Origin of the sequence: Chitinophaga filiformis (assembly GCF_021646545.1) — a bacterium.
GTDB classification, from domain to species: Bacteria; Bacteroidota; Bacteroidia; order Chitinophagales; family Chitinophagaceae; genus Chitinophaga; species Chitinophaga filiformis_A.
This window is the reverse complement of sequence record NZ_JAKIRP010000011.1, coordinates 173,015-288,357: the sequence shown is the minus strand read 5'-3', so window position 1 is coordinate 288,357 and position 115,343 is coordinate 173,015. Positions and strand designations below refer to the sequence as shown.

General features: G+C 46.8%; 95 protein-coding genes, 2 tRNA genes and 1 riboswitch (2 of these 98 running past the window's edge). Of the genes, 56 read left to right on the top strand and 41 right to left on the bottom strand.

Annotated elements, in window-relative coordinates:
- Positions 1-480 carry the 5' portion of an electron transfer flavoprotein subunit beta/FixA family protein gene (locus L3C95_RS24185; RefSeq protein ID WP_236391558.1) on the bottom strand. It extends 261 nt beyond the left edge of the window, so the window shows 480 of its 741 coding nt (coding positions 1-480); the start codon lies at positions 478-480; the stop codon falls past the left edge of the window.
- Between the two features lie 51 nt (positions 481-531).
- Between L3C95_RS24185 and L3C95_RS24180 the strand changes: the two genes are divergently transcribed.
- Both L3C95_RS24180 and tilS read left to right on the top strand, forming a co-directional pair.
- The gene (locus L3C95_RS24180) at positions 532-840 is read left to right on the top strand and encodes a tetratricopeptide repeat protein (RefSeq protein WP_236391556.1); all 309 of its coding nucleotides are present in this window, start codon (positions 532-534) and stop codon (positions 838-840) included.
- Positions 841-850: 10 nt separating this feature from the next.
- Complete coding sequence (gene tilS / locus L3C95_RS24175) at positions 851-2,188, top strand: tRNA lysidine(34) synthetase TilS (RefSeq protein WP_236391554.1); 1,338 nt, start codon at positions 851-853, stop codon at positions 2,186-2,188.
- Positions 2,189-2,198: 10 nt separating this feature from the next.
- Here the strand turns inward: tilS and L3C95_RS24170 are convergent, their stop codons facing one another.
- From L3C95_RS24170 to L3C95_RS24135, 8 genes are all read right to left on the bottom strand, one after another.
- A complete protein-coding gene (locus L3C95_RS24170; RefSeq protein ID WP_236391551.1) occupies positions 2,199-2,651 on the bottom strand; it encodes a response regulator in 453 nt (150 codons plus the stop codon).
- Positions 2,652-2,694: 43 nt separating this feature from the next.
- Positions 2,695-4,311, bottom strand: coding sequence for a sensor histidine kinase (locus L3C95_RS24165; RefSeq protein ID WP_236391548.1), 1,617 nt, complete (start codon positions 4,309-4,311; stop codon positions 2,695-2,697).
- 5 nt (positions 4,312-4,316) lie between these two features.
- The gene (locus L3C95_RS24160; RefSeq protein ID WP_236391546.1) at positions 4,317-5,342 is read right to left on the bottom strand and encodes an ATP-binding SpoIIE family protein phosphatase; all 1,026 of its coding nucleotides are present in this window, start codon (positions 5,340-5,342) and stop codon (positions 4,317-4,319) included.
- Complete coding sequence (locus L3C95_RS24155) at positions 5,327-5,737, bottom strand: anti-sigma regulatory factor (protein ID WP_236391544.1); 411 nt, start codon at positions 5,735-5,737, stop codon at positions 5,327-5,329. The genes L3C95_RS24160 and L3C95_RS24155 overlap by 16 nt, the downstream gene beginning before the upstream one ends.
- Positions 5,718-6,122, bottom strand: coding sequence for an STAS domain-containing protein (locus L3C95_RS24150; protein ID WP_236391542.1), 405 nt, complete (start codon positions 6,120-6,122; stop codon positions 5,718-5,720). The genes L3C95_RS24155 and L3C95_RS24150 overlap by 20 nt, the downstream gene beginning before the upstream one ends.
- A complete protein-coding gene (locus L3C95_RS24145; RefSeq protein WP_236391540.1) occupies positions 6,115-6,990 on the bottom strand; it encodes an STAS domain-containing protein in 876 nt (291 codons plus the stop codon). Before L3C95_RS24145 ends, L3C95_RS24150 begins: the two co-directional genes overlap by 8 nt.
- An 81-nt stretch (positions 6,991-7,071) precedes the next feature.
- Complete coding sequence (locus L3C95_RS24140) at positions 7,072-7,689, bottom strand: rhomboid family intramembrane serine protease (protein WP_236391537.1); 618 nt, start codon at positions 7,687-7,689, stop codon at positions 7,072-7,074.
- 46 nt (positions 7,690-7,735) lie between these two features.
- Complete coding sequence (locus L3C95_RS24135; protein ID WP_236391534.1) at positions 7,736-8,209, bottom strand: 23S rRNA (pseudouridine(1915)-N(3))-methyltransferase RlmH; 474 nt, start codon at positions 8,207-8,209, stop codon at positions 7,736-7,738.
- Positions 8,210-8,357: 148 nt separating this feature from the next.
- Between L3C95_RS24135 and L3C95_RS24130 the strand changes: the two genes are divergently transcribed.
- A tRNA-Arg gene (locus L3C95_RS24130) sits at positions 8,358-8,431 on the top strand.
- A gap of 143 nt (positions 8,432-8,574) precedes the next feature.
- On the opposite strand, the gene L3C95_RS24125 is transcribed toward L3C95_RS24130, so the two are convergent.
- Positions 8,575-9,558: a transposase gene (locus tag L3C95_RS24125; protein ID WP_236391532.1), complete on the bottom strand. Its 984-nt coding sequence runs from the start codon at positions 9,556-9,558 to the stop codon at positions 8,575-8,577.
- Positions 9,548-9,904 carry a transposase gene (locus L3C95_RS24120; protein ID WP_236391530.1) on the bottom strand — a complete coding sequence of 119 codons (357 nt, stop codon included), beginning with the start codon at positions 9,902-9,904 and terminating at the stop codon, positions 9,548-9,550. The genes L3C95_RS24125 and L3C95_RS24120 overlap by 11 nt, the downstream gene beginning before the upstream one ends.
- Positions 9,905-10,108: 204 nt before the next feature.
- Here L3C95_RS24120 and L3C95_RS24115 point away from each other — a divergent pair.
- Positions 10,109-10,185, top strand: a tRNA-Arg gene (locus L3C95_RS24115).
- Between the two features lie 70 nt (positions 10,186-10,255).
- Here L3C95_RS24115 and L3C95_RS24110 read toward each other — a convergent pair.
- On the bottom strand, positions 10,256-10,594 hold the full coding sequence (locus tag L3C95_RS24110) for a hypothetical protein (protein ID WP_236391527.1): 339 nt from the start codon (positions 10,592-10,594) through the stop codon (positions 10,256-10,258).
- Positions 10,595-10,798: 204 nt separating this feature from the next.
- On the opposite strand from L3C95_RS24110, the gene L3C95_RS24105 reads away from it, so the two are divergent.
- The 7 genes from L3C95_RS24105 to ilvD all read left to right on the top strand — a co-directional run bounded on the left by L3C95_RS24105 (position 10,799) and on the right by ilvD (position 17,973).
- Positions 10,799-11,713, top strand: coding sequence for a polysaccharide lyase (locus L3C95_RS24105; RefSeq protein WP_236391525.1), 915 nt, complete (start codon positions 10,799-10,801; stop codon positions 11,711-11,713).
- 347 nt (positions 11,714-12,060) lie between these two features.
- Complete coding sequence (locus L3C95_RS24100; RefSeq protein ID WP_236391523.1) at positions 12,061-12,708, top strand: hypothetical protein; 648 nt, start codon at positions 12,061-12,063, stop codon at positions 12,706-12,708.
- Between the two features lie 343 nt (positions 12,709-13,051).
- On the top strand, positions 13,052-13,180 hold the full coding sequence (locus L3C95_RS24095) for an SDR family oxidoreductase (RefSeq protein WP_236391521.1): 129 nt from the start codon (positions 13,052-13,054) through the stop codon (positions 13,178-13,180).
- A gap of 57 nt (positions 13,181-13,237) precedes the next feature.
- Positions 13,238-14,074, top strand: a complete 837-nt coding sequence (locus tag L3C95_RS24090; protein ID WP_236391519.1) for an SDR family oxidoreductase — start codon at positions 13,238-13,240, stop codon at positions 14,072-14,074.
- Positions 14,075-14,282: 208 nt separating this feature from the next.
- Positions 14,283-15,203 carry a helix-turn-helix domain-containing protein gene (locus tag L3C95_RS24085; protein ID WP_236391517.1) on the top strand — a complete coding sequence of 307 codons (921 nt, stop codon included), beginning with the start codon at positions 14,283-14,285 and terminating at the stop codon, positions 15,201-15,203.
- Between the two features lie 492 nt (positions 15,204-15,695).
- Positions 15,696-16,265 (top strand): Crp/Fnr family transcriptional regulator, encoded by a 570-nt coding sequence (locus L3C95_RS24080; protein ID WP_236391513.1) that lies wholly within the window; start codon positions 15,696-15,698, stop codon positions 16,263-16,265.
- A 19-nt stretch (positions 16,266-16,284) separates the two neighbouring features.
- Positions 16,285-17,973: a dihydroxy-acid dehydratase gene (gene ilvD, locus L3C95_RS24075; RefSeq protein WP_236391511.1), complete on the top strand. Its 1,689-nt coding sequence runs from the start codon at positions 16,285-16,287 to the stop codon at positions 17,971-17,973.
- A gap of 17 nt (positions 17,974-17,990) precedes the next feature.
- Here ilvD and L3C95_RS24070 read toward each other — a convergent pair whose 3' ends face one another.
- Positions 17,991-18,218 carry a hypothetical protein gene (locus L3C95_RS24070; RefSeq protein ID WP_236391509.1) on the bottom strand — a complete coding sequence of 76 codons (228 nt, stop codon included), beginning with the start codon at positions 18,216-18,218 and terminating at the stop codon, positions 17,991-17,993.
- A gap of 394 nt (positions 18,219-18,612) precedes the next feature.
- On the opposite strand from L3C95_RS24070, the gene L3C95_RS24065 reads away from it, so the two are divergent.
- Complete coding sequence (locus L3C95_RS24065) at positions 18,613-19,152, top strand: hypothetical protein (RefSeq protein WP_236391507.1); 540 nt, start codon at positions 18,613-18,615, stop codon at positions 19,150-19,152.
- Between the two features lie 37 nt (positions 19,153-19,189).
- Here the strand turns inward: L3C95_RS24065 and L3C95_RS24060 are convergent, their stop codons facing one another.
- Entirely contained in the window at positions 19,190-19,600 is a 411-nt protein-coding gene (locus L3C95_RS24060) for a hypothetical protein (protein ID WP_236391506.1), read from the bottom strand.
- Positions 19,601-19,809: 209 nt separating this feature from the next.
- A complete protein-coding gene (locus tag L3C95_RS24055; protein ID WP_236391505.1) occupies positions 19,810-20,631 on the bottom strand; it encodes a class I SAM-dependent methyltransferase in 822 nt (273 codons plus the stop codon).
- Positions 20,632-20,842: 211 nt separating this feature from the next.
- On the opposite strand from L3C95_RS24055, the gene L3C95_RS35260 reads away from it, so the two are divergent.
- Positions 20,843-21,073, top strand: a complete 231-nt coding sequence (locus L3C95_RS35260) for an alpha/beta fold hydrolase (protein ID WP_410683529.1) — start codon at positions 20,843-20,845, stop codon at positions 21,071-21,073.
- A 42-nt stretch (positions 21,074-21,115) separates the two neighbouring features.
- Here the strand turns inward: L3C95_RS35260 and L3C95_RS24050 are convergent, their stop codons facing one another.
- Together L3C95_RS24050 and L3C95_RS24045 are read right to left on the bottom strand one after the other, a co-directional pair.
- Positions 21,116-22,804, bottom strand: a complete 1,689-nt coding sequence (locus tag L3C95_RS24050; RefSeq protein WP_236391503.1) for an RluA family pseudouridine synthase — start codon at positions 22,802-22,804, stop codon at positions 21,116-21,118.
- A gap of 105 nt (positions 22,805-22,909) precedes the next feature.
- Positions 22,910-23,794, bottom strand: coding sequence for an AraC family transcriptional regulator (locus L3C95_RS24045; protein ID WP_236391500.1), 885 nt, complete (start codon positions 23,792-23,794; stop codon positions 22,910-22,912).
- Between the two features lie 123 nt (positions 23,795-23,917).
- Here L3C95_RS24045 and L3C95_RS24040 point away from each other — a divergent pair, with 123 nt between their 5' ends.
- Positions 23,918-25,567 carry an alpha-L-fucosidase gene (locus L3C95_RS24040; protein WP_236391498.1) on the top strand — a complete coding sequence of 550 codons (1,650 nt, stop codon included), beginning with the start codon at positions 23,918-23,920 and terminating at the stop codon, positions 25,565-25,567.
- A 69-nt stretch (positions 25,568-25,636) separates the two neighbouring features.
- Here the strand turns inward: L3C95_RS24040 and L3C95_RS24035 are convergent, their stop codons facing one another.
- Both L3C95_RS24035 and L3C95_RS24030 read right to left on the bottom strand, forming a co-directional pair.
- The gene (locus L3C95_RS24035) at positions 25,637-25,906 is read right to left on the bottom strand and encodes a hypothetical protein (RefSeq protein WP_236391496.1); all 270 of its coding nucleotides are present in this window, start codon (positions 25,904-25,906) and stop codon (positions 25,637-25,639) included.
- Positions 25,907-26,023: 117 nt separating this feature from the next.
- Entirely contained in the window at positions 26,024-27,280 is a 1,257-nt protein-coding gene (locus L3C95_RS24030) for a DUF1624 domain-containing protein (protein ID WP_236391493.1), read from the bottom strand.
- 166 nt (positions 27,281-27,446) lie between these two features.
- On the opposite strand from L3C95_RS24030, the gene L3C95_RS24025 reads away from it, so the two are divergent.
- The 4 genes from L3C95_RS24025 to L3C95_RS24010 all read left to right on the top strand — a co-directional run bounded on the left by L3C95_RS24025 (position 27,447) and on the right by L3C95_RS24010 (position 32,113).
- The gene (locus tag L3C95_RS24025) at positions 27,447-28,262 is read left to right on the top strand and encodes an SDR family oxidoreductase (protein ID WP_236391491.1); all 816 of its coding nucleotides are present in this window, start codon (positions 27,447-27,449) and stop codon (positions 28,260-28,262) included.
- Positions 28,263-28,337: 75 nt separating this feature from the next.
- Positions 28,338-29,261, top strand: a complete 924-nt coding sequence (locus L3C95_RS24020) for a helix-turn-helix domain-containing protein (protein ID WP_236391489.1) — start codon at positions 28,338-28,340, stop codon at positions 29,259-29,261.
- Positions 29,262-29,901: 640 nt separating this feature from the next.
- Positions 29,902-31,113, top strand: coding sequence for an MFS transporter (locus L3C95_RS24015; protein ID WP_236391487.1), 1,212 nt, complete (start codon positions 29,902-29,904; stop codon positions 31,111-31,113).
- A 271-nt stretch (positions 31,114-31,384) separates the two neighbouring features.
- Entirely contained in the window at positions 31,385-32,113 is a 729-nt protein-coding gene (locus tag L3C95_RS24010) for a hypothetical protein (RefSeq protein ID WP_236391486.1), read from the top strand.
- Positions 32,114-32,210: 97 nt separating this feature from the next.
- On the opposite strand, the gene L3C95_RS24005 is transcribed toward L3C95_RS24010, so the two are convergent.
- Entirely contained in the window at positions 32,211-32,984 is a 774-nt protein-coding gene (locus L3C95_RS24005) for a hypothetical protein (protein ID WP_236391482.1), read from the bottom strand.
- Between the two features lie 381 nt (positions 32,985-33,365).
- Here L3C95_RS24005 and L3C95_RS24000 point away from each other — a divergent pair, with 381 nt between their 5' ends.
- Both L3C95_RS24000 and L3C95_RS23995 read left to right on the top strand, forming a co-directional pair.
- Entirely contained in the window at positions 33,366-35,399 is a 2,034-nt protein-coding gene (locus tag L3C95_RS24000) for a hypothetical protein (RefSeq protein WP_236391480.1), read from the top strand.
- 8 nt (positions 35,400-35,407) lie between these two features.
- Positions 35,408-36,877: an MBL fold metallo-hydrolase gene (locus L3C95_RS23995; protein ID WP_236391477.1), complete on the top strand. Its 1,470-nt coding sequence runs from the start codon at positions 35,408-35,410 to the stop codon at positions 36,875-36,877.
- A 428-nt stretch (positions 36,878-37,305) separates the two neighbouring features.
- Here the strand turns inward: L3C95_RS23995 and L3C95_RS23990 are convergent, their stop codons facing one another.
- Both L3C95_RS23990 and L3C95_RS23985 read right to left on the bottom strand, forming a co-directional pair.
- On the bottom strand, positions 37,306-38,082 hold the full coding sequence (locus tag L3C95_RS23990; protein ID WP_236391475.1) for a response regulator: 777 nt from the start codon (positions 38,080-38,082) through the stop codon (positions 37,306-37,308).
- Complete coding sequence (locus tag L3C95_RS23985) at positions 38,079-41,336, bottom strand: two-component regulator propeller domain-containing protein (protein WP_236391473.1); 3,258 nt, start codon at positions 41,334-41,336, stop codon at positions 38,079-38,081. The genes L3C95_RS23990 and L3C95_RS23985 overlap by 4 nt, the downstream gene beginning before the upstream one ends.
- 242 nt (positions 41,337-41,578) lie before the next feature.
- Between L3C95_RS23985 and L3C95_RS23980 the strand changes: the two genes are divergently transcribed.
- Genes L3C95_RS23980 through L3C95_RS23960 form a run of 5 tightly spaced genes read left to right on the top strand, consistent with a single transcriptional unit; the run spans position 41,579 to position 50,767 of the window.
- Positions 41,579-44,632: a SusC/RagA family TonB-linked outer membrane protein gene (locus tag L3C95_RS23980; protein WP_236391469.1), complete on the top strand. Its 3,054-nt coding sequence runs from the start codon at positions 41,579-41,581 to the stop codon at positions 44,630-44,632.
- 18 nt (positions 44,633-44,650) lie between these two features.
- The gene (locus L3C95_RS23975; RefSeq protein ID WP_236391466.1) at positions 44,651-46,213 is read left to right on the top strand and encodes a RagB/SusD family nutrient uptake outer membrane protein; all 1,563 of its coding nucleotides are present in this window, start codon (positions 44,651-44,653) and stop codon (positions 46,211-46,213) included.
- A 14-nt stretch (positions 46,214-46,227) separates the two neighbouring features.
- Complete coding sequence (locus tag L3C95_RS23970) at positions 46,228-47,718, top strand: arabinan endo-1,5-alpha-L-arabinosidase (protein ID WP_236391463.1); 1,491 nt, start codon at positions 46,228-46,230, stop codon at positions 47,716-47,718.
- An 18-nt stretch (positions 47,719-47,736) separates the two neighbouring features.
- The gene (locus L3C95_RS23965; RefSeq protein ID WP_236391461.1) at positions 47,737-49,722 is read left to right on the top strand and encodes an alpha-L-arabinofuranosidase C-terminal domain-containing protein; all 1,986 of its coding nucleotides are present in this window, start codon (positions 47,737-47,739) and stop codon (positions 49,720-49,722) included.
- Positions 49,723-49,744: 22 nt separating this feature from the next.
- Positions 49,745-50,767 (top strand): arabinan endo-1,5-alpha-L-arabinosidase, encoded by a 1,023-nt coding sequence (locus L3C95_RS23960; RefSeq protein WP_236391459.1) that lies wholly within the window; start codon positions 49,745-49,747, stop codon positions 50,765-50,767.
- Here the strand turns inward: L3C95_RS23960 and L3C95_RS23955 are convergent.
- Together L3C95_RS23955 and L3C95_RS23950 are read right to left on the bottom strand one after the other, a co-directional pair.
- Positions 50,742-50,978, bottom strand: a complete 237-nt coding sequence (locus L3C95_RS23955) for a hypothetical protein (protein WP_236391457.1) — start codon at positions 50,976-50,978, stop codon at positions 50,742-50,744. The genes L3C95_RS23960 and L3C95_RS23955 overlap by 26 nt on opposite strands.
- 18 nt (positions 50,979-50,996) lie before the next feature.
- Entirely contained in the window at positions 50,997-52,001 is a 1,005-nt protein-coding gene (locus tag L3C95_RS23950) for a hypothetical protein (protein WP_236391454.1), read from the bottom strand.
- Between the two features lie 262 nt (positions 52,002-52,263).
- On the opposite strand from L3C95_RS23950, the gene L3C95_RS23945 reads away from it, so the two are divergent.
- Together L3C95_RS23945 and L3C95_RS23940 are read left to right on the top strand one after the other, a co-directional pair.
- Complete coding sequence (locus L3C95_RS23945) at positions 52,264-53,325, top strand: sensor histidine kinase (RefSeq protein WP_236391451.1); 1,062 nt, start codon at positions 52,264-52,266, stop codon at positions 53,323-53,325.
- Positions 53,322-54,047, top strand: a complete 726-nt coding sequence (locus L3C95_RS23940) for a LytR/AlgR family response regulator transcription factor (protein WP_236391449.1) — start codon at positions 53,322-53,324, stop codon at positions 54,045-54,047. The genes L3C95_RS23945 and L3C95_RS23940 overlap by 4 nt, the downstream gene beginning before the upstream one ends.
- Before the next feature lie 63 nt (positions 54,048-54,110).
- On the opposite strand, the gene L3C95_RS23935 is transcribed toward L3C95_RS23940, so the two are convergent.
- On the bottom strand, positions 54,111-54,566 hold the full coding sequence (locus L3C95_RS23935) for a PepSY-like domain-containing protein (RefSeq protein ID WP_236391447.1): 456 nt from the start codon (positions 54,564-54,566) through the stop codon (positions 54,111-54,113).
- A 176-nt stretch (positions 54,567-54,742) separates the two neighbouring features.
- On the opposite strand from L3C95_RS23935, the gene L3C95_RS23930 reads away from it, so the two are divergent.
- Complete coding sequence (locus tag L3C95_RS23930; protein WP_236391445.1) at positions 54,743-55,042, top strand: hypothetical protein; 300 nt, start codon at positions 54,743-54,745, stop codon at positions 55,040-55,042.
- Between the two features lie 378 nt (positions 55,043-55,420).
- On the opposite strand, the gene L3C95_RS23925 is transcribed toward L3C95_RS23930, so the two are convergent.
- Positions 55,421-57,526 (bottom strand): glycosyl hydrolase family 18 protein, encoded by a 2,106-nt coding sequence (locus L3C95_RS23925; RefSeq protein ID WP_236391443.1) that lies wholly within the window; start codon positions 57,524-57,526, stop codon positions 55,421-55,423.
- Positions 57,527-57,865: 339 nt separating this feature from the next.
- Here L3C95_RS23925 and L3C95_RS23920 point away from each other — a divergent pair, with 339 nt between their 5' ends.
- The 16 genes from L3C95_RS23920 to L3C95_RS23845 all read left to right on the top strand — a co-directional run bounded on the left by L3C95_RS23920 (position 57,866) and on the right by L3C95_RS23845 (position 78,553).
- Entirely contained in the window at positions 57,866-58,438 is a 573-nt protein-coding gene (locus L3C95_RS23920) for a DUF4255 domain-containing protein (RefSeq protein WP_236391441.1), read from the top strand.
- A 14-nt stretch (positions 58,439-58,452) separates the two neighbouring features.
- Positions 58,453-59,265, top strand: a complete 813-nt coding sequence (locus L3C95_RS23915; protein WP_236391439.1) for a hypothetical protein — start codon at positions 58,453-58,455, stop codon at positions 59,263-59,265.
- A gap of 18 nt (positions 59,266-59,283) precedes the next feature.
- The gene (locus L3C95_RS23910; RefSeq protein WP_236391437.1) at positions 59,284-60,786 is read left to right on the top strand and encodes a phage tail sheath family protein; all 1,503 of its coding nucleotides are present in this window, start codon (positions 59,284-59,286) and stop codon (positions 60,784-60,786) included.
- Positions 60,787-60,880: 94 nt separating this feature from the next.
- Positions 60,881-61,294: a phage tail protein gene (locus L3C95_RS23905; RefSeq protein ID WP_236391435.1), complete on the top strand. Its 414-nt coding sequence runs from the start codon at positions 60,881-60,883 to the stop codon at positions 61,292-61,294.
- Between the two features lie 23 nt (positions 61,295-61,317).
- Positions 61,318-61,740 (top strand): phage tail protein, encoded by a 423-nt coding sequence (locus tag L3C95_RS23900; RefSeq protein ID WP_236391433.1) that lies wholly within the window; start codon positions 61,318-61,320, stop codon positions 61,738-61,740.
- Positions 61,741-61,746: 6 nt separating this feature from the next.
- Positions 61,747-61,917, top strand: coding sequence for a DUF5908 family protein (locus tag L3C95_RS23895; protein WP_236391431.1), 171 nt, complete (start codon positions 61,747-61,749; stop codon positions 61,915-61,917).
- A gap of 2 nt (positions 61,918-61,919) precedes the next feature.
- Positions 61,920-62,588, top strand: coding sequence for a CIS tube protein (locus L3C95_RS23890; RefSeq protein WP_236391429.1), 669 nt, complete (start codon positions 61,920-61,922; stop codon positions 62,586-62,588).
- A complete protein-coding gene (gene vgrG / locus L3C95_RS23885; RefSeq protein ID WP_236391427.1) occupies positions 62,589-64,403 on the top strand; it encodes a type VI secretion system tip protein VgrG in 1,815 nt (604 codons plus the stop codon). It begins immediately after the preceding gene.
- Between the two features lie 12 nt (positions 64,404-64,415).
- Positions 64,416-64,718 carry a PAAR domain-containing protein gene (locus L3C95_RS23880; RefSeq protein ID WP_236391425.1) on the top strand — a complete coding sequence of 101 codons (303 nt, stop codon included), beginning with the start codon at positions 64,416-64,418 and terminating at the stop codon, positions 64,716-64,718.
- Positions 64,719-64,729: 11 nt separating this feature from the next.
- Positions 64,730-65,158 carry a GPW/gp25 family protein gene (locus tag L3C95_RS23875; RefSeq protein ID WP_236391423.1) on the top strand — a complete coding sequence of 143 codons (429 nt, stop codon included), beginning with the start codon at positions 64,730-64,732 and terminating at the stop codon, positions 65,156-65,158.
- Between the two features lie 12 nt (positions 65,159-65,170).
- Entirely contained in the window at positions 65,171-68,935 is a 3,765-nt protein-coding gene (locus tag L3C95_RS23870; protein ID WP_236391420.1) for a hypothetical protein, read from the top strand.
- 6 nt (positions 68,936-68,941) lie between these two features.
- Entirely contained in the window at positions 68,942-69,727 is a 786-nt protein-coding gene (locus L3C95_RS23865) for a hypothetical protein (RefSeq protein WP_236391417.1), read from the top strand.
- Between the two features lie 9 nt (positions 69,728-69,736).
- Positions 69,737-72,499 carry a hypothetical protein gene (locus tag L3C95_RS23860; RefSeq protein WP_236391414.1) on the top strand — a complete coding sequence of 921 codons (2,763 nt, stop codon included), beginning with the start codon at positions 69,737-69,739 and terminating at the stop codon, positions 72,497-72,499.
- Positions 72,500-75,031, top strand: a complete 2,532-nt coding sequence (locus tag L3C95_RS23855; RefSeq protein WP_236391413.1) for a contractile injection system tape measure protein — start codon at positions 72,500-72,502, stop codon at positions 75,029-75,031. It abuts the gene before it with no gap.
- Positions 75,016-76,368, top strand: a complete 1,353-nt coding sequence (locus tag L3C95_RS23850) for an ATP-binding protein (protein WP_236391412.1) — start codon at positions 75,016-75,018, stop codon at positions 76,366-76,368. Before L3C95_RS23855 ends, L3C95_RS23850 begins: the two co-directional genes overlap by 16 nt.
- A 577-nt stretch (positions 76,369-76,945) precedes the next feature.
- Positions 76,946-78,553, top strand: coding sequence for a murein L,D-transpeptidase (locus L3C95_RS23845; protein WP_236391411.1), 1,608 nt, complete (start codon positions 76,946-76,948; stop codon positions 78,551-78,553).
- Between the two features lie 212 nt (positions 78,554-78,765).
- On the opposite strand, the gene L3C95_RS23840 is transcribed toward L3C95_RS23845, so the two are convergent.
- From L3C95_RS23840 to L3C95_RS23825, 4 genes are all read right to left on the bottom strand, one after another.
- Positions 78,766-79,512, bottom strand: coding sequence for a murein L,D-transpeptidase catalytic domain family protein (locus L3C95_RS23840; protein WP_236391409.1), 747 nt, complete (start codon positions 79,510-79,512; stop codon positions 78,766-78,768).
- A 533-nt stretch (positions 79,513-80,045) separates the two neighbouring features.
- Positions 80,046-81,098: an agmatine/peptidylarginine deiminase gene (locus L3C95_RS23835; RefSeq protein WP_236391407.1), complete on the bottom strand. Its 1,053-nt coding sequence runs from the start codon at positions 81,096-81,098 to the stop codon at positions 80,046-80,048.
- Complete coding sequence (locus tag L3C95_RS23830; RefSeq protein WP_236391406.1) at positions 81,098-81,973, bottom strand: carbon-nitrogen hydrolase; 876 nt, start codon at positions 81,971-81,973, stop codon at positions 81,098-81,100. The genes L3C95_RS23835 and L3C95_RS23830 overlap by 1 nt, the downstream gene beginning before the upstream one ends.
- A 56-nt stretch (positions 81,974-82,029) precedes the next feature.
- Positions 82,030-84,111, bottom strand: coding sequence for an STN and carboxypeptidase regulatory-like domain-containing protein (locus L3C95_RS23825; protein ID WP_236391404.1), 2,082 nt, complete (start codon positions 84,109-84,111; stop codon positions 82,030-82,032).
- Positions 84,112-84,179: 68 nt separating this feature from the next.
- Positions 84,180-84,394, top strand: a riboswitch (cobalamin riboswitch).
- Positions 84,395-84,563: 169 nt separating this feature from the next.
- On the opposite strand from L3C95_RS23825, the gene L3C95_RS23820 reads away from it, so the two are divergent.
- From L3C95_RS23820 to L3C95_RS23800, 5 genes are all read left to right on the top strand, one after another.
- Positions 84,564-85,628 carry a DUF5074 domain-containing protein gene (locus L3C95_RS23820; protein WP_236391402.1) on the top strand — a complete coding sequence of 355 codons (1,065 nt, stop codon included), beginning with the start codon at positions 84,564-84,566 and terminating at the stop codon, positions 85,626-85,628.
- Positions 85,629-85,691: 63 nt separating this feature from the next.
- A complete protein-coding gene (locus L3C95_RS23815; protein WP_236391400.1) occupies positions 85,692-87,662 on the top strand; it encodes a TonB-dependent receptor in 1,971 nt (656 codons plus the stop codon).
- 3 nt (positions 87,663-87,665) lie between these two features.
- Positions 87,666-88,793 (top strand): DUF5074 domain-containing protein, encoded by a 1,128-nt coding sequence (locus L3C95_RS23810; RefSeq protein ID WP_236391396.1) that lies wholly within the window; start codon positions 87,666-87,668, stop codon positions 88,791-88,793.
- 20 nt (positions 88,794-88,813) lie between these two features.
- Complete coding sequence (locus L3C95_RS23805) at positions 88,814-89,725, top strand: hypothetical protein (protein WP_236391394.1); 912 nt, start codon at positions 88,814-88,816, stop codon at positions 89,723-89,725.
- 109 nt (positions 89,726-89,834) lie between these two features.
- Positions 89,835-90,980, top strand: coding sequence for a family 20 glycosylhydrolase (locus L3C95_RS23800; RefSeq protein ID WP_236391391.1), 1,146 nt, complete (start codon positions 89,835-89,837; stop codon positions 90,978-90,980).
- A gap of 272 nt (positions 90,981-91,252) precedes the next feature.
- Here L3C95_RS23800 and L3C95_RS23795 read toward each other — a convergent pair whose 3' ends face one another.
- Positions 91,253-92,341: a fatty acid desaturase family protein gene (locus L3C95_RS23795; RefSeq protein WP_236391389.1), complete on the bottom strand. Its 1,089-nt coding sequence runs from the start codon at positions 92,339-92,341 to the stop codon at positions 91,253-91,255.
- A 290-nt stretch (positions 92,342-92,631) separates the two neighbouring features.
- On the opposite strand from L3C95_RS23795, the gene L3C95_RS23790 reads away from it, so the two are divergent.
- From L3C95_RS23790 to L3C95_RS23775, 4 genes are all read left to right on the top strand, one after another.
- Positions 92,632-92,835: a cold-shock protein gene (locus L3C95_RS23790; protein WP_236391387.1), complete on the top strand. Its 204-nt coding sequence runs from the start codon at positions 92,632-92,634 to the stop codon at positions 92,833-92,835.
- A 346-nt stretch (positions 92,836-93,181) separates the two neighbouring features.
- Positions 93,182-94,258 (top strand): NADH:flavin oxidoreductase/NADH oxidase, encoded by a 1,077-nt coding sequence (locus L3C95_RS23785; protein ID WP_236391385.1) that lies wholly within the window; start codon positions 93,182-93,184, stop codon positions 94,256-94,258.
- A gap of 395 nt (positions 94,259-94,653) precedes the next feature.
- Entirely contained in the window at positions 94,654-96,093 is a 1,440-nt protein-coding gene (locus L3C95_RS23780) for a hypothetical protein (RefSeq protein ID WP_236391384.1), read from the top strand.
- Between the two features lies 1 nt (position 96,094).
- Positions 96,095-96,316 carry a hypothetical protein gene (locus L3C95_RS23775; RefSeq protein WP_236391381.1) on the top strand — a complete coding sequence of 74 codons (222 nt, stop codon included), beginning with the start codon at positions 96,095-96,097 and terminating at the stop codon, positions 96,314-96,316.
- A 168-nt stretch (positions 96,317-96,484) separates the two neighbouring features.
- Here the strand turns inward: L3C95_RS23775 and L3C95_RS23770 are convergent, their stop codons facing one another.
- From L3C95_RS23770 to L3C95_RS23750, 5 genes are all read right to left on the bottom strand, one after another.
- On the bottom strand, positions 96,485-96,886 hold the full coding sequence (locus L3C95_RS23770) for a polymer-forming cytoskeletal protein (protein ID WP_236391379.1): 402 nt from the start codon (positions 96,884-96,886) through the stop codon (positions 96,485-96,487).
- Between the two features lie 46 nt (positions 96,887-96,932).
- Entirely contained in the window at positions 96,933-97,988 is a 1,056-nt protein-coding gene (locus L3C95_RS23765) for a ParM/StbA family protein (protein WP_149695970.1), read from the bottom strand.
- A gap of 334 nt (positions 97,989-98,322) precedes the next feature.
- Positions 98,323-99,297 carry a terpene synthase family protein gene (locus L3C95_RS23760; RefSeq protein ID WP_236391378.1) on the bottom strand — a complete coding sequence of 325 codons (975 nt, stop codon included), beginning with the start codon at positions 99,295-99,297 and terminating at the stop codon, positions 98,323-98,325.
- 154 nt (positions 99,298-99,451) lie between these two features.
- Entirely contained in the window at positions 99,452-101,110 is a 1,659-nt protein-coding gene (locus tag L3C95_RS23755) for a hybrid sensor histidine kinase/response regulator (protein WP_236391376.1), read from the bottom strand.
- A gap of 328 nt (positions 101,111-101,438) precedes the next feature.
- The gene (locus L3C95_RS23750) at positions 101,439-104,036 is read right to left on the bottom strand and encodes a M1 family metallopeptidase (RefSeq protein WP_236391374.1); all 2,598 of its coding nucleotides are present in this window, start codon (positions 104,034-104,036) and stop codon (positions 101,439-101,441) included.
- Positions 104,037-104,187: 151 nt separating this feature from the next.
- Here L3C95_RS23750 and L3C95_RS23745 point away from each other — a divergent pair, with 151 nt between their 5' ends.
- Both L3C95_RS23745 and L3C95_RS23740 read left to right on the top strand, forming a co-directional pair.
- On the top strand, positions 104,188-105,837 hold the full coding sequence (locus tag L3C95_RS23745; RefSeq protein ID WP_236391371.1) for a hypothetical protein: 1,650 nt from the start codon (positions 104,188-104,190) through the stop codon (positions 105,835-105,837).
- A gap of 686 nt (positions 105,838-106,523) precedes the next feature.
- The gene (locus L3C95_RS23740; protein ID WP_236391370.1) at positions 106,524-107,504 is read left to right on the top strand and encodes a terpene synthase family protein; all 981 of its coding nucleotides are present in this window, start codon (positions 106,524-106,526) and stop codon (positions 107,502-107,504) included.
- Positions 107,505-107,539: 35 nt separating this feature from the next.
- Here L3C95_RS23740 and L3C95_RS23735 read toward each other — a convergent pair whose 3' ends face one another.
- Entirely contained in the window at positions 107,540-109,333 is a 1,794-nt protein-coding gene (locus L3C95_RS23735; RefSeq protein WP_236391368.1) for an ATP-binding protein, read from the bottom strand.
- A 246-nt stretch (positions 109,334-109,579) separates the two neighbouring features.
- Positions 109,580-110,743, bottom strand: a complete 1,164-nt coding sequence (locus L3C95_RS23730) for a cytochrome P450 (RefSeq protein WP_236391366.1) — start codon at positions 110,741-110,743, stop codon at positions 109,580-109,582.
- Positions 110,744-110,963: 220 nt separating this feature from the next.
- On the opposite strand from L3C95_RS23730, the gene L3C95_RS23725 reads away from it, so the two are divergent.
- Positions 110,964-111,326: a hypothetical protein gene (locus L3C95_RS23725; RefSeq protein ID WP_236391364.1), complete on the top strand. Its 363-nt coding sequence runs from the start codon at positions 110,964-110,966 to the stop codon at positions 111,324-111,326.
- 222 nt (positions 111,327-111,548) lie between these two features.
- On the opposite strand, the gene L3C95_RS23720 is transcribed toward L3C95_RS23725, so the two are convergent.
- The 3 genes from L3C95_RS23720 to L3C95_RS23710 all read right to left on the bottom strand — a co-directional run.
- Positions 111,549-113,054 (bottom strand): reverse transcriptase family protein, encoded by a 1,506-nt coding sequence (locus L3C95_RS23720; protein WP_236391363.1) that lies wholly within the window; start codon positions 113,052-113,054, stop codon positions 111,549-111,551.
- A gap of 434 nt (positions 113,055-113,488) precedes the next feature.
- Positions 113,489-115,147, bottom strand: coding sequence for an SWIM zinc finger family protein (locus L3C95_RS23715; RefSeq protein ID WP_236391361.1), 1,659 nt, complete (start codon positions 115,145-115,147; stop codon positions 113,489-113,491).
- 10 nt (positions 115,148-115,157) lie between these two features.
- Positions 115,158-115,343, bottom strand: the end of a protein-coding gene (locus tag L3C95_RS23710) for a hypothetical protein (RefSeq protein WP_236391360.1). It continues 3,021 nt past the right edge of the window; only the last 186 of its 3,207 coding nucleotides appear in the window; the start codon falls outside the window, past its right edge; it ends in the stop codon at positions 115,158-115,160.

Here is a 115,343-nt window from a genome sequence, read left to right as displayed (position 1 = left end):
ACCTTCTATTTCGCGGTTGATGGTTGCTTCAGTACCATTCAGCTCAAATTTTGCAGCAATAGATACATAGGGAAGGTCCAGCAGTTCGGCTACCATGCCTCCGATGGCCGCGCCGTTATAATCGATAGTTTCCTTGCCTGTAAAGATCAGGTCATATCCCTGTTTACGGGCATGTTCCGCTATCTGCGTAGCGATATAAAAACTATCCTGGCTATCTGTATTGATGCGGAATGCCTCATCACCACCCAAAGCCAGGGCTTTGCGGATAATAGGCTCCGTATCGGGACCGCCGGCGGTCACCAGGTGTACGGTAGCACCCAGGGTTTCCTTCAATTCCAAAGCGCGGACCAGGGCATACCATTCATCGTAGGGGTTAATGATGAACTGTACACCCGCTTCATTGAATTTCGTGTTGTTGTCTGTGAAAGCTATTTTTGCAGTCGTGTCCGGAGTTTTACTGATACAAACTAAAATCTTCATGGCCTAAACTGTTTTGTTTTTTAAAGCGGTATGAGCAAATATATTTAAATAATGGATAGAATAGCCAGGATAAAGGAATTTCTTAAAGACAGCCCGAATGACAGCTTTCTTAAGCATGCGCTGGCCCTTGAATACATCAAGATCGGCGATGACAGTGCCGCCAGGGCACTGTTTGAGGAGTTGCTGGCCTACGAACCGGGGTATGTAGGCTCCTACTATCACCTGGGCCGCCTGCTGGAGCGGACAGGCCTTCCGCAGGAGGCCATTGCCGTATTTGAGAAAGGCATGCAGATGGCCAGGGAAGCCAACGACAGGCATGCGTACAATGAATTACAGGCGGCATTGGATGATCTCATTTAATAACCAGTACATGGATTTACTGACAGGATTTACGATATATATAGAGAAGGAGCAGCTCTTCACACACAACCAATCAATGCTGCTGGCCGTCAGTGGGGGAGTGGATTCAGTTGTGATGGCCCATCTTTTCAAAGCGGCGGGATTCACATTCTCCATTGCCCATTGTAATTTTCAGCTACGGGGAGAAGAATCCCTGCGGGATGAAGCTTTTGTGGAAGACCTGGCAGCACGCCTGCAGGTGCCCTTCTATAAAGTTCGCTTTGATACCATGGCTCATACGGCCTCACATCGTGTATCCATCCAGGTGGCAGCCCGGCAGCTGCGTTACGAATGGCTGGAACAGACCATGGTGAAGACAGGTTGTGATTATATCGTAACAGCCCACCATATGCAGGACAGCGCTGAGACGGTGTTGATGAACCTCAGCAAAGGTACCGGTATCGCGGGCCTTCACGGTATTCTGCCTAAACAGGGATACCTGGTGCGTCCCCTGTTGTTTGCGCAGAAAGCAGACATACAGGCGTATGCCAGTGAACGTCATATCGCGTTCGTGGAAGACAGCTCCAATATCACTGTTAAATATACACGTAATTTTTTCAGACATAAGGTGATTCCCGTCATACAGGAGGCTTATCCTGGTGTGGTTGCTAATATCGCAGGGAGTATAGAACGTTTCCGCGAAGCGGAGATATTATATGCGCAGTCGGTCGAAAAGCATATCAAACGACTGGTAGAACAGAAGGGGAACATGTACATGATACCGGTGCTGAAGCTACGGAAGACCATTCCGATGCAAACGGTTGCCTGGGAAATATTCAGGCAGTATGGCTGTTCGCCGGCACAGTTGTCCCAGGTGTTGGAACTGCTGGACAGCAGTTCCGGAAAACTGGTGGAGACAAGCACGCACCGCATCATCCGCGACAGGCAATGGCTGCTCATTACACCACTGGCGGAAGAAGAAGTGCCGGTTATTGTAATTGAAAAAGACCGTACTGCAGTAGCTATGGCAGGTGGTCTGCTCAAACTAAGGACCAGCGTCAGGAAGGATGCCATAAGCATCCCTACAGCCGCTAATATTGCCTGTCTGGACCGGCATTCGCTGCAATATCCGTTAATACTTAGAAAATGGAAACAGGGCGATTATTTCTACCCTTTAGGTATGCGGAAGAAGAAGAAGCTGAGCCGCTTTTTTATTGATCAGAAATTGTCGCTTCCCCAGAAGGAGAACACCTGGGTATTGGAATCTGCAAAGCGGGTTGTCTGGATAGTAGGATTGCGGATAGATGACAGGTTTAAGATCACCGATCAGACAAAAGAACTCCTCACAATAGAGTGGGAGACCCTGTAAGCGGGGCCTCTCACTTGAAATTGTTTATGAGACTGTTGAATTCCGGAAAGGAATGCTTCTTCAGACAGAAGTCATAAAAATGCTGCGCTGACAACAGGTACTCTTCATATGTGAATGGCTTTACCATATAGGATAAAGCCCCCAGCTGTTTACACTCATGCATTTCTATCACGTTTAAGGAAGAAGAAAAGATGATCACCGGAATGTCCTTGTAGGCATCCAGGTTTTTCAACTCCCGTAATGTCTGCGTACCACTGAGCCGTGGCATATTCAGGTCAAGTACTACAAGAGAAGGCATAACGCCTGCACTTGCATGTGTGTTAGCAAGATATTCCAGTACTTTTTCCCCATCTTCCACCAGGAGGGGCACCTCCGGCAGATTGATCGCATTAAAGGCATCCTGCATAATGAACCGGTCCTCCAGGTCATCGTCTGCCAATAATATCTTCACAATATTCTCCATAACTGATAAATTCTTTCTTTACAATTAAAAACTAATGTTCTTCTTATGCCACTAATGGTAAGGTCAGAATAAACTTCGCTCCTCGTCCTGGTATACTGCTGGCGGTAATGGACCCATTATGCAGATCGGCGATCTTTTTACACATGGCGAGCCCTATACCAGTACCTGCGTATTTTTCGCGCGAGTGTAACCGTTGGAATAAGCTGAACATTTTATCCAGGTATTTCTCATCAAATCCCACCCCGTTATCTTCAAAGGTCAATTGTATCTGTTTTTCTCCCATCGTTGCATATACCTTCACTTCCGGTGGCCGCTGTTCGTCGGCGAACTTGAGCGCATTGGACAGGATGTTGTGGAACAACTGGCGCATCTGCATCGGATACACGGGCATCACCGGCAATGGCGCTACTTCTATGTGTGCGCTTTTTGCTTTTATTGCTACATCCAGGTCGTTCATGGCTTCTGCAACAAGTACATTCATATCTGTCTGAACGAGATGAAGGTTCTCCCTGTAGATCCTCGAAAAGTTCAGCAGATCATGGATCAACTGCGTCATCCGTTGACTGGCGCTTATCATATTACCCAGGAAGAGTCTACCACGGTTGTCTATCAGTTCCGCGTAATACCTGCTCAGATAGTCGCTGTAATAAACGATCTTCCGCAATGGCTCCTGTAAGTCGTGCGACGCCGCATAGGCAAACTGCTCCAGTTCCTCGTTGCTGCGGTTCAGTTCTCCGATCTTTTCTTCCAGCAGCAGCTTTGTTTCCTGCAGCTCTTTGTTGTCCCTCAACGTCTGTTCCATGACCTTTTGTGCATGGATGTCTACCAGGGAGCCTGTCCAGTAAATCGTTTCCTCATTTTCATTGATCATGGGCGCAAGAGACAGCAGATGCCAGATATATTCCTGCGTAGTATGATTTTTCAGCTCTATTTCCCTCTTCAGCGGCTTGTTTGTCGTCCGGTGGTGACACCAGTTTTCCCAGACCTCTGTGAAAAGCTCCTCGCGGATCACCGGTCGCCATCTGCTTTCGTTCAGTTCGTGGATATCATAACCCGTAAACGATTTCAACCAGCTGTTGGCGTAGATGACCTGACCTTCATGATTGATACTGAATATCATCAACGGCAGGGCGTCGGTCACTTCCCTGTACTGCGTTTCACTCTCCTTCAGCTTTTCAGCAAGTTCCTGTAACTGTTTGTTCTTACGTTTTATTTCATCGTAGGGAGACACCGGCAGTTCCACACTGAAAGAAGATATCCATTGCCGGATCCTGGCGCTGGTGATCTTCTGTACGCCGGGGATCCTGTATTCCAGCATAATTTCAATTCCCTTGTCTCCACGTTCGAGTGAGAAGCGATCAACGAGCCTCCTGGCATATACCAGGTTCTCGTTGATCTTCTCAGTAAGGTTCAGATTTCCGTCCAGCACTTTTGCAATGAGATACTGTTCGGGTTCCTTTATATCGGTTCTGACAGCCAGTATAAGAACGGCATTATGTCCATATTCTATGACATGTCTCGACACCTCAGACACGGCGGTTGCGAAGGTGGTCTGTACTGCGAGGGATAGTCCGGCCAGCTCTCCCAGTTTCATGATACGTTTGTGTACCAGTACCAGGTCCATATCAGTTTCCAGCGTGATCCGGGTTATTTCCTGCATTGCGGCTATTTTACTTTAACAATTACTACCGACATATCATCTGTTTTGCGCGCGTTGTCCTTATAGATGGCAGCCGCCAATACAGACATATCGTACCTGAAAATGGCGGGATACTTCATCATGTCCCAGCGGGTCCTTATACCGTCAGAGCATAAAATGAGTATCTGTTCTTTCCCCGGTTCATGTGATACTTCCTGTTCATTCATCGTGCGCGGCATATTATGCCCGATGATCCCGTTGTATGGAAGATGAGTCCTCGAGGTAGCAGCTGTCAGCATACGTGTATGTATATTTCCCACGCCACAGATCTTCCATGTATGGGTCTTGTTGCTGAAAACCGCTATAGTGCCTACCAGGCCGCGTGTGCGTTTTACATCATCATGCATTTGCCGCAATACTTCGCTCAGGTCGGAGAGCATACAGTAACGGAAGGAATTGACAGCAGCAGCAACAGCTTTGTTCGCTTCTATGCCATGCCCCAGGCCGTCTCCGAGGAAAACCCTTACACCGGCCCTGTCGGAGCGAACGTAATAGTCATCGCCGCATACTCTCTCGCCGGGTTTTGATACCAGCAAAGTCCTGATCTCAGCTCCGGGTTTTGGCGTATACTGGTCTGCCGGTTTGATAAAGAACCGCGATACCAGTATCGTGCCCCAGCCTTTTACAGAATAGATCTGCAGAAAATCAGACAGGCGTTTTACCGCTCCGAGTCCGTGGCCGAGCGTTCTGGCTGTTGATATGCCGTCCTGCATCATTCTGGCCAGATCGGTAATACCGGGTCCGCTGTCTATGGCGATGATCTCAATAGCTGGTTGGGGAGTATCGGTGAGCATGACAAGTACCTCACCGTGTCCTGCGTGTTTGATGATATTGGATCCGATTTCAGCTACGACGATATCGATCTCGGCTATTTTCTTTTCTGTCAGTCCGCATTGTATAGAAAGACGGTGCACTTCACGTTTGAGAATGGCCAGATAACTTCTGTCATCTACATTAAAACTGATATGCCGTCCGGTTACCCATTCTTCCATTTAGTGATTGTGATGGTAGTTCCTTTGCCCACCGTGCTTTTAATCTCAAAATCGTTCACCAGGCGTCTCGCTCCCGGCAATCCCAGTCCCAGGCTTTTGCCCGTAGAAAAGCCATCTTTCATGGCCTTATCAATGTCGGGTATACCCGGACCAGTATCTGAAAAGGTGACGCGCAATCCATTCTGTCGCTGGCCATTTACTATTTCAATGAGGACTGCACCCCCTCCGGCGTAACGGAGCATATTCCTGGAAAGCTCACTGGCAGCAGTGATCAGTTTTGTCTGATTGACAAGGCTCATGCCTATTTTGACAGCAAACTCTTTCAATCTGTTCCTGAAGACCACCATATCCAGTTCTTTTCCTATACGCATGTTGTCACTGGAGAGTACTATCATCGTCTATGGCTTCTTCTTCTACTTCTGTGATCTGTATTTTTTTCTGGAGGAGCTCCATTCCTTTTTCGACATTCAGTGCTGTCTGCACACCTTTCAGGGGCAGACCCAGTTCTACCAGTGTAATAGCTACAGCAGGCTGCATGCCAACTATCACTGTTTCTGCATCCAGTATCTTGCTCATTCCGGCAATATTCCCCAATATCCGGCCCATAAATGAGTCAACGATGGAAACGGAGGAAATATCTATCAATACACCTCTTGCGCCCGTTTTACTTACTGCCTGTACCAGGTCTGATTCCAGGCTGAGCGCAAGGCGGTCATACAGATCCACCTGGATAGCCACCATGAGAAAATGCCCAATTTTAAGGATCGGTATCTTATCCATCAATGCCTGCTTTTGCTTTTACAATTGGTTTCCTGACTTCCAGTTGCATCAGTGAAAATGCATACCTTAATGCGCTGGCAAGGGTCGCTTTCGTAACAATCCCGGAAAGGTCGATACCAAGGTGAACTACTGTCTGAGCTATTTCGGGGCGGATACCGCTGATGACACATTCAGCACCCATCAGACGGGTAGCGCTTACTGTTTTTATGAGGTGTTGTGCAACGAGAGAGTCTACAGCAGGTACGCCTGAAATGTCCAGGATAGCGATGCTGCTGGATGTGGCAACAATTTCCTGTAGCAGGTTTTCCATCACTACCTGTGTACGGGCACTGTCCAATGTACCGATGATAGGCATGGCCACAATGCCATCCCATACACGGATCACAGGGGTGGAGATCTCCGCTATTTCATCTGTCTGCCGGAGGATAACCTCTTCTCTTCCTTTGATGAATGTTTCGAATGTAACAATACCAAGGCTATCGATCAGTTTACTTACTTTCATGCTTTCTTCCAGCAACTGAACAGGATCGTTTTTGATCTCCTGCTGGAGAAGGGTGAGGAGGGCCTCTTTCAGACTAAAGACAAATGTGCCGGTTTCTCTGGGGGAATAACCCATTTTGGCCCTGGAGCGGGAGATAGTTTCCAGTACTTCATACAAGGGCTCGAAGGATGCAGATTGCACATCCTCCAGGTTATCACCGGTTAAACTTTGTAATAGAACATTTACGAGTTCTTCTGACTGTACCATCAGCTCCTCGTTAGACATGAGGTCCTCGCGTAGAGAAAAATCCACTAATTGATTCTTCATCCACAATTCGAGAATCTGCTTTTTCCTTTTCTGTAAGAGCTTAGCTGTGTCTAGCTTCATGCGTGTGGCTTGTTTTGTTTTGTCGGCACAAATTGTCCATTGTACATCTGGCAAAAAACAAACCGGAAAAAGATGAAGCTGTTACCTGTAACCGTGCATCAGCTGATCCAGAAAGATTAAACCGATCCTCGGTTCAAATATCAGTGGGAAAAGAAGGCCAAATACAGCGCCCCACAGATGGGCATCATGATTAATGCCGCCGGGACCACTGCGCCGGGACATATAAATCGTATAGCCGAGATATACTATACCGTAAAGTATTGCAGGCATAGGAATGAAGAACACGTAGATCTTAGCCCAGGGCTGGAAAAGAATAGCGGCGAATACTACTGCGGAAACAGCACCTGATGCGCCGATAGTCCTGTAGCCATAATTGTTCTTATGCTTGAAATAAGTGGGAATATCGGAGAGAACAAGGGCCAGCACATAAAATAGCAGGTAGTATATTTTTCCTTTAAATATCAGGAGAAACATCTCTTCAATGAACCTTCCGAAGAAAAAGAGGGTGAACATATTGAAGCCGAGATGCATAAAATCGGCATGTACAAACCCGGATGTGATGAACCGGTAATATTGCTTTTTTTCTTTTACCAGATACGGCCACATGCTCAGATCATCCATCCGCTTTTCACTATTAAATGAAGTGATAGAAATGATGCAGGTGAGAATTATAATCGCTATGCTGATTGTCATGTCCATGCCAGTCGATTGATTTAATTGATGAGAATGTAATTATACTGATTTTTTACTGATGATGATATTTCTCCCTGTTCAATACTGTATACGCCCGGTAAAGTTGTTCGGTCATGATAAGTCTGACCAGCTGATGAGGGAAGGTAAGAGGGGAGAGGGATAGTCTGAGCTGCGCTCTTTCCAGCACGCTGGCATCCAGTCCGAAGGCGCCACCAATGAGAAAAATGACCTGCCTGGTGGCTGCATTCGCCCGTTGTTGCAGAAAATCTGCCAGTTGCAGCGTTGTCTGCATTTTACCATATTCATCGAGGGCCACAAGATAATCCTGGGGCTGCAACATGTCCAGTATCATTTTCCCTTCCTGTTTTTTTAACTCAGGAACAGAGAGGCTGGCGGCCTGTTTTACAGTGGGGATCAGTTTCAGTTCAAAGTCGACATAGTGCTGCAATCGCTTTTGAAAAACAGCGATGCCGTCCTTTATATAAGGGTCATTTTCCTTTCCGATACTCCAGAGTTGTATTTTCACCTTCAGCTTGTTTTCTTAACAGATGCCCGCCCATAAAGCGGCTGGTAAATGTACGTAACCCGCTGCTTATGAATCAAACAAAAAAAATATTTAAAATATTTGGCGATTACAAATTTATTCCTACCTTTGCAATCCCAATCACGGGAATGGCTTCGTAGCTCAACTGAATAGAGCATCTGACTACGGATCAGAAGGTTTCTGGTTTGAATCCAGACGAGGTCACAGAGAGAAGGTTTCAGATAGTATCTGGAACCTTTTTTTATGATGTGATGTTTCTTATCAGGAGGCTCTTTGCAATGCATTTTCAATGATCAATTAAGAACTTGTGGAAGAGGATCAAGTTGAAAACTTGGGGGATTTTGATTCTAAGCATAGATTTTGGCTAGTCTATAAAGGAAAAACTCTACATCTCTGACTCCCCTTAGTGCATTTCTAAAGGCTTTAATCTTAGCATTGAAGGATTCTGCAGCTGCATTGGTGCTTCGGTTATCAAAGAAATTCAGAATGCCCAGATAGTGCTGCTGAATAGTTTTATCAAGGGTTTTAAACGAGGCGAGCCCTGATGATTCTACGTCAGCATGCCAGAGAGCGAGCTTTTTAAAAGCCTCCTGCCGGCTCTTGCAGAGCCGGAATACTTCACCTAACCTCAGAGATAGCTGATATGCTTTTTGAATCACTGGGTAACGTGTAAAAAGTAGTTCTGCCCGCTGCTGTTGATCCCGCGTCCATAAACGTGGATGCTTAAACAATAGGTAACGGCTACGGGCTAATAATTGCTTTACAGTATCTCCATTGACCAGCACTTGCGGATGAAAAGCAACTTTTCTCTTTCTAGCCTCTTCTATTGCCTGGTTTTCCTCTTCCATGGCTTCCCAGCGGTACTTTATCCGAACTTCCTGTACGCCATCAAAGGCTAGCTGCTGAACATGAAAACGGTCTATTACTTTGGAGGCCCTGGGAAAACATTTATCAATAACGCGATTCAGACTGCTGGCCATATCAACCGTCACTTCCTCTACTTTCATACGTAATCGTTTCGGGATCTTCTTCAGTATGTCAATCAGCTGGTCAGACTGAGTACCTTTGATCATAGCTACTAGCGAGCCTTTGCGACCTTTAGAAGCTTTATTGGTCACAATCGTATACAATTCTCCACTGGAAAATGCAGTTTCGTCAATACTCAGATGTGGACCGATGTTGTGCTTAAACAACATCCACTCTGCAGCATGCTCTTTCTGCTCCCAGCTGGTAAAATCACTTAAATGATGTTTGTATTGTTGCTGTAATTGTTTGCCGTCTATCTGAAAGAAATGGCCTAATTGTACTGGACTAATGGGATTATTGTCCAAAAGTTTCTTTTAAAAAAAGACCGAACTCTTTGGTAATACGAGCTCCGTCACTAACGACATTCCAGTCTCTGGTAATAATATCGCCGGTATTAACGTCTTCCCAGCGGCGGCGTTTGATCACCAGGGTGACTTTGTTTTCTCTGATTGGAAAATCCTGTACCCGAACTTCTGGCAGAAAGCCTTTTGAATGCAGTTTCCTATCGCTATACTCGATTGGAATCTGATTTATTTCTTCCAGGTAAATATGAAGCCCATTAGGCGATTGCGTGGTTTTGATAAGGTCAAAATACTCCAAAAGTCCCTTTGGAAGCATAAATTCTATTAGCTGTCGGTAGGTCTGATCCAAAACTGATGTTTCTTAATGAGTTGCAAAACAACAACTTTTTAACCTTCCCCACAAGTTTTCAACTTGATCCGCAGCCACACCTTAGACGGACAGCATGTTTGTATTGTCCCGACACCGGGACATTCCATCACCTTCGAAAAGGTTGAAAATCTTTTTTGGTTGTTTTAATTTTTTGTCTACATTTGCAATCCCAATCGCGGGAATGGCTCCGTAGCTCAACTGAATAGAGCATCTGACTACGGATCAGAAGGTTTCTGGTTTGAATCCAGACGGGGTCACCAGACAGGACAAGACGGATTTTTTCCTCTTGTCCTGTTTTCTGTTAATTGAACCCTACATCCAGACTGTATATCAGTGAAACAGCCTCATTGAGTCGAGCGTTTGATAATTGAAACCGTCAAACGTCAATTTTTCGGGGTAGATCGAACCAATTATCTCCCTTTTTTTTATGATGTCACCCTCCAGATACATTTTTTCCAGGTTAAGTAAAGTAGCAATTCCTGTCCTGAGCAGCCCTTCTATATCTAAATAATTCTGGTTGGGTTCCGCCATCTTTACTAAGAGCCTGTCTATCTTTCCGGTGCATTCAGCTTTCATTCTCCGATAGTCTTCGGGCTCCACTTTTTGCGTTGCCAGCAGCTCCTGCAAATAGTTTAACCTTTGTTCTATATCAGCTATCTGGTTCGACAATTGTCTCTTCCGGTCGTTAATGTACTTCGTTTGGTCATGCCCATTTTTTCTCCGGTCGCGTCATGGTGGAGCGTAATTAATTCCTCATCTCCTAATGATCGCGGCTGCCAAACATGCCAACTTTGTAGTGCATGTCATCGAAAGGCTATTGTCGTTCATTGATTGTTGAGTTCCTGCATTTTGCTAATACAAAAATCCATGGCTATGAAAAGCATATCTCCAATAGTAAAAATAGCAGTATTGGTTACTGTTGTTCTTTCATGTAAAAAATCTCTTCAAAACAGTGAGCTGGAACTGCGTGACCAGCTTGCCTCCGCGCTCACGTCGCCTGTTCCGGTAATTGCGGACTGGGAAACCGGCGATGCCAGCCAGTGGCGTGGTATCATTACCGCTGATCCTGCGCAGTTTTATGTGGGTATATCCTCGGTGGTACCGGTACGGCAGGGCACGTATGCTGCACGCTTCATTGTGCGGCCCAATGATACCATAGCCGGCATCAGCGGAGAACGCTGTGAGGCAGATATGAGCCTGGAAGGGAAGAATAACTACACGCTGGAGACCGTTGGCGATGAATATTATTATGGCTGGTCAACTTATTTCCCCACCACCTGGACCAATCCTAAAAACTTCGGCGTGTTTATGCAGTTTCATCACAATAACTATATTAACCCGCCAATTTCCTTTAATGCACACAATGATACCATTGGTGTAAACATCTGGACGGGGCATGTAACGGTTAACACTTCCGGCAAGTTGAATTTTATGTACAAGCAGTATCACATTTTGCGTAATACACTTAGCAAAGGCTTATGGAACGACTTTATTGTACACGTAAAGTTCAGGCCAGACTGGCAGGGGATAGTAGAGGTATGGCACCGGCTGCAGGGGCAGGCGGAGTTTTCGAAGGTATTGTCAGTAGATTCTATCCCCACCATGCAATGGTTCGATAATGATTCCCTTATCATCGGTAGCCCGGTAATGCATGGCTCGTGGTATACCAGCAAGATCTGGCTCCGGAACGGGTTTTACCGTGATAAAGGGGGCAGTAATGTAAACGTAATTATTCACGATAATTTTGCCCGGGCAGATAATTATTCTAGTATACGGGCGCGGTTTTAAAAACTGTTAATATTTGTAACATAAAAACGGAATGTTTTTTACACTTTGAGTAGTAGATTTTCATTATCTTTTGATTTAATAATCGTAACTTTCTCTTGGCAAAAAACGAGACACCCTAAGCTTGGAACAAGTAATGTAGTTAATCCCATTTTAGTAAAGACCCACAAACACTTACACCTTCTATAGTCTTTTCTGTATCACTCATTTTAACACCAAAATATCCTAATACATCACGAGCGTAATTAATTCCTTTACATTAAACACTTATTCCATGAAAAAATTTACCCCGCTAATCGGCCAATACATGGTCTATTTCCTCTTTCTGTTATGTTTCCCCACTTATCTTAATGCACAAAATGTTGCCAAGCGGATTACCGGCGAGCAACGGCGATTCAATCCCCTTTCTTGAATACAAACCGGCAGGTCACGACGTACCGGGAAATACAAGGAAATACCCTTTGATAATTTTTCTGCATGGTGGTGGCGAAAGAAATAACAATCCAAACATTACAGCAGGTTCGCCTGTTTGGAATATCCAGAATTTCGGCCCTTCCCGCCTTGTAAGTCTGGGATACAAAATGGACTTTACCTGGAATGGCCAGGTGGATACACAGCTGCTGGAGGAAGCGACTGCAGAACTCCTGCGTACCGGTGATATTTCCCGGCATATAAAGAAGTCATATAGAGTATATCAGGCCAGGCTGGAAAACACCTGCCGGTTGCTCTCAGAGCATTTAAGAGAATACTTAACATTTGATCAGCCGAACGGTGGCCTGGCCATCTGGGCAATGTACCGGCAAGGTATAAGTGCCGGCGCAGTTGCCAGGAATGCGGGAAAGTTGGGATTAAAGCTTAGCGACGGCAGTAATTACTTTTTCCAGCCAAATGTATCGCAACCCCACGACTTTATACGCATAGGCTACAGTTCGCTAGATGAGAGAGAAATGGCAGCTGCCATTGATATCTGGAAACGTGCCCTTAGTCCATTTGCTTAAAAATATCAGTAAAATTCCATTTCATTGAAGCGGTAACATGCAGAAAAAAGAAAGCCGTAGATAACTGTCTACGGCTTGGTCAGCGCTTTTATCGGGGTGACGGGACACTTATCGATCTTTATAATGAGGATTCATACGCCGTTAAAAGGCATAATATGAAGTATGACTAATCTATCAATGACCACAATGGCTTATACCGTATCAATTCAAAGCAATAATTAACTATACTGCTGATTTTTTAAGCGTCAGAAGATCCTACATTTTTTGGATACAACAATACTTGTTTTGGACACAGCCTTCCGCTGCTCATTTTGGAATTTTACATCATCAAAACAAACATGACGTGGAACAAAATTTCAAAAACAAAACATCAGTAATAACTGGCGGCAGCAGTGACATTGGTTACGCTACCGCCAAAGCCCTGGCGGCACAAGGTGCATCTGTTGTCATCATCGGTAACCATTTCGGATGAACAGGCATTAACAACGCCTCCTTTTTACCATAACACTGAATAAAAATCAACAAAAAAATGAAACAAACAGTATTAATTACCGGAACATCCTCCGGTTTTGGGGCCGCCGCTGCCCGTTATTTTGCCGAAAAAGGCTGGAATGTTATTGCTACCATGAGAGATGCCGGCAAAGCAGGCGATCTTGGTCATATGAGCAATGTGTTTATCACCAAACTGGACGTACACGTTGCAGAAACAATTGACGCCGCAATTGCAGCTGGTATTGAGCGTTTCGGACGCATTGATGTGATCGTCAATAATGCGGGTTATGGCTTATTCGGAATTTTCGAAGGCGTATCACGTGAAGCGATACAGCAGCAGTTTGACGTAAATGTATTCGGTGCCATGGATGTTACCCGCGCTATTCTGCCACACTTCCGCGCCAACCATGCGGGTACGATCATCAATATAAGTTCTGGTGCGGGCGCTATTGGCTTTCCCATGGCATCGATCTACAGCGCATCAAAGTTTGCATTGGAAGGCTTTTCTGAAGGCCTCCGTTATGAACTGGCTTCACTGGGCATCAAAGTAAAGGTTATCGAACCCGGCGGAGCTCTGAAAACAGGCTTCCAGGCTCGTGTAGGAGGGGAAAGCGGAAATATGCAACTCATCGAAGATTACTTCCCCTTCCTCAACCGGATCTCAGCATTGTATGGTGGTATGCAAGATGCCGCCGATGAAGACGCCGTTGAAAAAGTGGTAGCAACGATTTTTGAAGCAGCCGTTGACGAATCAGACAGGCTTCGCTACATGCCCACTAACGACATTCAGCCAATTCTGGATGCACGGCGCGGCACTTCGGAGCAGGATTACCATGCTTTCACCAATAGCCTGTTTGTTCCGAAAGAACATTAAGGGACACAAGACCATTTTCTTTACAACAATTTGAACAGTATCAGAAATGAAAACGATATTTATTACCGGCGCATCATCCGGACTTGGCAAGGCAACAGCAAAACTATTTGCCACATGAGGCTGGCGGGGTGGATGCAAGAAAATTTGATTTGGATAACTTTAAGCATTGTCACCTTTGTAGTTTTATGTCAATTACAAACAAACCGAGATGAATGGAAAAGCAAAGAATGATGTGCAAGTAATCAGCTCAATTCCTCAGTTACATAAAATACTCGGCCTGCCCGAGCCGGAGCACCCGTTGATAAGTGTGAATGGGTTGATAAAACGTAACAATTTTGAAGCATTGAATGCCAAACCGGTTGTGTATAATTTCTACTCTATTTGCATCAAGAAGCATTTTAAGGGGAAGGTAAAATATGGCCAGACGAATTATGACCATGATGCCGGCGTACTTAGCTTTTATGCACCCGGCCAGGTAATTGCTACCGAAATTTCTGAAGATGATGGCGCTATGGGCGACTGGTTGATTTTTCATCCCGACCTGTTACGGTCATACCCGCTTTTTAGTAGAATTAAGGAGTATGGTTTCTTTTCCTATGCTATAACCGAAGCACTGCATTTATCGGTAAAAGAAGAACAGACAATAGAGAAGATATGGGAGGATATAAAGCAGGAGTATCAAAGCAATATAGATACATTCAGCCAGGACGTAATCGTATCGCACATAGATCTGCTGTTGAACTATTGCAACCGGTTTTACAACCGCCAGTTTATCACGCGTAAGAAAGTCAATAACGATGTGCTATCGAAATTTGAAGATCTACTGAATGAGTATTTTGAAGGCGGGAAAAGTCTGCATAAAGGATTGCCGGAAGTACAATATTTTTCTGAAAAACTATTTGTATCTGCACAATACCTAAGTGATCTATTGAAAAGCCTGACAGGCATGACCACACAGCAGCATATTCATAACCGTGTGATAGAACTGGCAAAAAACAAATTGATGCAAACCAGGCTATCGGTTGCAGAGATCGCGTATGAGTTGGGATTTGAATATCCGCAATCTTTCAATAAGCTGTTTAAGAATAAAACCGGCATAACTCCTAACGAATTCAGGAATTTAAATTAATCCGATCATCCTTCAGCATCTTTGGGGATAAAATTATTCCGAACTATAAACCCGCTGCCGGAGCGGGTTTATAATTATGCGGGTGCCTGGACAACTATCGAACTTTTTAATTGAAGATCTTCACACCGATAAATCTGCTATCTGTTTTCAATCAAATGCGTCCCTAATGCAGCAGGGCGTAATTCTGCCTTTAACGGTTTCATCTTCCCGTGTTTCCAGAACAACTTTTGCATTTGTCAGTGGCTGTCCTGAAAAACACAGTCCAGGTCTCATAACCGCAAAGACGATGATAATCGGCAATAATTGATCAGATGGGCTTACAATCATGAGTTTTGGCATTTACTTTTCTGCCAGTGGATATGGAGATTTTTCTATTTCTTACTGGCTCTGATGACGTTTAGGTCAAAAGCGACCTTTTGAAATTTCGATTTTGACGAAGATCAAGGAATTCTAAAGAGAAATGTCACACCTTTGGTCTTCAAATAAGACCGAATGACAGCCGTGCTCGCAGAATTGATACAGTCGAAAACAATGCTCAGCGGAGAACAACTTTCCGAAGTTCTTTCGTTTTTCAAACCATTCACTGCAAAAAAGAATGAATTGTTACTAAGGGAGGGAGTTGTCGCCGATAAAATGTTTTTCATTTTGAAAGGCTGTTTGCGCCTTTTTTATAGCAACGATGATAATAACGTTTCTACCAGGTTTATGGCATTTGAACAAACGTTCCTGACATCCATTGTAAGTTTTATTTCCAGGCAACCTGCTTCCGAATATATTCAGGCAGTCGAGACCTCAGAGTTGCTGGTAATATCTTATCATGATTTTGTAAAGTTGAGGGAAAAATTCCCTGCCTGGGACAAGATGTATATATATATTCTTGAGTATGGGCTGACTGTCATAACATCGAAACTTAGTGGTCTCCTGACTCAGAGCGCAGCCGAGAGGTACAAAAATTTACTCAAAAGCAATCCCGAACTTATTCAACGGTTATCTAATGCCAACCTTGCTGCTTATCTAAATATATCACCTGAAACGCTCAGCAGACTGAAGGCACAAATGTAATTGCTATAAATATATTGATATGAGAAGTGACGAAGTAAAAAAAGGGTATCAACGGACGCCCCACAGATCATTATTGCGTGCTACGGGGCTAAAAGACCAGGATTTTGGAAAGCCATTCATTGGAGTGGCCAATTCATTCATCGAAATTATCCCTGGACACTTTTTTCTCAACAAAGTGGCTGAAATTATAAAGGATGAAATCCGGGCAAATGGATGCGTACCATTTGAATTTAATACAATTGGAGTGGATGATGGTATTGCCATGGGACACGACGGTATGCTTTATTCGCTACCCAGTAGAGAATTAATTGCCAGTTCAGTCGAAAGCGTAATGAATGCGCATAAATTAGATGCCATGATCGCTATTCCAAATTGTGACAAGATCGTACCGGGAATGATCATGGGCGCACTTAGGGTAAATGTTCCAACGATCTTTGTAAGCGGTGGTCCAATGGCCAAAGGTTATAAAAAGGATGGCACACCTATCGACCTGGCGTCTGTTTTTGAAGCAGTTGGTGAACACGAAGCGAAAAAAATAAGTGATGAAGAGCTCTTTGACATTGAATGTAACGCCTGCCCGAGTGGAGGCAGCTGTTCCGGCATGTTCACTGCCAACTCAATGAATACTTTGATGGAGGCAATGGGTATCGCCCTGGCAGGCAATGGTACTATTTTGGCGCAAACCAGGGAACGAGAGGAACTTTATAGAAAGGCTGCACGAAGAATTTGTGAGATTGCAAAGGACGAGGCTTTGCGCGAGCTATTTAAATTGAAGAACATCCTAAATGAAAATGCGGTGAAAAATGCATTTGCTGTTGACATGGCAATGGGCGGAAGTACTAATACAGTACTGCATATGCTGGCCATAGCTAATGAAGCAGATGTAAATTTCCAGTTAAAGGACATTAACCATATCAGTAAGAATGTTTCTCATATAGCTAAGATTTCTCCAAGTTTGAGCACGGTTCATATGGAAGATATAAATAAGGCCGGAGGTGTGAATGCCGTAATGAAAGAAATAACCAAAAGGGGGAATAAGGTTTTGATAGACAATTTGACTATAAGTGGAGAGACTTTATTTGAGAAAATTGCAGAAGCTAAGATCATAGATGAAAATATCATTCATCCTATCGACAACCCATATAGCAAAGTAGGCGGCCTGGCTATTCTGTATGGAAATCTGGCTGAGCAGGGGGCTGTAGTTAAAACGGCAGGCATTACCGGAGAGAGGGCATTTACTGGTAAAGCTGTGTGTTTTGACGGTCAGGCGGAAGCAATTGAGGGTATTCTAAGTGGGAAGGTGAAGGCCGGCGATGTGGTAGTGATAAGGTATGAAGGACCAAAGGGTGGTCCTGGTATGCAGGAAATGCTGACACCTACGAGTCTGATAATGGGTATGGGGCTCGGAAACTCTGTAGCACTTATTACTGATGGAAGATTCAGCGGTGCAACGAGAGGCGCATCAATAGGTCATGTTTCTCCCGAAGCTGCAGAAGGTGGTATGATAGGATTGCTTAAAGACGGGGATGAAATTCATATAGATGTGGATCAATATATTCTATCCGTCAATTTAAGTGAAGAAGAAATTGCGTACAGGAAAGCCTCATTTACACCACCTAAAAAGGCATTACAGTCGAGGTGGCTGGCTCAATACAGCGCTCTGGTCACTAATGCCAGCAGAGGAGCCGTCCTTAGAACTGAACTGTAAATTTATATGTTGCGTTTTCACCGTTTCTTCCCGCTGGTACTTTCTTTAGAAGAAGTGTTTTTCGGCGCCTGGTTGCGGCTTTTAGGAGTGAAGGCTTCACGGGCGCGTTTAAGTCCTGCAGCAATTGCAACACCTTCCGGCATGCCCTCTGCCAGAAGTGCATTGGCTATCTCCACAGCTTTGTTGCGCACCTTCACCGGCTGGTTTTTATATGATGGCGGGTAATCACCGTTGTACCATGGCATATGCTACGTTTTTGTTCTCTACATCAAATATTGCTCCATCCACCAAAAAACGTGACAAATACCTCATTTATATGTCCCACAGTCGTAAAACACCCCTCGCATCGCAATCCTGAACCGAATGGTTCTGGCAATCTGGCAATCCCACACACATCAAATGATAAGACCACCCAGGTTAGTTAATCCCTCCGGCTCGGGAAGTACGCTATCGGTTCGCGATATGCTTACTGAAAGGTCTCCAAAAGGGTAATAAAAGGATATCAAGAGGGTATCTATATATCTATTCGATATTGAAGTGACCTTTAATTACTATTTCAGCACCAATTATGATAGTTTATCGGTACCTTAGAGAAGCGAAACAGTAACCTTGTAATTAATAACCTCAAAAAACCTTTTTATGGCCATTGTTAAAGACAATATCCTCCTGCAATTTGTACGGGGTACCCTCGGCAAACAACTCACGATCTACGAACGGAACGGGCAGATCATTATGGCGACGAAACGCGGCCCTTCAAGGAAAAAGCCTACCCAAAAGCAGTTAGAAGCAAGGGAGAGGATGACCATTGCTTCGGCACGAGCGCAGCGAATGATGGCCGATCCGGAGGTGAAAGCCTACTATGCGTCGCTGGCAGGGCCAGGACAAAATGCCTATAATATGGCAGTCAAGGATGCTTACCGCAGTCCTGAGATCCAAAGTATCAGATTAGAAAAGGATGAGGTGGTAGTGACTGCGAAAAATGAATTCCGCGTAGCAGAAGTAGAGGTAAAGGTAGTAGACGCTGACGGTGTTGTTACGGAGAGCGGGCGGGCAGTTTTAGGCTGGAACGGCGTTGATTGGCATTATAAAGCAACAGCGCTGCCTGCAGGCGGTAAAGTCATTGTGGAAGCGGAAAATTTGCCGGGGAGGTATACGGTCAAGGAATTGCTGCTTACATAAAAAACGTCTTCACTTTTACGAATGTATACTACCCCGTTTAGTCGGAATCACGGTATTTGCCCAGTATCGCCATAGCGATACAGCTTATGCCACCCAGGAAACAGGAAACGGCGAGTGCCCATACCTCCCACGAGTAGTCTAGTACACCGCGATAAGTATATAAGCAGAAAATGTAAAAAGCCGGTACAAGACCTATCAGCAACAGCGCTATGCCATACAGGTAACCGTCGCGATTTTCTTTTTTGAATTCGCCCCCGTTGGCGGCAAACATTTCATTCAGCATCCGGTTGGCTTCAATGGTGTTCATGCCCCGATAGTCGGCGACAAGATTTTCGAGAATATGTTCCCGTTTGCTACCATCTTTTACTGCACTGATGGCGTATTCGATATTGTCTTCCCTGACGCCTTGCGCAAGGTATTTGGTTTGAAGGGCTGCAAATTTTTTCATGTTAGGTATTGGGTACCCCAAAATTAGGTTCATTTACACAAGTTTCAAAACCGGTCAGCATTATGTAGTAGGGCAACGAAATCAGCGCCATCGGCTATGGCGTATATCGCAGTGGGAACAAACAAGGCGCTTCGCCTCGTTAATCGGATTGCCAGGGAGGTCAACCAGTGCATTGTGAGTGCTACTGTTACTATTACTATTGCATCTTTTTACTTCCACGCCTGGCACATTACTGCACTTATCGGAGCGATCATAGGAGCTACTCCAAATTTTTCAGACAGTTCCTTTTCCACAGTAATTATTATCTTGTCCATTGACGTGGGATGACGCTTTTTTATTTCTTCAAAAATGGACCCCGTCGCTACAAGACCGCCTGCCGCCTCCTTTGCAGTGCCACAAACTGAATGTTTTTGTACCTTTTCAATTGATGTTTTGGAAAAGCCTGCAACTTCCAGTAATGCGCTTATGCTGGATTCATCATGCATCGAAGTCGCCTGATTATATGAGTCAGGCAATTCACCTTCATAATATCTTTTTGCTACTGATCGGGAAATATAAGATGCACCATTATTTTCCAACTTATCCCAGGTGGTAAATAAAAGCATGCCTCCGGGCTTTAAAACACGATAGGCCTCAGAAAGGGCTTTGGGCTTATCAGGAACAAACATGTACCCAAAGCAGCACACCACGAGATCAATACTATTGTCGCTAAAAGGGAGTTGTTGTGCATCTATATTTTGCCAGTCAATTTCCAGATCGCTTAATTGCTCTTTAGCCACAGCCAGCATATCTTCGCTGATATCTGAAGCAATCAGCCTGGCCGCAACTGAAAGTCGTTCCCGTAGATGGCGCGTAACACGGCCCGTTCCTGCGGCAATTTCCAGGGCAAGAGAAACTGAGGAAGGGTCAATGCGTGCTGCCACTTCTATGGCATAAGGCTCAAAGAACATAGGGCCAAGAAATTCATCATAACGTACAGCGCTTTGCCGCGATGAGTCGAAGGAAGGAATGGTGTTCGAAGTATTACTCATAAAGTATGCTCTTTTTAAATTTTCCACCCGGGTAACGGGCGCATATTGAAATAGATTTAAGCATGTGGCCTTCTTTCTTCATTCACAAACTTAGCCCCAAAGGAAGCGGGGTACCGTTAATATTGGCAAATATCACATTTTTTTTAGGGAAGGTGGTAGCAATGATAAGCCGGCAATACTTTTTCTGCATGGCTTTCCATCCTCTTCCCTTATGTGGCAACCGCTATTGGAAGCGCTAAGCAGCAACTATCATGTAATTGCGCCTGATTATATTGGGTTCGGTCATAGCAGCCAGCCAGCGGCCTATAGTTTTAATTATACGTTCGACAATTTGACAGCTCATATTGATCAATTCATTAAAATATTGTCTCTTAATTTGTGCTGGTGCTACAGAATTATGGCGGCGCTATTGGCATGCGCATTGCAGAAAGTGTCGAGGTAATTTCATCAGAAACCACTGCTGATTCAGTTTGAAATAGCGTATCTAAAACCCTACCTCCGCCTCAAATCTAACCTTTTCCTTCTTCATCGGATGTATAAATTCAATATCAGCGGCATGAAGGTACATTCTTTCAGACGCCGTGCCATACAGATCATCTCCTACAATAGGTGCATTCAAGCCAAGTTCATGAGCCGAATGCATGCGCAACTGATGCGTTCTCCCCGTAAGCGGCCAGAAATCAACCCGGGTCATTGAATCATAGCGTTTAACTACTTTCCACCTGGTAACGCTTTTCTTCCCCGTTGTAAAACACACCAGCTGTCTTGGCCGGTTAAATACATCAGCGCTTAGCGGAAGATCGATCTCGCCTTCAGACTGTTCAATCACCTTAGATAGGAGCGCTGTATAACGTTTGCTGACGGTACGTTTCAAAAATTGTCGCTGAATATGCTTGTGTGCCTCCTGCGTTTTAGCCACCACGAGCAAGCCCGAAGTATCCATATCCAGCCGGTGAATAATAAGTGGCTCGGTATCTCCCAGTCGGTCTTTTAACCTGGTATAGACTGAATCCTGGACATTCACCCCCGGAACAGAGCGTAATCCGGAGGGCTTATTAACTACAACAAAACTCTCGTCTTCATAAATGATTTCAAGTCTGCTGTTCTCTTTGGGGGCGTATAAAAGCGGGTTCTCATCTACCGCCATTCCTTCCAGCATATGTTCCAGAATAGGCTTGCACTTACCTGTACACGCCGGATAAAACTGCTTGTGTTGTCTGATCTCAGATTTTGGTGCAGCGCCCCACCAGAATTCCCCCATGGCAATAGGTTCATATCCATTCCCAAATGCAAATTGCAAGAGTTTGGGTATAGCACATTCGCCTGCGGCGGAGGGTGGTTTACCAAAAGGAGTGAGGCTGAAAATTTCGTGTAAACTCTTGCTTTTACCGTCTTTGTTCAAAAAGACATATTGATCAAAAAGCTGTTGCTGCAAAGCAGCTGACTTTTCCTTACGTTCGTTTTTTAAGGCTTCGATATCAGCCTCAAATTGCGCCAATCTTGTCCGCATTTCATCCAGCAGCTGTTCCCACTTGCCGGTAAGCGCTTTAAGCTGATGCTTATCATACAAGCTCTGTTTAACAAGTTGCGCTTCCGCAACAGCATACGCCTGTTCATCCAGATTGCTCCTCAGTTCTTCACGAAGTTGCTTCCGGCTGTCTTTATTGCTCTTCAATTGTTTCTTCAACGCTGCAATTTCCTGCAGTGATTCGGCTGAACGCTGTTCAATGTCCTGACTTAAGCGCTGATAGCTTTCATCCGAAGATAGTTCCTTGATTTGCGCATTAATGCTGTTGATGATGCCCACCTCTTTGAGAAAAAAGCTATTCTCCTCCAGCATGTCGAAGACAGGCGGTACAAATTTCGGATGGTCATTTGAGCCTGCCAGTTTACCTGAGAAAGCCGACAGATAGCCCAGCTTTCCTTCGGGACAACGTACTACCAACACACCGAACATCTTGCCAATGGCCATTCCGTCCTGGCTGGCATCCAGTCCAAAGTTGTGCTCAAGGTCAGTTTGAGTTTCCAGGTAATGTTGCAGCTCAGCGGCTGCTATTCTTGTTAAAGGATGTGGCTCGTAATAGAATGGAAAGGTAAACCGTTCAGGTAATGTTATCTGCTTTATCGATTCCTCCAAAAAATAAGACACCTTACTTCCACTATTGTCTCCCAAGTTGGCTTTATTTAGGGCGCAAAGTTATCACTTCTGCCGGAATAGATGCCTTGTTCCCTCTAAGATCCCGGGAAATGGCCGAATTATCAGTACAGCACTAAATTATCACCCTTCCGCACTTTCTCCCAGCATGCGCAGTTTCTTCCTGTAGCTCCCCGGATTCTCGCCTGTCATCTTTTTAAAGAAGCGGTTGAAGTAAGAAATATTTTCAAACCCTAAGTTATATGCCAGCTCCTTGATGGACACATCTTTTTTTAACAGCATTACCCGTTGCGCCTTCTCTATTTTCTTCTGACTGATATATCGTCCCGGTGTGCATCCCATGCTTTTTTTAAACAGGCGGATAAAATGATCTTTCGAAAGGAAGCTGTTCGCCGTAAGTTCCTCTACAGTAACAGGTTTGTCTATGTTCCTATGGATATACTGCAGCGCCTTCAGTATCCGCTCGTCGATATCCAGGTCTCTATCAGATGCGTGGACCAGAAAGCGGGAAAAGACCTGCTTGATGATACCGGCTGCTTCCATTTCAAAGGCCATAGGTGTGGTCTTTTGAAGGGCGATATTTTTAATAAGCGTAGAAGAATTGTCGTAGGAGACAGGGTCATAGTATTTCAGCCCCCGGTCAGGATTAATGCCCGCAAGACGTTTGATCAGCTGAACCGTTAGCGGATCTGCTGCTATCTCCACAGGGAAATCAACCAGGTCAAAAATACTGGGCTGATTGTCAGTTTCTTCATAGATGTGGAGATAGTACAATGATAGATGACCTTCACATTCGTACCCATGGTTAACATAGGAAGGCGTGAGATATAAGTGATCTTTTTTCAGCTCGTAGGTTTTGCCCTCCCTGATTATCCTGGCCGCCCCGTTTTCCACCAGGTGTATCCGGGTAAAAGGACTACATACATTTTTCCAGTTCCAGTCAGCATTATGCACAGCATGCCCGACATTCAGTAAAATGAAATCCGGATGTTTCTGTTCTCTGTTCATTTACAAGGGTAGTTGTGACAAATGTATTGTTTAAATATCGATAAAGTGCAACTTTTTATCGATATATCGTAAGGCATGGCAGGGGGTAATGAGTATCTTTATTTCCTTCATAAAAACCACGAGATGAAACGACGTACTGCAATCGGCAGAATGGCTGGAATAGTCCCTGCATTATTGGCTACCCGCTATGGTCATGCCGCTTCTCTTTTTGAAAATCTGCCCCTGGGGGAGCGCATTCAGAAAGGGCCTTTTCAACCTTCATGGGAATCATTAAAACAATACCAGGTACCTGCCTGGTACCAGGATGCCAAATTCGGCATCTGGGCACACTGGGGGCCTCAATGTCAGCCGGAACATGGCGACTGGTACGCCCGGGGTATGTACGAAGAAGGAAGTGATCATTACAATTACCACGTGCAGAAATATGGACATCCTTCCAAATTTGGGTTTAAGGATGTCATAAACGAGTGGAAGGCTGAGAATTGGAACCCTGATCAGTTGCTGTCGCTATATAAAAAGGCAGGCGCTCAATATTTTGTTGCCCTTGCTAATCACCATGACAATTTCGACAATTATAACAGCAAATACCACCGCTGGAATTCCCTGAATATGGGACCCAAAAAGGACCTGATGGATGGCTGGGCGAAAGCTGCCAGGAAACAAGGAATGCATTTCGGCGTAAGTGTACACGCCGCACACGCATGGACCTGGTATGAACCCGCTCAGCTGGCAGACAAAAAGGGACCATTGGCCGGCATTCCTTATGACGGGAAGGTCACCAAAGCCGATGGAAAAAATAAATGGTGGAATGGATACGACCCGCAGGAACTCTATGCGCAAAACCATCCCCTGAGCGAAAATGCAAAAGATAGTAACACTATACATAAGCAATGGAGCTGGGGTGCAGGCGCAAGTGTGCCGACCAGGGACTATTGTGAGAAATTTTTCAATCGTACGGTCGACCTGATCAATCGTTATGATCCTGACCTTGTGTATTTTGATGATACCGTATTGCCACTATGGCCGGTAAGTGATGCCGGACTAAGGATAGCAGCTCATCTCTACAATAACAGTATCAAAAAGCATGGCAAGCTGCAGGCGGTACTCAACGGAAAGATCCTAGATGAAGAGCAGCGCAAGTGCATGGTATGGGACATTGAACGCGGACAAAGCAACCGTATTGAGCCTTTTGTATGGCAAACAGATACCTGTATTGGCAGCTGGCATTATGATCGCAGGGTCTATGATGAGAAAAAATATAAGTCTGCCAGAACGGTCATTCACACTCTCGCAGATGTAGTGAGCAAGAACGGCAACCTTTTACTGAGCGTGCCTCTTCGTGGCGATGGTTCCATTGACGCCGAGGAGCTGGCGGTGGTGGAAGGTATTGCTTCCTGGATGCAACAGAACAGTGAAGCCATATTCGGCACCCGTCCCTGGAAAATATACGGTGAGGGTCCTGCTATCGGGTCTGGTGCACCACTTAGCGGTCCCGGATTTAATGAAGGGAAAGGAAAACCCTTCGGACCGGAAGACATTCGCTTTACCACCAAAGGAGGTGACTTATATGCAATAGCCCTCGGGGCGCCTGCAGACGGGAAAATCCGTGTGAAATCCCTGGCGGCCGGTAGTAGCTATCATCCTTCGGAAATAGCCCACGTCGCATTATTGGGCCATGGGCCGGTGGCTGTCGAAAGAACGAGCGAAGGGCTTATTGTTCAGCTGCCCGACAACCTGCCCAATCATGACGCTTTATGCCTGAAAATTTCTTAGGCCTGAGCTGCAATATAGAATCTGTAGAAGCGGTCGTTGGCAAATGACCGGAGGCCCGCTTGACAGCTGTTAATGAAGCAATGCGGGCAGTTTTTCTGCGGCATACTCTATTGCTTCCACCGGTGATAGAAAACGTTTAGGACTATCATCTTCCGCCTTGAACAGTTCGCCTGGCATTTTACCTGGTTCATGCGAACTTGCTTCAATTGGTGGTTCCTGTAGGTTGTAGTATGCAATGAAATATTCCGTGGGAATAACATTGGTGTTCCCATGTTGCGTTTCCAGGGCCTCTACTACCACCCATATGTCCTGGCCGTTGATGGATAGTTTTTCTGTCATAAGCAAGTGTTTCAAAAGAACACCACATAATCGTGCCAGTGCTAACTAAATCGGCCAGAAACCATTTATATATCAGGATGAGACTGTCAGTCAACAGTCTCATCCCTGATATATAGCTTAAAAATAACTCAACCACTTTTTCTCTCCCTGATTCGCCTGTTTATACTTACTGAACCAAAGGCTTAACGGGTAAAGCATCAGCATCACCGCTATCCATACCAGGTATACAACAGGCAGCGAAAATCCATATCCCTGTAATTGCGGATTAGCAGTTACCCATGTAGTAAGGTTGACCATGCTTCCGGCGGAATGTCCGGATAATTCGGCTGCAACAATACCCAGGCCATGTATCAATGGGATATGCAACAGGTAAAAGAACATAGGCACCCGGCCGAAGATGGTCACTTTGGAAGTAAGCTTGTTCAATGGCTGCTCTGCATATGCCAGGAACAGCAAAGCAGGTCCCAGCGTCATCAGGATGTACAGTAAAGAAGGCGGATACTTCGATACGTTGATAAATGAAAGCACGGTGAACACAAAGTTTTTTTGCACAGACCAGTGTGCGGCATCACCATATACATTTATCCCGCGCAGGATAATAAAAAGAGCGATAGCGCCAAGGCCGATATTACGCAGGAATTTTTTGCGGGTTTCCGGAGCTGTTTCCTTTGAGTACAGGCTACCCAGGCAATAGCCTAAGCTGATGATACCTATGTAAGGAATAACAGGATATCCCAGGATGAAACGGAAGGGGCCAAATGTGAATCCTGCAAAATTGGGCTGGTGCAATACCGACCATATCACTGCAGGCGCTCCGTTGCCCTCAACATGCACATTATCGAGTGCGTTGTGTCCTGCTACGAAAATAATTCCAAGGCCGAGCAGCACCGTTCTGGGTAAATGGATCAACAGTGCGAGCACCATCATACTGATGCCGAATGCCCAGATCACCTGGAGGATAAATGCGGGGTAATGAGGATTGAAGGTCCAGAACAACGTAATAAGGACTAACTCTACCATCACCAGCCAGAGGCCCCTTGTGAAGAGGAAACCGGAAAGCGCCTTACGGCCATTCTTTGCTCCATAAAGACAGGCGGACACGCCGGCCAGGAGCATGAAAATGGGCGCACAGAAATGCGTGATCCATCGCGTCAGAAAAATGGGTACGCTGGTATGTTGCAGGTCCGTCGGATCGTTGAGATATGAATACGCGTGAAAATAGTCGCGAACATGGTCAAGCGCCATAATGATCATAATAGTGCCTCTAAGTAGGTCAATAGACTCTACGCGGCGACTTTTGGCAGCGGTTGATGGTCTGCTGAGTTGTGCAATGGTATTATCCTGGTTCATAGAGAAAAAGCCAAAGATCAGCAAAATCCAAGGATCTTTTGTAATGGGAATATCAAACGATCAGCATATCGGCTTTAATTTATCATGTCGCCATTTGCCCCATCCGCCAAATTGTTAAGACATACCGCCAAAAGTATAATTCCTTGCGCGCCCGCCATCCGAATTTTGTGAGTAAATAAAAACAAACAAAATGTCTAACACAATTTTTATTACAGGCGCATCATCAGGATTGGGTAAAGCAACAGCAAAACTTTTTCACAGCAAAGGCTGGAACGTAATAGCCACCATGCGTAAACCGCAGGAAGAAAAAGAACTGTCTCAACTTGACAACGTTACCTTATTACCACTGGATGTAACAAGCCCTGCCAGCATAGAAGAATGCGTGCGCAAAGTTACCGGCCAATTCAGTATTGATGTAGTGTTTAACAACGCAGGCTACGGACTTTTCGGGCCCCTGGAAACTCTCTCAGACGAACAGATCACGAATGTGCTCAACACAGATCTGTTAGGTGTGATCAGGGTAACGAAAGCATTTATGCCTCACTTCCGTGAAAAAGGAGCCGGATTGTTTATCAATACTTCCTCTATTGGCGGTATGATCACCTTCCCTTTAAATGCGCTGTACCATGCGGCAAAATGGGGATTGGAAGGTCTGGCAGAGAGCCTGCATTTTGAGTTGTCAAAGCTGGGTATCGGTATAAAGAATATACTTCCCGGAGGTATCCGTACTGATTTTGTAGGCCGGTCTATGGTGTATGGTACATTGAATACAGCGGCGTATCAGACAATCCTTGATCAAGCTAATAAGTCATTCGGTGAGGTAATGAAGCCTGAACAATTAACACCGCCAGAGGTCATTGCAGAGACAGTATATGAAGCAGCCACCGACGGCAAAACCCAGCTACGTTATATTGCCGGCGAAGATGCTAAGCAGTACTATGCAAGCCGGGACAGGATCGGAGCAGATGCTTTCCGGGAACAGTTTGACCTGTTGTTCTTCAGTTAAGACCAACAGGATGTGTAAATATATCCGGGGCGTTATTAAACAGGAAACGCAGGTAAAAAATACTACATTAGCAATATGGAAAGAAAAGTGGTCAAAGTCAGCACTATCAGTGAACTGCACAGGCTTTATAATTGCGGAGCGCCGAAGCATCCGCTGGTGAGTGTAATGGATCTCATGTCTATCAGCCATGATGTACTGGACCCGGGAGTTGGTTACCAGATGGATCTTTACCTCGTTTCCTGCAAACGTTTCAAGGGGCAGATCAGGTATGGCAGGTTGCCCTACGACTTTGAAGAAGGCTCTGTCATGTTCACCGCTCCGGGACAGGTACTGAGCGTAGCGCAGGATGTAACAATGGAAGAAGGCTGGGCCTTATTCTTTCATCCCGATCTGATAAGCACCACCAGCCTGGGCCGGATGATACACCAGTACTCTTTTTTCCTATACGACCTCAATGAGGCGCTGCACGTTTCTGAAGAAGAGAAAGCCATCCTGTACGATTGCGTCGGTAAGATTGAACGTGAGTGTGCAGCGCGCATAGATAAACACACGCAACACCTGATCGTCTCCAATATTGAACTGCTGCTCGGTTATTGTGAACGCTTTTACGACAGGCAGTTCCTGACAAGAGAGAAGGTGAACCACGACATCGTACAACAATTTGAGTTTTTACTGAACGAGTATTTTACCCGGGAAATCCTGCAACAGGACGGCCTGCCGGACGTGAAATACTTTGCTTCCAGGTTGAACCTGTCTGCTAAGTACCTGGCCGACCTGCTGCATAAATTCACGGGGAAATCTACTCAGGAGCATATTCATCTCAGGCTTGTTCAGCAGGCGAAAAACCTGCTCTGGAGCACTAACAGATCCATCAGTGAGATTTCGTACGATCTGGGCTTTGAACACGCCTCTCATTTCAGCAGATTGTTTAAAACCAAAACAGGACTGACGCCGGGAGAATTCCGTAATAACCGTCAGGAAACAGACGGTATCAGCTAAGTTTTAATTCCATATGTCAAAGAACTTTTTGTTCACAGCGGGAAGGTGTTGTCTGTCGATAGCACTTTCCCGCAGCCGTTAGTGCAATGTTAGGAAAGATCAATACGCAGTTTTGGACTTTGTCCCTTAACTGCAAAATCCTGTCCTTTAACTGCAGAATACTGTCCCTTAACTGCATTTTGGTATTACAGGAGAGCGGATGTGTCCCGGACCTGACCAGCATCAAACCAGGATATGACCAGCATTAACCTCCGATTATCTTCCGATTTGATCGGAGGATAATCGGAAGTTGATCCTGGTCATATGCAAGTCATATGCAACTCAGAACCTCCTTTCCGGGAAAAACGGCAGCGACCCCGGCCGCAACAAGCAATTATCCGGAACGACCGTTCAAAAATTATTTGGTGAAATAGAATACGAGATCTAAATTTGTTCGATAAAATTCGATCTTTCGATTAATCAATCAACCGGTCCGGACAGCAACGCTGTCTTTTTTTAAAGTTATTAAAATACCGATCGGTATATTATTGAATGGTAAAACAGGGTTACCTCGGTCTACGCACGAACCTTCTATTGCAAGGCCGGTCCGTTGGCGCGGGCTGTGAAAGTAACTGGGGTGCTATAAAATTCTAAACAGAGCATGAAATTCATCAAGGAAAATCATCACGGTATCAGTACCGTTCTCGCATTTGCATTGATCCCCCTGTCGGGATTTGCGACCGACATTTATATTCCTTCGCTGCCATCAATGGCGGCCGACCTGAACGTGAGCAACGCGGCAGTGCAGTTGTCACTATTGATCTTCATGATCAGTTCCGGTAGCAGCCAGTGGTTTGTAGGCAGCCTGCTTGACAGTTTCGGGCGCTACCGTCTGGGAATGGCGGCTTTACTGGTATTTACCCTCGCCAGTTTCTCCATTGGACTTTCGCACAATATTCACCTCATTTACGTGATGCGTATTATCCAGGGGATCTGTGTATCGCTGATTGTAGTCGGTAAGCGCGCCTATTTCGTGGATGTCTATTCCGGAGAAAAATTAAAGCACTACACCAGCATGTTCTCCATCATCTGGGCTACTGCACCCATCGCGGCGCCTTTCCTGGGCGGTTATTTGCAAACGACCTTCGGATGGTCTTCCAATTTCTACTTCCTGGGTATCGCTACATTGCTCCTGTTCATACTGGAACTGAAATACAGCGGAGAATCACTGAAGACTTTCCATCCATTTAAAATGGACGCGATCCTGAAAGTGTATGGAACCATGATCAAAACGCCCGACTTCGTTTTAGGCCTGATCATTATTGCACTCTGTTATTCTATGGTGATCGTATACGGTATGACAAGCCCCTTCATCATAGAGCAGGTGTTCCATCATTCTCCCGTTGTCACCGGCTATTGTTCTTTGCTATCAGGTTTATCACTGATGGCAGGAGGGATCATTTCCAAGTCACTGATCAACCGTCCATTTTCAAAGAAGATTGTAACGGCATTGGTGGTACAGGCTGTCGCCATTGCGGGAATGCTGAGCACTTCCGGATATGCGTCTAACCTGTATACGCTGATGGCGTTTACTATTGTCATTCATATGGTGGGTGGTTTTATCTTCAACAACCTGTTTGCTTATTGCCTGGGACGCTTCCAGAAGAATGCCGGTATAGCAAGTGGTATCACCGGAGGAAGTCTGTATGTGATCACCTCCTTCCTCAGTTATACTATCTCCAGCGTACTGTCTATCAAAACACAGACGGCGTTGGCTGAGGCCTACCTGCTGATGGCATTGGTACTGTGGGGCGCCTTTGCACTGTTTACAAGGGCCAGAATGGCGCATCAGCGTGCTTTAGCTACTGCATAATTATACACCAGGCATACTTACCTGCTATCAATCATACATGAGAAAGGCAGTTGTCCGGAATTGGTCCGGCAACTGCTTTTTGTTTGGGGTAATTGTCTTCACGGCAAGTACTTCCCCGGTTGGTATCGATAGCTACAATACTTGACAGTGGGTGATGCCATTTTTCCAATAACAGTTGCAGGTTTAAGCAATATGCAGTGCAGTCCTGCACTGCTATTTTTTTATGTATATTACATATTATATATTTGCATTATAAAAAATAATATCCCTAATGCCTTCCGTTCGTACCATGATGTATGCAGCTAGTTCAGTTGCCCTCCTTTTTACCGCCTGTAGTAAAGCAAAAGATGAGAACCCAATTTCCGGCCTGTATGTCAGCGCTAATGTTGTTATGTATGATTCTGTAAAAATGTATACAAAGTCAGGTGTTATTACTGATACGACTATGATACGTGATGCACTTGGAAGGAGATGGGACAATGTCACATTCAATTTCAAGGCGGGTATAGACTCGGTTCAGAAATCTATGGCTAAAATCAAGGTGGATCCGGAAGGTGGTGATAACTACCTCGATTTCACTGCATACAAACGGGGGTATGACATTGTTAGCTTCGCTAACGGACTGCTAGTTATGCTGACAAAAGATTCTCTTACCGAAACAAGCGAGGGAATCCCTTACTATCCAATTACGGATGTCCTCGACTGCGGATCTTCAGGTTACTTGATCAGAAAATACCAGAATTCCTATGGGTTTGGGAGCGATGGAGCGAATACTTATTACCGTAGATCCAAAAGATATGCTTTTTTAGAAGAATCAGCTGGCCATGTTACTTATCCCTGCATAAACTATATGTTTACCCAGCACTCTTACGGCCGCTCTGTGTGCATTGCAGCCGGAAGGGATATTAATAATATATTCAATGAAGAGTTTCCCGCAAAGCTTGGATATGAAGACACACTGATCGTTCAGATAAGTCGGACGCAAATGATTAAACAGTAGTCGGCATGTGCAATAAACAGAGAAGGCCTCTCAAAAGTAATTGAGACGCCTTCGCTGTTCAATATGCCTGGAGCTTCGTAAGCTACATGGCCTTTAACTATTGGATATAATACCTGTTCACATAAAAACGTTTTTCACCGTTCTGCAGACATTCCATTCTCGTCCATTCTCCTTTTGCATCGTACTTATAGGTATAGGTAAACAATGCAGCTCCTGCTCCGTCTCCCTTTTTAAAAGATGCAATTAGTCCCTTATCATTATACGTGAACGTATATCGAATACCGCCTGGAATGTTCAGCGCTTTCAATTTCGTTACCATGGCAACCAACTGGTCTTTCCCATTATAGGTATAGTCAATTGTTTTCTTTGCCACAGTGGTATCCCTGCCATATTCCACCAATTGTTTCACCTTTCCGGTCTTTGTCAGTTTATAAACTTTCTTTTCGGCAATCCCTCCATCGCTGGTACGGTGCAGATAAGATATTCTTCCATCAGGAGTATAGCTCACATGGCGATCCAGCACCATAGTGCCCATGCCCGGTAGTGAGCTTTTTGTTAGTATTCTTCCTTTTGCATCCAGTTCGTAAACATGTTTGGGACTGGAGTAAAGCACTCCTCCATTTTCCACGGTTACGGTGTTATTTACGTATGAAAATGTGGAATAGGAAGCTCTGGTCTGATTGCCTAAAGCCGTGACCCCGCTAGTGTACGCAAGACGGCCGTAACTATCGAATTTTGTCATCAGTGAATCTTCCATGACTATACGGCCATCACTTTGGTAATAATAAGCAGCTACACTTACCTGTTTATATTTAACATCAGGTCTGTATAATGGAATATCGGCTTCATCGATCTGGAAAAGCGTTTCCATTTGATATTCCTTTATAGTCTGCGCTTTGCTGAAGAGCGGGAACAGGCTGCAGACTAAAATTGCGGTTTGTCTAAAACGCATAGGTTGGGATCTTTGGTGTCAAAGGTAGTCAATATAAGGATAAAGCTATATATGAATCAGGCTCGATTAGTATTAAGACAGCTTCGCGTTTTGTGGCGTTGGGCTACAGTTCTGGGTGTTTGAAAATTTGTAATGGCATCTGTTCATCATCCGCGGAAATCAACTCCGTTAAGTGCCGTGTGTCAGTAGCTGAAAAATACAAACCAGTTGGTATTGCCCAAGTTGCTTATTCTCGGTAATTTTATAGTACTGATTTCTGAGTCGCTCCACAGATTTATTTGCCCCAACAATTCGCAGTATATGATCAAGAAACCTCCATTCCGTAAGCTGAGAGGGTATGCTTTTGACCCCTCTTTATCGCTTAATCTGGACACTGCCGTGATTAACAATATCACCTATAAAGTGCGCTGGGAAGACAAGGATGATCCTGACCCGGAACGGCGGCTTAAACCTGGCCCGATAGGAGAGTACCTGGAAGTGGTCGATTATGATCCTACCGTGGATAAGTTCTATGCCCCGGTAGACCTTGATCATCCCTATATTCTTGCGCAGGATGGATTGAATCCTTCCGGCAGCAATCCCCAGTTCCATCAGCAAATGGTGTATGCGGTGGCGATGACCACCATTAAGAACTTTGAAGCAGGATTGGGCAGGCCGGTGCTATGGAGTCCCCGTAAGGTAATGATGGAAGAAAGAACGAATGGGAATCCCCCGCAAAAGAAGAGAGGCCCTGATGTATATGTCCCTACCTTACGCATTTATCCTCATGCCATGAGAGAGGCGAATGCCTATTATTCTCCGCAGAAGAAAGCGCTCTTATTCGGATACTTTTCCGCCCAGCCTGCCGATGTTACTTTGCAGATGCCGGACGCCCTGACCTTTACCTGTCTCAGTCACGATATTATTGCGCATGAAACCACCCATGCTATCCTGGATGGCCTGCATCAGAGTTATACGGAGAGCAGCAATCCGGATGTACTGGCGTTTCATGAAGCCTTTGCAGATATTGTTGCTTTGTTCCAACATTTCACCTTCTCTGATGTATTGAAAAACCAGATTGCCGCTACGCGGGGAGATCTGGCTTCGCAGAACCTGCTGGGTAAACTGGCACAGGAGTTTGGGATTGCTATTGGCAACTACGGTTCACTGCGTGATGCGATCGGCTCTTATGACAAAGAGACTAAGACCTGGAAACCATTGGAACCAAATGGAGACGAGTACAGAAAATTCATGGAACCACATCAGCGCGGTTCTATACTGGTCTCTGCCATATTTGACGTTTTTTTATCCAGTTATAAAAACAGGATCAGGGATCTTTTACGTATTGCCAGCAACGGATCGGGCATACTGCCACAAGGTGAATTGAGTCCTGATTTGGTAAACAGGATGGCCACTGAAGCCGCGAAAACTGCACAGCACGTGCTGAATATGTGTATACGTGCACTTGACTATTGTCCGCCGGTAGATATCACCTTTGGCGATTATCTACGCGGAATTATTACGGCTGATACCGACCTGGTAGAGGAAGATAGCCGTGACTATCGGCTTGCTTTCATCGATGCTTTCCGTAAACGGGGCATTTACCCCTCTGGTATTAAACATCTTTCTGTAGAAAGTCTCGTTTATTCCACTCCTGATACATCCCATATACGAGAACATATCGGTATTATCGTTGATTTTTTAAAAGAATACCGGAGCGAAATATTGAATGAGAAGAGCAGAAGAAAAATCTTCGAGATAAACAGAAAGTATATAGCCGGACAATATGATCCTGATAAGCCTAAGATTGATGGCCTGCATCGACGGCTATTGAAAAAATTTCCAGGTAGTTTAGATTTTGAAGACTTTACCGGTCTCTTGTACAGTCCAGGCGCGCAGGAGCTTGGAATAGGTGTGTCTGACGCTTATGGAGGCGACTTACCGAGTGTTTCAATTCAGTCGCTTCACCTCGCCTCACGTGTAGGACCAAGTGGCAGCCAGCTGAATCAGATTATAGTAACCCTGGCACAGCGAGCATACATAAGTATTTCCCGTGATCGCAATAATGAGCCCGTGATAGTACCCGGAAAGGCAGATGGTAGTATCCAGATACGCGGTGGCTGTACACTGATATTTGACCTGGACAGTTTACAACTCAGGTATGCTATCTCGAAACCACTACTTAACCTGGACAAATTGAAAGAGGGAATACATGAATTAGACAAGGAACGTTGTATGGCTCTCTTCCAGCACCACCAGGAAATGAGGATGGGACAAAGTCGCTTCGAAGCATACTTCGGCATGGGACCGGCGAACGCGCAGAATGAACCTTTCTGTTTTCTTCATACACACTAACTTATTTTATGGCAAAGTCAACTAACACTAAAGTCGATAAAGTTAAGATCAGAATGTATAAAGGAGGGACCGGCGATTGCTTTCTGCTTCAATTTATGAAAGGCGCGGACCCTTCCTTTAACATGATGATCGATTGCGGTATTATAAAGGGTGCGGCGCGCCAATTCGAAGGCATTGCTAAAGATATCGAAGAACAGACCGGGGGCGAAATACATTTGCTTGTTGTAACCCATGAACATGCAGATCATATCAACGGTTTTGAAAAAGTCCAGGAACTTTTCAAAGAATTTAACTTTAAAAAGGTCTGGTTTGCGTGGACAGAAGATGATGAAGATCCGCTTGCCAATGATTATCGTTTGACCCGTAGTGAACTTAGCCTTGCCCTGGATGCGGCAGTTTCGAAGCTAAACATACTGTTGACAGACAACTATTATGAAAAGCTGTTCATGGATGACGTTGGAAGTAAACTGATGGTGGAAGGGAAGAAAAAATTCATTAATTCCATCACTTCCTTAAACGACCTGAATGTATTAAAAGCCGCTAAGGGAAAGCCATTGCCTACGATGGTAGAAAGGTTCACAGACCTGGGTATCATTAAAGAGAATACCATCGTGGAATTACTCAAGCCGGGCGACGTGCGGTCAAAGCTGGCAGGAGCAACCGGTATCCGTTTTTATGTATTGGCGCCTCCAAGAGATTTTAACCTCCTGAACGAAACAGAAGGCGGTGATAATAATTTCGATAAACGGGAGGCAAAAAGCCGGAGAGATTTTGCGTTCCTATCAGCGGTTGATGGAGCGTTTACTGGTAGTGCGGCATCTAAATTTCCATTTGAGGCCGAACATGAGCTACAGAATGCACAACATAACATCGTGAAGCTGTATAAAGAAGGAAATGACTGGCGGAAGATAGATCATGACTGGTTGTACTCAGCAGGAAGTTTAGCCATGCGCTATGAAAGAAGTATTAACAATACCAGCCTGGCACTCGCGATACAATTTGAAGACAGCGAGCGGGTGCTCTTATTCCCTGCGGATGCCGAATTTGGCAGCTGGAAGAGCTGGCACATGAACCTGCATTGGCCGGTGAAAATTGATGGGAAAACTGTTAAGAAAGATATTTCCTACTTCCTCGAAAATACGGTCTTCTACAAAGTAGGTCATCACCTGAGTCATAATGGAACGGCAACAGCCCTGGGCCTTGACATGATGACCAGCGATGAGCTGACAGCCATGGCAACGCTGGATTTCGCCAAGATAAACGATGGCTGGCTGAACACCATGCCTAATGACTTACTCGGCGCTGAACTGATCCGGAAATGCGCTGGTAAGCTGTATGTCAGCGGAGATTGCGACAAGATACTTAACAACATGAAGACAGGCCGGGTTACTATTAAGAAAGCGCATGAGCGCATCATGAGGACATTGCACCAGGCGTTTGCAAACAAGAATCACCTTGAGTGCATTATAGAAGGATAAAAAATTCATCCACAGACGACTATTTATCCCTTTGCAAAATTTGCTGATTTCGCCTGAGCGTCCTAAAGTAGCGGAGGGTTTCAGGTGAAGGCCAAAGGGCATTAGCCCTTGGAGAGTGCTGATACGATTGACCAGGGGTTTAATAGGCAAACAAAAGCCAACCACGATTGACAACGCCCAATAGCAAGACTCGCAAAGGGGTACAGCCCGTGGCCTCACCTGAAGCCGCAGCAAGACCCCAGGGACAAATAAATTCATCGCATTTATACCGATCGGGGGTTGAAATTCCGTGGTAACATACCGCCCGGGGGTTGAAACCCTCCGGCTACAAACACCGCCCCGGGGTTGAAAACCCCGCGCTACAACACTGGGTCCCTGACGGGGTCCTATTGACGCGAATGATTCCGTTATGTTAGTCCGTGGTAATTTTATCGCATTTGTTTTTCCGCCTGTTTTGAGGCCTGGTATTCCGTCGGCGTCATACCAAATTGTTTCAGGAAATTTCTGCCGAAGTTCGTCTGAGAATGATACCCTACCATGTCAGAGACCTCATATATCTTGTAGGCGCCTTGCGCCAGTAAAGCAGCCGCCTTCTTCAGGCGCGTAACATTGACCAGTTCATTAGGCGTAAGATCAGAAATAGACTTGATCTTCCGATATAGCGTAGGCCGGCTCATATTCATCAGCCGGGCGAGTTTTTCTATATCAAGATCCGCATCTTCCAGATTCTCATGAATAATTCCAGTCAGTTGCTCGAGGAACAACTCATCCGGCCGGGTGGAGGCAATAGTATTAATATTCACCAGTGGCGAATGCGCAAAGTAGTCTTTGATCTTAGAACGATTAGCCAGCAGCGACGCAATTTGCGCCATCAGGAATTCCGTAGAAAAGGGTTTGTCTACATAAGCGTCCGCCCCTAATTCCAGTCCCGCTATTTTCGCCTGCAGCGTATTCTTGGCCGTCAGCAGGATAACAGGAATATGGCAATACTCAAACGTAGATTTGATCAGCCGGCATAGTTCAAAGCCATCCATCACCGGCATCATCACATCGCTGATCACCAACTGTATGGGCTCACTGCCGAGCAATGCCAGTGCCTCCCTGCCGTTTTGCGCTGTCAGCATCGTGTACTTTTCACTTAGTTCCTCCCCAAGGAAGGCCAGAATTTCTTCATTGTCATCAACGAGCAGCAACAGTGGTTTCATGATGTCTGGTTTGTGGTGGTGATAGTTTTATTGGTCCTGCCTGGTTGCAGGTTGAACTCTATTTCCTGGTGTACCGGCATACGTAGTACAAATACATTCAAACTTTGATGACCTGTCTGTAATGTCAGCGTTCCTTTATGCAATGCAGCAAGGGAGCGTGAAAGCGCCAGTCCTATTCCTGTGCCTTTCTGCATCTCCGTTTCCTTGAGGCGGAAGAAGGGTTCGAATATCTTCTCCTTCATTTCCGCCGGTATAAGATGCCCATCATTACTGATCTCTATGATGAAGTGATTATCCTCTTCCGGAGAAGTCGACAAGCGTATATTGGCAACGGTAGCGGCATATTTTATGGCATTGCCAATCAGGTTACTCAGGATTTTATTGAAGGCCTCAATATCTACGTAAGCATATAATTCCGACGGCCGCTCAAGCGAGAGCTCTAGCTGCCTTTGTTCGGCCAGTGTTTTAAACGCAGTGTACATCTCTTCCAGCAGGTCAGGAATATTGGCCTTCACAAAACTGAGGGAATAACCGTTCAACTCTGTCTGTCGGAAGTCCAGCAGCTGGCCCGTAAGGCCCACCAGCCGGTTGGTATTACGTTCCATAATGGAAAGACTGTCTTTGATCTCCGGCAGATGACCAGCCTTCCTGATCACTTTCTCCAATGGCGCTTTGATCAATGTCAGCGGTGTTTTGATCTCATGCGCTACATTGGTAAAGAACTCGATCTTGGCCTTGAACACTTCTTTCTCTTTAGCAGCTTCAAACAGCTCGATCTTCCGCCGGTTCTTTGCTTCAAGTCGTTTATGATAGTTGCGGATAATGTACCAGATGATACCCGTCGCTAATATTGCATACAATACCAATGCCCACCAGCTGCGCCACCAGGGCGGGAGCATTTCGACTATGAGGGAAGTCTCTGAAGACCATACGCCACCACTATTACGCGCCTTCACCCGGAAAGTATAAGTACCCGGCGCCAGCTCCGTGAAATAAGCCTTACGGTTGGTTTTCAGGTAGGTCCAGTTCTTATCCAGGTTGTCCATCTCATAGGCGTATTCCGCAATTTCCGGAGCCGTATAACTAAGCAGCGCGAAGTCGATGCTGAAGGTAGACTGATGATAGCTTAACGTGATCTTCTCCGTAGAGGTGACAGAACGTTGCAAGGGTGAGCCTTTGGCAGCTATGGGCAGCTCGCGGTTATGCACCTGGAAACCGGTGATGTACACCGGACCAGCGAAGGTGTTCTGTATAAATTCATCAGGATTGAAACTGATAAAGCCCTTTCCGCTACCGAAATACATACGTCCGGAAGCATCCTTATAGGCGGAATTGAAGTTGAACTGGTCGCTTAGCAGACCGTTCGCTCTGGTGTAGGTCTTTACATTGCCATTCGCCGGATTAAAACAGCTCAAGCCGCGGGAAGTGCTGATCCAGAGATTACCCTGTTTGTCTTCCAGTATGCTGAGCATGAAATTGCTGGGGAATCCGTTTTCGGTGGTATATCGCGTGAAGTTTTTCTGCGCGCTGTTGTATCGGCAAAGGCCTCCTTCAGTAGCAAACCATAAGTGGCCACTGGCATCTTCAAAAATGCTGTTGACACGATCGCTGCTCAGACTAGCCCCATCGTTTTCTGCATAACGGAAATTGCCTTTTTCTCCTGTGGAAGGATCATAGTAATGAACGCCGCTGCCATAGGTACCAGCCCAGAAAACGCGCGACCTGTCCTGCAGGAGACAGGAGTACCAGTTAACCAGCGGCAGGCCGGGGAACAGCACAAAATCGTTCCGCGTTCTGTCATATTGATAAGCGCCCCTCGTGGTGCCCAGCATAACCGGACCTCCCTGCGGATGGTAGATGCAATAGATAAAATTGCTTTGTAAGGCAGTAAGGCCGGATCGCATGTTATAACGCCGGGTTACCTTGCCGGTGCGCGTATTCAATACATCCAGGCCATGCTCGAAAGTACCGATCCAGAGTTCGTCGCCATCCAGCAGTAAACCGTGAATGTTAGTATAGGTGATACTCCCTGCCGCACCGCCGGGCTGAAAATGCGTAAACGTTTGTGTAGCCGGATCGAGCCGGTTCAGACCAGCATCTTCAGTGCCGATCCAGAGGTTGTTATACGGGTCGGCATGGATCTCGCGGACCACGTTGCCGCTGAGTGAATTTTCCCCTGTTTTAGGAAAGTATTTTCTGAATGGAGTGTATTGTGTAGGATAATAGTTAACGCCGCCAAAGTAGGTGCCTGCCCAGATACCGCCTTCCTTATCACGACAGAAAGTGTATACCGCGTTGTCGGAGATGGAATAAGGGTCGTTATACATCTTCCGGAGATTCTTTGTTTTCCCGCTAAGCGTGTTATATATGAAGATACCTGTTTCGGTAGCGATCCAGTATTCATGATCGGCTGTCTGAAGGAAATTGCGGACAAAGATCTCGGTATGGTCATCGTTGTAGGCCAGAATATCTGCATAGATGCCTGAAGCGATATTGAACTGTTTTGCGCCCTGGTTGGAGGTACCCACCAGTATGCTGCCGTCCCTGGTGCTGCTTATTTTCTCTATCCAGCGGGACACCGGCGTCTTTGAATGACTGAACATGTCATAAGCCCTGAATGTGCCGGAGCGGGTATCATATCGTTGCAGGTAACCATCAGTAGTAGCTGCCCAGATAGTGCCATCGGGCGAGAGACAGAGAGAACTGGCCTCGAAGAAACTGTCAGTACTGAAATATTCTAACTGGCGAGTGCCGGGGTGGTAGCGGAACAATGAAAAGCCGGATACGAACCAGATATTGCCGGTGCTGTCGCCCTGTATGGCCCTTATCTGTCCCCTGGGCGCTACTCCGAGAAAAAGAAAACTTTCAGTTGAATTGTTATAGCTATAGAGACCGTTTTCCGTGCCAACCCACAGGGTACCATCAGCGCCTTCATAGAGGGCGTGGATAAAGTTGCTGCCGATGCTGCTGCTGTCCTGCGGATTGTGGCGGAAGACCTTGAAGGTATAGCCATCGAAGCGGTTCAGTCCGTCTTTGGTCCCGAACCACATAAAACCTCTGCTGTCCTGCAGACTGCAGATAACAGCATTGTTGGACAGGCCGTTCTCCACCTGGTAGTGCCGGAAATAGTACAATTGTCCGCATACCTTTTCTGTGCCACCAATGAGAAGACAGATCAGCAGGAGTATGCTTATCTGCAAATAACGTGGTGCTGCCTTCCATTGTCCCTGTTCACTATAACGCGCTTTATACATAGCGTTTCATAACGTAAAATCGAAAATGAGATGATTTGCTGAAGTTTTGATACGGTTTGTAGAGCTCAAAAAAACTAATATTCGCAACTTCATAGTACCAACCGGATTACAGTCCGGAAAAAGGAAACAGCAGCTTTAATTGTTGCTGTCACACTAATAAAAGTAACTATTTATAGTATTCCAGACAAGAATTCCGCGACATATAAAAGAGTTTTATTTGAATTATTAATAATTACACGTTTATGAAAATGATCCGCATTTTGCTAAACAGCAGCGTATTCCCTATACTAGCCTGCGCACTGTTGCTGCTCATTGAGCCGGCATCCGGCCAGCAAACCGTCAGGAAAAAATTCCGTGGAACGGTCGTGAGCCCGGACAACGAACCAATTATCGGCGCCACTGTAAGTGTGAAAGGCGGCGCCGGAACAGTAACAGATATTTCAGGAAAATTTACTATCGAGGCCGAAGAAGGTGCTTCCCTTACCATCAGCAGCATGGGGTTTGAGAATAAGGAAACGGTGCTGAAAGGAGATGCACCTGTTGCTATAAAACTGGATAAGTCGTACCGTAACCTGAACGATGTGGTTGTAGTAGGTTATGGCACCGTAAAGAAGAAAGACCTGACAGGCTCCGTAGCCTTGGTGAACGTGGGTGAAGCCAAAAAGAATGTGTCTTACGATGTGGCCAAAATGTTACAGGGACAGGCGGCTGGTATCAGCGTTCATGGCTCCGGAGAACCCGGTGGTTATGTGCAGATAAAGATCCGTGGTACAACAACTTTCGGCAATAACAGTCCGCTCTTTGTAATAGATGGTGTGCCCGTAGATGCACCGTACGATTTTTCACCGAATGATATTGAAAGTATCCAGGTACTGAAAGATGCATCCGCAGCTGCGATATATGGTTCCAGGGCTGCTACCGGTGTGATCATCATCACCACCAGGAAAGGCAAACAAGGGCCGGTGAGAGTGAACGTCAACAGTTATGCGGGCGTACAGGAAATAGCCAGGAAGATACCATTGACCAACAGGGCGCAGTATCAGCAGCTCGTATCTGCAGCAGAAACAAATGCCGGATTGTCCCTGGCGCCTGCCAATGATCCATCCAATCCTTCCTATGTCTCCAACATCAATACTGACTGGCAGAAAGAAGGGCTGAAACGTGGTGTGATACAGGACCATAACGTGGGCCTCTCCGGAGGTACAGAAAACATCTCTTACAATGCCTCCCTGGGCTATTTTAACCAGACAGGTACACAGGTCGGTCCGCAGAAATACGACCGCTATACCCTCAACACTAATTTGCAGGGCAAAAAAGGCCGTTTCAGCTACGGTGTGAAGGCGGCCTATACACAATCGCACAAGGGCAATTATGGGGCTACCAACGGGCATGCCGTATTCGGCGGTGTAGTGACCAGTATGCTGACCGCTATTCCTACCATGCCTGTCTATGATCCTTCCCGCCTGGGTGGTTATGGTGGTAGCGACCAGGTAAAGAACAGGGCCATCTCTGCCAACGTGGTGGGCATTAACAACCTCGTAAATGATTACAGCGACCGTAACCGCTTCCTGGGAAATGCCTGGGGGGAACTGGAGATCGTGAAAAACCTGAAATACCGGATCAATGCCAGCTTTGACCGAACTGACTATGAGAACTCCCACTTCGAGCCACGCTTTGACATGGGATACTATTATCTCAATACACAATACTATATGTACCTGCAGTACGGTCACTCAAAGACCAGCCTGCTGGAGCACACCCTGACCTACCAATTGCAAAAAGGCAAACATAAAATTGATTTCCTGGGCGGTATGACCTACCAGGAAGATAAGAACGAGTGGATGGCTGCCACCGCTCAGGATACGGCTGACCTGAACTTCCGGACCTTTGCGGCAGTAGCCAGGGCAAGCGCTAAAGGTGTGACCAGCTGGAAAGGTACCGCAGCATTATATTCTATGCTGGGCAGGATTAACTACAACTATGACGATCGCTACCTGCTGACCGCCAACTTCAGACGTGATGGTTCGTCTAAGTTCGCACCAGCCAACAGGTACGGTAACTTCGCAGGTTTTGCGGCTGCCTGGAATATCAGCAACGAGAAATTCATGCAATTGCCTTCCTTCATCAGCAGCCTGAAGCTGAGAGGTGGTTATGGTGTATTGGGTAATCAGACCTCCCTGGGGTATTATGACTACCAGTCCTACATCAACAATACCACCAACTACCTCTTTGGCGATCAACTGGCCACAGGTTCTACTACGGTATCGGTAACAGATCCCACCCTGAAATGGGAGTCTACCACTACCACCAACGTGGCGCTGGATCTGGGACTCTTTAAAGAGAAACTGTCTTTTACGGCGGAATACTATAACCGCCTTTCAAAAGATATCATTACCGCTATCCCTATACCTTACTCAGTAGGTTCTTTCCCACAGACACTTACTACCAATGCCGCTTCTCTGAAGAACAGTGGTATTGAGTTCACGCTGACCTACAGAGACAATATCGGCGCCCTGAATTATTCCATCAATGCTAATGCTTATACCCTGACCAACAAAGTGGAGAAACTGGGTGGTAAGAACAATCCGGTATATGGTTCCGGTAGTAAGACAGAAGTAGGCGGTGAAGTGGGTGAGCTGTTTGGCTACCAGACAGAAGGCATCTTCCAGAGCCAGGACGAAATTGGCAAACACGCTACGCAGGACCAGTCAGGCGGTATCAAAGCCGGTGATATCAAATATAAGGACATGAACAACGATGGCGCGATTACGGATGCTGACAGGGCCTACCTGGGTTCAGTGATCCCTAAATTCTACTATGGCCTGAATGTATCTGCTTCCTACAAAAACTTCGATCTGTCATTCTTCTGGCAGGGTAATATGGGCAGTAAGGTGAACAATGGTGTTTATTCAGCGCTCATGGCAGGCCAGTATAGTAATGCGCATATTGATGAACTGAATTACTGGACACCTTCCAACACCAATACCAATGTGCCAAGACCACTGATCAACGACATCAACAACGGCAGGTTCTCTGATCGTTTTGTGCAAAGCGGTTCTTACGTAAAACTGCAGAATGCACAGATCGGATATTCTATTCCCGAATCTGCATTAGGTAAGACACATGTGTTCAGAAGCCTGCGTGTATATCTCTCAGGATTGAACCTGGTTACGATCACCAAATACAAAGGCTATGATCCGGATTTCATCAGCGACGGTTTGTTTAACAGGGGCTTTGATTATGGCTCCTTCCCGAACCCGAGAACCGTGATGTTTGGTGTACAGTTAGGCCTTTAATCTTTAAACAGCATTACAATGAAACGTACTATATCTCATTATATTTTAACAATGACCGCTGCCGGTATACTTGCTACAGGCTGTGGCAAAAAACTGGACCAGGTAAACCCGAATGCACAGACTTCAGAGACCTTCTGGCAAACAGGTAATGATGCCGTTCAGGGTATCAATGCGGCATATGCACCTCTATTGCTCGACGGCACTTATATGCGCTTTACGCCAATACTGCTGGATGTAAGAGGAGATGATATCCGGAGTAACAGTCCGTGGACAGCCATTTCGGGCGTGGGTAAGTTTGCACTGGGTACAGGCAATGCCGACGGCTATGGATGGGCGTTTGACGAATACTATGAAGGCATCTTCCGCTGCAACCAGGTGCTGGATAATGTACCTGCTATCAGTATGGCGGAAGACCAGAAGAACCGTGTACTCGGACAGGCTTATTTCCTGCGTGGCCTGTATTTCTTTCACCTGGTGAATATGTTTGGCAATGTGGCATTGCCGACTACCACACCTCAGTCAAAAGCAGATTTCTACGGTAAGCAGATGACAGCGCAGGAGGGATGGGATCAGGTAATATCCGACTTCAAGGCAGCGGCCGATCTGTTGCCGGTGTCTTATAAAGATGTAAACGGTGCAGACGCCAACCAGGTAGGAAGGGCTACTAAAGGCGCCGCTATGGGTTATCTTGGCAAGGCTTATCTGTTTAATAAAAAATACCCGGAAGCCGCTGAACAGTTCAGGAAAGTGATCGACCTGGGCGTGTATTCACTGATGCCTGATTACAAAGATAATTTCACCGAGAGCAAAGAGAACAATGCAGAGTCCATCTTCGAGGTACAGTTCTCCACTACCGTGGGAGGAACTGACCTTGGATGGCAGGGTATTCCCACTTCTACCTGGGCAAAGACGTCGGCGAGGGCGATTACTTATGGTGCGCCTAATTTCGGCTGGACGGATGTACAACCCACTATGTTTGTGTTCAATGAGTTCATGCAGGAAAAAACGGTAGATGATCAGACGGATCCACGACTGGGTGCAACCATCTTCTACAACAAACCGGGTGAGATGATCTATGGACAGCCATTTGCACAGGTGTATGCCAACAGTTCTTACCTTAATGATATCTTCTGCAGGAAATATGAAAATGGAGATGGTAATAAGCCGAATGAATATGACTGGAAGTCTGGTATCAATGAAAGGCTGATGCGTTATGCAGATATCCTGCTGATGTACGCTGAATGTCTGAATGAGCAGTCGCAGACTGCCCTGGCTGCACCTTATATCCAGCAGGTAAGGACCCGCGCCAAACTGCCCGATATCACCGCTACACTGGCGGTGATGACGCAGACACAGATGCGCGACCAGCTGGCGCACGAACGCTTACTGGAGTTCTGCCTGGAAGGTCACCGCTTTGATGATATCCGCCGCTGGGGATGGCTGCAGGACGAGAGCAAACTCGCGTTGCTGAAATCCCGCGATCCGGAGTTCAATAACTACAAAGCAGGAAAAGAACTATATCCGATCCCACAGGGAGAGATAGACAATAATCCAGGGTTCAAACAGAACGCTTCTTACTAAAGTAAATGCAGTATATGAACCTTTTTCGTGTAAGGAATACGGCCGTCCTGCTTTTACTGATGACAGGTGTTATTTCCTGTGGTAAGAAAGAAGCTGCGTCTCCGTCCAACAGGGATACGACTGATGTAGAACCGCCTGTTGCCAGCTTCGATATCAACAGTATTAACGACACGTATGAAGACGTGGCTCCCTTTGTGTACTATCCTAAATGGGGACCGTATAACGTACATGATCCTATCATCAGGAAGTTCGGTGATACCTACTACTGTTACAGCACAGATGCCGGCTTTGGCATTTCCGTAAGGCCGGGGCTACAGGTACGTAAGTCCAAAGATCTGGTGGAGTGGACCTTTGTGGGATGGGTATTTAACCAGCTTCCATCCCAGGGGGCTTCCTTTATACAACAGAAGGGCGGTACACCCAATAACAGCCTGTGGGCGCCCAGTGTACAGAAAGTTGGCAATGAGTACCGTCTGTATTATTCCCTTGCTTCCAATGTGGGACGCCTCAGTGTGATCGGGCTGGCAACGGCTTCATCGCCGGAAGGGCCCTGGACGGAAAAGGGCCTGGTGGTAACCTCTCTGAATGATAATGCCATCCAGACAAATGCCATCGATCCCAGCGTGCTGGTTACTGCTTCCGGCGAGCACTGGATGTATTATGGTTCTGCATGGGATGGTATTTATGTTTTAAAGCTGGATCCTGCTACAGGATTGGCGCAGAATAGTGGCGATAAAGGAAAACGTATTGCCAATCGCGGATTTACAGGTGGAAAGTACAACGGCAATATTGAAGGTCCGGAAGTGGTGTATAATGCTGCGCAGAATAAATACTTTCTGTTCATTGCCTACGACTGGCTGGAGACGAAGTACAATACACGCGTAATGCGTGGCGACAAACCGGACGGTCCTTTCTATGATTTTAAAGGCGCGGATGCCAATACCGATGTAGATCATGGTCCGATGATCGTGGCTCCTTACCAGTTCAATGGACATAGTGGCTGGCAGGGTGTGGCGCACTGCACAGTGTTTGACGACGGCAATGGGCAGTACTATATGGCGCATCAGGGACGGCCGGGTATTAATAAGTACTTTATGGACATGCATGTGCGTAAGATGTTCTGGACAGCGGATGGATGGCCGGTAGTATCGCCGGAACGTTATGCCTGGGAGGACAATGCTACCGTGCCGGTGGATAGTATTACCGGTAGCTGGGAACAGATCATACTGGGGTACCGTGTTGTACCAGGTTATGGGAACGAGCAGGTATCGCCTGATTTCCAGGTGTCTGTTCCATTAACAATATCTGCCAACGGAACGCTGAACAATGATGCTGCCAGCAAATGGGTCTATAATGCTCCCTGGCTGGAAATGCGCTGGAGCAATGGTTATACAGACAAAGTATTGATACAGCGCGGCCGCGACTGGGAGAAGAAAACATCCGGTATGATATTCACTGGTCTGAATAACGACGGTGTTGCCATCTGGGGTAAAAAAAGTAAGTAATGATGTCAACAAAAGATAATGGATGTAATGAAAAATAAGGTATTGAAAGTACTCGCACTAGGACTATCGTTGTTGCCGGGTATTACAGCAGCACAAAGTAATAATGTCATCACAGTTGAGACCAGGACTATCACGGGGAAAATAGCACCGACAATGTGGGGTGTCTTCTTTGAAGACATTAATATGGGTGCGGACGGTGGTATCTATGCAGAACTCGTGAAGAACCGTTCCTTTGAATTCTTCAAGCCCCTGATGGGATGGACAGTGAATGGTACAAAGGTAAAAGAAGGCGATATGCTGGTCATAAACCGGACGCCTGCGCATACCGCTAATCCGCGTTTCCTGCGGGCCACAGCCAGGAATACAAGCACTGGAGATGCCGGGTTGAAGAACGAAGGCTTTCGTGGCATGGGCATTAAACAGGGATTGCGTTATGACTTTTCGGTACTATACAGGCAACAGCAGCCTGGTATAAGGCTGCATGTACAATTATTGAATAGTAGCGGTAAGGTGATTGGCGATACAGTATTGACGCCCTCACAGCAGGACACTGCCTGGCATAAGGAATCTGTCAGCTTCCACGCTGGTGAAACAGAGCAGAAAGCATCCCTGCAGTTATGGCTGGAAGGCAATGGTGTAATTGATCTGGATATGATCTCCCTGTTCCCGGAAGACACCTGGAAGAGGCGTCCCGGAGGTATGCGGGCGGACATGATACAGCTGCTGGCAGATATGAAGCCCGGCTTTATCCGTTTCCCCGGTGGATGTATCGTAGAAGGATTTGACCTCTCTCAGCGTTATCAGTGGAAAAAGACGATCGGGCCAATAGAAGAACGTCAGCTGATCATCAACCGCTGGAATTATGAATTTGCGCATCGCCCTACACCAGACTATTTCCAGACCTTCGGATTGGGTTTCTTCGAATACTTTCAGCTGGCGGAAGACATCGGTGCGGAGCCGCTGCCTATTCTCAACTGCGGCATGGCCTGTCAGTTCAACTCAGCAGAGCTGGTGCCACTGGATGAACTGGATCCGTATATTCATGATGCCCTGGACCTGATTGAATTTGCCAACGGCGATACCTCCAGCACATGGGGTAAGGTGCGTGCCCGCATGGGACATCCGGCACCCTTCCATCTGAAACTGCTGGGTGTAGGTAATGAAAACTGGGGCCCGCAGTATGTCGAGCGACTGAAGCTCTTCACGAAGGCTATCAAAGAAAAGTACCCTGAGATAAAACTGGTAAACAGTTCAGGCACTGATCCTGATGGGGAGCGTTTCGACTACCTGGACAAGGAATTGCGCGATATGCATGCGGATATTATTGACGAACATTATTATCGTCCGCCACAATGGTTTCTGCAAAACGCACGGCGCTACGACAATTATCCGCGCAATGGTTCAAAGATATTTGCGGGAGAATATGCCGCGCAAAGCGATAAGACGGTTAGTATCCATAACAGGAACAACTGGCTGACGGCGTTATCCGAAGCGGCCTTCATGACCGGACTGGAAAGGAATGCTGCCGTGGTGAACATGGCCTCCTATGCACCGCTGTTTGCGCATGCGGATGGCTGGCAATGGACGCCAGACCTGATATGGGTAGACAACCTGCGTTCTTATGGTACACCGAATTATTACGTACAACAATTGTTCTCGTTGAACAAGGGAACAGCAGTTGTGCCGGTGCGGATGCATAATGATGTCATAGCGGGACAGGACAGCCTGTATGCCACTGCCGCATTGGATGAGAAAACCCATGAGCTGATCATCAAGCTGGTGAACGTATCGGATAAGGAGCAGACCTATACCGTGGAACTGGACGCGAAACCTGCAGCGCAGGCAACGCTGACAGTGCTGCAAAACGATGACGTGAACAGCATGAACGGTTTTGAGCAGCCGGGCAGGGTGTCGCCTAAGCATTCAGAGATGAAGCTACCCGGGAAGCGATTCCCGGTAAAGACCGCTCCGCGTTCGCTGAGTGTGCTGCGGATCCGTTTATAATGGTCATTAAAAATATCTGCTGGTGAAACGTTTAGTCTTTCTATTGTTGATACTGGTTGTACCGTTCCCGATGTGGGCACAATCTGTGCCCACAGGAATGGAATTCACCACCCGTAATACGCCGGTGCACGATCCGGTGATGATCCGGGAGAATGGCATTTATTACCTGTTCTGTACAGGGAACGGTATAAGCGTTTTCTCCTCCCGTGACATGCAGCATTGGCGTAAGGAGAAGCCGGTATTCAGCAGCGCTCCTCAATGGGCAGTAAAGGCTATTCCCGGCTTTAAAGGGCATATCTGGGCGCCTGATATCAGCTTTTATAAGGGGCAGTATTATTTGTATTATGCTGTCTCCGCATTCGGGAAAAACACTTCCTGTATAGGACTGGCTGTCAATAAGACACTGGACCGGGCATCACCGGACTATAAGTGGGAAGACAAGGGAAAGGTGATACAGTCTGTTCCCGGTCGTGACATGTGGAATGCCATTGATCCCAACCTGGTTTTTGATGAAAACGGAACACCGTGGCTGTCGTTCGGTTCCTTCTGGGACGGCATCAAACTGGTGAAGATGACCCGGGACCTGCAAACAGTCAGTGAGCCACAGGAATGGTATACCATTGCCAGAAGACCAAGGGATTTCGCTACTCCCGATACAGCAGCAGGTAATGGTGCTATAGAGGCGCCGTTCATTTTCAGGAAAGGGAACTATTACTACCTGTTTGTGTCGCGCGACTATTGCTGCCGCGCAGAGAAAAGTACTTATAAGGTGGTAGCAGGGAGAAGTGAAAAAGTGCAGGGGCCCTACCTGGACAGGCAGGGCATTCCCTTACAATTGGATGGGGGAACCCTTGTGATACAAGGGGACAGCGTTAATTGGTATGGCGCCGGGCATAACGCTGTCATTACCGACTCAAACAAAGATTATCTGCTCCTGCATGGTTATGATGCGCATGACCGGGGACGTTCCAAACTATTATTGGAGGAGATAACATGGGACGCCGCCGGATGGCCGGTGCCTATCCAATTAGGTGCAGGTCAATAGGTAACTCAATACAGCAATGCCCTTGTTCTTTAAGGCAGAAAAATATGTCTTCTGCCTTAAAGAAATCTCCTTCTATCCGCATGATCTTATCTTCGTCTTCCAGATCGAAAGTCACCTTCAGGTCCGGAGCTCTCCGCAGGATATCAGTGATGACAACCTTCACCTCTTCCGCATATAGCACGTCTGTCTTAAATACTTTTACCATGATCATAAGAAGATTGATTACATCTTATTTTTTCGCTCCCAGCAATGTGAAAGGATTGAACGATACACCGATGTTAAAATAGAAAGTCGGATCCGGCGTGGTTTTATATACCGGGTCCCCAAATGAATCTTCCTTCCGGAATATCCGCCCGGTAGGCGTCATTTTCATACCTGTTTTTACAGTAAGCAACAGATACTTTGTCAGAATATGCTCGTAAACGAACCCGGAATTAAGATCTAATTGTCTGTACTCATACTTTTGAGACGTACTGTCTAAATTATAGAGATAAAAGGAGGACCTGTCGATCTCTGAACCGAAAGACAATCTTCCATTCTCGTGTACCAGTTTTCTGAGGTACAGGTATCTGGGGAAGGCGACATCTGCACTGAAACCATTGCTGAATTTATGCTCATATGCGATAGTCGGCATGAAAGGCGTCTGTGCGCTTGGGTCAATATTAACGAGTATCCCAACGATCAATTTCGTGCGCTGGTTGGCCGTCAGTATCATGGAGGCCGTCAGCAGTCCTTTTACCCTTTCGAAATACCGTTCACTACCATCTACTAAAAGGCTGGATGTATAGATGGTCCGCTTATTGAACAGTTTAGAAAAATAGGTGAAGTTGACCGATGAATAAATATAATGGAACTCATCGTTCACGTTTTTAATACTTCCTGCAGGCCGCGTTATGTCTGCTTCAATAGACGTTCGCCTGTAGCCTGCAGAAGCCCCCAGCATCCAGGTCTTTCTCTTTATAAAGTTGTAATTCGCGCTTAGTTTTAACTGCGTAAAACCGGTCACTTTACTCTCCGGTAAAGCTTTTCCCAGCTGCTCTGAGGTGAAGTTGTACGGGACCGAATAAATAAACTCGACATTCAGCGGCCGGGTAACGGCAAACTTGTCTGCGGCATAGGTTTCTACACGTTTTGGCATATTCAGGCTATCCCGTGTTTGATGCTGCGAAAAACATTCTACCGACAAGATCAGTAAGCCGGATACTGATACTACTACTTTCTGTTTAATGTCCATATACGATATTTAAATCCAGTTTATAGATGAGGAGGAGTTGGCTGCATCAATAGTGGCTGGCGGAGATCAGCTATTGATTGCAGCACAAAGGAAGGGATAATGCAGACCCGGTTTTTCGTTTTTATACCAAATGGTTTACATTTTATACCAAAGTTTTTATGAGTAAAATTGGTATAAGAGAGAAGGGGTTTCGTATAATTTCCCGCCAGCACAGGATAGAATCGCTTTATCTTTGGACTGAGTTCAATTCTTAATATCTAATATGAAGCATAAGCATGATGATAGGATCATACGCCTGATGATTGATGACCGGTACCGGTTATTACGCCACACCCTGGTAGTGCTCGGAGTCCTGACTATGATCGCCTTTACCAATGAGGTCCAGGGATCAAGGGAAGACAGGTATTTCAGGTTATTCTGTGTGTCTGTCTTCTTAATATTGATGTGCTATGTCAATATGAATGTGCTGGTGCCGCGGTTTTTCTTCAAGGGCCAGTATATACTTTACCTGGCGCTCTTATTGACAGTGGTTGTGGTCGGTCGTATGGCAATGTCCCGGGTATTGAGAATGTTTGACGCTGCCGCGCATTTGGATACCATGCAAGACAGCAAAGATAAATTAGGCATATATGAAGGAACGCTCATATTGGTCTGTGTCGTACTGGTCACAACAATGATAAAGCTGTTCCAGCGGTGGATGCGGGATAATGAGCGAATGGCCGAGCTGAGAAATCTTACACTGACAATGGAGTTGAACGAACTGCGGAACCAGATCAATCCGCATTTCCTCTTTAATATGCTGAATGGCATTAAGGCCCTGATACGTAAAGATCCGGAGAAGGCTAACCTTGTGATCATGAAGTTGTCCGAGTTCCTGCGGTACCAGCTGTACGAGAACAATGCCGAAAAGACATTGCTAAAGTCAGAGGTCAATTTCCTGACTAACTTTTTATCTCTGGAAAAACTCAGAAGAGATAATCTTACCATTAACATCTGCAGCGAGACGCCTCCGCGCATACTCAACTGGGTGTCTTTACCGCCCAACCTGTTTACCACCTTCCTGGAAAACGCGGTAAAGCATAGCGTAAATATCAGCGGATCGGAATCGTACATAAACGTTCAGATAGAGGTGAAAGAAGATAAACTGTACTTCAGCTGTATTAATTCAAAAGATCCTGAATTCAAGTCTTCAGACAAAAGGAACAGCGGACTGGGTCTGGCCAATATTAAAAGGCGGCTTGAGCTGTTATACGGCGATAGCTATGACCTTGAGATCACAGCTGCAGATAAAGAACATACTGTCACATTAACTATACCCATATGAGATGCATTATTGTAGATGATGAACCACTGGCAAGGGAGGAGATGCAGGAACTGATCAGAGAGGTGTCACAGGTGGAGGTGGTGGGCGTATTCTCCAATGCGCTTACTGCGATGGAATTCCTGAAAGCCAACGAGGCAGACCTCATTTTCCTGGATATTGAAATGCCGATGGTAACAGGACTGGAATTTGCCGCACAACTGCCGAAACAGATACTGACTATTTTTACGACTGCCTATCCGCAATATGCTTTCAGAAGTTATGAACTGGATGCTATAGATTATTTGTTGAAACCTATAGACAAGGCCCGTCTTGAAAAAGCGATCAATAAAGCGGAAGCATACAAAAGACTACTTTCTGACGAGACAGAAAAGAACATCGTCCAGTCCAATACAAGCGAGTTCCTAATCATTAAATCAGATCGCAGGTTTCACAGGCTGAACTTCAGGGATGTGAAGTTTATTGAAGGGCTGAAAGATTATGTGGTGATCTATACAGGTAGTCAGAAGCTGATCACTGCAATGAATTTAAAGACTATTCATCAGAAGATGCCACAACATCTTTTCATACGGGTGAGTAAGTCATATGTAGTGAACATAGACTATGTAGATTCCTTTGACCATCGCAATGTGTATGTTGGTGAATCTGAAATTCCGATAGGGGAGGTGTATAAGAGGGACTTCTTTAAGATATATTCAGGGGGATCACTTAATCCGGAGGAATAGAAAAAAGCAGCCGCCCGGGAACTTTTTGGCGGAACGGCTGCTTTTTATTTATACGCTGAATGGTTATTGCTTCTTCTTACCGTCTTTCTTACCCTTATCCAGCTCGTTCTTCTGCACCTTACCATCTGCACTGAGGGTTACGTCTCTTTTCTCAGTGTCGTTCTTCAGTTCCAGCTTGTAGGTAACTGCTGATCCTTCAGTATGCTTGTCTGCGTCATGTATCTTATATCCGGCAAACTGCTGTTGAACGGCCTGTTTTACAGTAGCAGGCAGATCGGCTTCCTTAATATCTTCCTTCTGCTTTACCACCTTACCAGTGGCATCGTACCATACATCGTGTTTTTCAAACTCAGCTTTATACTGGTTGTCTTTCATTTTCCATTTAACACCTGTTGCCTTGGGATACTGTTGCTGGAAGCTTTTTGTTACCGGGGCAGGTACAGTTACCGGCTGATCAGCTTTCTGCGCGTAGGCACTAACGGCAGTTCCCATTAAAAGAAATAAAATTAGATGTTTCATGAATTCGGTTTTTAATTGAGGCCATAAATTTACGGAAAGTATCAGGATCCGGGAAAAAATCGGGTATATGGACAACAGAATCCGCTAAACCAGAGAGGAAAAACAATATCCGGCCCGGATTGCCGGCTTATCCGTACCTTTGCAGCATCGTTTCCCCATTAATAATTTTCACTGTTATGATCCAGTTCCGCGCAATCAGAAGGACGCTCGTTCCGGACAATACCATGGCCGACTATATTCACAATCTGCCTAACAGGTACAATAATTCAAAGGCGGAGAGAATAGCTGCTTATCTTACCAATCAGTTCGGTAATGAGTCCTGCAGTCATCATCCTGATCACATGGTAGAGATGAATATTGAATCCAGGTCTGAGGAGGGGGAGGTTGTTCTCTATAATTACAGCAAGCCGTGTTGTGATACTTTTGCGAAGCGTATCCAGCAGATTATCAGTAAGACGAAGCAGATGTTTCCCTGATTATTCCGGGTTTATTGCTTGTCGCGGTTTGCCCGCTGTCTGCTGAATTTTGCCTGGCTTTTGCCGCGGTTTCAGGTGGGACCCCGGGCTGTATCCCTTTTCGCGTCGTGCTATTTAGCTTTGTCAGTCGTATTGGGCTGTTGGATAGGTATTGAACCCCTGTGAAGCGTGTTGACACGCTACAAGGGATAAGGCCCTTGGGTCTCCACCTGAAACCTCCGCAGTAACAGCCTTTCAATTAAATTGAATGAGCCTCTTCATATTGAAGAGTTGACGGAATCCTCAATGCACATACATAATATGCGCAATCATCCGCTCTGATCTGCTCCGTTAGGAGCGCTGTGATTATAGCCCAGGGCTGCTAACCCGGGAACATGATCAGGGTTTATCATTCTTTGACAGCAATGGCCGTATCAGGATGCGCATGATCAGCATGCCTAACAGCAGTCCTATGGTGAAGATCAGCAGAAGGTCCAGCATAGGGATCGTTACACATTTGGCTGTTGCTGCTGTACCAGAAGTGTGGGTAATGCCGAAAGGAACATCCCTGTTCAGGAAGAGTGTTACAATACCAAAGAAGGCAGTGACCAGTATCCAGGCGATCAGTATACGTAATACTATTTTTCTCCATGGCCACTCGGGACCTACCATCCGTACATTGTATGCGTAGAAGAAGCCGATGAGCAGTGCGCAGATGAAGAAGAAGAGGGTAACGTAAGCAAAGAAGGTATCGTCCCTGTCTTTTTCTGCTTCCAGGCGGCAGGGATCAGTGAACAGAAGTTTCAGGGTCAGCATTTCATGGCTGACTTTTTTGACCATACGGGTCCACCAGGACTCGCTTACTATTACAGGTGGTCCCAGTTGTATGGTGTCGATGAAGGTGGTATCTATACTGATAAATTTATATGCCAGTTCATCCCAGAGCTCTCCATAACCGTCATCTGCACCCAGGGGCCAGATAGCTACACCTCCCAGTCCGTTGTTCAGCACATAGTCGTATTTAACGTCGAGGGTGTTTTCATCGTCGAACCATATTTCTGAAGTTACTTCGCCGTTGGCATCTTTCTCTTCTATATAGGCAGCCACTGCGTCTTCGTCATAGATGACGGAAGTGTCGCCGGGATATTTGTTTTTGATTTCACTGAAAGGGACGTAGCGGGTGAAAATGTCTTTGCCGGTAGGGCTTTTCTTCCATTGCGTTCCGTAGTAGGAGAGCAACAGTATGAATTTGGAGGGTGCGATCTGCAGGTTCAGAAAACGGGACATGACCGGTTCAATAGCGCGGCGGGCGTCTCCTTTCATAGGAGATAATGCACATGCGCGGGTACCGCTTGCTTTTGTAAAGTCTATCAGAAAGTGGTCGGTCAGCGGATCGAGTGTTCTGAGGTCATATGCCGACTGCTCGTCGTTAGACGGCAGGGTCACCGCGATACTATATTGCTGCTGACTATTATGCTGGAAATAATTGGAGAGTAAAGTCACAAAACGGGAGAAGGCATCTCTTCTCTTTGCGCTTAGTTGACTGAACCAAATATTTATACCGTCTGCCTGGTACTGTTGTAATAAAGGTAACAGTGAGTCGATACAACGGAACTGTGCATCTTCATCTTTCAGGAGCGCGTCAATATGAGTGGGATCATTTTCGTAGTAAGTGAACATTCTGCTGTTGCCTGCGGCCGCTGCCAGGTTGAACATGTTCAAAGGAGCGGGAGGTATGTCTCTTGCCTTAATATCTTTTTCAGTAGTATAGCCATAGAAGTTAATCGCGCTCAGGGCGGTGAAGTTATACTGGAGATATTTGTCGGTCATCCAATAGGGGTGAATACCTATTACATTTGCTTTATGTCCGAGCGTGATTGTATAGGTTGTTCCCAGTGTATCGCTTAATCTTAGTGTATCTATCTTGCCCGGCGTTCGTCCGTATAAGGCACGGACCGCCACCAGTTGCTGTTGTTGCGCCTCGCTGTTCCTTTCCTGTTTTTCTTTTTGCTGTAAGATGGGAATGATCTTACTGATAAGGGACGCAACATCTGTTTCAGGTACGGGAGCAGGTGGCACTACGGGTGTTTCATCTGGCGGGAGCAGTGAGTCTTTTGCCTGGTTGGCAATAATATTATTGATAAGTGCACGCAGGGAGTCGAAGTGCTGATTCTGTTGTAACGATAACTCTGCGTTCAGCTTTTTAATGTCTTCAGCAGTGGCCACCATGGAGTCGGCCATGACGGTCCTGATGATGGTGATTACACGCTGTTGTTCCCTTGCCCTGGCATTTTTAGTGAACTTTAATGCGGCAATGATCTTTTGCAACAGTTTAACCCTTCCGGTAGTGTCTTTCTGAAAGGTGGGTAAGTTAATGGTTTTTATTCCGCTGCCGGTGTCATACGGACAAGGATATACTCTGTTGGCGTGAACATCATTTTTAAGAAACAAAAAGATAATAAGGATAAAGAAGAAACCAGAAATGGTCCTGACCAGGGAATACATAAACGCTAAAATTTACGGGACAACTTTGCGGCAAGAGTAATGATAATAATTAATAAAAAATAGGTAAATATTCATTTAAATAAAAATTTTATTGTTTTCATTTAACTACTATATTGTGCCCAATATGAAAATCTTAGTTCTTTAGAGTCGCCTAATACCTTGATTTTCGTTTAAATAAACACAACTGATTAAAGAGGACAAAAAAGCCGATAGATAAGTTTTATACACAACATAACATCGTAAACTAGCCACTGCAAAGCATTGTGCAACGCCAGGTTTACTGAGTACTTCCTGAGAAGACATAACAGCCAGAGTACTTCCTGATAAAATAATAGCCATATGATTTACGAAACCCTATCATGCGTCACTGAAGTGATCAATCAACACTTCGGCAGGCAGTTGCATGTCAACGAAGAGAAGGTAGTGCTGTCCGGTATTGTAAATCAGGATGGAAGTATTGCTATACAGGGAGAGAATAAAGTACTTGTAACGCTGATCAACATTGAGAAAGAAGCGATGGGGAAAGGTGTGCCCGGTAATAATGGAGGAGTGATGCAGGCCAGATCTATGCCGCCTGTTTGTATCAATCTTTACATATTGTTTTCGGCATACTTCAATGGAAACAACTATGCGGAAGCATTGCGTTTCATTTCCTTCGTCATGGCTTTCTTTCAGTCGCACAATGTATTCACTCCGGCAGATACGCCATCGCTTGACCGGCGGATAGACAAGCTGGTATTTGAGATGGAGAGTATGGGCACGGAGCGTTTAAACAATGTATGGGCTACACTTGGCGCCAAGTATATGCCTTCCGTTGTGTACAAAATGCGTATGCTAACATTTGACGACAGTATCATCAGGGAATACAGACCTTCCGTGTCAGGCATTACTACAAACGATAAACTTCTGTAAACCGAATTACGGTAATGGGATTTGATTTGCTGACGGAAATTTATTTCCGCCACGGGTTCTTTGCTGACAATTGTTTAAGGGATATCCGCGTGTTGCTGCCACAACAAACTGCAACAGACATGCGACGTTATGATTTAATCTTCCGCAGATTGCCGGACAGGATCGTATTGCTATTTAACAACAGCAATACTGATCAGCGGGTGCAATTGCTGCGGGAGCAGCTGACGTTAGTATTTGACCTGCAATTGCCGGACCCGCACTTTTATAACTACACGGATCTGCCTCAGACAGACGTTCCCGGTAGTATATTATTATTCAGTAACGCTGAGGGGCACACGCCCGGCAGATTGCATAAGGAGGAATTTGTCACAGCCAGTGAGGTGGTGCCGTTTCAACATGAGGGCGCTGTCATATCTGTAAGACCATTCGGACGGATCGTCCTGCAGTTGAAGCCTGACTTGTCTGCCAGGTATGACGTCAGTTTCGCCGCGAAGAGTACGCGCTGGTGTTACTTCCTGATGAGTGCCAATCTTGCTGCGTTGTCAGAGCCGGCAATCATTGACACCAGCAACAACGTTCATTTTACAGGGCCCCAGCCGGTAACACTTCCGGATGGCGCACACGCCAGTGTGTTTGTTTCGGAAGAAGCGATCGCACTGGCGCAAAGACCATTACATACATTTCAACTGGTGGATTCAGTTGGCATCGGCGGTCTGCACAGGACCGTCATTTCCGCGCTTCCATCGCCTGACATCCAGACTATTTCAGCGGCGGGCATATCAGGGTATGACCGCACACAAGCATATTCCGAAATCTTTTTATACTAATCTCAAACCCGTACAGCTATGGCTTCAACACTCATGACACCGGGCGTTTACATAGAGGAAAAAAACGCCTTCCCCAGTTCTGCCGTTGCCGTCGAAACAGCAGTCCCTGTCTTTATCGGCTACACAGAGAAAGCCGAGCGGTTTGGTAAATCACTCCTGAATAAACCAACCCGTGTTACCTCTTTCGCGGAGTTCGTAGAACTCTTCGGCGCAGGCTTCCGTGCAAAGTTCAGCATTGCTGATCCGGAGGCTGATTACAAAGGAGAAACATTCATCGTGAATGGTGCTCCCAAGGTAGTAAAGATCATGCCTAAGAACACTTTCTACCTGTACAACAGCATCCGCTTGTTCTACGCGAACGGTGGCGCCAACTGTTACATTGTTTCCGTAGGCACCTATGGCGGTAAGGCTGAAGGTCTGGAGATCGCGCTGGATGATTTCACCGGCTCAGACACCAAGCCCGATATCCTGCTTGCGCTGGAAAAGGAGTATGAACCTACACTGGTGGTTATTCCCGACATCATCGCCCTTGGCGAGAGTGCTTACAACACCATGTACGCAAAGGTGCTGACACATTGTGCAAAAACACAGAGCCGCTTCGGTCTCTTCGATCTGGCGAAACAAGGCGCTACCGACACTACAGATGCTATTGTTGCCGCTTTCCGCGACAAGATCGGTATCAATGCACTGAACTATGGCGCTGCCTATTATCCCTGGCTGAAGACGGCTATCGTACAGGCCAGCGAGATCGATTTTGAGAACATCGACCCGGCTGTCGACCTGGCAACTGTATTGCCTGAAACACTGGCACAGCAGGTAATAACTGCCTACAAAGCGATCGCCACTCCCGATGCCAACGCAAAAAAGAACTTCCATCAGTCACTGAAGGCTTCCAGCCCTGTGTATAACAGCATCCTGGAAGAGATCAGGTCTAACCTGAACGAACTGCCTCCGAGCGGGGCTATGGCTGGTATCTACACGATGGTAGACAGCACACGTGGCGTGTGGAAAGCACCAGCCAACGTCTCTGTGGCCATGGTGAATGCACCTTCCGTGAACATCTCGCACGATGAACAGAAACAACTGAATGTGGATGTACTGGCCGGTAAATCCATCAATGTGATCCGTCCTTTCCCAGGTATCGGTACACTGGTATGGGGTGGCCGTACATTGGACGGTAACAGCCAGGACTGGCGTTACATCAACGTACGCCGTACGCTCATCATGATCGAGCAGTCCATCAAACTGGCGGCACGTACCTACGTATTCGAGCCAAACGATGGCACCACCTGGGTAACTGTAAAAGCTATGATCGACAACTTCCTGAACAACCTCTGGAAACAGGGCGCACTGGCAGGAGCTGCTCCTGAACAGGCTTACGACGTACAGCTGGGCCTTGGTTCCACTATGACGCCTCAGGACATCCTCGATGGTAAAATGCTGATCACCGTTAGAGTAGCGATCGTAAGACCTGCGGAGTTCATCGTGATCACATTCCAGCAGATGATGCAGCAATCATAACAGACAACAAACTCATTCACCCTATTATCTTACTTATTAAAAGCTTACAACTATGCCAGATGACGGAGCTACCCAAGCCCAAACCACGTGGCCTTTGGTCAAATTTTCCTTCAAGGTCATGTGGGACGGGGCAGAACTGATATTCCAGGAAGTAACCGGACTATCATCAGAAACGCAGATCATTGAATACCGCGGCGGCAGCAGCCCTGTATACTCAACAGTAAAGATGCCCGGTATCCAGAAGTTCTCCAATATCACCCTGAAAAAGGGCATCTTCAAAGGAGACAAAGCACTGTGGGATAAGTATAATGGTATCAAGATGAATACCTACAAGCGTATCAATATCGTAGTGAGCCTGCTGGATGAAACACAGAATGTCGCTATGAGCTGGACGCTGAAGAATGCATTCCCATGCAAGATCACTGTAACGGACATGAAATCGGACGCTAACGAAATAGCCGTTGAGACTATGGAAGTAGCGCACGAAGGTTTAACCATGAGCGAATAAGGCGTATGAATCCCGGATATCCGATGACAGGCTTCCATTACAAGGTGAACTTTATCAATTACCTGGGTAAGGAAGAAGGGAATTTCCAGGAGGTGAGCGGCATTTCCGTTAACATAGCCACAGAACCAGTAAAGGAAGGGGGAGAGAATCAGTTTGTTTACAAACTGCCTTCCCCTCCTCAATATAGCAACCTGGTGTTGAAGCGTGGCTTGCTGGTCGGCTCTGTCGTTACCGATTGGGTAAGGACTACCTTATCCACCTTTAAATTCAAACCTACAACAGTTGTGGTCATGCTGCTGGATGAGCTGCACCAGCCCCTCTACGTCTGGAAGTTCTATGGCGCCTATCCCGTAAAGATGGAAGTCTCAGGCCTCAAGGCGAAAGAAGGGGAGATTGCGATAGAGACCCTGGAGCTGGCCTACAAATATTTTGAAAAGTTTAACTGATAAGCGATGCCACTTGAAGTAAGAGAACTAGTGATCAAGGTGACCGTCTCTACAGATTCGGGCAAACCTGCTACTGCGCTGCCGGATGAGAAAGCGCTGCGCCAGTGGAAGGAAAGTATTATCAGGGAATGTATGGACAAGATCCTGAGCAGGATGAAAACTGAAGCTGACAGATAACTATGGGAGAGATCAAGAAACTACAGATTGCAGCTTATGCGGATGCGGCCTGCGTTGGCCAGCTCCTGAGCACGATCAATGCCATGATCAATCCCAGTGCTTATTCCCTGACCTATAAAGCGGAATACGAGCCGTCGGAGGAACTGAACAAAGCTGACCAGACCATGATCTTTACAGGAATGGGCGACTCCGACCTGAATCTCGATCTGCTGGTAGATGGTACCGGTATCATTCCGATACCTGATAACCAGACTGTGGATGGTTATATTGAGAGCTTGCGCAAGGTGATGTTTTACTATCAGGGAGATAAACACAGGCCCAATTTCCTCAAGATCTCCTGGGGCAATTTTGTATACAAGGGTGTATGCACCAGCGTTACGACCAACTACAAATTGTTTAATCCGGACGGTTCAGCTTTAAGGGCGGAAGTAAAGCTGGTGATCGCAAAATCGCTTGACTTTAAAACGAAGAAACAAAAGGCGAAGGCGTCCTCACCGGATCTGACGCATATCCGTACCGTAAAGGCCGGAGATACACTGCCTATAATGGCTTACCGCATTTATGGCGATCCTTCCTATTATATGGAAGTAGCCAGGATTAACGGACTAAGTAGTGTTCATGCGATCAGGCCGGGTGATGAACTGTATTTTCCACCATTAAAGAAAGCGTAAATGCCGGCTCAGAGTGTTACTAATATATCAGATCCTACGCTCCGGTTCACCGTGACGGCCAACGGCAATGCCGTGCAGGAGAAATTCGGCGTAGTGTCTATCCATATTTCGCATGAGATCAATAAGATCTCTTATGCGGAGATCGTGTTTGTAGAAGGCAGTGGCGATATCGGTGAAGATGGTGATGGTGGTACTTTTCCCACCAGTGAAGGTACCGACCTGGTACCCGGTAACACCATCTCGATCACTGCCGGTTATGGAGAAGATACCGAACAATCCGTTTTCAAAGGTGTGATCGTTAAGCAGGCGGTGCGCCTGAGCAGTTCGAAGCTGTTCCAGGTGGTGGTGACCTGTAAGCATGAAGCCGTGAAGATGACGCTGAACCAGAAAGAGGGGGAGTTTTCCGATTCGACTGACAGCGATGTGATACAGAAGATCGTGGGCACTTATGGTCTTTCTGTTACGGTAGACAGTACCAGCGCCCAGCAGGAAGTGCTGTTCCAGAAGTCGGCTACTGACTGGGACTTTATCCTGGCCAGGGCAGCGTATAATGGTTACATCACGGTGCTGGACGATGATTCGATCACGATCGGTAAGCCGAAATTCACTGACGCTGCCGTGCTGGCGGTCGGGTATGGTGACGGGATGATCTCTTTCGATGCTGAGCTGAATGCAGAAAAGCAGCCGCCTACCTTGGAAGCTGCCGCCTGGGACCCGCAAACACTGGCTCTCATCACATCGAGTGCGACGGAGCCGAGCCTGAATACCCACGGCAATCTCACGGCTCAATCATTCTCAGAGAAGCTGTCGCAAACACAGCTGAAACTCATTTCCAGCACCCCGCTGCCACAGGCCGACCTGAAGTCGTGGGCTGACAGCACCCTGCTGCGCATGCGTATGAATGCCATGAAAGGAACTGTTTCCTTCATTGGTAATGCGCTCGCTAAACCAGGAAAAACGCTGGAATTGTCAGGTGTCGGAGATCGTTTTAGCGGTACTGCCTTTATCATAGCGGTAAGGCATGCTATGGAGGAAGGGCTATGGAAGACGACTGTACGCTTTGGAGCCCCCGACAAACCTATTTTTGAAAAGGAGCAGTTCTCCTATACGCCTGCCAATGGCCAGATGCCCGCTATACACGGCTTGCAGCTGGCAAAGGTGGTGAAGATCTCTGAAGATCCTGCCTCCCAGTACCGGATACAGGTGAAGCCTGCTTCCAATGCTGCCGATCAGAAAGGGATCTGGGCACGGCTGGCCAGTTACTATGCAACGTCGTCTGCCGGTTCGGTCTTTTGTCCGGAGGTAGGTGATGAAGTAGTGGTAGGATTCCTGGAAAGCGATCCGCGTTTCCCTGTTGTACTGGGTTCTTTATTCAGCAAGAGTAACGTGCCGCCGCTTACGCAGGCTGACGAGAAAAACAATGTAAAAGCATTGTATACCCGCAGCAAGCTGCAGCTGAACTTTGACGATGACAAGAAGATCATCAAGATCACGACGCCTGGTAATAATATGATCACGCTAAGCGACGACGGGAAATCCATCGAAATAAAAGATCAGAACAACAACAGTGTTAAACTGGACAGCAGTGGCATAACACTGGATACGCCCAAGGATATTACACTGAAAGCAACAGGTAATATCAACCTGCAGGCGACCGGTAAAGTATCCATGCAGGCTACACAGGATATGGAGCTGAAAGGCATGAACATCAACCAGACCGCCCAGATGGGCTTTACGGCCAAAGGGACTGCCACAGCGGAGGTATCTGCTTCCGGTCAGACGGTGATCAAGGGCGCGATGGTAATGATTAACTAAAACACAAATGAAATGGGAACACCCGCAGCAAGACTAACTGATATGCATACCTGTCCCATGCAGACGCCGGGACTACCACCCATACCACATGTAGGCGGCCCCATTACAGGCCCGGGTGTACCCACCGTGCTGATAGGCAAGATGCCGGCAGCAGTGATGGGCGATATGTGCGTATGTGTAGGTCCGCCGGATTCCATCATTAAAGGCTCTGCCACCGTCATGATTGGCGGCAAGCCTGCAGCCCGGATGGGCGATAGTACTGCTCATGGAGGCAGTATTGTGCTGGGGTGTCCGACGGTATTAATAGGCGGTTAAAATAGCTACAAATGTCAATCAATTCTTTTCTGGGTACCGGATGGTCATTTCCTCCGGCATTCGACAAAGCAGGCGGCAGTGCGGTAATGAGCCACGCCGTTGCTGATATAGAAGAGAGCATCCGCATCATACTGGGCACTGTGCCCGGAGAAAGAATGATGCAGCCTACATTTGGATGCAATCTTCACAGGCTGGTTTTTGAGAAAGTGGACAGTGGAATGATCACAGAGATCAGCGATCTTATTGAACATGCATTACTGGATTTCGAGCCGAGAGTTAATTTCGAAGGCCTCGACATTCTGTTGCGTGACGATGCACATGGTATCCTTCATTTACAAATACACTATTCTATTATTTCTACCAACACCAGGCATAACATGGTCTATCCATTCTATTTCCTGGAAGGCACCAATATCGTGTCTCCCAACCTTTTGCCTTAGCGTGTACGTGCTATGAATAAATTATTCGATTATATGAGGGATGGCGTCAGTCAGACGGAGCGAAAACTGGAAGCGCTGTTGCCATCCTATGTGAAGATTGATGAACGCAGCAAGGAAGACCTGTTATTATTTCTGTCGGACCTGTCTTCGCAGTTCAACTATTTTAACTTTCAACATGAGATTGAGGGCGACTGGAAAGATTTTATCCAGGCGGACGTCCTCATCATGATCATTGCTATTTCACGCCTGGACTTTACCTCCTGGCAAGAGCAGCAACAGGAGATCGCGCAGATACTCGACGCGGCCGATAACGACGCGCAATTACAACCACCACTAACAGACCTTTTTAACCTCATTTACGGTATTGCCATACAACTGGCCAGTCATTTACAACAGCTGAAGAAGGCCGACCTGCAAGGCCTTACGTGGATCTATACAGACCAGCTACACGACAGCCTGGAACTTGACGTATTACATACGCTGCAGTTTGAAAGAGAGACAGCAGGGCTGTTCAGAAATGTACGTTATTTCCGTTCACAGGCCATTACAAAGGAGCTGCAGGTGCTCTTTCCAGGGCTGATCAACAGGCAGCATGAAGCCGGACCTACGTATCTCGGATATCAGTCGCTCAATGAAATTTATAACAATCTCCGTTCAAAATATTACCAGATCACTACAGCCGCACAGGCTTACCTGAGAAGGAAACCTGATGTGATGCAGCACCATCCGCATATAGGATTGCTGATGGCGTTCACGCAGCTGTACAGTCATTTACAGGATAAAATAAATGGCCTTACGGGGCAGCACCTGTCATACTACTACCGGAACGTGCTGGGTATACAGCAACGGCCGGCTGTACCAGACAAAGTGCATGTATTTGCAGACACCATGCCGCAGAGCGTACCGGTGGCAGTGAGGAAAGGTACGCCGATGATCGTGGATCCGGGCAATGGTGCTGCACCGATCACTTACAGGCTGGATCATGATCTGAACGCCAGTCAGACAAGACTGCGTGCACTGCGGTCTGTATATGTGAACAGCTATAAACAGATATCGGCTAATAATCCGCAGCAGTCAGACATCATAGAACAGCAGGTCTATACTGCCTTGCATAAGGTAACTGCACCGGCAGACCATCTACCGGGCGCATTGCCACTTGAACCCTGGCCTTTGCTGGGGGAAGCGCAGCAGGAACTGCCCCTGGATCAACGGACGATGCAGGAGACAGATATGGGACTGATCATTGCATCCCCTTTATTCTACCTGACAGAGGGGCGTCGCACGGTAGAGATTTCCTTATACTGTGAGGCTGCTTCTTTTGAAAAGTTGCTGGCCTATGTGAGGAATTTTGCCGCAGTAACGGGCAAGAAGGAAGCGCTGGTGATGAACGAACTCCTGTCATCAGCCCTCATTATATCATATACAACGGCAGAAGGCTGGTACACGCTGGCAAAACACAGCATACGTTGCGCGCCGCCTGAATGCGGGCCTAATTGTCTGGTGATCAGTATCACCTATGATGCCAACGCTCCTGCGGCTGCGCTGTATAATCCTCTGGTGCATCAAGGGGAATACCAGACCGCCCTGCCATTGATAAAGCTGCTGTTGAACAACAACAGCTTTCATCATCCTTACTCGTACCTGCCTTTATTGCGACTGGAAAGAGTGGCCATCAAGGCGAATGTGAAGGGGTACCGCTCTGTAAGGTTGTTCAATAATGCCGGACCACTCAGTCCTGCGAACCCCTTCCAGTTGTTCGGCGCCCAGCCGGCAGTAGGCTCTTTCCTGGATATCAAGGATAGCAATATATTCAACACTTATACAAAGACCTTCCGTCTCAAAATAGAATGGCTGGAGCTGCCGCATATGGACAATGGCTTTAATGCCTATTATGAGGCATATGATGCTGGTATGCTCAATGATTCATTCAAAGCAGGGATCAGTACTTATGAAGATGGGCAGTTCCAGCCGGAAAGGAATAAACAGCAGCTACTGAATTTATTCGAGACCTATCGCGACGATGAAGGCCGGTTGTTACTTTCTGACAGCGTAACACTGAAAGACATCGATCTGAAAAAGATCCATTTTCACAACAAGCCATTGCTGGACAAAGAGCCATTTGTAACAGATGGTTTTTATACCGATGGGGCAGTACGACTGGAGCTGGCAGCGCCCCAGGAGGCATTTGGTCACAGGCTGTTTCTGCGCTTGTTCCCCGAGGTGGCAACACATAATGCCGGCAGATGGAGTAAGAAAAGGCCCATTCCCAATATACCGTATACGCCGCTGGTGAAGTCGATTATGGTGGATTATATATTGGAGCAGGCAGAGATCATGAAGCCGGAAAAGGCGAATGATACAGAACAGGCCTTACAGATATTTCATCTTTATCCTTATGGGCACAGGCAGGCATATCCTTCTCCCTTTAAGGAAGATTTTGCGCTCCTGCCATCCTTTGATGACAAGGCCAGTCTGTACCTTGGTTTCGACCAGATGTCGCCGCAGGAAGATATCTCCCTCTTGTTCCAGATGGATGAGAAGTTTTACAAGTACACGACGGTGAACAAGTCGCCCAAATTGCACTGGAGTTATCTCTACAATGACCGCTGGGTACCGTTCAACAGTGATCAGATACAGACAGATACCACCCAGTTATTTATCAGCAGTGGTATTATCAGCATGCGAACGCCGTCTATGGATTGCTATGGTAATACGCGACTGGATAAACAGCTGCAATGGATCAGATTATCTGCTACCGAAGAAATGCAGATAACACCGATGGTGAAAGGCATATTCGTGAATGCAGCGCTTGCCGTGCGTGAACAGACAGATACCGCTGCAGGTACAACACTGGCCCCTTTGTCCATCAAGTCGTTCCAAAAGGAACTGAGGGGTATTCAGCGGGTATGGCAGTTGTTCCCTTCCTTTGGTGGCAGACCGGCAGAAACATCTGAAGAGTACTATATGCGTGTCAGCGAACGCCTGCGTCACAAGAAGCGGCCTACGTCGGGCATAGATCTCATACAGCTGGTGCTGGAGGCATTCCCTGAGGTATTGATCGTGAAATGTGTGAAAGGCATCACTAATTCAGACGTTCAGTTAGTGATAGTGCCTAAACCACCGGTAGGCGGTACCTACGATAGCGAAGAGCCATTGATGGACATTGCGACCATGTATCGCATCAACCAGTTTGTGCAGGACCTGCTGCCGCCATACGTAAAGGTCACCATGCATCATCCGGAATACGAGCGGCTCAAGATCATCTGTGATGTAGGTTTTGTAAAAGGAACGAGCAGTATCGACAGGAATTACTACCTGATCAAATTACAGGATGACATCCGGCATTATATGACGCCATGGCTGTACGACAGTCATACGGACGTTAAGATGGGTGGCATACTCTATATAGCAGACATCCTGAATTATATCAAGAAGCTGCCTTATATCGCTTATGTGACCGGGTTTTCCATTGTACACTTCTTTGCAGAAAGAGATGCAGATGGCAACCCGATACATTGCATGCTGGATACAGCTGTGAGTAATACAGACTATGTGAGGGCTTCCACAGCTGAGGCGATATTGATACCGGCATTACATCACTCTATCAGGGTGCTGGACGACTGGGAGTACCGTGATCCGGAGCCGATAGGTATCAGTGATGTTATCACCGGCGAAGAGATGATCATTGGGCAGCATGAGCGGACTACTTACCGGGAGGAAGACGACTCCCATTACGCAGAAGGAGAAATTATCTCACTCACCATACAACCCAAATAACGGACTATGGCTACGAAAAACAACACGAAGATCTATGGCAGAGAAGAACTGAAGGAGCATTTCCGGAACGGGAAGCTGCCTACAGAGCATCACTTTGCGCATCTGATAGACTCCACCATCAATAAGCAGGAGGACGGTTTCTCGAAAGACGAGGAGAATGGTATGCTGGTAGCAGCGTTGGGCGCTTCCAAACGGTTTGTTTCCTTTTACCGCACCAACGATGACCTGGAGCCTTTTTTCCTGATGGAAAAAGATGAAAGGGAAAACCCCGGTTTCAGGATGGGCGCTAATCCTGATCCCAGCCAGGAAACACAAACGGATGAAAAGAACTTCTATTTCCACCTGAATGGGAATATGGGGGTAGGCAAAAAATGTAATCCCTGCTATAAAATTGATGTTGCCGGCTTTGTGGCCATGGAGGGGCGCGTTGGCACTTACATGATGGGGAAGGTCCCTGCAGATGGCAGGTGGCATTCCATTATCAGCGGGCTGGATAACTGTCATGCGTATGAAATAATGGCGCGGACGGGCAAGCGTAATTCCGGCCGCTTTGCCATTATCCATGCCATTGCAGTAGCTGCATTCGGGAAGTCGCGCGGCAGTATACGCCGAACTACTGCCCACTATGGTTTCTTCTGGAACAGGTTGAGACTAAGATGGAAAGGCAGCACACATAACTATGATCTGCAATTGCGTACCAACAGTAATTACGGCCCGGATGTAGAGATCTATTACCGCATCATGCGTTTGTGGGATGACACTTCATTCATGCCGGAGGAATATTATCACTAAGCATTGTATATGGCAAAGATTCCTTTACAGATCAGCCGGGGGAAGGATCGGGATACCTCACTGGAATATACCAGGCTGCGGGCGGAAGCCCTGACCCTTGTACAGGAGCTATCCGGTCATATCTGGACGGACTATAACCTGCATGACCCGGGCGTTACCATGCTCGAGCAGTTATGTTTTGCCCTGACCGATCTGGCTTATAAGACCGACTTCCCTGTCAATGAGTTGCTGGCCGACAGGAATGGGCGTATCAATGCTACCGACAATGCGTTCTATAGCAAGGCGGATATACTCAGTTCAGGGCCGGTAACTGTAGCGGATTACCGTAAGCTGATACTGGACCAGCTGGAAGAGGTCGAGAATATATGGATCGAGCCTGTGTTGTCTAAATATACCCCGGGTGCGTCCAAGGGTACTTACCGGGTCTTTATACAGCCGGATGATAAACTGACACGTGAGATTGAGGTGCGCCGGTCTGCGGCAGACAAGCTGGTGTCGGATGTCAGGAATTGCCTGATGCGTTACAGAAGTGTAGGTGAGAACTTCGAAGAGATCTCGGTACTGAAGGCGCAGCACATTTCCATCAAGGCTACTATCATGGTGGATCCCCGCTATCCGGTAAGGGAAACGCTGGCTTATATCTGCAATGCGATCGAACAGGTGGTACATCCTTCCGTGCGCTTCCTGTCAGAGGCGGAGCTGTTGGAGGCAGGATATGCCGTAGAAGATATTTACCTCGGGCCTCAGTTGACCCGGGGCTTTGTGCCTGACGAAGACCTGCTGGAAAGAAAGCAGCAGATCGATCCTTCGGAGATGGTAAAGGCGGTTTCACTGGTGACTGGCGTATTGCAGGTGAAGTACCTGCATGTATCGGCAGATGGCGTCAATTTTAGCAGTCGCCCGGTAGTCGTACAACCCGGTTATTATCCCTATGTGGACATTGCCGACAGCCGGAATGATATTGGTATTTACAGCGATCAGTTTGAACAGCATTCCCGTGATGCGGTATTCTGGAATGTGTACCAGAAGATCAGGGAAGTGAAGAAGCGGCACTATACCGGGCAGGAGAAGGGCCTGGCGGACCATTCGCTGGAAGCTACCTACCGTGATGCGAAACAGTATTACTCCCTGCAGCATTTTTTTCCTGCCATCTATGGCGTGGGAAATGACCAGGTATCCCGCTATGAAACGCCACAGCGCAGGGCGCAGGCTAAACAACTCAAGGCGTATCTCTTATTCTTTGAACAGATCCTGGCCAACTACCTGGCGCAACTGGGCAACCTGTCGGCCGTCTTTTCGCCGGATATCAATAAGGTTCCATCTAACACATACTTTACGCAGCCACTCTACGATGTGCCACATGTAAAACATCTGCTGAAAGCCTTTACATCCGGCAAACAGAGCTGGGAGGCATTTACGGCCGATTCAGATAATGCATATGTACGGTCGCTGCAGCAAATGACGGAGCAGGATGAACTGTATCAGCAAAGGAAGGTGCGCATCTTCGATCACCTGCTGGCCCGGTTCAATATGGTGGTACCCAGGTACCCGGTCAGTCTGTATGAGATGACCTATCAGCCGCCGGATGAGAAGAACAGGATCAATTGTGAGCTGCGCTGGAAGGCCAGCATCCTGCAAAAGCTACCGGCCCTCTTGTCCGAGCGTGTACAGGCCTTCAACTATATGCAATATACCGAGGGAGCCGGCCTCTTTTCCGGGTTCCATCAATGGTTGTATAAACTGCTGCATATTGAACGTAACCTGATGGAGCCTTTGACGGCGGTCTTCAACAGAGATCATGTGGACATGAAGGTGGGCGGATGGCAGCCGGTGCCGCAGTCAAAACATATACATGTGAATGGTGAAACTGTCTGGTACAGCGATGATATAGCCGATAGTGAGATCGGTACAGAGAAGTACTATTTCGGTCATCAGCCGGTTTCTCTGTTAAAGCATGGCGTAGACCCTGTCAACTACCGGATCGTGGAAGACCCTTCGAACAATCATTTCCTCGTTTTATATAAGGCGCCCGGACAGAATACCTGGCATGCGGTAGCCAAACATTTCAGCAAGCAGGCGGCCACGCAGGCGCAGGTCCGTATGATCAGGCATCTGCAGGAGATCAGCCGGGAGTCGGAAGGTTTTTACATAGTAGAACATGCGCTGTTAAGGCCATTGCTGAAGACGGCCGCCTATGGGTTCCGGCTGTTGGGACGCGGAGGAAAACTGCTGCTGGAACAACGTACTTACCAGTCGTTCGATGACCGGGAGAATATAGTCAATCTTTTGATAGAGACAGACTGGGAGGAACTGACCGCATCAGATATGTATCAGCAGCTATTGAAATCATGCCTGGTATATACAACGCAGTCGACCCTGGAAGCCGATATGACGGAAATAGCGGTCAGTCTCCGGCAGATAGCGGCGGGATCTATTGCTGATTATCCCCGGATGGACTATTACATCGACTCAGGAAACGGGCAGGCGATGCCCGACACTTTCTACCGGCCGGCTATCTGTATAGTACTGCCTTCGTGGCCGGCCAGGTTCCAGTATGCGGAATTCAGGAAGTTCACGGAAGATCTTATCCGTGAGCAGACCCCTGTTTATTACAAGGTCAATTTCCGCTGGCTGAGTATTGCCGACATGCGTCAGTTCGAAGGCCTGTACTATCCCTGGTTAAAGGCATTGCCAGATTTTTATACCAATGGTATTGTGCCACCACAGCGTTCGAAGCTGCTGGAATTCCTCACTAAAAACAGGCGGCCGTAAATGGGTAAGGGAGAACATATTATCCGCAAGTGGACGTTTGATGTGCAGTATACAGATCAGGATAATGCCAGGGCTTTGCATGACAAATTCAGCAGCTTGTTCAACCTCCATCTATCCGCAGCTGCGGAAACTGTCATCGAGCGGGTATTGTCGCCTACGGAGAGCGTCTGGATATCGCAGCTGGAGATAGACCTGGGCACCTTACCTTATGTCAATTTTGAGCAGGACATCATCCGCTTGTTGCCCGAGGCGCTGGAAAAAGCTTTACGGGAGCGTATTGCTAAAGCGGATCAGCATAATGATGCGGTAGAGGGATTGCACTTCCGTACGGAGGCAGACCGTTATTATGCAGTGTTGGAGCATTACCTGCGTACAGGGAGCTTGCCCTGGTGGGCGCTACCTGAGGAAGGAGGAGAACTCGAAACCATGTTGCTGGCATTGATCGAAGATAATCCGGGGCGTTTTGCATTGTTCATTACCAATATCGCGCAGCAGGATTATATCCTGAAAAGGATTGCCTGGCATTTCTCGCGGAATGTGGTGCAGCAGATCATCACTTCACTGGAAGAAGCACAGGCCACTTTCATTTTAGGGTATATTACCGGGGTGATCACGCTGCACAACCGGCAGCCGCTGGTGCAGAATGCCCAGAGTGAGTTTGAGCGGGCGGTATGGCTGTTTGTGCTCACCTATCTGGTTACAGACAACAGTGGTCAGTTCAACAGGAAACAGTTCATCCGCCGTAACCTGGAAAGACTGGCGCGGCACTTCAACGTCGATTATTTTCACCTGTTATATATTTTCCGCAAAGCGATAGATACCTACCGGCAATACATTCCTTCAGATTCTTTCGTCACTTTCATTCAGGTATTGTATGAAGAGAATGAAGCGGCGGGATTGCATTCGACTGGTGGACAGTCGCTGGTTGTGATGCCGCACAATGCCTATGAGAATGTGGTGGCGCCCCGTTTACTGCCACTGCCGGGAGGCATGCATAGCGACCTGCCGCTGCCATTGTTATGGATCAACTACGACACGATCGTCAGCAAAGAAGACCGGGAAGAGGTATGGGAGCAGGCGGTGGTCTTGTTCCGTGCATTTATCACCGGCCAGCCATTGCCCCTGTGGTTCAGCAGATTACAGACAGGGCGCCAGGATGTGTTGCTGAAGCAGGCAGTGATCCTGCTGTTCAGGAAACGTCCGCTCTTGCTGGCGTCCATGTGGGAGCAGCCGGTGCATCAATTGCAGGCGAGGCTGGAAGTACATCGCTTGTTTGACAGGCCGGTCACACCGCTGGAAGAGAACATCCGCAAACAATTGCAGGTCTATGCTGAGCAGGATACCATTCAATTCCTGCAACAGGCATTGCCGCATACATTCATACAACACCGGAACAGCTTCAGGGAGATATGGCTGCAATACCAGCAGCGTTCTCATACCGAGCGACTGGCGTTTTACCGGAGCGTACTGGCGCCGGTAGCCGTATTACAACAGGTAGCACTACATACTACCGAAGATGATTTCTGGCAGATGATGCGTGATGCATTACCGCTGTTGTGGGGCAATCATACCATCACTGCATTGAAGGAGTGGCAGGGCCTGATGGAAAGCCTGCTGACGGATAACCTGGAGCGGGAGCGTATCCGGTTACTTTTCCGCCGCTTCAATCTGTTGTGGCTATCAGGAAAGATACAAGTGAATAACAGCGACGACTATATCACCCACCTGGCGAAGTTCATCGGCAGTTATGACGAGACAACCATGCACAAACTGCTGAAGGCAATTGTCAGTTATGATATGGGGACGGTATCATCGTTTACACAGATCCGTGCAGCAGTGCCGGTGTTGCAACAGGCTACGGCGGCTATATTGAAAACAAGTGCAACGCAGGCCGTTGCAGTATCTGAAGAGCAACAGGCACTGGTACCTGCCCGTCGAAAAGACGAAGTACCAGCACCTATGCAGGAAGAAAGACCTTATGAAAGTCTCTTCGGCAGAAAGCAGCCGATAGCAGGAACCGCGGAACAGGCGGTGGCTACACAGAATGCAGGCCTGGTGTTGCTGCATCCGTTCTTCCATACTTATTTCTCCCGCCTGGAGTTATTGTCAGCAGGAAAATTTGTGAATGAAATGGCCCGGCACAAAGCTGTCAGACTATTACAGCTACTGGTAGATGACGGCCAGGAGCAGCAGGAGCATGCATTGTTGTTGAACAAGGTACTGTGTAATATGCCCTGGGAGGAACCACTGATCCCTGACATTGAAATAACGGACGCGGAGAAGGCGCTGGCGCGTTCACTGATAGGCGCAGCCATCCAGCAATGGCCGAAGATGCATAATAGCTCCGTAGAAGGGTTCAGGGCATCCTTCCTGAAGCGGGAGGGCCTGCTCTGGCAAACAGAGGAAGCCTGGATGTTGCAGGTGAAGCAACGCAGCTATGATATTATTTTACAGACACTACCCTGGAGTTATGGCATGATGCGATTTGCCTGGCTCCCTAAAATGTTATATACCGAATGGACAATCACCTGATTGCAGCCAATGCAACAGCTTTATACAACGATCTGCAATGGTTCAGCGAAATACTGCAAATGAGAATGAAACAGTATTTTGAGCAGGCACATACCTATGTGGCTGAAGAACCCCCTCCGCCACCGGGCGTAAAGGGGGCGGTGTATTCCCAGATCGTCAGTCACTATAATATGAGCGTACCCGAAAGACTGGTGCTGTTGCTGGCTTTATGTCCGCATATACAACCGCAGCTGCTGGACGTTTTCTTCGTCAAGAACAGTACTTATGACAGGGGCTTTACAGAATTTGGCGGTATCAAGGGTAACCAGCATGGTGGCTTTCTGCCAACGGGTGAGACAGCGGCGTTCCTGCTGGCAGCCAATGACCTGCAACAGCGTTTTCAGTTGCTGCAGTTATTCAGCCCGGGGCATTTCTTTGCGAGGCATAATATGTTGAAACTTGTGTCGGCGCATGTAGACGAGCCTTCCCTAAGTGGCGGCCTGCAGATCTCTTCGGAGTACCTGAGCTTCTTTACACATGGTACGGCGTATCAGCCGCATTACAGTACACAGTTTCCCGCAAAACAGATCCGCACAGACCTGGACTGGAAAGACCTTGTGCTGGACCAGCATATCATGGCAGAAGTAGAAGAGATCCGTACCTGGATAGAACACGGTCCTACACTGATGAAGGAATGGCAGATGGAGAGCAGGATCAAACCCGGTTACAGGGCCTTGTTCTATGGTCCGCCGGGAACGGGTAAATCATTTACCGCCTGCCTGCTGGGGAAGACATTCCAACTGGATGTATACCGTATTGACCTGTCTATGGTGGTATCCAAGTATATCGGTGAAACGGAGAAGAACCTGGCGGGCGTCTTTGATCAGGCAGCAAATAAGAACTGGATCCTCTTCTTTGATGAAGCGGATGCCTTGTTCGGTAAGCGTAGTGCTACCAACTCTTCGCATGACCGTTACGCTAACCAGGAAGTGGCGTACCTGCTGCAAAGGATAGAAGATTTCCCCGGGCTGGTCGTGCTTGCTACCAACCTGAAGGCGAATATTGACGAAGCCTTCGGAAGAAGGTTCCAGTCGATGATCTATTTCCCTGTTCCCGGGCCGGCGCAGCGGCAACGTCTCTGGCAGCAGTCGTTCCCTCCACAGGTACAGCTGGATGCGGATGTAAGCCTGGAAGACATCGCTAAGAAATATGAACTGGCCGGAGGAGCTATCATCAATGTAGTGCAATATAGTTGCCTCGCAGCGCTCAGGAAAAATAGTAAGACTATTTTACTGAAAGATATACTGACGGGTATACGTAAGGAGTTCAATAAAGAAGGGAAGACGTTGAATTTCTAGAATGTGAACCCATTGTGCGGTCCCGCGGGGGAAACCTATATTCGGGGTTGAAATTTATATCCCCAGGGTTGAATCCCATATTCGGGGGTTATCCCATATTCCCCGGGGTTGTAATCCCCATTCCGGGTTGAAACCCGTTCATCCCCGGGGTTGAAACCCCGCGCTACAAACACACGGCACCTACGGAGCCGATTGGCGTTTTGTTGCCCGGTTTGTTGTTGTTGCCGGGATTGAATCCAATATTCAGGGTTATCCCATATTCCCGGTTCCCCGGGGTTGAAACCCCGCGCTACAAACACACGGCACCTACGGAGCCGATTGGCGTTTTGTTGCCCGGTTTGTTGTTGCCGGGATTGAATCCAATATACCGGGATGAAACCTATATTCCGTAGTTGAATCCTATATCCTCCGGGGTTGAAAACCAGCGTTACAAATACACGGCGCCTACGGCCGATTGTGGCGAATGACCCCATTATGCGGTCCCAGTGGTGGACGCCGTGCTACAAACATATGGTGAATGGATCTCTGTTGTCTGGGAGCTCAGGGCAGAGGCACGCCTTTTGTATCCGGGTAAAGCATGAGAACGATCAATATATTGTTGGTGACCGTATGCGCGTTGCTCATCTTTTCATATAGCTGCAATAACAAAAGTGCAGAGGAGCAACACGAGACTTTGACCATTACACCCCGAAACACCCAGGTTACACCTGCGAATGCTTACAATGATCTCTTTCTTGACACCAGTGACGTAAGTAAATTCATCGCGAAGCAAAAGCTGAACGATACGTTGGCTAACCGCTTGCGCAGCTTTTACAACGCACGTAATTATGAGTTTGCCTGGTTTGATAGTCATGGGTTGAATGAACAGGCCTATGGCTTCCGCAGTCTCTATGATTACAGCGTGGATACGAGTGAGAATAATAAGTCGCTCGAATACCGGCTGAACGCTATGATGACCGGCGATATCGATTCTGCGGCTTCTCCGCGGGATGCCGATATCGTAAAGACCGAGTTGCAACTGACCCTGCGTCTTATCGATTATTACCTGAATATTGGTCCTGATAAAACAATAGAAGGCCTGGAGAGTGTGGTGCCTGCAAAGAAGGAGGAAACCATGAAGCGGGCAGCTGCTGTTCTCGACGATAAGAATAAAGAGGCAATAAACAGTACATATAGCGCGCTTTTAAAACCGTTACAGCAATATATGGACATTGCGAAGAAAGGAGGATGGGACACGATTACTGTAGAGAAGAAGAAACGGTATAAAAAGGGAGACAGTACTGCCCTTATTGGCTGGGTGAAAAGGCGTTTACAGATCACGGGGGAATATCCTGAGCAGGATACGACGACTATATTCAATGACGGATTGGAGAACGCAGTGAAATTGTTCGAAGCGACCCATGGTCATACGCCCAAAGGCGTTATTACAGATACGCTGCTGCGTGAAATGAATATTCCCGCCATTAAGCTGGTGCAGGCTATGCTTATTAACCTTGAGCGGATGCGCTGGGCGCCGCCTGCGCCGGAAGGCCGTCTTATACTGGTAAACATTCCGGAGTTCGCACTGCATGTATGGAATAATAAAAATAAGGAGTTTGACATGCCGGTGGTAGTCGGTAAGGAAGGTAAGAATACCACCATGTTCTCGGGCGATCTTAACCAGATTGTATTCAGTCCTTACTGGAACCTGCCTAACAGTATCGTGCGCGAGGAGATATTACCGGCAATAGCGCGCAACAGTAATTATCTGAGTGAAAAGAATATGGAGGTGACGGGAGAGCGGAACGGACTACCTGTTATCAGGCAATTGCCGGGAGACGATAACCCGCTGGGAAAGGTGAAGTTCCTGTTCCCTAACAGTTTCAATATCTACTTTCACGACACTAACCAGAAGTATCTGTTCGAAAAAGATAAACGGGCTTTCAGTCACGGTTGTATCCGCTTAGGAGATCCTGTCAGGTTAGCCAACTACCTGTTAGCAGATAATAGTACCTGGACGCCAGAAAAAATTGATAGTGCAATGAACAGTGGGAAGGAGAAATACGTTAAGATAAAGGACCCGGTACCAGTGTTGATCACGTATTATACCGTCTGGGTCGACGAGGCAGGAAGACTGCAGTTCAGAGAGGATATTTATGACCATGATGCTTATACAGCCTATAAACTCTTTACAGATCCGAAATAACCAAGATCCTGATCACTACGACATCATATAAAATTCATCCCATCCCCCTGGCCCTTTTCGGTACACGCATTATCACCATGCAGAGGCCGGTAATGTTATTGCAGCGTGCAAGCGTAGACGCTGTCATGTGGGTATCTGAAGAGGGGCCAGGGAGGATGAAGGATGAGTGGATCTGATTTAATTATTGGAAAATGGATGTCAGATTCGCATCTTTAAGCGACAGTAGTGTCTTTCTCCGCCGCCAACATCTTTGAATTAGCCATGTATGATTTATCGGGACTGTACAGGAACAGACAGCTGCCATCTTTAATGACTTCGATGATCTGTTTATGTACCTTTTCAGGAATAGCCGGGCAACCCAGGCTACGTCCCACATATCCCTGCAATTTTGCGATCTTTTCGCTGACATATGCCGCACTGTGCATCACGATACCCCTGCTCATGGCATTGTCATTAATACCTTCTTCTTCGCCTTCCAAACGCAGGGAATAACCATGCTGACCCTTGTATGTCTCACCAGTCACATAGAATCCCAGGCTGCTCTTAAAGCTTTCTGGCGCATTGGAGAAAGCGGTGGCAACAGCAGTGCCTGAATTTCGCCCGTGAGATACGAAAGTGTTAAACAGTACAGTTTCCTTTTTCAGGTCAATCACGAATAAGCGTTTCTTATTCGACGGTTGACTAAAGTCGGCGATGGTCAGCAGATCGGGATTTTTCAGTCTGCCTTCTTTATCCAGCTTTTCCAAACCGGACAGGGCATATTCGAACGCCTCTTTAGATAATCCCAGTGAGTCCAGCTTCAATGCGGCAAACAGTGCCTGTTTATTATTGAAGTTGCTTTCGGCAAGGGGAATGATCTTCGTTTTATTCCCGGCAGAGGGAGCAATGGTAAAAAGGATCCCGGCAAACAGACCGGCGGTAAGGGCGTATTTAATGAATTTCTTAACAGGTTTCTTCATCAATGGAACAGGATTGGAATTTGTTAAAAATAAGCCGGGCCTGCTCGCAGTCCGGCTGTGTTTTGTTAAAACGACTAATGCAAATTTAACGCAGAAAATGCTAAAGAATTGTGAAAGAGGTTAATTTAAGCTCTGCAGTAGACTGAGGTTTAACAATGTTATGACATTAAACGGGTGAACGCGTTTTAAAAGAAAAAGCTGGTAGCCACGTGAATAGGGAGCGGGGCCGCTGGGTTGTACTGTAATATTGGCAGGGAGGCAGGTTGACCAATTTTGAACCTCCATAGCATGCATTATACATGCCTTTGATATGCCTTTGATATGCCTCTGTAATAGCGGTTGCCGGGTGAGAAGTTTCAGGTAAGGTGTCAGGCCGGCAGCACAATCGAAGTGTAACGCACTAGTTTACATAACCTATGCAGACTCGTCCATAAATAAGCGCTTAGAAGCCTTTAACTCAGAAAATGAAGGCAAGAGAAAAGCCTGCCAGGAGTTTTATTCCTAACAGGCTTAAAATATTGTTTCTAACCGGTTTAAACAGCAGGTTCCTGCTGGCTCAGGCAGTGAAAGCTGCCCAGGCCCCAGATGATCTCGGTAGAGTCAATTCCTACTACCTGACGATCCTTGAAACATTCCGCGATTATCTGCAATGCTTTATCGTCGTTCTTACAGTTGTAAACAGGAACGATTACATGCTTGTTGCTGATGTAGAAATTAGCATATGAGGCCGGCAGGCGCTGGTCGTCGTATGCAACCGCATCAGGCATAGGTAGTTCTACGACATTCAGCTGCTTACCATTCAGGAGGCGCATCTGTTGTAACTGGCGGAGGTTGCCCTGCAGCAGTTCGTAGTTTTCATCCTGTTTATTGCTCTCTACAACGGTGAGAACGGTATCTTCATTTACAAAACGAATGGTATCGTCAATATGGCCGTCTGTATCATCACCCACAATCCCTTCATCTACCCAGAGCACCTGGTCAACACCATAATAGTCTTGTAGATACACTTCTATCTGCTCCCTGTTCAGATGCGGATTCCGGTTTTCGTTCAGGAGGCAGCAGCAGGAGGTCAGGACGGTGCCTTTTCCGTTAAATTCCACAGAACCGCCTTCCATGATGATGCCCGGATTGTACACCGGCAGCTTGAAATGTTCCGCGATACGGGTAGGGACGATGTCGTCTTTGTCGAAAGGAGGATATTTGCCGCCCCAGGCGTTATAATTCCAGTCTACGATAACTTTTTTCTGTTCTGCAGCCGGATTGATGAGGAAAGCAGGGCCATGGTCACGGCACCAGGCGTCGTTGGTAGGATGGAAGAAGAACTCCACCTTGTCCATGTTTACGCCGGCGTTGCGCAGGTGACCGGTAGCGAATGCCTTCATGGCTTCGTCATTCACATTGATACGGACCAGTTCACTTTCCGCCAGGTATTTTACAAACTGGCTGTAGTAAGGATAGATCGTATGGATCTTTCCGGGCCAGCTGGCTTCTTTATGAGGCCAGCTCAGCCAGGTAGCGACATGCGGATGGAATTCGGCAGGGAAGAAGTATCCCTGCTGTTTCAGCGTTGGTTGTCCGTTTATCATTATGCTTCGTCGATAAATCTTTTAGTGATAGGAGCGTAAGAGTCAATTCTTCTGTCGCGCATAAACGGCCAGTGAGTACGGTACCTGTCGGTCGTATTCAGGTCCAGTTCCTGTACATGCACTTCTTCCTGGTCGTGAGACGCCTGGTAGATAATAGTGCCGAATGGATTGGAGATGAAGGAACCACCCCAGAATTTCATGAGGCCATCCTGTTCGAAACCTACACGGTTCACGCTAACTACGTGTATGCCGTTGGCAACCGCGTGACTGCGCTGGATGGTCTGCCATGCGTTGTACTGTTCTGTGTTGGTGGCTTCGTCCTGAGAGGTAGCCCAGCCGATAGCAGTTGGATAGAACAGTATTTCAGCGCCCATGAGGGCAGTGATCCTGGCAGCTTCCGGATACCACTGGTCCCAGCAGATGAGTACACCGAGGGTAGCGAATTTCGTCTTGAAGACTTTATATCCCAGGTCGCCCGGGGTGAAGTAGAATTTCTCGTAATAAGCCGGATCGTCCGGGATATGCATTTTACGGTATTTACCCAGGTAGGTCCCGTCTGCATCCAGTACGGCAGTGGTGTTGTGGTAGAGGCCCTGTGCACGTTTCTCGAAGAGGGAGGCGATGATCACGACGCCCAGTTCAGCCGCTACTTTCTGCAGAGAGTCGGTAGACGGACCGGGGATAGGTTCTGCCAGGGAGAAATTCTCATAATCCTCCACATCACAGAAATAAAGGGAAGTAAACAATTCCTGCAAACAAACGATCTGCGCACCTTTAGCGGCGGCGTCACGGATACCTTTGCTAGCCTTGGCAAGGTTTTCAGCCTTGTCTTTGCTGCAGGACATTTGCACAAAACCTACTTTAACTTTTGACATTACCTGAGTTTAAATTTTACCGTTTAAAAAATGAAGGGGCAAAATTACCAAATAATCTAGAAAAACCCGATGCCGATATGCCAGCCAAACCAGCCGAGGATCCCTTCGCCAAAATCGAAGGGGCTGTAGTGCCTGGGGACCTTTATTTCATGATCCGGTTCAGACACATCCAGTTTGTCGCTATGATAAACGGTAAACGTCGGGCCGGCAAAGAAAGTGATCTTTTTTGCCAGCCGCCTGTTCCAGGCAGCTTGTAATCTGGCCATGGTATTGGTAGAGTTCCAGTTGCCTACGTAGAGGTATTGTGAGGTCAATTCGGCAGTAATAAAGGAGAAAGGAGATAATCTGAAATCATGGCCGATACCGTAACCGAAGGAGTAGGCCCGCTTGTCGCCCAGGCTCATGCCTGCCACGATGAGGCTGTATAACTTGCGGTTACCGGATTTATAGGCCACGTTCAGTTCCAGGATCTCGTTGGTATAGACCTGTACCTGGTGATAACCCCTTCTAACAAAGCTAACCAGGCCAATGCTGTAACCATCGGAGGAATCAGCGTAGTTCAGTAGTCCAATCTGTACACCTTTAAGAATGCCGGCATAGTTGACCAGGCCGGATATCTGAGTGCCGATGGTGGTGTCTATACTGACATTCACCAAACCAGCGATCTGAGCGCCCTTTAGTCGCCTGGTATAGTTAATAGCGCCGGATATCTGTGCGCCGTTAGTAGTATCGATATTGACATTCACCAAACCAGCAATCTCAGCGCCCTTTAGTCCGCTGGTATAGTTAATAGCGCCGGATATCTGAGCGCCGCTGGTGGTATCGATATTGACATTCACCAAACCCGCTATCTGAGCGCCCTTTAGCCGGCTGGTGTAGTTAATAGCGCCGGATATCTGTGCGCCGTTGGTGGTATCGATATTAACATTCACCATACCGCCAATCTGCGCCCCTCCAATACCCTGGGCATAGTTGACCCCACCTGCCAGCTGTGCGCCGCTGACGGTTCCTCTTGCCACACCGATGACGCCGGCTGCCTGTACGCCCTCAGTATTGCCTCCGGCATGGCTGATGGCGCCGGAAAGTTGCGCACCTTTTGATTCGCCGCCAGTCTGACTATATATCCCGCTCAGCTGTGCTCCGCGGAAACCACGTTTCAGCATATTACTTACCCCGGCTGCCTGTACACCTTTCAATGAATCCATGGTATGGTTATGTACACCGGCCAATTGGACGCCGGTCATACGTCCGCCGACGATATTAGATATCCCTGCGATCTGCACCCACTTCACGTTCTTCTGATCGATGTTAAACACCCCGGCCAGTTCGACCCCGCTGAGACCTGCGGTATAACCACCAATCAGGTTCAGGGAAAATTTATTGATCACCTGTGAGCCTATTTTGCCATGTGTACCAATAGCAGGAACAAGCGAGTACTGGTAAGGCTGTTTGGTAAAGAAATCGCTCAGGTTGAGACTCTGCATCCGCTGGCGGGAGGATAGAAAGAAGCGGCCGAACATGGTCTGCTCTACATGGGAATACTTATTTACATCTACTACGCTAAGCTGTATGGGAGGAGCCGGTTTAATACTGGCGTCCAGTTCCTGGTCATGACCTGCAATTATCAGCATGATGGTATCCCGGTACAGTTCCTTACTAACGGTCAGCATGGCGGCGGTCTTTTCTCTTTCACGCAGGCGTATCTTGTAATAACCCTGGTCGTTGGTCATGGTGGAGATGAGCTGCATTCTTTCATAGACGCTGGCATTGCTGATAGGTGAGCCGGTGACAGCGTCTTTTACATGTCCGCTTACCACGAACCATTTCTCTTTGGATGAAGTACCGGGTTGTATAATGATCTGGTTACCTATTTCACGGAACTGGAAATTGCCCTGGAACAGCATGTCCAGGACCTGTTTTACCGACTTGTTGGTGACATGTACTGTTACGAGACTATCGTCATGAATAAATTCCTTTACATAAGAAAAATGAAATCCGCCCTGCATACTAATGTTATCTAGTACTACAGCAAGGGGTTGGCGGTCGGCGTCGACTGTAACCGTTTTATTGAGCGGGCTTTGGGCATAACCGGCGTAGCTTCCGCAGAAGAATACTACCAGCAGGAATAGATGTTTCAACAGAACAGTTTTGAATTTGCGGCAAGATACTACCTATTTTTCTTTTTGGATATTAACTACTCATACTGTAGGTTTGTGCCGCATTTGGTTTCACCTGGTGGTGAATTAATAGGGAATCCGGTGTAAATCCGGAGCTATCCCCGTAGCTGTGATCCTGCATCGTATACAACGATCGATTTTTCCGGACACTCATTCTCCCAAAGCCACTGTTCGACTAAGACGGACGGGAAGGCCCGGAAAAAGCAGGAGAGCCAGAAGACCTGCCAATAGCAACCGACATTCCGTGCCTTCGGGTGAAAGACACTTGATGCAGTTACAGCCTGTAGGGGCGCTGTTTCTTATTCTATCAATTTATTGGTGCCGGTAAGAAAGTCACTGTAGACAGGATTGTCTGTGAGTAGTCATTTCGTCTGAATGTAGGTCATGGTATCTACCAAGATAAAGTTCTAATTATGCATAAAAATTTACGCTCCTGGTTACTGGCGGGTTTAATATTAACCGCTGCTTCCTGTAAGAATGATGATGTTGTGACGCCTCCTCCGGGCAAGTATGACAATGGTTTTTACATTGTCAGTGAAGGTAATTTCGGTGTTGCCCCTGGTGATATCAACTACTATGATTATGACAAGGATTCCATTTACAAGTATGTTTATTCTGCTGAGAATCCTGGTAAAAAGCTGGGTACTTCTTCCACTACTATGCAGTTTGGTACAGTGTATAATGATAAGTTATACCTGGTAGGTAAATATGATGGTCCGTTGGTTGCTGTTGATGCTGCCACATTGAAAGAGACCGGAAGAGTGGATAGCCTGCCAGGACACGACGGACGCGCATTCCTGGGAGTGGATATCAACAAGGGATTACTCAGTACTGCTGCAGGACTGTACCGCCTGACCCTGACCCCGTTGACTTTAGGTACAAAGGTTAGCAGTGTGGATGGAGAAGTGAAGGATATGTTCATGAGTTGGAACTATATATTTGTAATATCAGCTAAAGACGGTATCCTGGCCCTGGACGCCTTTGATTACCACCTGGTGAAGAAACTGGGAACGGCAGTATCCGGCTTTGTACTGACCAAAGATGATAGAGATTGGGTGTGGGCAGCTTCCGCTACACAGCTGAAGAGGATCAATGTTGCCACGTTGGCAGTAGATAGTATTACGACCGGTTTCCCTGTTCATTTTAATGAATGGACATACACCAATAGCTCTATGGTGGCATCCACTAAAGAGAATGCTATATTTATTATCTCCGGTAATAACAAGGTATACCGTTATACCGGTGATGCAGCGTCTTTAAGTACACCGTTCATTACCCTTCCCGCAGGACAGTATTTCTACGGAAAAGGTATCGCCTACGATAGAAAGAGGAATTACCTGATATTGAACAGTAATACCAATATCTATGGCGCAGATGCCAAAAATACGATCTATATGTATAATGCGACTACAGGTGCCTTGCAGCACAGCAAGACTTACGAGGGATTCTATTTCCCTGGTATGGTTGTTTTCCGTTAATTCATTGAGACATACTTGAACAATCGCCACTCCATACGATCCGTATTTCTTTTTATCCTGTGCATGGCAGCTCATTACAGACTGCATGCACAGGATAAAGTGGCGTTGCCTGGCAAAGACACATCGGCCACCAGGCTGTTGCAAGGTGTGACCATCTTCTCTGACAGAAGTAACCCCGTATCGCCGGTACAGACGCTGAGCGGTATTGCACTGGAAAAGATGAACAGTCTTTCTGTAGCAGATGCCGTACGGTTTTTTTCGGGGGTACAGCTGAAGGATTACGGCGGACTGGGAGGATTGAAAACACTGAATGTGCGCAGTATGGGTACCAACCATACAGGTGTGTTCTATGATGGTGTGCAGCTGGGCAATGCCCAGAACGGCACAGTGGACCTCGGAAGATTTTCTTTGGATAATATAGAACAGATAGATCTCTACAATGCCCAGAAGGGCGTCCTGTTACAACCGGCGAAAGGGTTTGCAGCCGCTTCGGCTATTTACCTGCAATCCCGCAAGCCGGTGTTTCAGGAGGGAGAAAAGACACATGGAAAGGTGGCCTTTAAAACAGGGTCTTTCGGCCTGGTGAATCCATCGCTAAGACTGGAACAACGACTGTCTGATCGTTTATCGGCTGTAGTAAGCAGTGAATGGCTGCATGGTAATGGCAGGTATAAGTTCAGGTATACCAACGGCACCTACGATACTACTGCTGTCAGGGAGAATGCCGCGATAGACGCTGCGCGCGTAGAGGCGGGATTGTATGGTCAGCTGAAAGACAGCAGCAGCTGGCAGGCAAAGGTGTATTATTACAATTCTACACGCGGATTGCCAGGCGCGATTGTCAGTAACAAATTTCTCAACGGACAACATCAGTGGGACCGGAACCTGTTCATACAATCATCCTACAAAAAACAATTCGGGAAGCGGTATACCATGCTGCTGAATGCGAAGTTCATGTATGATTATGTGCGTTACCTGGATACGGCTATTGTTACGGTGAATGGCCCTTTGATGAACCGGTATCAGCAGAAAGAATATTACATCTCTTCTGCCAACCAGTATAAGCTTACTTCTTTCTGGGATGTGGCTTTATCGGCCGACTTCCAGGTAAACGAAATGACCGCTGTTAACCTCGATCATTTTGCTATTCCCACCCGTTACAGCACACTCGCAGCAGCAGCTACACAGTTGCACCTGGGACCAGTGGAACTGCAGGGTAATCTGCTGGCTACTGTCGTGAATGAAACGACCAAAGCATATACAGCAGGCCGGGATTTTCATAAGTTTACCCCTACCGTATTAGTCTCCTGGCAGCCTTTCCGGGGAGAGGATCTGAAGTTCAGGGCATTCTACAAGAGTAGTTTTCGCATGCCAACCTTTAACGACATGTATTATAGTACTGTGGGAAATCCTGCCTTACGGCCGGAGTATGCCAAACAGTATAATATCGGGACGGGGTATACGAGAAATTCGTCGGGTTTCCTGCAATTCTTCTCCCTGCAGGCAGATGCTTACTATACCCATGTAAAGGATAAGATCGTGGCTTCTCCGGGTCGTAATTTTCAGTGGATGATGCAGAATATTGGTTCCGTCGATATTTATGGAATTGACGCCAGCGTACAGTTATCGCCCGTGTTGCTGCAGCCTGTGAAGACCGATTTTTCTGTGAAGTATACGTATCAGCAGGCAATGGACATGAGCAATCCGGCGGAGGTGAATTACAAGGACCAGATAGCCTACATTCCTTTACATAGCGGATCGTTCATTGCGCATGCCTCCTGGAATAAGTGGGATGTAAACTATAGTTTTATCTATGTCGGAGAAAGATATTTCCTGAATACCAATATTCCGCTATATTACATGGAGCCCTGGTATACGAGCGATGTGTCGGTCACTACAAGTTTGTTATTTGGTCGCAAGCTGGTGAAGCTGACAGGGGAATTAAACAATATATTTAATCAATACTACGACGTTGTAATTAACTACCCGATGCCGGGGCGTTATTACCGTCTTAGTGCGAGTATAAATTTTTAGCCTATGCGTTTTTATATATCATTGCTGGTGGTGTGTGGCTTGTTTCTGGGACTGGCCGCTTGTCGTAAGGGTGCGGCTGTTGTACCCGGTGATGATACACATGTGGGTGCAGACAGTCTGCGGAATGGTTTTTATCTGCTGAATGAAGGCAACATGGGGATGAACCTGGCTACGCTTGATTATTATAACAGCAGTACGGGTATTTACAGCAGCAATATTTATGGTACCATCAACCCAGGCGCCACAAAGGAACTGGGAGATGTGGGGAATGACCTGCAGATCTACGGAGGTAAGTTGTATGCGGTGATAGCGATGTCTGACAAGGTGGAAGTGATGGATGTGCATACAGCAAAGCGCATAGGGCAGATCAATGTACCGTCCTGCCGGTATATTACTTTTTACAAAGGGAAGGCTTATGTCAGTTCGTATGCGACTACAGCGGGAGGGACTTCAGGTGTGAACGGATATGTGGCGGAAGTGGATACGGCTACTTTACAGGTGACCCGCACAGCGGGTGTGGGGCGGCAACCGGAGGAAATGGCCATATCGGGCGATAAGATGTATGTCGCTAATTCAGGCGGATATAGTCCGGGGAACTTTGAACGCACCGTGTCAGTGCTAGATATGAATACGTTCAAAGAAACAAAACGGATAGATGTAGCGGTTAACCTGCACCGCATCAAAGTCGATGCATACGGCGACATTTATGTTACCTCCCGGGGCGATTATTATGACCAGCATTCAAAGCTGTATGTGCTAGATGCGCAAAAGGATATTGTAAAAGACTCGTTGCCGCTGGCGGTCAGTGATCTCTGGATATCGGGCGATAGTGCCTATGTTTATGGCGTGGAATGGAGTTATGTGACGAACAAAAATACTGTCAGCTATGGCATTGTTGATATTAAGAACGAGCGCCTGCTGACCAACAAGTTTATTACAGACGGAACAGATGCACAGATCACTACACCATCCGGCATTGCTGTGGATCCTGTTACGAAAGAGATCTATGTAACAGATGCAAAGGATAACCTGCTGCCAGGTACATTGTATTGTTTCAGTGCGGCGGGCAAAAAGAAATGGAGCGTGACCACGGGCGATATTCCGGGGCATTTTGCTTTTGTACGGCATTAACCCAGTAAACCAGATTGCTTATGCGTATTAACAGAATAATCATTTTAACAGGGCTGCTGGCCGCAGTACTTGTTTCCTGTTCCAAAGATGGAACAGACGAATCAGGGGATCCGGGTATCAGGCCCATTACCGACAGCAGTAGTCAATATATCAGTGTAGTGTTTGATTATCAGCCTGCACCGGGGCAGTTTGTCAATGAGAGCATCGGCACGCCGGCGGGCGCGCAAAAGATCATAGGGGGAACAGGCGAAGTGCTGCACCTGGGCGCATTTGGCGGGTATGTGGTATTCGGGTTCGATCATTCCATCCTGAATAAAAATGGCGCTGATCTGGCCATATATGGAAATCCGGTGAAGCCACCGGTGGAGTTGTCGGAACCCGGTATTGTGATGGTCAGCAAGGATGAAAACAGGAACGGCCGGCCGGACGATGCATGGTATGAGCTGGCAGGCAGCGAATATCGTGCAGGCACAACGATTAAGGGCTATAAGGTGACTTATTATAATCCGGGTGGCGTGAAGGACGTTCCCTGGAAGGATAACCAGGGCCGTTCGGGTGCGGTGCTGATCAATGCTTTCCATGATCATTCATATTATCCCTTATTTGCCGCTAACCAGGATTCCATTTCCTTTGAAGGCACATTGCTAAAGAGCACCTCCGGTGTGTTACCGGGCACAAATACTTACATGAATACCGGCTTTGCCTGGGGCTATGCGGATAACTGGAGTACAGATGCAGTGAAAGATCCTTATGCTACGAACCTGTATAATTCCTTTGATATATCCTGGGCAGTGAATAGTACTGGAGAGGCGGTTAGCCTGTCAGCCATCGACTTTGTGAAAGTTTATACGGGTCAGCAGGACAAGGGCGATGCGTCGGTAGGGGAGGTCTCTACTGAGATAAGGGGCGCCGCCGATCTGAATATGAAATAATTTGCTACTAATTTTTGTTATTTTACAAGGGCTGTTCGCTAAAGCGGACGGCCCTTTCCATTATTCATGTTCACGTTCTAAATTCAATTCCATGCTTACTGCCACATTTATGAGAAATGTGCTTCTGCTTTGTGTGCTGGCGGCTGTGCTGACTGCATTCAGGTCTTCCAGCAGCGTAACAGCCATTCAGGCGCCTGTACCTGACAGTATTATGCCCGTAAGGGGTTTTTGTATCGGAGCTCCCCGGAAACCCGCACTCGATGACTTCATCAAATTTATCAGGGAAGAACTGGTAACCCGTAAGGTGAACACCCTGATCCTCCGGGTAGACTACAACTATGAGTATGAGAGTTATCCCGAACTGAGGGATCCTGGCGCATTGTCGAAAGCTGATGTCAGGAAGCTGGTGCAGGTATGCCGTCAGAACAAGATCAATCTGATTCCGCAGCTGAACCTCCTGGGCCATCAGTCCTGGGCTGGTCAGACGCACAACCTGCTGGCAAAATTCCCGCAGTTTGACGAAACGCCCTGGGTGAAGATGCCGGAGAAATATGTATGGCCGAATGATGACGGGCTGTATTGTAAGAGTTATTGTCCGCTGCACCCGGAAGTGCATGGCGTGGTATTCAAGCTGGTAGACGAGCTGTGTGATGCATTTGAGAGTACCGCCTTCCATGCCGGGATGGACGAGGTATTTTACATAGGCGAGGAGAAATGTCCCCGTTGCGGCGGCCGCGACAAGGCGGAATTATTCGCAGGGGAAGTTACATTGTTACGTAATCACCTGGCACAAAAGGGCAGGGGCTTATGGATATGGGGCGATCGTCTCATAGACGGTAAAACTACGGGTATTGGTATGTGGGAAGGTAGTCTGAACAATACCTACCGCGCTATTGACCTGATCCCCAAGGATGTAACGATCTGCGACTGGCACTATGACCGCCCTGATAAGACGCCGGTGTATTTTGCCATGAAGGGTTTAAAGGTGATCACCTGTCCATGGAGAAAGCCGGAATTTGCTACACAGCAGGTAAAAGACATGCTGGAGTACCGGGCATCGGCTACGCCGATCATGAAAGAGCGGTATCAGGGTATGATGCAGACGGTATGGTCTGGTGCTGAGGACTTCATGGATGAGTATTATGGCCGGAAGCAGCCGAGGCCCCGTGAAGACGGCAAACCTGCAGATACAGTGCATACGCAGACGAAGTGTTTCCGTCAGCTGTTCACAGAGATTAACAAGGCAACGATGTAAATCTGAATGCGTTAAATATGAAAGCCCGGCAGTCTGTGAAGGCTGCCGGGCTTTTTTATGGAAGCTTACGTTTCGGATCGCTTAGGTTATAAACAGGATTTGGTAAGGATTAAACAATGGTTCTCCTATGGTCATCTTGCGTTCATCTTACGTTCAAAGACGTAGCATGAACGTAAGTTAGCCATAGGAGAACCATTGTTTAATCCTGATTATATCGAAGTTAATACCTGTTTAGGCAATACTTGATTACGTCAATCAGATAATTGCTTGTGTCAAGCAATCGCGGGCTGAACCGGTTTCCTGCCCAGATCGCGCATAAAACGGAAATGGGAGCGAACAGCCGACATCATAGTAGGCAGGCAGTTGTATTGGACACCGAATTCGGCGCATTTGGCTGCCACGATCTTACTGATCTGAGGATAATGTACATGGCTGATACGGGGGAACAGGTGGTGTTCCACCTGGTAGTTCAGGCCGCCAACAAACCATGAAATGATCTTGTTGCCGGGGGCGAAGTTGGAGGTGGTATTGATCTGGTGGATCGCCCATTCGTTCTCGATCACTTTTGCTTCGTCACCTACTACCTCGAAATTCGTCTCTTCCACTACATGCGCCAGCTGGAAAACGATGGCCAGCGTGAAGCCCATTACCACATGCATGGAGGCAAATCCTATCAACCAGGCCTGCCAGCCGACCAGGACAACCGGAATAGCCACGTAGAACACGAGATATAGTACTTTACTGGCCCAGAAGGTAATATGATCTTTTATCTTCATAGGCTGCAGCGGTGTTCTGTATACTTTGCGGCTGAGGTATTTAACAAAATCCATAATAAATACCCATGCAAAGGAGGAGATTGCGTAAATGCCGACAACATAGATGTGCTGTACACGATGAGCGGGTGTCCAGGTCTGTGTACTGCACTGACGCATTAACGGGCTCTTTGCTATATCATCATCCATGCCGTCTACATTAGTATAGGTGTGATGGATGATGTTATGCTTCTGTTTCCAGATGAAAGCATTTCCACCAAGGGCGTTCAGGGTAAGTCCGAGGATATCGTTAACTGTTGAGTTTTCTGAGTAACTGCCGTGGCAGGCATCATGCATGACATTAAAACCTATACAGGCGAGAATGAAACCTAATATTGCCGAGAGGGCGATACCTGGTAGCGCCTGCATCGGAAAAATCAGCAGGGACAGGTAAATCAGTACTGCCAGAGGAATGAGCACGATGGTCTTAATGTAAAGATGTCTGTTCCCTGTCTTCTTAATGTTGTTTTCCGTAAAGTACTCTTCTACAGAAGCTTTCAGCGATTGGAAGAAGAGTGCTTTTTTGTTGTTGAATGTAACTTTGGCCATAAAAGATTTTAAAGAATAATTAGTTCGCGAATCAGTTGTAGGTGTTGAATGTGTGGCAATTGACGATAGAACAGAAGAAGAAAGAGCGGATTTCAAGTTCAAAAAAAGTCACATCCCCGTATTGCATAGGCACAAAGTACATATAAGGATTGACATATAAAAATGTTATAAATATGTTAATCTTCTAATTGTGAACAATATGAGAAAATATTGAGAGAGAATGAGTTTTATTTGGTACAGTAGGTTTTATGAGTTACCTTCAACCTTTACAAATTTTTCAAATAGTACAAATGAACACAAAATTCCAGGGAACTGTAAAGTTCTTCAACGAGACAAAAGGCTTTGGCTTCATTAGACATGATGAGTCCAACAAAGAGACTTTTGTACACGTAAACGGTCTTATTCACGAAATCCAGGCAGATGACAGAGTTGAGTTTGAGCTGCAGGAAGGTAGGAAAGGTATGAATGCCGTTAACGTTAGACGTATCGACTAAGCTTGCTTTTTCATACATTTAGCAACAAACCCTCAGGCGCTGCCTGGGGGTTTTTGTTTTGTTATTCTCCGTTTAATCTGATTGTTTGTGACTCGGTATAAACTGCAAACAGTAACATTGTCAGGTATGACTCCCAGCTGATATAACCCCTTCGTTGACGTCAGATCTGTTCATAACAGCCCGATAACACGATAAACTTCGCATGAGTCTTCATATAAGCAAACGATGCTCGTTCTTATTATTTTAATCTATGGAGATAATGGAAGCAGGTAGCGGTCGGGTGTTGATCCTGTAGTAGTTATTTCTTATCTTTTGATCAGAAAACGTAAACAAAACAACAGGATCAATGGCAGCACTATTTTCTCCTTTACAGATCAGGAATATTACTTTCAGGAACAGGATCACGGTTTCTCCCATGTGTGAATACAGTTCAGAAAATGGTTTTGCCAATGACTGGCATCTGGTGCATTTAGGAAGCCGGGCGGTAGGTGGTGCAGCGCTTATTATCACAGAAGCGGCGGCAGTGAGTCCGGAGGGAAGAATATCTCCTTCAGATCTCGGTATCTGGGATGATGCGCATATTACGTATCTGCAGAGGATCACGAGTTTCCTTACAGCACAGGGTGCAGTGCCGGGTATACAACTGGCGCATGCCGGCAGAAAGGCGAGTACGGATGTGCCCTGGAAAGGCATCAAACTGATATCACCTGCGGACGGAGGCTGGGAGGAGATCTATGCACCCAGTGCTATTCCTTTTTCAGAGAAATACGGAAAGCCGATTGCATTGACCGCAGCTGGCATTCAGAAAGTGATCGCAGATTTTAAAGCCGCAGCAGCACGCGCGTTGAAGGCTGGTTTTAAAGTGATCGAATTGCATGGAGCGCATGGTTATCTGCTGCACCAGTTCCTTTCACCGCTCAGCAATCAACGGACAGATGAATATGGCGGTAGCTTTGAAAACAGGATACGGTTGGTGCTGGAAGTTGTTGCAGCTGTCAGGGAAGTGTGGCCGGAAGATTATCCTTTGTTTGTAAGGCTTTCTGCAACGGATTGGGCAGATGGTGGCTGGGACCTGGAAAGTACGACGCAACTGGTACGTATACTAAAGGACAAAGGCGTCGATCTTATTGATACATCTTCCGGCGGATTAGTGCATCATCAGAAAATAACTGTCGGTCCATTGTATCAGACACCATTTGCGGAGCATGTCCGGAAGGAGACAGGCATATTGACCGGTGCTGTTGGATTGATCACTACAGCAACAGAAGCGGAGTCTATTATTGCGGAAGGCAAAGCTGATCTGGTGGTGATGGCGAGAGAATTTTTAAGAGATCCGTATTTTCCAATGCATGCAGCGCATGAGTTGAAAGATGAGTCGTTTGTATGGCCGGTGCAGTATGAAAGGGCGAAGTTGAAGCGTTGATAAGGGCGAGGTAAGAAATAGCTCGATAGGAGTGATTGACTGATAAATTATGTTTGATGTAGCTGAGGGCGGTGTACCTGGAATAGACAAGGTGACCGCCTTCGGTGTTTTTGTGGGAGTCATGTGTTTGTATAAAATCCCGTAGACATCTGCATCGAATGAAATTCGTTTAAGTTGTACTAATAGTATAAATAAGCAGCGGGAAATTATTTTGTTGCTGGGAAGATTTGTTTAATAAAAATGTAATAGCTTGCACATCCCTCAACGTGCTTAGTTAACCTTTCAACATAATTAGACTATACCTGATGACAAGTTTAACGAGACTCTGTAACGTGACAGAGCTACGAGCAGAGTTAATAGCTCTTTTCGAGAATGAGTGGTCGATTGCCAACAGTATGGCGACTTCCATATATGATAACATTCTGGTGGAGTCAATAAGAAAGCTCAAATCCACTGTACATTTTGTGATTGAAGCTCCGTATGTTGACAGTATGTATAGGGATAGTTACTATTCCTATTTTGCCACAAAACTGAAGGATTACAAAAAGGACTGTATCCGCTTATCTTTTTTCGATGGCCAACTTACCGTGAATGACTTTAGAGAGCAGGCTGGTTTGTCTACGCTCCAGGAAAGGTACCGGGGATTTATGGTGCTCAGGCCTACTGTTCCAAGTGTCATAGGAAGGAGTGTCATAAGCCCGGAGGCACTACAGGATGACGATTTTCTTTGTCTTACTTCCAGTTATCCGTCCAGTGTCCACTCAGTTAAATTAGTGGCAAACGGGTTTCCTCATTCATCACAGGACGCTGAAATGATAAGCTGTGCTGAAACTTCCATCTGGGCTATCATGGAATATTTTTCATCAAGGTATGCTGACTATAGGCCTGCGCCTCCATCTATGATCATGGATGTTCTTAAAAACCGCTCTAATGTACGGCAGATACCGACGGAAGGTTTGCAGACTGGGCAAATTGGTTTTGCCATTAGGGAGTTTGGACTCGCTACAAAAATCTATTCCAGGCGAGAGTTGGGAGACGCAATATTTCGCCAGGTTTTTTCGACTTATACAGAGAGTGGGCTTCCCTTAGTAGTAGCGATGGACAATGACCATCAGATTGGAAACGTTGCGCATGCATTGATAGCCATTGGTCGTGCACGAACCACGGACGAGTTGATAGATAATCTTGCAGTGACTGAGGAGCTGAATCCTTATTTTAAGTCTATTATTAACCATAAGGGTATTCAGTTTTTTGATAATGATGACATTCCAAGGAAATTTGTCTTTATTGATGACAATATGCCTCCATATCAGTTACAGCACTTTGAAACTCCTGCGTTACACTATAATGAACCGGATTGGAATGCCTGCAGGATCAGTGAGTTTATTGCACCCTTACATCCCAGAATGTACCTGGAGGCAGTTGCAGCAAAGATTTATATTAAAGAGGTATTGTTGGGAGGAACATTTGCCATAGGAAATGGAGCTGAAATTTTTCTCCGGTTGTTTCTAACATCCAGCCGTTCTTACAAAGATTACCTCGTGCGTGATGCAAGGTTTAAAACTAATATTGGGGAATATATAATGGAAATGCTTATGCCTGAGTTCATATGGGTTGCTGAAATATCAGATAAGGCAAATATTAAACAAAAGCAGGCGTTTGGATTGTTTATCCTGGATGCAACTGAGCCTAATATAAATAGTGACAGTACACTTATCTTCGGAGGATATAAGAACGTTTTTATTGATTGGAATGGAGGGATGAGTGAATTAGTAAAGAATTGTTTAGATTTGGATAGTTTTAGTATTTATGTTAATAATTTAAAAGACTTTTAAAATGGCAATTACGTTAAGTAGAAGAGACGAAATTATTCGGGAGTTACAAGAGAGTGGCAAATCGAGGGTGTTAAGCTATGAGGAAAGAGAAGCTTTTTTCAAGCCAACTCGCGGCATCAGAGAAAAAATAAGAAAAATGCTTCCTCCACAACAGCATCCTCCACAACAGCATCGAAAGCTGGGTCCCACAGATTATATTGCAAAGAAAATCGGAGCGCGGTAATTAAGCAACAAATTGAATTCCTCTAGATAATTATTATAAGATGTCCGTATCATGATGATACGGTTTTTTTATGCTTTGATCGGGCAATTAAAAAAATGATCAATTACAATTGAACAGAAGTGTCAACGTTAACCTCGCCCAACTTGTAATTGATCATGTAATTAGTTCTCAAAACCACGAACTCGCCTGTTCTTCATCTTCAGCTGGCTGTGGTTTTTCAACATCTTCTTCTGTAGGAGGTGGTACCACGTCATCAGCTTCGGTAGGATGTTTACGGATGGCGCCTTCAATAACGGCATCCTGTTCTACTTCCAACACTAATGCGGTCACATCACCCTTTACATATGCTTTGTTGCTGATAACAGCTTTGTTGGTTACAATAATATCCCCGTAAACTTTTCCATAGGTAACAAGGTCAGTTGCATAGATATTGCCACGGATACTTGCAGTTTTACCTATCACGAGCATGCCTTCTGTGCGGACATCGCCTCTGATGTTACCATCAATACGTCCGGGGATAGTGGATTCGACAGCGCCCTGTACGGACACCTGGCTTGGGATCAGAAACATGTCCTTTCCAAAAGCCCTTTTAATTAACTCTTTCAAGGGAAGCACATCACAAATTTGAGCCAGCAGATAAAGTTTCTTCTTCAAAAATAGAAATGATCGAGGATGCATTGCCCAGGTCAAGTCCTACGCTGCGATGATGTTTATCGTCTGATATTCTCAAAGAGTTGTACAGATAGCCTATGCTTACAAGATTTTCCGGATTGGGTGCTACTTCCACAGGGATAAAGTCTTTGAAGTCTTCCATGAAAGCATCAGTCAGTTCGCGGTAGTATGCACCTCCACCCATCAGGTAGATCTTGCTGCAATTTTCAAAGTCCTGGTCGGTAAAGTAGTTCCTCATCAGTGGAGATACTACTTCTTTGTAGTACTGGGTCAATAAAGCCTTGCGGACATCCTTCAGGTCAATACGTTTCCTGTTGGTAAAGATAGAACCTTTCATGAAAGCATCATCCAGCTGGTGCTCATTTTTCATATCCAGGTAGTACTGTTTATTCAGCTCTCGGGCCAGGTTGTTAATGGCGTATTTGATACCATGTGAGCTGAAGCAGGTACGGTGAATCAGACCATCTGCTGTGGCCATACCGCCCTCAATGGTACCGAAACCAAAGCTGACAGCGATAAAGTTCTCAGTCTTAGGATCACTGATGGTCTTTTTCAGACCGATAATGCCGCCTACAATCTCCGGGATCACTTCATACCGCTCGATGTCCAGCATCCCTTTTTTGATGGCGCCTTTATTATTGAAAGTATGGGTGTCGTATTCTATGAGGAAATGGCGCTTATTCAGAAAGTTTTCAGCCGCGCTTTTATAAATATTATAAGTGGAAAAAGGGAAACCCATTGTGATGGACAAAGGCTGCTGTACCTTGTCCAGTACATTCACCAATCCTGCTTTGAACAGGATCTCGTAATCATCCTCCTGTGGGGCGGCGTTGGTGACACGACCGGGGTTGATCCCACCACGTCTTGCCAGGTTGCCGACTATATACCAGTTTTCGTCTTTTTTGATCTTCAATCCATTCAATAAATCTTTTGAGGAATTTTCTGTGTTACCATACGCAGTTTCGAAAACACTCGGAAAGCTGATAGGTGTTACTTTCATGATAGCAGGATTATATGTATGATTAAAATTTCAGGCTTTAGTTTTCAATAAACCAGGTCAATCTGTCACGGTAGGCTAGCAGGGCATTAGGTTTTTCCACCGGGAGGGGCATTACTACTCCCGCACTACAACGACATTAAATATATAAAATTATATTAAACATTACCAAGCGGAAACTGAACACTTTTAAAACATATTGATTATCAATCTGTTTACGGCGTTAACAAATTGCTATAAGCGGCTGGTAATAAAGCAAACCGGATAAGTTGCGTATGGGTAGGTAACAAGGAAATACCTGGCAGGAAAGCGGCTCCTGCCAGGCCGTAGAGTGGCTTTATCTGGCCGTGTAATTGAATTCGTACCTGGCGGTATCATAAATAGACCAGTCCATGAATCCCCTTACCATTGTACCCAATGCATCCAGGTGACGCTGGATAGCATAGTCAATGTGTGGGCCGAAGGAGGGTAATTGCGTTCTCAGCTCATTGAAAAGTGCTATTTCCCGGTTATGGATGGCTGCTGTTTCGGCGATAGCTTCCTCAAGGCTGATCTGCTGCTCATGTTCAATAACTACTACAAGATTGTGATCATCTCCATGGGCGAGTTCTTTGGACAGGGAGAACAGATCATTCGCCCAGCATACAGCCCGCCGCGCAAGGTCTACCAGTTTCTGGAACTGTTCGTTCTGCAGCACGAAAATGGGAAGGTAGGTCTGCGCCGCTACTTCCAGCATGTCTGTACCCAGGTTGGCGCCACTGAAGAAAGGACGCATCTGCATGTACTGGAAGACGGACGGATGTCTCCGCTGTTTTGCGTTTTCAGCCTCCCAGACGGCTGCTTCAAAGGTAGCTTTGAGACTTAGCGTAAACTGGCATTGCCAGGACACTGTACTTAACTGCCGCATCTTATTCCAGAAATCGCTGAGCGCCGCCAATACAGGATTGGTTTCCCGGCCAATGAATTTGTCGTACCGCAGCACGTTGACGAAATCGGTAATCACCTGTTGGAGGTAACCTTGCTCCCGGTATTCCGCTGTTTCAGGCGTAACATGATCCAGCAGGTCGTCCAGTACAAAAAGCCAGGTGTTGAGATCATTGGCCGTGCACAGAAAATCGAGGTCAGCGTCCGGATACGTGCGGGCAGTCATCCAGGCGAATTTGTACTTACGGAAGCGGTCATACGCTTCGTCAGATTGCAGCAGATTGAATTCCTGCAGCCATGAATCGGTGTGCCGGTCAATTTCAGACACAAAAGGGCTGATCTTTGCCTCAAAAGGGCAATTGAGTAATGGAACATTAATTGGTTGCATAATAATTGGGTTTAAAAGTGAGAGGAGAAAACTAATTCAGACAAAAATGTACTGTGATGACGCGACATAATCGCAGTCAAATGGCGTGAGAGTCAGGAAGATGAGTAGTTATGCGGCCTGTACCAGGGTGGTCAGGAATAAGGGAAAGAAAAGCTTATAACAATGCCGGGCTATTCAGGCATTTTTTCAGGACAACATTCAACAGTTTAAAATCGACCGGTTTGATCAGGTAATCAGTGGCACCTGCCTCGATAGTGGCAATACGGTCTTCCTCGAAAACATCGCCTGAAATAACAATCACAGGTACTCTTCTGAGCATAGATGTGCTTCTTACATAGGTCAGGATCTCTCCGGCTTCCATATCCGGTAAGTGCCGGTCGGCCAGAATAATATCAGGGGTATAATGATGCAATAAATCTATCGTGTCTGCGCCTGTACTGCAGGATTCCAGATCGCATCCGAGTCTGCGCAGGTATTGCGTCAGGTAGATCCGGCTCATGTCGTCGTCTTCTATGACCAATACCTTTACGCCGGCATAGGGGGCCTCGTCCATATGTGGTTCCGGTACTTCTTCCTGTACAGCAGGTACCGCACAAGCCTGCAGGGCAAACGTAAAACTGAATTCTGTTCCTTTACCCACGACGCTCTCCACCGAAATGTTACCTCCCAACAGGCTGGCGAGGTGCCGGGCGATGTGCAGCCCGAGACCTGTACCACCGGAAAAGCTGTTCCATCCGGTAATGAAAGGGTCGAAGATAGGAGCTATTTTGTCCTGGCTGATACCTTCTCCCTGGTCTTTTACTTTAATACAACAGGTATCATTTTCCACGGTAGCTGATAAGGTGATAGTGCTGTTGTCTGCCGTGAACTTTACAGCGTTGAACAAGAGGTTATTGATGATCTGAGTGAGCTTTACTTTATCAGTGACCAGGACTGCGGGAAGTTTCCGTTTATTGTAGTTCAGTACGATACGTACACCCTTTGTTTTTGCAATATATTGACCGGTATCCACGATGCTGTCCAGTAAGCTTCTGATGGCGAAGGCTTCATTATGTACTTCATGCAACTTACCGGCTTCAATTCTCGAAAGTTCCAGCACGTTATTGATGACATCCAGGGCATGATGACTGGCGGCGCACAGGTGTTCCGCCTGTTTTACATAGGAGGTATCATTATTGTTCTTTGCATCCATCAGCAATAGCTGGCTGATAGAATAGATGGCATTCAGCGGTACGCGGATCTCATGGTTGGTTTCCCGGAGAAAAACGCTTTTGTAGTTATTAGCCTTCTCCAGTTCGGCAGTTCTGATCTGCACCTGTTGTTCCAGGTTCTCAGCGTGCTCTTTCTGTGCCCTTAACAATTCATCATTATGCTTTACGTAGAACATGATGATGAGAATGTTCAGCGATACGATGACGAGAATAGCAGAATAGTGAATAACGATCCTGCTCAGCGGGTTAAAGTCATATGGCGGAATAATGGCTGCCACCCTGTTCACTTCCAGCATTACCAACGTGATCATTGCTGTCACAATGCAGGTAGTGCGGAACATTTTGTTTTTTACGATAAGGAGGGAGGTGCCTATGAGAAATATAGCAAGGAGACTGGCTTCGACGACGTCAGACAATATACAGCCAAAGTAGAATGTGGCAGCATTATGGAGCATCTGCAGATAGAATGCGGCTATGTCGTACTTCCGCTTTTTATTGAGGAATATCACATAGAAACAGGCAGATCCTTCCACGAGAGTACCCAAAAAAAGGCCAAGCTTTCCTGAGACAAGATAGAAGAATGTCCCAAAGAATAATGCCATTATACCGGTGATTATGGCGAGAAAATTTACTTTAATGATCCTGCTCCTTTCATTTAAATCAAGGGTATCTGCACCAATCAGGGTAATTGCTCGAAATATCCCCTTTATCATCATTCGCGTTCGGGTTTACTGGAATTGCTTCCGGGGTTTGTTAGTGTTTGTTATAGGTCTGTATGATATAAGTCGTCCTGTTTAGTTATGTCCGAATAATAATCCACAATATAAATAATTACCGACAAAAAACGCCAAAGGAGAAGCCCTTCTGCCGATAATAAGTAGTTACCAACAGAAGGGCTTCTCCTTTAACAAATAATCTTTTCCGTATACGTTATTTAAAATCAGTATCTGTCAGACCGCTGTTTATTTTGATCTCATTTACCTTGAAATCGATCTGCTGTCCGCCAATGTTATTCTTCAGCAAAAAAGGGAACTTCACGCCATTTACCTCTCTGTAATCACTGGTTTCGATAGCACCAGCTTCCTGTTCTCCGCTGCGGCTTATTTTCTTTACCAGGAAGCCTGTAGTTACATCGTAATAAAGCTCTGTAACCAGGTCCTCATCTTCCTTTACGGTGATGAGATACGTGTCTTTACCGCTGTCATCGGTTACGATGTTGGGTGACAGGTGTATTTCAACACCATCCTTCAGGTAATCTACTTCGGGGATCAGCGCCAGGTTAGCCTTGATGCGTTCTTTGGACCCCGCGTCCACCGGAGTGGGGTTACCCATCTGAATAGCGGAAACACTGTCTCCGTTCACGACCAGTTTACTGGCGTGTACGTTCATCATAGGGATGAATACATCCAGCAGGAACTTGTCGGGAGATTTGAATTTCTTCGTCATCTTGATCTCAGTACCCTGCACGGAACCAGTAGCAGTGATTGTCTGATCTTTGATCGCGTTTATTTTATCGACACCGCCAATTGCCTGCAGGTACTTGTTGAGAACGTCTTTTGCGCTAACATTTGCAGGTACTTTTTTGGAACCGCCGGCCCAGGTATTGTTGGAGGGATCCACATCGGGGAAAGCCTTATCGGGGTCTATCACCACCTTCGTAATTCTGGAATCTGAATTGTGTTTGAATGTCCAGGTAGCGCCGCGTTGCCAGATCTCAGCAGGCAGTTTCACGGTATCGGTCTTGCCTTTGCTGTCTGTAATGGCAAGCACCACCGGAAGTGCCATCTGCTCAAGATTTTCTACCGTGATCAAGGCACCTTTCGCTGGATCATTGTTTACATATTTCACATCCTTCACTGACTGATCCAGCTTCCAGCTGTTCAGGAACCAGCCTCTCCAGAACCAGCTCAGGTCTTCGCCGGCCACATTTTCCATAGTGCGGAAGAAATCCCACGGTGTAGGATGTTTAAATGCCCAGCGTTCGATGTAGGTACGGAAGGCATAGTCAAAGCGTTCTTTACCGAGTACATAGTCGCGCAGTATACCAAGTCCCATGGCTGGTTTGTAGTAAGCCGCAATACCGAGATAGCTGCTCTGGATCACGTCCGGGGTGCTCATGATAGGATCTCCGCTCATGGCGCGGCCCATGGACTGTCCCTGTTGTTTCTGGTAAAACTCCCCGTTATTGAACACTTTACCTGAACCATCGTTGATGAACGTATTGAAGCCTTCATCCATCCAGGCATATTTTCTTTCGTTGGAACCTACGATCATCGGGAACCAGTTGTGTCCGAATTCATGATCGGTTACACCCCATAATCCACCGCCGGTGCTTCTGTGAGAGCAGAATACAATACCGGGATATTCCATTCCACCCACGATACCTGCTACGTTGGTAGCCACCGGGTAGGTATATTCAAACCATTGTTTAGAGTAGATCTCTATGCAACCTTTTACGAATTCTGTAGATCTGATCCAACCGTTAGGAGCCGCGATGCTTTCTATGGGGTACACAGACTGCGCCAGGGCTTTTTTACCGCTTGGGAGGTTAATGCGGGCTGCATCCCATACGAAAGCAGTGGACGCCGCCCACGCAATGTCGCGCGCATTTTTACATACAAAATGCCAGGAGAGCATACCACTCTTTGGCTGAGCCGATGCTACATCTGCACTGTCCCTGATCATAACGGTCTGATCGCTGTTACGCGCTTTTGCCAGCTGGGCCTGTTGTTTAGGCGTCAGTACCTGGGATTCGTTCACCAGTTGACCGGAACCGGCTATTATCATTCCCGCAGGCGCGGTAATGGTGTAATCGAAGTCGCCATATTCCAGGTAAAACTCCGCAGCACCCTGGTACGGAATAGAGTTCCAACCCAGTACGTCGTCGTATACCTCCATACGCGGGTACCACTGTGCAATCTCATAGATCCAGCCGTAACGGGTTTTCAGACGGCCGGTACGGTCAGTACCATATTGCGGTACTTCATATGCATAGTCCACATAGATCTTTGCAACTGCGCCATCTGCTTTCAGGGCTTCAGGCAGGACCAGCTGCATACGTGTATCAGTGATGTTATATTTTACGGCTGTTTTCTTACCATTGATCACTACGTTTACGGCCTTGATGTTATAACCCTCCGTGAAGGAACGGTTGGCAAAACGGCCGCCTGTTACCACACTGGTAGCAGCGCCACGCGAGTCTTCCCTATAGATGTTCTGGTCGAGCTGCAGCCAGAGGAAAGGCAGTTTATCAGGACTGTTGTTTTTGTAGGTGATCGTTACAGAACCGCTGATCCGGTGAGTGGCGGTGTCCAGGACAGCGCTGATGGCATAGTCCGCCCTGTTCTGCCAGTATTTATGGCCGGGGGCGCCGGATGCACTGCGATATTCGTTACCGTTGGTAGGATAGAACAGGGGACTAAAGGCCTCATGTTGGTCATACTTTGAAGTAGCTGTCTGTCCTATTGCCGCATGGACAAAACTTGCCAGCAGAAAACCGGAGCAGAGCAGGATTTTGTTGATTGTCATTAGTGTTTCAATTTGGAAATAGCCATAAATATAAGAAAAGCCAGTCAAGCAAATGAAGAAAAAGCATAAAGTACACTGCAATTTGCCTGACAGTCAGACACACATTTGAAAAATATTATATCTTTACTCTCAGAAAGATATACTTTAACCTATGAAATACTTCCGGACAGGCATAGGCCTGTTTTTCCTGCTATTCACCAGCCACTCTTTTGCACAAACACCCACGCCAGCGCCGTCAGTACAGCTTAGCCCTACGTTTCCGGAGCCCGGAGAAGGCTTTGACAAGATCGTGCTACTGCCTGGTGGAAATACGTGTTACCTTCATTTCGACAAGAAACAGGGGATCATAGCGAACATTTATAACGAGCAGCATGCCATCGCTGCTACAGAAGTTATCAAGGGGAAGTTGTGGGATGCTGCTGACCTTAACGACACGGAGATTGACGGTATCTTTGCTATCAATAACCAGGTAGTGATCTTCCTGCAACAGCTTGTAAAGTACAAGCCTAACCTGTACCGGCTGGTGCTGGATGGCAACAGCGGTAAACTGGTGCAGGAAGACAAGCTGGGAGAACTGCCTACTGTATTGCACAGGGATGTAATGGTGCAGGATAACTTTGCTTCGCACGATTTCTATGTTTCCAGGGACCCAATGAGCGGTTACTATGCCGTGGCTTCTTTTGCGGGAGGGGAATTGCAGCGGAAGGAATCAGCAGCAGAACGGGTGCAGATCCTTCACTTTACACCGGAACACCAGCTGATCAGACGTAGTTTTTATAGCGTATCCGAAAAGGACTATCCTTATCTGGCTTATATGGATATGGCTGTGCAGGGAGCTGAGAGAATATATTTGGCCACCGTTGCGCTGAGCAATCGCAGAAGCCTGAAAGATACCAGTGCGGTAGTTGTTATATCTGCTATTGGGAGAAAAGACAGCAGCTTCACGCATACCATGTTGCCGTATACGGCAAACTTTACCGATGTTCATGCGTCTGTACAATATGCATCTGCTGTGAATGGTTTGCAGGTACTCCTGACCACCACCAATAATCAGTCGGCTAAAACTGCGGTTCCCGCCAGTTATATGAACTACCTGGATGCAGGTACGCTGGCGTTTAAGAACAGCCAGGTGCTGACAACAGACAAGATCACTGCCTTTGCGCAGCAGAAGATGAAATATGCCGATGCTTATACAGGACAGCCCCAGGCACTGATCACACACGAAGATGGCAGTAGTACTGTGCTGCTGGAAAACATGACGCAGTTTTCAACTACCGGCAGTAACTCGTGGAATAAGGCCCATACCAATATGAACGACATTGGTGTGAGCCGGCTGGATGCCAGCGGCCAGGAGCAGTCAGGCTACGCATTGGCGAAAATGCAGGTCGCTAATGGTACATATGAACCCTTATACTTTCACCGTAAAAAGAAGGGGCAGTGGTTCTTCCGCAACAGGATACAGGTATTGAATACCACCCCTTATCTGTCCTATGAATATCTGCCGGCGCCTAAGGCCACTTATATTATCTTCAACGACTATCTTGCTTACCTGGATCAGGGTGGTACCTATCAGGATAAAAAGCCGTTGAAATACCTGACAGAAGCTAATACTGTTTGTTACAGATGTACCGACGCCGGCCAGGAAAGATTGTTTCTCTTCGGTACGCCTGAAACTTTCAAGGGATATTATTGTATGCTGGGGGCATCAGATTATGATGCGAAAAAATCTACGTATGCGACTATCATGATCACGCGGAAAGCGGAGGAGAAGAAGGCTTGTATTGCGTGGGTGAAGTTCTGATGAGGTACTTTCATTATTCACGCTAAGTAGCTTCGGTTTGTGTTGTGAATGGGCTTCTTTGTTCCAGGGGTACTTTCATTATTCACGCTAAGTAGCTTCGGTTTGTGTTGGGAATGGGCTTCTTTGTTCCAGGGGTACTTTCGTTATTCACGCTAAGTAGCTTCGGTTTCAGTATGGGATGGCGGTCGGCGCCTCTCTGGAAGGCTATTGAACGTTGTCAAGCGAATTGGGGTTGGATAGAGATTGGGCAGCGTCGGTCGTGTCACCGGAGAGCCGAAGGCCCGCCATTCCCATCTGAAACCGGTGCTACTTTCGCTCTCCCAATTGCGCTTCATAACGGAAGACTGTTGTGACCCTGATGCGTCTTTTGCGTAACTGCCGGCAATGTGCAGATAATAACTACCTTGTTTCTTTCTTTCTTTCTTTCTTTCTTTCTTTCTTTTCTCTCTTTGTGAAATTGTTTTACGATCATTCAAAGATCAATCCAAGTTGAGATTACTCGGATCTGAGTTGTACACACTATTTGATTAATTCTCCATAAACATGTAAATTCCATTACGCTGTATAAATCCTGTCTGCAGTGTGTGCAATAAGCCCTGACTGGGTCTTTTAACGTTGTCATGTGATTCACAAGCCCCCCTGTGTAGTGTTTGTTCATTTTCATTATCAAAAAACCAATTCCTATTATGTACACACATCAGCTGCCGGGCTTATACTGCCCTTTTCCGACTACCCTCAATCCTTATGTAGACAAAGCAGACAGACACACTACTCTTTGGGTAAAAAAGCACCAGCTCGTCACGAATGAAGAAACGTGGACTTATTATCACAGACAAAAATTTACCTGGATGGTGGCCAGGATGTTCCCTACCGCCGATCTGCACGCATTGAGCATTGCAGCTGATCTTAATACTTTACTGTTTGTACTGGATGACCAGTTTGATGAACATGGTGAGGGGACTGATGGTATTAAGCAAAGAGAACAGTTTGAAAGGCTTGTTCATGCGCTGATCGGCATTATGAAACACAACAGGCAGATATCTCTTGAGAAAGGAGGACCTGTATTGAGTGCAGTCAGTGATTTCTGGAGAAGGATCCGCAAGCTGGGGAACCTTGGCTGGCAGGTTCGTTTTATTGAAAGTCTGCAACAGGCGTTTGCCGCAAATTTGTGGCGTATTGAGCAGGTTAACCGCGCTCAGTTGCCAACATTGGAAGAGTATATGAAATGGCGGCCTTTTTTCAGCGGGGCAAGTTTCTTTGCCTATCTGCTGGAAGCTATAGAAGGCTTTTCCTTACCCGACTATGTATTTCTTGACGGCACCGTGCAGCAGCTGATACAACTCTGCAGCAATACCATCTGCTGGGCCAATGACCTGTTCTCATTCAATAAAGAACTGGAACAGGGAGATGAAATGAACATTGTAATGTTGATCCGTAATAACAGGGACTGTACCATAGATGAAGCCATTACAGCCGCTGTGCAGATACATGATGAGCAGGTAAAGGCGTTTGAACGTTTGTCGCGTCGCCTGCCATCCTTCGGCACAATAACCGATGCGGCATTACGCCGTTACATTGACGCGCTGGCGGTAATGATGAAAGGTAATATTGACTGGAGTGTAAAAGATACAGAAAGGTATCATTTTACCATGCTGGAGATAGCGTGATCGGGCAAAACGCCCATCACTGATTATAGGGGGAATCAGTGGTGGGCGTTAGCTCTAAGATATTTAGAGAGCGTGCTATGCAACACTTTGAAATCTATCGGCTTTACAAGATACTCGTTTGCTCCGGCCAGTAACAGCTCTTCACTGTTTTCCTTAAAGGCGTCGCCACTGGCTATAATTACGGGAACATTTTTCAGTACATCGTCCGTGCGGATCTGTGCCAGTGTATCTTTCCCGCTCATACCGGGAATATGGGAATCCAGAATGATAATATCCGGTCTTGAGGCCCTGGCAAGCAGTAGTCCTTCCAAACCATCTGTAGCCAGTATGATACGGCTACCCATACCGCTGAGGAACCGGGATAATACCATCTGGCTCATTTTGTCATCTTCTATAATGAGGATGCTGGTATCGGTCAGATTAACTGACCTGCTGTCATCATCTAACCCGTTATTACATATTGCTGAAGGTGTTTTGAGCGGAAGGATGACTGTGAATGTCGTTCCCTTGCCGGCCTTGCTGTAGACTTTGATCTCGCCACCCATGGATGTTACCAGGTGACGGGTGATATGTAATCCCAATCCCGTGCCTTCCAGGAAGATGTTCCTTTCTGTTACAAATGCATCAAAGATGGTTGACTGTCTTTCTGTGCTGATGCCTTCGCCCTGATCAGTTACCTGGAGGCACCATTTGTATTCATTCCGGAAGATGTCGAGCGTTACGGTGCTTTCCTGACGGGTGAATTTAATGGCGTTTGACAGGAGGTTGTTCAGCGTTTTGGTCAGCAGTATCTTGTCGCCCAGGATCAGTTGCGGGATCTCCTGATCGAGTGTGGCCTTAACCTTCACGGTCTTCACACTTGCCACATACTGGTGCATGTTGACAATGTTATCCATCCATTCCCTGACATTCAGCGGGCCTGCCTGTGGTGTATCGAGTTTGCCTGCTTCGATGCGGGAAAATTCGAGTACGTTATTGATGATATCACGTGTGTTGTAACTGGCCGCATATAAATGGTCTGCCAGCTGCTTAATGGGAGCCAGTGAGCGGTCCTGTTCCACTTTCAGCTGCAGAAGCTGGCTGATGCCAAAGATGGCGTTCAGGGGAGTGCGGATCTCGTGGCTGGTTTCCCTTACAAAGACAGTTTTAGCATCTGTCGCTTTGGCCAGCTGCGCGGTGAGCACTTCCAGGTCTTTATTGTGTTCTTTTACCGTGTCGAGCATTTCCTGTACATGCATCATTTCCCGGATCCTTAGTCTTTCGATATTCCTCACGTAATAATAGATCACCAGCAGGTCGAGGATCAGGATACTAGGTATAGTTACCCATCTGATAATGAACTGCGCATTCGTATGATCTTCAGGAGGCACAACCGGTGATATAAAACCGTTGTACATGTTGATCTCACCTATGAGAAAGGCGAAAATGGTGAACGCTATGCTGAAGGCGCGCCTCGGCTTGTCTTTTTCAAATACCAGGAGGGAAAGTCCTACGAGGAAAATAAACAGGAGATGTACCTCTGTTACCCTGCCCATGATAGCGCTGTAGTACTGGATGCTGGCATTGTTGATAATGATGAGCGACAGTCCCGCGGCGGCATTCCGGCCAAGGTAATTCAGCAGAATAACGGTCGACAACAGGGCACATTCTATCAGCGCCGGAGCGGAAATAGCGATATTGCCTGTGGTTATAAAGCAGCCAAGGCCGAATGCACCTGACATGGCGGCGGTAATCAGTGAAATAGTATTCACTATTTTGAGCGTGCGTCTCTTGTCTTCATCGGGTATCTCGCTGCAGCCAGCGTTAGTTAGTAGTTGTAATAGATTCATGCACCAATCATTTACGTTAAAAAGGGGGACATACAATATGGAATAATACAGGTTCCCAACATGTACTTTGGTCCATTCTGTCAGTGTTTTTCAATTCGGATGTTTGTAGCTAGTCGTCTGTAAATAGTGGGTATAATAATAAAAGTTTGGGGCCAGTTCCACTTGCAATTTACATACATTCAAAATTATATCACTTAGTATAATCAGTATACTTTTTATACTGTTTCATTTAGTATAATGTCATATTTATTTTTGTTCAAATACAATAGGTAAGTCCAGGAATCCGGCCACTATCGTACTTGGATTCCTTTCTGGCGTCACTCCCGGCTTGAGTTGTATGTTTTTCATCTTTTCAAGGATGATCTCGAAAGCGATTTTCGCCTCCATTTTTGCCAGCATGGCGCCTATACAATAATGCGGACCATGTCCAAAGCTCACCATTTTGATATTATCCCTGTTGATATTAAAAGTATCGGGATCGGCAAATACTGCAGGATCGCGATTGGCTGCCGTCAGCCATACGTTCATCAGATCTCCTTTTTTGATGAGTTGTCCGCCCAGCTCCACATCCATCTTTGCGATGCGGCACATACTCTGAACCGGGGGCTCATAGCGCAGTACTTCGTTTAAAGCAGCGGGGAGGTCCTGTATGTTGGTCGTCAGATGCGATTGCACGGCAGGTAGGGTTGCGAATGTATACATAGCATTGGCCAGGAAGCCATTGGTCGTTTCATTGCCTGCTATCAGCAAGGCAATACAAAAGGCAAGCGTGTCTGGTATACTAAGTCTTTCGCCATCTATTTCAGCCTGTAACAGGTGAGATATCAGATCAGCACGTGGTTCTTTAGACCTTTCTTCCAGTAAGGTCATAAACAGCTTACCCATTTCCTGCTGGGCCTGGAAATAAGCATCCATGCCTATTACAGCGGGATCACTTGAGATGGCATTGATCCAGGCATTTACCTGGTCATGGTCCTGATCAGGTACACCTAATAGCTGTGCGGTGACCCTGCCGGGAAGAGGAATAGAGAATGCTTTCACGAAATCCATTTCTCCTTTTTGCAGGTGTGGCTCCAACAGCTCGTTACATTCCTGCCGGATCCAGCTTTCCATTTTGGAGACGATAGATGGAGAGAATGCCTTTGTTACCAGTGCGCGCAACTGACGGTGACGCGGAGGGTCGGTCTGGTTCAGATTGCTGCCAAGCAAATTATCATCAGACTTGGGCATGTACTCATTTGAAAAAACTTCATAGTCACTCAGCACTCTTTGCACATCTTTGTGGTGGAATACCTGCCAGGCTCCCTGCCCGCCAAAATAAAACCTGAATGCCGGATCAAAATAAACTGGTTGTTCTTCCCGCATCTGCTGATGCCAGGTTAAAGGGGATGTTAAGGTAGATGGAGTCATACAATCTTTGAGTTGTCGTAGAATACAGATTCGGTTATTGTCCCTGATACAAATAGATAAGATTACTGGATGCTATATTATAGCTATTTAACATACACTCGACTAAAATAGTTTAATGTGCTGAGGAAAAAGTTAACTCGTTGTTAACGACTTGAGATTTCTCTCGTTGCAGACATCATTTTAAGAAAAACCAGCTAGATTGCTGTAACAATACCACAATATGAAATACTACTTATCCGTTACCATTACAGCTTTATTCAGCTGTTATGCATGCAGGCAGTCTGCAGGCCCCATTACCAACGATCCATATGCACTGGCAGATACGGCAGACTATAGACTCACAGAGACCTTACAGGGACAGGGAGGAGTTTATCTGAAGACGGAAGTCTATACGCATAAGAAAGATACAGCGCTTTCCTATGTAAAGGTCTTTAACTACAACCGGCAGGTAGCCGCGGTGCAATTTTATAAGCGTGATAAGAAAGATGGACCAACTATCACCTATAATGAAAAAGGCCAGCGTCAACTAGGCACTTACTATAGAAATGATACGGTGATAGATATGCATCCATTTAATCAATAAAAATGCTTAATTTTATCATCAGAGATTTACTAATCCTCTATTTATAAAAAAGAGCCCATATCAAAATGAGATATGGGCTCTTTCCATTTGGATACCGGCGTAATCAGGTAATCTTCTGAAGGACGTTCATTGATCTTTGCTATCCGTGGTTGTACCCGGCGCTAAAAACACAAGGGCGACGCTGCAGGCAGGTTGACTGACGCCTATAACTATTATTACTTGTTATACAATATCCCACCAGGGTTTATCGCCTTCATTGCTATTATTCTCTTTACCTGAGGGTGGTGTGGGTGGTACGATAGGTTGTGTCGCAGCTGTACGTGCCTGCGCCTTGATATCATCCCGGTTCAGCAATAGGCGCCACTTATCTTTCAGTTGCTTACCGGCTTCAGGTTTCACCATCAATACATAGTTGATATAACCTTCCACGCTGCTGACAATATTGCCCTTGCCCCATTGTTTACCCGCTAATCCGGATACGGATATCTGGTGCAGCAGGGCCCTGAACTTACGCAATGTTTCCCTGTCCAGGCTCAACTTATCATTCACCACAATACCGGTTACTTCTCTTTTATCGCCCTTCCGCATCACTTTTAACTTATCAGGATGGATTACGAAGCCTTCTTCCTTCACCACCTGTTTTACGCCCCAAATCAGCTTGCCTGCATCATCTGCAGCGGTTTCTCTGGCAGAGAAGGTCATGTCATCTGCGTAGCGGGTATAAGTATAACTGAACCTGCGGGCCAGACCTTCAAAACGACGGTCGAGACGGAAGCAGATAATATTCGTAATAGCCGGGCTGCAAGGGGCGCCCTGCGGCAGATGGCGATTAGTATTGGCCACATAATAGTCCTTTCCATCGAGCGCTACCTGGTCAACCTCCGGTTCTGTACACAACAGTGCCAGAATGGTAGCTACCTGTTCACTGTAACCCAGTTTGCAGAACATGCCTTTCACCCGCTTGTATTCAATAGTGGGGAAGAAGTCGCGCAGGTCGATATTAATCACAATATCCTGTGCTACGTGATGCGCCGCATTGGTAACGATGGACCTTCCCGGCACAAAGCCATGCGCTGCATTACTGTTAGGTACCTTATACAGGATGTTTTCCAGTATCCAGTACTGTGTAGCCTTCAGCTGTGGCATGGGAGCGGAGATCAGGCGTTTGCCGCCAGACTTTTTAGGTATATAGAACCGCTTATAGTGTGTGATATGTCCCACCTTCCTGTTAAAGGCCAGGAAGCGTAGTTTGCCGATGCTGATACCCATAGCGGCTGCCAGTGCAACGCCATCATGAAAGACAGGCAGGCCTGCTGCCGTGAGACGTTCGGTATCGGAAACAGTCTTATTCAGGCCCTGGGATACATCTTCGCCCAGGTAGACGATGTTTTTTTCTTTCTGTTCAGCCCATAGAGCAGCTTTCTCCTTACGCTTTTCTTCATTGCGCAGTTTTGTCGCTGCTCTTTTAGCCTTCGCTGCTGCCATGCGCTGCTTACGCATTTCAAGCAGCATTTTCTCCCGGTTCTGGTAGCGGCGCTTCTCTTCCAGTAACTTATTCAGTTCTCGGTGTAAGTCGGCTTCCCTGTGGATCAGGGCTTCCGAAGGGGAGGGCTTAATGGTATTTTTTTGCCAGAAACCCAGGCGGGTCATTTCTTCCAGGATGACTTCATCTTTGGTAGATGCTCTGATACGGTCATATAGTTGCTGACGCGTCAATCCTTCTGCCATAATCTTTCAGACGGTTTATTGCTGATAAAAGAAAGTTCGTTCAAGTAAAAAGCGGAAAAGAAAAAAAGGGGAGATAAGGGTCAACAGAAAAATAATGTAAAGAGGAAACGGCCTTCGTGCAAGCCATTGACTAAATCAATCAACTCCAGGGAGGGGCGTACCTACTGGTATTTTGAGCCCCCGGGGCTTGTACCGTAAAATACTAGTAGGTACGCCCCTCCCAAAGTAAAGATTGCATTTAGTGAAGCATGAAAATGTCATGTTACCTGAGTGACGAAACATCACTCTTCCTGAAACCAGGCGCAAGTGCAATCATTTCCTCTTTACAAAGATCTTTTTCTGATGCGAAAGATAGAGACAATTATTGAAAGTACAAATACATATTGCATTTTTTTCTTTCATTTCTTTTTTATCTCCTCATCTTCTTTTTCTGCTTATGCGTTATTGTTAGTCTTATTCTTTTCATATGCCATACGCAGTGCCAGCATATGTTCGCAAGGGCCTTTATAGAGCTTGTTCGTGATGTAGTCATAACAATCACAATGCCCTGTGCTCATACGCTCATCGTTATCGATTACAATAACCGGGCGGTATGTACGCCGCTCTGCAGTGATCTGTCCCTCAACCTGTAATCCTACCGACGGCACGTGTTGTACTGACATGGAGATCTTACCTTCCTTTATCAGTCGCGTAGCTGATTCTTCTTTAGGATTAGAGAACCTTAACTGGTCCAGTGGCAAAGGGTCCCTGCTTAGCTCACGCAAACGGTAATAGCCTGTATGCAGGTCGTAGATCACTTTACCTGCCTGTGTATAGATACCTAATGTAGCCAGTACTTCAGGAACAGATACACCTGTTCTTGCGGAGATCTCCTCTGGTTTTCCCATCCACATCTGTTGTAACTCACTGAACACGCGAAGCTTCGTTGCATCTTCCACCGCGGCTCTTGGCGCCATCAGATCAAACTGCCCGGCACGTGACCAGTCGTTGGCTGTCCATCCGGAGAGGCCCAGTGTAAACTGCATGTCGCCCAGATCGGCTACATAGAAAGACGGCAAACCGCTGCCCGTAAGATGTACGGTAAACTTCTTTGCAACGGGGATGAGGCGTTCGAGGATGAGCAGTCGCCTGCGGCCCCATATGCGGATCTCTCTGCGTTGGGGACCGGTATAGATGGAACGTGCGCAGATGATCTCTTTATTCCAGGGTTCGAATATTGCCTTCACTGGTTGGCCAGGGTCCAGCACAAAACGGATGGAACGCGGACCTTTTTTCTCTTTGAACCTCCGCAGCCAGCTACAGAAGTTGTAGACGTCCATCGGGTGCAGGTCAAAGCTGGCAGCAGGTAGTGTCATCGCGGAACTTACCTGCAGGAATCCGCGTACCCAGCTATCGGGCAGGTCTATCTTCACTTCACGGAACATCTCCTCCTTTGTGGTCTGCACGGAGAAGCCGGCAGGATCGACAGAAAAGGTGGTTTCCTTATAGTCGCGGATCTTCTGAAATTCATTATATAATGCGGCAGAATAATCAATATTGGTAGTACCACACTGGAACTCGTTCACTTCTTTGAACACATTGTAGCTGGCGCTTAGTTTACCGTAGGCAGATTCGTCCTGGCTGAAACATTCGAAGAATATCTCATCCGGGTGTACGCTGATAACAGGATCGAGCACAAACCATGCGTCCCTGTCTTTCTGGTACAGGTAATCGAAATAGGCTTTACGGGCTTTATAAAAAGGGGCCATTACTTTTTCCTTCTCATTGTAAATGCTGCGCAGTTCCAGGTTCAGGGCATTGATGCGCTCATTGGCGGCATCTGCATTGTACTGGCCCATGTACTCGGCAAGCCAGACTGATTCCTGCTGAGCGGCCCATTCTTTATAGGCGGTTTTGTCTTTGGGTTTGAAACGAAGGTCAGATACCACGACATCGTGCAAAGCTGAAATTGCTTCCCGGAAGGCGATCTTTTTACGCAGTTTGCCGTTGAAGAAGGTCGGCTCCCGGTGTGTATCAGGGGCAAATGATATTCCAGCTGATGTTGCATTGCTGTAAACCTCGGTTTGTCCGCTATATCTATAGTTAAATAACATCTTCCAGGGTTTAAGATTGTTTCATGGGAAAATCGGTAAATCGTACTGGTAAGGACAGCTCAGGATATGACTGATGGATATTACGCATGAGCGAAATACAGCGGGCCTTATCGCCGATAGCTACGGTAGCGGATATATCCGTGATAATACCTCCGATATAGGTAGCGGCTTCCTGTGATCGCAGCGCTTCTTTTTC

Excerpts from the sequence above, each read along its gene's own strand:
- L3C95_RS23845 (WP_236391411.1), top strand. The coding sequence starts at position 76,946 with ATGAGAACGATCAATATATTGTTGGTGACCGTATGCGCGTTGCTCATC.
- L3C95_RS24020 (WP_236391489.1), top strand. The coding sequence starts at position 28,338 with ATGGAAAGAAAAGTGGTCAAAGTCAGCACTATCAGTGAACTGCACAGG.
- L3C95_RS23720 (WP_236391363.1), bottom strand. The coding sequence starts at position 113,054 with ATGGCAGAAGGATTGACGCGTCAGCAACTATATGACCGTATCAGAGCA.
- L3C95_RS23945 (WP_236391451.1), top strand. The coding sequence starts at position 52,264 with ATGAAGCATAAGCATGATGATAGGATCATACGCCTGATGATTGATGAC.
- L3C95_RS23995 (WP_236391477.1), top strand. The coding sequence starts at position 35,408 with ATGGCAAAGTCAACTAACACTAAAGTCGATAAAGTTAAGATCAGAATG.
- L3C95_RS23735 (WP_236391368.1), bottom strand. The coding sequence starts at position 109,333 with ATGAATCTATTACAACTACTAACTAACGCTGGCTGCAGCGAGATACCC.
- L3C95_RS24025 (WP_236391491.1), top strand. The coding sequence starts at position 27,447 with ATGTCTAACACAATTTTTATTACAGGCGCATCATCAGGATTGGGTAAA.
- L3C95_RS23830 (WP_236391406.1), bottom strand. The coding sequence starts at position 81,973 with ATGTCAAAAGTTAAAGTAGGTTTTGTGCAAATGTCCTGCAGCAAAGAC.
- L3C95_RS24040 (WP_236391498.1), top strand. The coding sequence starts at position 23,918 with ATGAAACGACGTACTGCAATCGGCAGAATGGCTGGAATAGTCCCTGCA.
- L3C95_RS23930 (WP_236391445.1), top strand. The coding sequence starts at position 54,743 with ATGATCCAGTTCCGCGCAATCAGAAGGACGCTCGTTCCGGACAATACC.
- L3C95_RS23890 (WP_236391429.1), top strand. The coding sequence starts at position 61,920 with ATGGGAGAGATCAAGAAACTACAGATTGCAGCTTATGCGGATGCGGCC.
- L3C95_RS23815 (WP_236391400.1), top strand. The coding sequence starts at position 85,692 with ATGGCAGCTCATTACAGACTGCATGCACAGGATAAAGTGGCGTTGCCT.
- L3C95_RS23850 (WP_236391412.1), top strand. The coding sequence starts at position 75,016 with ATGGACAATCACCTGATTGCAGCCAATGCAACAGCTTTATACAACGAT.
- L3C95_RS23855 (WP_236391413.1), top strand. The coding sequence starts at position 72,500 with ATGGGTAAGGGAGAACATATTATCCGCAAGTGGACGTTTGATGTGCAG.
- L3C95_RS23780 (WP_236391384.1), top strand. The coding sequence starts at position 94,654 with ATGGCGACTTCCATATATGATAACATTCTGGTGGAGTCAATAAGAAAG.
- L3C95_RS24060 (WP_236391506.1), bottom strand. The coding sequence starts at position 19,600 with ATGAAAAAATTTGCAGCCCTTCAAACCAAATACCTTGCGCAAGGCGTC.
- L3C95_RS23750 (WP_236391374.1), bottom strand. The coding sequence starts at position 104,036 with ATGACAATCAACAAAATCCTGCTCTGCTCCGGTTTTCTGCTGGCAAGT.
- L3C95_RS23765 (WP_149695970.1), bottom strand. The coding sequence starts at position 97,988 with ATGAAAGTAACACCTATCAGCTTTCCGAGTGTTTTCGAAACTGCGTAT.
- vgrG (WP_236391427.1), top strand. The coding sequence starts at position 62,589 with ATGCCGGCTCAGAGTGTTACTAATATATCAGATCCTACGCTCCGGTTC.
- L3C95_RS23800 (WP_236391391.1), top strand. The coding sequence starts at position 89,835 with ATGAGAAATGTGCTTCTGCTTTGTGTGCTGGCGGCTGTGCTGACTGCA.
- L3C95_RS23865 (WP_236391417.1), top strand. The coding sequence starts at position 68,942 with ATGGCTACGAAAAACAACACGAAGATCTATGGCAGAGAAGAACTGAAG.
- L3C95_RS24065 (WP_236391507.1), top strand. The coding sequence starts at position 18,613 with ATGGCCATTGTTAAAGACAATATCCTCCTGCAATTTGTACGGGGTACC.
- L3C95_RS23915 (WP_236391439.1), top strand. The coding sequence starts at position 58,453 with ATGGGATTTGATTTGCTGACGGAAATTTATTTCCGCCACGGGTTCTTT.
- L3C95_RS24090 (WP_236391519.1), top strand. The coding sequence starts at position 13,238 with ATGAAACAAACAGTATTAATTACCGGAACATCCTCCGGTTTTGGGGCC.
- L3C95_RS23965 (WP_236391461.1), top strand. The coding sequence starts at position 47,737 with ATGGATGTAATGAAAAATAAGGTATTGAAAGTACTCGCACTAGGACTA.
- L3C95_RS23975 (WP_236391466.1), top strand. The coding sequence starts at position 44,651 with ATGAAACGTACTATATCTCATTATATTTTAACAATGACCGCTGCCGGT.
- L3C95_RS23715 (WP_236391361.1), bottom strand. The coding sequence starts at position 115,147 with ATGTTATTTAACTATAGATATAGCGGACAAACCGAGGTTTACAGCAAT.
- L3C95_RS23985 (WP_236391473.1), bottom strand. The coding sequence starts at position 41,336 with ATGTATAAAGCGCGTTATAGTGAACAGGGACAATGGAAGGCAGCACCA.
- L3C95_RS24100 (WP_236391523.1), top strand. The coding sequence starts at position 12,061 with ATGCACAAAATGTTGCCAAGCGGATTACCGGCGAGCAACGGCGATTCA.
- L3C95_RS23900 (WP_236391433.1), top strand. The coding sequence starts at position 61,318 with ATGACAGGCTTCCATTACAAGGTGAACTTTATCAATTACCTGGGTAAG.
- L3C95_RS23740 (WP_236391370.1), top strand. The coding sequence starts at position 106,524 with ATGTACACACATCAGCTGCCGGGCTTATACTGCCCTTTTCCGACTACC.
- L3C95_RS23785 (WP_236391385.1), top strand. The coding sequence starts at position 93,182 with ATGGCAGCACTATTTTCTCCTTTACAGATCAGGAATATTACTTTCAGG.
- L3C95_RS23875 (WP_236391423.1), top strand. The coding sequence starts at position 64,730 with ATGTCAATCAATTCTTTTCTGGGTACCGGATGGTCATTTCCTCCGGCA.
- L3C95_RS23760 (WP_236391378.1), bottom strand. The coding sequence starts at position 99,297 with ATGCAACCAATTAATGTTCCATTACTCAATTGCCCTTTTGAGGCAAAG.
- L3C95_RS23920 (WP_236391441.1), top strand. The coding sequence starts at position 57,866 with ATGATTTACGAAACCCTATCATGCGTCACTGAAGTGATCAATCAACAC.
- L3C95_RS23835 (WP_236391407.1), bottom strand. The coding sequence starts at position 81,098 with ATGATAAACGGACAACCAACGCTGAAACAGCAGGGATACTTCTTCCCT.
- L3C95_RS23860 (WP_236391414.1), top strand. The coding sequence starts at position 69,737 with ATGGCAAAGATTCCTTTACAGATCAGCCGGGGGAAGGATCGGGATACC.
- L3C95_RS23790 (WP_236391387.1), top strand. The coding sequence starts at position 92,632 with ATGAACACAAAATTCCAGGGAACTGTAAAGTTCTTCAACGAGACAAAA.
- L3C95_RS23810 (WP_236391396.1), top strand. The coding sequence starts at position 87,666 with ATGCGTTTTTATATATCATTGCTGGTGGTGTGTGGCTTGTTTCTGGGA.
- L3C95_RS23955 (WP_236391457.1), bottom strand. The coding sequence starts at position 50,978 with ATGATCATGGTAAAAGTATTTAAGACAGACGTGCTATATGCGGAAGAG.
- L3C95_RS24105 (WP_236391525.1), top strand. The coding sequence starts at position 10,799 with ATGAAAAGCATATCTCCAATAGTAAAAATAGCAGTATTGGTTACTGTT.
- L3C95_RS24000 (WP_236391480.1), top strand. The coding sequence starts at position 33,366 with ATGATCAAGAAACCTCCATTCCGTAAGCTGAGAGGGTATGCTTTTGAC.
- tilS (WP_236391554.1), top strand. The coding sequence starts at position 851 with ATGGATTTACTGACAGGATTTACGATATATATAGAGAAGGAGCAGCTC.
- L3C95_RS24005 (WP_236391482.1), bottom strand. The coding sequence starts at position 32,984 with ATGGAAACGCTTTTCCAGATCGATGAAGCCGATATTCCATTATACAGA.
- L3C95_RS23840 (WP_236391409.1), bottom strand. The coding sequence starts at position 79,512 with ATGAAGAAACCTGTTAAGAAATTCATTAAATACGCCCTTACCGCCGGT.
- L3C95_RS35260 (WP_410683529.1), top strand. The coding sequence starts at position 20,843 with ATGTGGCAACCGCTATTGGAAGCGCTAAGCAGCAACTATCATGTAATT.
- L3C95_RS23950 (WP_236391454.1), bottom strand. The coding sequence starts at position 52,001 with ATGGACATTAAACAGAAAGTAGTAGTATCAGTATCCGGCTTACTGATC.
- L3C95_RS24180 (WP_236391556.1), top strand. The coding sequence starts at position 532 with ATGGATAGAATAGCCAGGATAAAGGAATTTCTTAAAGACAGCCCGAAT.
- L3C95_RS23755 (WP_236391376.1), bottom strand. The coding sequence starts at position 101,110 with ATGGCATTATTCTTTGGGACATTCTTCTATCTTGTCTCAGGAAAGCTT.
- L3C95_RS23980 (WP_236391469.1), top strand. The coding sequence starts at position 41,579 with ATGAAAATGATCCGCATTTTGCTAAACAGCAGCGTATTCCCTATACTA.
- L3C95_RS24015 (WP_236391487.1), top strand. The coding sequence starts at position 29,902 with ATGAAATTCATCAAGGAAAATCATCACGGTATCAGTACCGTTCTCGCA.
- L3C95_RS24140 (WP_236391537.1), bottom strand. The coding sequence starts at position 7,689 with ATGGACATGACAATCAGCATAGCGATTATAATTCTCACCTGCATCATT.
- L3C95_RS24150 (WP_236391542.1), bottom strand. The coding sequence starts at position 6,122 with ATGGATAAGATACCGATCCTTAAAATTGGGCATTTTCTCATGGTGGCT.
- L3C95_RS23925 (WP_236391443.1), bottom strand. The coding sequence starts at position 57,526 with ATGTATTCCCTGGTCAGGACCATTTCTGGTTTCTTCTTTATCCTTATT.
- L3C95_RS23910 (WP_236391437.1), top strand. The coding sequence starts at position 59,284 with ATGGCTTCAACACTCATGACACCGGGCGTTTACATAGAGGAAAAAAAC.
- L3C95_RS24010 (WP_236391486.1), top strand. The coding sequence starts at position 31,385 with ATGCCTTCCGTTCGTACCATGATGTATGCAGCTAGTTCAGTTGCCCTC.
- L3C95_RS24160 (WP_236391546.1), bottom strand. The coding sequence starts at position 5,342 with ATGGAAGAATGGGTAACCGGACGGCATATCAGTTTTAATGTAGATGAC.
- L3C95_RS24145 (WP_236391540.1), bottom strand. The coding sequence starts at position 6,990 with ATGAAGCTAGACACAGCTAAGCTCTTACAGAAAAGGAAAAAGCAGATT.
- L3C95_RS24045 (WP_236391500.1), bottom strand. The coding sequence starts at position 23,794 with ATGAACAGAGAACAGAAACATCCGGATTTCATTTTACTGAATGTCGGG.
- L3C95_RS23940 (WP_236391449.1), top strand. The coding sequence starts at position 53,322 with ATGAGATGCATTATTGTAGATGATGAACCACTGGCAAGGGAGGAGATG.
- L3C95_RS23770 (WP_236391379.1), bottom strand. The coding sequence starts at position 96,886 with ATGTTTCTGATCCCAAGCCAGGTGTCCGTACAGGGCGCTGTCGAATCC.
- L3C95_RS24080 (WP_236391513.1), top strand. The coding sequence starts at position 15,696 with ATGACAGCCGTGCTCGCAGAATTGATACAGTCGAAAACAATGCTCAGC.
- L3C95_RS23820 (WP_236391402.1), top strand. The coding sequence starts at position 84,564 with ATGCATAAAAATTTACGCTCCTGGTTACTGGCGGGTTTAATATTAACC.
- L3C95_RS23725 (WP_236391364.1), top strand. The coding sequence starts at position 110,964 with ATGAAATACTACTTATCCGTTACCATTACAGCTTTATTCAGCTGTTAT.
- L3C95_RS24155 (WP_236391544.1), bottom strand. The coding sequence starts at position 5,737 with ATGATAGTACTCTCCAGTGACAACATGCGTATAGGAAAAGAACTGGAT.
- L3C95_RS23805 (WP_236391394.1), top strand. The coding sequence starts at position 88,814 with ATGCGTATTAACAGAATAATCATTTTAACAGGGCTGCTGGCCGCAGTA.
- L3C95_RS24165 (WP_236391548.1), bottom strand. The coding sequence starts at position 4,311 with ATGCAGGAAATAACCCGGATCACGCTGGAAACTGATATGGACCTGGTA.
- L3C95_RS23990 (WP_236391475.1), bottom strand. The coding sequence starts at position 38,082 with ATGAAACCACTGTTGCTGCTCGTTGATGACAATGAAGAAATTCTGGCC.
- L3C95_RS24055 (WP_236391505.1), bottom strand. The coding sequence starts at position 20,631 with ATGAGTAATACTTCGAACACCATTCCTTCCTTCGACTCATCGCGGCAA.
- L3C95_RS23775 (WP_236391381.1), top strand. The coding sequence starts at position 96,095 with ATGGCAATTACGTTAAGTAGAAGAGACGAAATTATTCGGGAGTTACAA.
- L3C95_RS23730 (WP_236391366.1), bottom strand. The coding sequence starts at position 110,743 with ATGACTCCATCTACCTTAACATCCCCTTTAACCTGGCATCAGCAGATG.
- L3C95_RS23895 (WP_236391431.1), top strand. The coding sequence starts at position 61,747 with ATGCCACTTGAAGTAAGAGAACTAGTGATCAAGGTGACCGTCTCTACA.
- L3C95_RS24035 (WP_236391496.1), bottom strand. The coding sequence starts at position 25,906 with ATGACAGAAAAACTATCCATCAACGGCCAGGACATATGGGTGGTAGTA.
- L3C95_RS23880 (WP_236391425.1), top strand. The coding sequence starts at position 64,416 with ATGGGAACACCCGCAGCAAGACTAACTGATATGCATACCTGTCCCATG.
- L3C95_RS24085 (WP_236391517.1), top strand. The coding sequence starts at position 14,283 with ATGAATGGAAAAGCAAAGAATGATGTGCAAGTAATCAGCTCAATTCCT.
- L3C95_RS23970 (WP_236391463.1), top strand. The coding sequence starts at position 46,228 with ATGAACCTTTTTCGTGTAAGGAATACGGCCGTCCTGCTTTTACTGATG.
- L3C95_RS23935 (WP_236391447.1), bottom strand. The coding sequence starts at position 54,566 with ATGAAACATCTAATTTTATTTCTTTTAATGGGAACTGCCGTTAGTGCC.
- L3C95_RS23870 (WP_236391420.1), top strand. The coding sequence starts at position 65,171 with ATGAATAAATTATTCGATTATATGAGGGATGGCGTCAGTCAGACGGAG.
- ilvD (WP_236391511.1), top strand. The coding sequence starts at position 16,285 with ATGAGAAGTGACGAAGTAAAAAAAGGGTATCAACGGACGCCCCACAGA.
- L3C95_RS24070 (WP_236391509.1), bottom strand. The coding sequence starts at position 18,218 with ATGCCATGGTACAACGGTGATTACCCGCCATCATATAAAAACCAGCCG.
- L3C95_RS23795 (WP_236391389.1), bottom strand. The coding sequence starts at position 92,341 with ATGGCCAAAGTTACATTCAACAACAAAAAAGCACTCTTCTTCCAATCG.
- L3C95_RS23745 (WP_236391371.1), top strand. The coding sequence starts at position 104,188 with ATGAAATACTTCCGGACAGGCATAGGCCTGTTTTTCCTGCTATTCACC.
- L3C95_RS24170 (WP_236391551.1), bottom strand. The coding sequence starts at position 2,651 with ATGGAGAATATTGTGAAGATATTATTGGCAGACGATGACCTGGAGGAC.